Source organism: Pseudomonas sp. Marseille-QA0892 (assembly GCF_054950135.1).
Window position 1 is genome coordinate 2,219,463 of record NZ_CM143104.1, and the last position, 115,343, is coordinate 2,334,805.

The 115,343-nt window shown below is 60.0% G+C and carries 103 protein-coding genes, 3 pseudogenes and 1 riboswitch (2 of these 107 cut by a window edge); of the genes and pseudogenes, 47 read left to right on the plus strand and 59 right to left on the minus strand.

The features are described 5' to 3' along the window. On the plus strand, positions 1-1,089 hold the 3' portion of the coding sequence (guaD, locus tag ACY8D3_RS10260) for a guanine deaminase (protein WP_462383984.1). 222 nt of this gene lie to the left of the window's left edge; only the last 1,089 of its 1,311 coding nucleotides appear in the window; the start codon falls outside the window, past its left edge; it ends in the stop codon at positions 1,087-1,089. Between the two features lie 496 nt (positions 1,090-1,585). On the opposite strand, the gene ACY8D3_RS10265 is transcribed toward guaD, so the two are convergent. Both ACY8D3_RS10265 and ACY8D3_RS10270 read right to left on the minus strand, forming a co-directional pair. Further along, positions 1,586-3,133 carry a DNA recombination protein RmuC gene (locus ACY8D3_RS10265; RefSeq protein WP_462383986.1) on the minus strand — a complete coding sequence of 516 codons (1,548 nt, stop codon included), beginning with the start codon at positions 3,131-3,133 and terminating at the stop codon, positions 1,586-1,588. Between the two features lie 116 nt (positions 3,134-3,249). Continuing rightward, complete coding sequence (locus ACY8D3_RS10270; protein WP_462383988.1) at positions 3,250-3,807, minus strand: hypothetical protein; 558 nt, start codon at positions 3,805-3,807, stop codon at positions 3,250-3,252. A 298-nt stretch (positions 3,808-4,105) separates the two neighbouring features. On the opposite strand from ACY8D3_RS10270, the gene ACY8D3_RS10275 reads away from it, so the two are divergent. Continuing rightward, positions 4,106-5,200, plus strand: a complete 1,095-nt coding sequence (locus ACY8D3_RS10275; RefSeq protein WP_462383990.1) for an AbrB family transcriptional regulator — start codon at positions 4,106-4,108, stop codon at positions 5,198-5,200. A gap of 144 nt (positions 5,201-5,344) precedes the next feature. Then, the gene (locus tag ACY8D3_RS10280) at positions 5,345-6,577 is read left to right on the plus strand and encodes a dienelactone hydrolase family protein (RefSeq protein WP_462383992.1); all 1,233 of its coding nucleotides are present in this window, start codon (positions 5,345-5,347) and stop codon (positions 6,575-6,577) included. Positions 6,578-6,815: 238 nt separating this feature from the next. Here ACY8D3_RS10280 and ACY8D3_RS10285 read toward each other — a convergent pair whose 3' ends face one another. The 3 genes from ACY8D3_RS10285 to ACY8D3_RS10295 are packed head-to-tail and all read right to left on the minus strand — an operon-like array spanning position 6,816 to position 12,414. Continuing rightward, positions 6,816-8,234 carry an efflux transporter outer membrane subunit gene (locus ACY8D3_RS10285; RefSeq protein ID WP_462384343.1) on the minus strand — a complete coding sequence of 473 codons (1,419 nt, stop codon included), beginning with the start codon at positions 8,232-8,234 and terminating at the stop codon, positions 6,816-6,818. Between the two features lie 32 nt (positions 8,235-8,266). Further along, a complete protein-coding gene (locus tag ACY8D3_RS10290; RefSeq protein WP_462383994.1) occupies positions 8,267-11,350 on the minus strand; it encodes an efflux RND transporter permease subunit in 3,084 nt (1,027 codons plus the stop codon). Beyond that, positions 11,350-12,414 carry an efflux RND transporter periplasmic adaptor subunit gene (locus tag ACY8D3_RS10295; protein ID WP_462383996.1) on the minus strand — a complete coding sequence of 355 codons (1,065 nt, stop codon included), beginning with the start codon at positions 12,412-12,414 and terminating at the stop codon, positions 11,350-11,352. Before ACY8D3_RS10295 ends, ACY8D3_RS10290 begins: the two co-directional genes overlap by 1 nt. 413 nt (positions 12,415-12,827) lie before the next feature. Between ACY8D3_RS10295 and ACY8D3_RS10300 the strand changes: the two genes are divergently transcribed. Beyond that, positions 12,828-13,628: an ion transporter gene (locus ACY8D3_RS10300; RefSeq protein ID WP_462383997.1), complete on the plus strand. Its 801-nt coding sequence runs from the start codon at positions 12,828-12,830 to the stop codon at positions 13,626-13,628. Positions 13,629-13,652: 24 nt separating this feature from the next. On the opposite strand, the gene ACY8D3_RS10305 is transcribed toward ACY8D3_RS10300, so the two are convergent. Then, complete coding sequence (locus tag ACY8D3_RS10305) at positions 13,653-14,633, minus strand: LysR family transcriptional regulator (protein WP_462383999.1); 981 nt, start codon at positions 14,631-14,633, stop codon at positions 13,653-13,655. Positions 14,634-14,818: 185 nt separating this feature from the next. Here ACY8D3_RS10305 and ACY8D3_RS10310 point away from each other — a divergent pair, with 185 nt between their 5' ends. The 5 genes from ACY8D3_RS10310 to ACY8D3_RS10330 all read left to right on the plus strand — a co-directional run bounded on the left by ACY8D3_RS10310 (position 14,819) and on the right by ACY8D3_RS10330 (position 20,525). Beyond that, positions 14,819-16,132 carry an MFS transporter gene (locus ACY8D3_RS10310; RefSeq protein ID WP_462384001.1) on the plus strand — a complete coding sequence of 438 codons (1,314 nt, stop codon included), beginning with the start codon at positions 14,819-14,821 and terminating at the stop codon, positions 16,130-16,132. Continuing rightward, on the plus strand, positions 16,129-16,881 hold the full coding sequence (locus tag ACY8D3_RS10315; protein WP_462384002.1) for a class II aldolase/adducin family protein: 753 nt from the start codon (positions 16,129-16,131) through the stop codon (positions 16,879-16,881). Before ACY8D3_RS10310 ends, ACY8D3_RS10315 begins: the two co-directional genes overlap by 4 nt. An 89-nt stretch (positions 16,882-16,970) precedes the next feature. Beyond that, positions 16,971-18,263, plus strand: a complete 1,293-nt coding sequence (locus tag ACY8D3_RS10320; RefSeq protein WP_462384004.1) for an MFS transporter — start codon at positions 16,971-16,973, stop codon at positions 18,261-18,263. Between the two features lie 10 nt (positions 18,264-18,273). Continuing rightward, entirely contained in the window at positions 18,274-19,503 is a 1,230-nt protein-coding gene (locus tag ACY8D3_RS10325) for a Zn-dependent hydrolase (RefSeq protein WP_462384006.1), read from the plus strand. 2 nt (positions 19,504-19,505) lie between these two features. Beyond that, the gene (locus ACY8D3_RS10330; RefSeq protein ID WP_462384008.1) at positions 19,506-20,525 is read left to right on the plus strand and encodes a histone deacetylase family protein; all 1,020 of its coding nucleotides are present in this window, start codon (positions 19,506-19,508) and stop codon (positions 20,523-20,525) included. Positions 20,526-20,587: 62 nt separating this feature from the next. Here ACY8D3_RS10330 and ACY8D3_RS10335 read toward each other — a convergent pair whose 3' ends face one another. The 4 genes from ACY8D3_RS10335 to ACY8D3_RS10350 form a co-directional block, all read right to left on the minus strand. Next, on the minus strand, positions 20,588-21,367 hold the full coding sequence (locus ACY8D3_RS10335) for an SDR family oxidoreductase (RefSeq protein ID WP_462384010.1): 780 nt from the start codon (positions 21,365-21,367) through the stop codon (positions 20,588-20,590). After that, positions 21,364-22,575 carry an O-succinylhomoserine sulfhydrylase gene (locus tag ACY8D3_RS10340; RefSeq protein ID WP_462384012.1) on the minus strand — a complete coding sequence of 404 codons (1,212 nt, stop codon included), beginning with the start codon at positions 22,573-22,575 and terminating at the stop codon, positions 21,364-21,366. The genes ACY8D3_RS10335 and ACY8D3_RS10340 overlap by 4 nt, the downstream gene beginning before the upstream one ends. Before the next feature lie 44 nt (positions 22,576-22,619). Continuing rightward, positions 22,620-24,128, minus strand: coding sequence for an amidophosphoribosyltransferase (gene purF, locus ACY8D3_RS10345; protein ID WP_462384013.1), 1,509 nt, complete (start codon positions 24,126-24,128; stop codon positions 22,620-22,622). A 70-nt stretch (positions 24,129-24,198) separates the two neighbouring features. Then, entirely contained in the window at positions 24,199-24,714 is a 516-nt protein-coding gene (locus ACY8D3_RS10350) for a CvpA family protein (protein WP_462384015.1), read from the minus strand. A gap of 197 nt (positions 24,715-24,911) precedes the next feature. Between ACY8D3_RS10350 and ACY8D3_RS10355 the strand changes: the two genes are divergently transcribed. Beyond that, positions 24,912-25,757 carry an AAA family ATPase gene (locus tag ACY8D3_RS10355; protein ID WP_462384017.1) on the plus strand — a complete coding sequence of 282 codons (846 nt, stop codon included), beginning with the start codon at positions 24,912-24,914 and terminating at the stop codon, positions 25,755-25,757. A gap of 41 nt (positions 25,758-25,798) precedes the next feature. Continuing rightward, a complete protein-coding gene (locus tag ACY8D3_RS10360) occupies positions 25,799-26,977 on the plus strand; it encodes a vWA domain-containing protein (protein WP_462384019.1) in 1,179 nt (392 codons plus the stop codon). 71 nt (positions 26,978-27,048) lie between these two features. Here the strand turns inward: ACY8D3_RS10360 and ACY8D3_RS10365 are convergent, their stop codons facing one another. The 3 genes from ACY8D3_RS10365 to ACY8D3_RS10375 are packed head-to-tail and all read right to left on the minus strand — an operon-like array spanning position 27,049 to position 28,843. Continuing rightward, complete coding sequence (locus ACY8D3_RS10365) at positions 27,049-27,567, minus strand: DUF2937 family protein (RefSeq protein WP_462384021.1); 519 nt, start codon at positions 27,565-27,567, stop codon at positions 27,049-27,051. Between the two features lie 19 nt (positions 27,568-27,586). Next, positions 27,587-28,369 carry a class II glutamine amidotransferase gene (locus ACY8D3_RS10370; protein ID WP_462384023.1) on the minus strand — a complete coding sequence of 261 codons (783 nt, stop codon included), beginning with the start codon at positions 28,367-28,369 and terminating at the stop codon, positions 27,587-27,589. Positions 28,370-28,381: 12 nt separating this feature from the next. Beyond that, the gene (locus ACY8D3_RS10375) at positions 28,382-28,843 is read right to left on the minus strand and encodes an MFS transporter (protein ID WP_462384025.1); all 462 of its coding nucleotides are present in this window, start codon (positions 28,841-28,843) and stop codon (positions 28,382-28,384) included. A 190-nt stretch (positions 28,844-29,033) separates the two neighbouring features. Here ACY8D3_RS10375 and ACY8D3_RS10380 point away from each other — a divergent pair, with 190 nt between their 5' ends. Next, complete coding sequence (locus ACY8D3_RS10380; protein ID WP_462384027.1) at positions 29,034-31,091, plus strand: S9 family peptidase; 2,058 nt, start codon at positions 29,034-29,036, stop codon at positions 31,089-31,091. Between the two features lie 444 nt (positions 31,092-31,535). On the opposite strand, the gene ACY8D3_RS10385 is transcribed toward ACY8D3_RS10380, so the two are convergent. Next, positions 31,536-32,180: an alpha/beta family hydrolase gene (locus ACY8D3_RS10385; protein WP_462384029.1), complete on the minus strand. Its 645-nt coding sequence runs from the start codon at positions 32,178-32,180 to the stop codon at positions 31,536-31,538. 64 nt (positions 32,181-32,244) lie between these two features. Continuing rightward, the gene (locus tag ACY8D3_RS10390; protein WP_462384031.1) at positions 32,245-32,670 is read right to left on the minus strand and encodes a 3-isopropylmalate dehydratase; all 426 of its coding nucleotides are present in this window, start codon (positions 32,668-32,670) and stop codon (positions 32,245-32,247) included. A 234-nt stretch (positions 32,671-32,904) separates the two neighbouring features. On the opposite strand from ACY8D3_RS10390, the gene ACY8D3_RS10395 reads away from it, so the two are divergent. After that, positions 32,905-33,588, plus strand: coding sequence for a DUF4197 domain-containing protein (locus ACY8D3_RS10395; RefSeq protein ID WP_462384033.1), 684 nt, complete (start codon positions 32,905-32,907; stop codon positions 33,586-33,588). 1 nt (position 33,589) lies between these two features. Here the strand turns inward: ACY8D3_RS10395 and ACY8D3_RS10400 are convergent, their stop codons facing one another. The 3 genes from ACY8D3_RS10400 to ACY8D3_RS10410 form a co-directional block, all read right to left on the minus strand. Continuing rightward, positions 33,590-34,033 (minus strand): HIT family protein, encoded by a 444-nt coding sequence (locus ACY8D3_RS10400; protein WP_462384035.1) that lies wholly within the window; start codon positions 34,031-34,033, stop codon positions 33,590-33,592. A gap of 88 nt (positions 34,034-34,121) precedes the next feature. Further along, positions 34,122-34,514 carry a globin gene (locus ACY8D3_RS10405; protein ID WP_462384037.1) on the minus strand — a complete coding sequence of 131 codons (393 nt, stop codon included), beginning with the start codon at positions 34,512-34,514 and terminating at the stop codon, positions 34,122-34,124. A gap of 216 nt (positions 34,515-34,730) precedes the next feature. Continuing rightward, positions 34,731-34,964: a hypothetical protein gene (locus ACY8D3_RS10410; protein WP_462384039.1), complete on the minus strand. Its 234-nt coding sequence runs from the start codon at positions 34,962-34,964 to the stop codon at positions 34,731-34,733. A gap of 260 nt (positions 34,965-35,224) precedes the next feature. Here ACY8D3_RS10410 and ACY8D3_RS10415 point away from each other — a divergent pair, with 260 nt between their 5' ends. After that, entirely contained in the window at positions 35,225-35,560 is a 336-nt protein-coding gene (locus ACY8D3_RS10415) for a hypothetical protein (RefSeq protein ID WP_462384041.1), read from the plus strand. A 98-nt stretch (positions 35,561-35,658) separates the two neighbouring features. After that, the gene (locus tag ACY8D3_RS10420) at positions 35,659-35,787 is read left to right on the plus strand and encodes a hypothetical protein (protein WP_462384043.1); all 129 of its coding nucleotides are present in this window, start codon (positions 35,659-35,661) and stop codon (positions 35,785-35,787) included. 60 nt (positions 35,788-35,847) lie between these two features. On the opposite strand, the gene ACY8D3_RS10425 is transcribed toward ACY8D3_RS10420, so the two are convergent. Then, complete coding sequence (locus ACY8D3_RS10425; RefSeq protein ID WP_462384045.1) at positions 35,848-36,321, minus strand: GreA/GreB family elongation factor; 474 nt, start codon at positions 36,319-36,321, stop codon at positions 35,848-35,850. Between the two features lie 55 nt (positions 36,322-36,376). Next, positions 36,377-37,687, minus strand: coding sequence for an MFS transporter (locus tag ACY8D3_RS10430; RefSeq protein WP_462384047.1), 1,311 nt, complete (start codon positions 37,685-37,687; stop codon positions 36,377-36,379). A gap of 416 nt (positions 37,688-38,103) precedes the next feature. Between ACY8D3_RS10430 and ACY8D3_RS10435 the strand changes: the two genes are divergently transcribed. Continuing rightward, a complete protein-coding gene (locus ACY8D3_RS10435) occupies positions 38,104-38,472 on the plus strand; it encodes a C40 family peptidase (protein WP_462384049.1) in 369 nt (122 codons plus the stop codon). Positions 38,473-38,507: 35 nt separating this feature from the next. On the opposite strand, the gene ACY8D3_RS10440 is transcribed toward ACY8D3_RS10435, so the two are convergent. From ACY8D3_RS10440 to paaF, 18 genes are all read right to left on the minus strand, one after another. Beyond that, on the minus strand, positions 38,508-40,340 hold the full coding sequence (locus tag ACY8D3_RS10440) for an ABC transporter ATP-binding protein (protein WP_462384051.1): 1,833 nt from the start codon (positions 40,338-40,340) through the stop codon (positions 38,508-38,510). Positions 40,341-40,456: 116 nt separating this feature from the next. Continuing rightward, positions 40,457-41,011: a peptidylprolyl isomerase gene (locus ACY8D3_RS10445; RefSeq protein ID WP_462384053.1), complete on the minus strand. Its 555-nt coding sequence runs from the start codon at positions 41,009-41,011 to the stop codon at positions 40,457-40,459. 83 nt (positions 41,012-41,094) lie between these two features. Continuing rightward, positions 41,095-42,033 (minus strand): LysR family transcriptional regulator, encoded by a 939-nt coding sequence (locus ACY8D3_RS10450; protein WP_462384055.1) that lies wholly within the window; start codon positions 42,031-42,033, stop codon positions 41,095-41,097. 155 nt (positions 42,034-42,188) lie between these two features. After that, a complete protein-coding gene (gene paaZ / locus ACY8D3_RS10455; RefSeq protein ID WP_462384057.1) occupies positions 42,189-44,258 on the minus strand; it encodes a phenylacetic acid degradation bifunctional protein PaaZ in 2,070 nt (689 codons plus the stop codon). 52 nt (positions 44,259-44,310) lie between these two features. Further along, positions 44,311-45,546 carry an OprD family porin gene (locus ACY8D3_RS10460; protein ID WP_462384059.1) on the minus strand — a complete coding sequence of 412 codons (1,236 nt, stop codon included), beginning with the start codon at positions 45,544-45,546 and terminating at the stop codon, positions 44,311-44,313. A 24-nt stretch (positions 45,547-45,570) separates the two neighbouring features. Continuing rightward, positions 45,571-47,217, minus strand: a complete 1,647-nt coding sequence (locus tag ACY8D3_RS10465; RefSeq protein ID WP_462384061.1) for a cation acetate symporter — start codon at positions 47,215-47,217, stop codon at positions 45,571-45,573. Continuing rightward, complete coding sequence (locus ACY8D3_RS10470; RefSeq protein WP_462384063.1) at positions 47,214-47,522, minus strand: DUF485 domain-containing protein; 309 nt, start codon at positions 47,520-47,522, stop codon at positions 47,214-47,216. The genes ACY8D3_RS10465 and ACY8D3_RS10470 overlap by 4 nt, the downstream gene beginning before the upstream one ends. Positions 47,523-47,657: 135 nt before the next feature. After that, positions 47,658-48,734 carry a 1,2-phenylacetyl-CoA epoxidase subunit PaaE gene (gene paaE, locus ACY8D3_RS10475; protein WP_462384065.1) on the minus strand — a complete coding sequence of 359 codons (1,077 nt, stop codon included), beginning with the start codon at positions 48,732-48,734 and terminating at the stop codon, positions 47,658-47,660. Positions 48,735-48,756: 22 nt separating this feature from the next. Next, the gene (gene paaD, locus ACY8D3_RS10480) at positions 48,757-49,290 is read right to left on the minus strand and encodes a 1,2-phenylacetyl-CoA epoxidase subunit PaaD (protein ID WP_462384066.1); all 534 of its coding nucleotides are present in this window, start codon (positions 49,288-49,290) and stop codon (positions 48,757-48,759) included. Further along, on the minus strand, positions 49,277-50,041 hold the full coding sequence (gene paaC / locus ACY8D3_RS10485) for a 1,2-phenylacetyl-CoA epoxidase subunit PaaC (RefSeq protein ID WP_462384068.1): 765 nt from the start codon (positions 50,039-50,041) through the stop codon (positions 49,277-49,279). Before paaC ends, paaD begins: the two co-directional genes overlap by 14 nt. Positions 50,042-50,049: 8 nt before the next feature. Beyond that, complete coding sequence (gene paaB, locus ACY8D3_RS10490) at positions 50,050-50,331, minus strand: 1,2-phenylacetyl-CoA epoxidase subunit PaaB (protein ID WP_462384070.1); 282 nt, start codon at positions 50,329-50,331, stop codon at positions 50,050-50,052. Positions 50,332-50,355: 24 nt separating this feature from the next. Further along, a complete protein-coding gene (paaA, locus tag ACY8D3_RS10495) occupies positions 50,356-51,348 on the minus strand; it encodes a 1,2-phenylacetyl-CoA epoxidase subunit PaaA (RefSeq protein ID WP_462384072.1) in 993 nt (330 codons plus the stop codon). Between the two features lie 383 nt (positions 51,349-51,731). After that, the gene (gene paaK / locus ACY8D3_RS10500; protein WP_462384074.1) at positions 51,732-53,048 is read right to left on the minus strand and encodes a phenylacetate--CoA ligase PaaK; all 1,317 of its coding nucleotides are present in this window, start codon (positions 53,046-53,048) and stop codon (positions 51,732-51,734) included. Between the two features lie 74 nt (positions 53,049-53,122). Next, positions 53,123-54,343, minus strand: coding sequence for a 3-oxoadipyl-CoA thiolase (gene pcaF / locus ACY8D3_RS10505; RefSeq protein WP_462384076.1), 1,221 nt, complete (start codon positions 54,341-54,343; stop codon positions 53,123-53,125). Next, positions 54,336-54,776 (minus strand): hydroxyphenylacetyl-CoA thioesterase PaaI, encoded by a 441-nt coding sequence (gene paaI, locus ACY8D3_RS10510; RefSeq protein WP_462384078.1) that lies wholly within the window; start codon positions 54,774-54,776, stop codon positions 54,336-54,338. Before paaI ends, pcaF begins: the two co-directional genes overlap by 8 nt. Further along, positions 54,769-56,286 (minus strand): 3-hydroxyacyl-CoA dehydrogenase PaaH, encoded by a 1,518-nt coding sequence (paaH, locus tag ACY8D3_RS10515; RefSeq protein ID WP_462384080.1) that lies wholly within the window; start codon positions 56,284-56,286, stop codon positions 54,769-54,771. Before paaH ends, paaI begins: the two co-directional genes overlap by 8 nt. 1 nt (position 56,287) lies before the next feature. After that, positions 56,288-57,079, minus strand: a complete 792-nt coding sequence (paaG, locus tag ACY8D3_RS10520) for a 2-(1,2-epoxy-1,2-dihydrophenyl)acetyl-CoA isomerase PaaG (protein ID WP_462384082.1) — start codon at positions 57,077-57,079, stop codon at positions 56,288-56,290. Positions 57,080-57,105: 26 nt separating this feature from the next. Further along, positions 57,106-57,879 (minus strand): 2,3-dehydroadipyl-CoA hydratase PaaF, encoded by a 774-nt coding sequence (gene paaF, locus ACY8D3_RS10525; protein WP_462384084.1) that lies wholly within the window; start codon positions 57,877-57,879, stop codon positions 57,106-57,108. Positions 57,880-58,071: 192 nt separating this feature from the next. On the opposite strand from paaF, the gene paaY reads away from it, so the two are divergent. Both paaY and paaX read left to right on the plus strand, forming a co-directional pair. Then, positions 58,072-58,674 carry a phenylacetic acid degradation protein PaaY gene (gene paaY / locus ACY8D3_RS10530; RefSeq protein WP_462384086.1) on the plus strand — a complete coding sequence of 201 codons (603 nt, stop codon included), beginning with the start codon at positions 58,072-58,074 and terminating at the stop codon, positions 58,672-58,674. A gap of 281 nt (positions 58,675-58,955) precedes the next feature. Then, positions 58,956-59,879: a phenylacetic acid degradation operon negative regulatory protein PaaX gene (paaX, locus tag ACY8D3_RS10535; protein ID WP_462384088.1), complete on the plus strand. Its 924-nt coding sequence runs from the start codon at positions 58,956-58,958 to the stop codon at positions 59,877-59,879. Between the two features lie 652 nt (positions 59,880-60,531). On the opposite strand, the gene ACY8D3_RS10540 is transcribed toward paaX, so the two are convergent. Both ACY8D3_RS10540 and ACY8D3_RS10545 read right to left on the minus strand, forming a co-directional pair. Beyond that, complete coding sequence (locus ACY8D3_RS10540; protein ID WP_462384090.1) at positions 60,532-61,926, minus strand: dihydrolipoamide acetyltransferase family protein; 1,395 nt, start codon at positions 61,924-61,926, stop codon at positions 60,532-60,534. A 1-nt stretch (position 61,927) separates the two neighbouring features. After that, complete coding sequence (locus tag ACY8D3_RS10545; RefSeq protein WP_462384092.1) at positions 61,928-64,015, minus strand: alpha-ketoacid dehydrogenase subunit alpha/beta; 2,088 nt, start codon at positions 64,013-64,015, stop codon at positions 61,928-61,930. Positions 64,016-64,160: 145 nt separating this feature from the next. Between ACY8D3_RS10545 and ACY8D3_RS10550 the strand changes: the two genes are divergently transcribed. Next, positions 64,161-64,640, plus strand: coding sequence for an Lrp/AsnC family transcriptional regulator (locus ACY8D3_RS10550; protein WP_462384094.1), 480 nt, complete (start codon positions 64,161-64,163; stop codon positions 64,638-64,640). Between the two features lie 112 nt (positions 64,641-64,752). Then, a complete protein-coding gene (ampC, locus tag ACY8D3_RS10555) occupies positions 64,753-65,892 on the plus strand; it encodes a class C beta-lactamase (protein ID WP_462384096.1) in 1,140 nt (379 codons plus the stop codon). Between the two features lie 58 nt (positions 65,893-65,950). On the opposite strand, the gene ACY8D3_RS10560 is transcribed toward ampC, so the two are convergent. The 4 genes and pseudogenes from ACY8D3_RS10560 to ACY8D3_RS10575 all read right to left on the minus strand — a co-directional run. Beyond that, positions 65,951-67,444, minus strand: a complete 1,494-nt coding sequence (locus tag ACY8D3_RS10560) for an MFS transporter (RefSeq protein WP_462384098.1) — start codon at positions 67,442-67,444, stop codon at positions 65,951-65,953. Positions 67,445-67,514: 70 nt separating this feature from the next. After that, a complete protein-coding gene (locus ACY8D3_RS10565; RefSeq protein ID WP_462384100.1) occupies positions 67,515-68,633 on the minus strand; it encodes a GNAT family N-acetyltransferase in 1,119 nt (372 codons plus the stop codon). Positions 68,634-68,776: 143 nt separating this feature from the next. After that, entirely contained in the window at positions 68,777-70,075 is a 1,299-nt protein-coding gene (locus ACY8D3_RS10570; protein ID WP_462384102.1) for an OprO/OprP family phosphate-selective porin, read from the minus strand. Positions 70,076-70,294: 219 nt separating this feature from the next. Then, positions 70,295-71,617, minus strand: a pseudogene (locus tag ACY8D3_RS10575) (MFS transporter); the annotation flags it as partial. A gap of 580 nt (positions 71,618-72,197) precedes the next feature. Between ACY8D3_RS10575 and ACY8D3_RS10580 the strand changes: the two are divergent. Both ACY8D3_RS10580 and ACY8D3_RS10585 read left to right on the plus strand, forming a co-directional pair. Next, a complete protein-coding gene (locus tag ACY8D3_RS10580) occupies positions 72,198-72,332 on the plus strand; it encodes a hypothetical protein (RefSeq protein ID WP_462384104.1) in 135 nt (44 codons plus the stop codon). Beyond that, the gene (locus tag ACY8D3_RS10585; protein ID WP_462384106.1) at positions 72,329-73,132 is read left to right on the plus strand and encodes a DUF389 domain-containing protein; all 804 of its coding nucleotides are present in this window, start codon (positions 72,329-72,331) and stop codon (positions 73,130-73,132) included. The genes ACY8D3_RS10580 and ACY8D3_RS10585 overlap by 4 nt, the downstream gene beginning before the upstream one ends. Before the next feature lie 105 nt (positions 73,133-73,237). Here the strand turns inward: ACY8D3_RS10585 and ACY8D3_RS10590 are convergent, their stop codons facing one another. Together ACY8D3_RS10590 and ACY8D3_RS10595 are read right to left on the minus strand one after the other, a co-directional pair. Next, the gene (locus ACY8D3_RS10590) at positions 73,238-73,462 is read right to left on the minus strand and encodes a DUF2188 domain-containing protein (protein ID WP_462384108.1); all 225 of its coding nucleotides are present in this window, start codon (positions 73,460-73,462) and stop codon (positions 73,238-73,240) included. Between the two features lie 299 nt (positions 73,463-73,761). After that, complete coding sequence (locus ACY8D3_RS10595) at positions 73,762-74,988, minus strand: OprO/OprP family phosphate-selective porin (protein WP_462384110.1); 1,227 nt, start codon at positions 74,986-74,988, stop codon at positions 73,762-73,764. A 690-nt stretch (positions 74,989-75,678) separates the two neighbouring features. Here ACY8D3_RS10595 and ACY8D3_RS10600 point away from each other — a divergent pair. The 9 genes from ACY8D3_RS10600 (at position 75,679) to ACY8D3_RS10640 (ending at position 82,243) form a co-directional block, all read left to right on the plus strand. Then, positions 75,679-76,386 carry an AzlC family ABC transporter permease gene (locus ACY8D3_RS10600; protein ID WP_462384112.1) on the plus strand — a complete coding sequence of 236 codons (708 nt, stop codon included), beginning with the start codon at positions 75,679-75,681 and terminating at the stop codon, positions 76,384-76,386. Continuing rightward, entirely contained in the window at positions 76,386-76,718 is a 333-nt protein-coding gene (locus ACY8D3_RS10605; RefSeq protein WP_462384114.1) for an AzlD domain-containing protein, read from the plus strand. Before ACY8D3_RS10600 ends, ACY8D3_RS10605 begins: the two co-directional genes overlap by 1 nt. A gap of 837 nt (positions 76,719-77,555) precedes the next feature. Next, positions 77,556-78,320 carry a DUF6602 domain-containing protein gene (locus ACY8D3_RS10610; RefSeq protein ID WP_462384116.1) on the plus strand — a complete coding sequence of 255 codons (765 nt, stop codon included), beginning with the start codon at positions 77,556-77,558 and terminating at the stop codon, positions 78,318-78,320. Between the two features lie 107 nt (positions 78,321-78,427). Next, the gene (locus ACY8D3_RS10615) at positions 78,428-78,763 is read left to right on the plus strand and encodes a hypothetical protein (RefSeq protein WP_462384117.1); all 336 of its coding nucleotides are present in this window, start codon (positions 78,428-78,430) and stop codon (positions 78,761-78,763) included. A 40-nt stretch (positions 78,764-78,803) separates the two neighbouring features. After that, the gene (locus tag ACY8D3_RS10620) at positions 78,804-79,094 is read left to right on the plus strand and encodes a hypothetical protein (RefSeq protein WP_462384119.1); all 291 of its coding nucleotides are present in this window, start codon (positions 78,804-78,806) and stop codon (positions 79,092-79,094) included. 141 nt (positions 79,095-79,235) lie between these two features. Beyond that, positions 79,236-80,219, plus strand: coding sequence for a hypothetical protein (locus tag ACY8D3_RS10625; protein ID WP_462384121.1), 984 nt, complete (start codon positions 79,236-79,238; stop codon positions 80,217-80,219). A gap of 26 nt (positions 80,220-80,245) precedes the next feature. After that, a complete protein-coding gene (locus ACY8D3_RS10630) occupies positions 80,246-80,815 on the plus strand; it encodes a hypothetical protein (protein ID WP_462384123.1) in 570 nt (189 codons plus the stop codon). Positions 80,816-80,908: 93 nt separating this feature from the next. Continuing rightward, positions 80,909-81,802, plus strand: a complete 894-nt coding sequence (locus ACY8D3_RS10635; protein WP_462384125.1) for a hypothetical protein — start codon at positions 80,909-80,911, stop codon at positions 81,800-81,802. A 111-nt stretch (positions 81,803-81,913) separates the two neighbouring features. Next, the gene (locus ACY8D3_RS10640) at positions 81,914-82,243 is read left to right on the plus strand and encodes a hypothetical protein (RefSeq protein WP_462384127.1); all 330 of its coding nucleotides are present in this window, start codon (positions 81,914-81,916) and stop codon (positions 82,241-82,243) included. A 260-nt stretch (positions 82,244-82,503) separates the two neighbouring features. Here the strand turns inward: ACY8D3_RS10640 and ACY8D3_RS10645 are convergent. Next, a pseudogene (locus ACY8D3_RS10645) lies at positions 82,504-83,546 on the minus strand (IS110 family RNA-guided transposase). A 151-nt stretch (positions 83,547-83,697) separates the two neighbouring features. On the opposite strand from ACY8D3_RS10645, the gene ACY8D3_RS10650 reads away from it, so the two are divergent. Then, entirely contained in the window at positions 83,698-84,633 is a 936-nt protein-coding gene (locus ACY8D3_RS10650) for a hypothetical protein (protein WP_462384129.1), read from the plus strand. A gap of 261 nt (positions 84,634-84,894) precedes the next feature. On the opposite strand, the pseudogene ACY8D3_RS10655 reads toward ACY8D3_RS10650, so the two are convergent. Then, positions 84,895-85,137, minus strand: a pseudogene (locus ACY8D3_RS10655) (IS110 family transposase); the annotation flags it as partial. A gap of 223 nt (positions 85,138-85,360) precedes the next feature. Here ACY8D3_RS10655 and ACY8D3_RS10660 point away from each other — a divergent pair. The 3 genes from ACY8D3_RS10660 to ACY8D3_RS10670 all read left to right on the plus strand — a co-directional run bounded on the left by ACY8D3_RS10660 (position 85,361) and on the right by ACY8D3_RS10670 (position 90,528). Further along, on the plus strand, positions 85,361-85,873 hold the full coding sequence (locus ACY8D3_RS10660) for an N-acetyltransferase family protein (RefSeq protein WP_462384131.1): 513 nt from the start codon (positions 85,361-85,363) through the stop codon (positions 85,871-85,873). Positions 85,874-86,782: 909 nt separating this feature from the next. Continuing rightward, on the plus strand, positions 86,783-88,039 hold the full coding sequence (locus ACY8D3_RS10665; protein ID WP_462384133.1) for an OprD family porin: 1,257 nt from the start codon (positions 86,783-86,785) through the stop codon (positions 88,037-88,039). A 458-nt stretch (positions 88,040-88,497) separates the two neighbouring features. After that, positions 88,498-90,528: a hybrid sensor histidine kinase/response regulator gene (locus tag ACY8D3_RS10670; RefSeq protein WP_462384135.1), complete on the plus strand. Its 2,031-nt coding sequence runs from the start codon at positions 88,498-88,500 to the stop codon at positions 90,526-90,528. A 123-nt stretch (positions 90,529-90,651) separates the two neighbouring features. Here ACY8D3_RS10670 and ACY8D3_RS10675 read toward each other — a convergent pair whose 3' ends face one another. Then, positions 90,652-91,731 (minus strand): zinc-binding metallopeptidase family protein, encoded by a 1,080-nt coding sequence (locus ACY8D3_RS10675; protein ID WP_462384137.1) that lies wholly within the window; start codon positions 91,729-91,731, stop codon positions 90,652-90,654. A gap of 379 nt (positions 91,732-92,110) precedes the next feature. Here ACY8D3_RS10675 and ACY8D3_RS10680 point away from each other — a divergent pair, with 379 nt between their 5' ends. The 9 genes from ACY8D3_RS10680 to ACY8D3_RS10720 all read left to right on the plus strand — a co-directional run bounded on the left by ACY8D3_RS10680 (position 92,111) and on the right by ACY8D3_RS10720 (position 101,928). Then, positions 92,111-93,652, plus strand: coding sequence for an ABC transporter substrate-binding protein (locus tag ACY8D3_RS10680; protein ID WP_462384139.1), 1,542 nt, complete (start codon positions 92,111-92,113; stop codon positions 93,650-93,652). Next, the gene (locus tag ACY8D3_RS10685) at positions 93,649-94,584 is read left to right on the plus strand and encodes an ABC transporter permease (RefSeq protein ID WP_462384141.1); all 936 of its coding nucleotides are present in this window, start codon (positions 93,649-93,651) and stop codon (positions 94,582-94,584) included. The genes ACY8D3_RS10680 and ACY8D3_RS10685 overlap by 4 nt, the downstream gene beginning before the upstream one ends. Continuing rightward, positions 94,581-95,402: an ABC transporter permease gene (locus ACY8D3_RS10690; protein ID WP_462384143.1), complete on the plus strand. Its 822-nt coding sequence runs from the start codon at positions 94,581-94,583 to the stop codon at positions 95,400-95,402. Before ACY8D3_RS10685 ends, ACY8D3_RS10690 begins: the two co-directional genes overlap by 4 nt. Next, positions 95,399-96,835 (plus strand): ABC transporter ATP-binding protein, encoded by a 1,437-nt coding sequence (locus ACY8D3_RS10695; RefSeq protein WP_462384145.1) that lies wholly within the window; start codon positions 95,399-95,401, stop codon positions 96,833-96,835. Before ACY8D3_RS10690 ends, ACY8D3_RS10695 begins: the two co-directional genes overlap by 4 nt. 30 nt (positions 96,836-96,865) lie before the next feature. Continuing rightward, positions 96,866-98,209 (plus strand): OprD family porin, encoded by a 1,344-nt coding sequence (locus tag ACY8D3_RS10700; RefSeq protein ID WP_462384147.1) that lies wholly within the window; start codon positions 96,866-96,868, stop codon positions 98,207-98,209. A 73-nt stretch (positions 98,210-98,282) separates the two neighbouring features. Then, a riboswitch (cobalamin riboswitch) is annotated at positions 98,283-98,475 on the plus strand. A 181-nt stretch (positions 98,476-98,656) separates the two neighbouring features. Beyond that, positions 98,657-99,664: an ABC transporter substrate-binding protein gene (locus ACY8D3_RS10705; RefSeq protein ID WP_462384149.1), complete on the plus strand. Its 1,008-nt coding sequence runs from the start codon at positions 98,657-98,659 to the stop codon at positions 99,662-99,664. Then, positions 99,661-100,692 (plus strand): FecCD family ABC transporter permease, encoded by a 1,032-nt coding sequence (locus ACY8D3_RS10710; RefSeq protein ID WP_462384151.1) that lies wholly within the window; start codon positions 99,661-99,663, stop codon positions 100,690-100,692. The genes ACY8D3_RS10705 and ACY8D3_RS10710 overlap by 4 nt, the downstream gene beginning before the upstream one ends. Next, positions 100,689-101,504 (plus strand): ABC transporter ATP-binding protein, encoded by an 816-nt coding sequence (locus tag ACY8D3_RS10715; protein ID WP_462384152.1) that lies wholly within the window; start codon positions 100,689-100,691, stop codon positions 101,502-101,504. The genes ACY8D3_RS10710 and ACY8D3_RS10715 overlap by 4 nt, the downstream gene beginning before the upstream one ends. Beyond that, the gene (locus ACY8D3_RS10720; protein ID WP_462384154.1) at positions 101,497-101,928 is read left to right on the plus strand and encodes a pseudoazurin; all 432 of its coding nucleotides are present in this window, start codon (positions 101,497-101,499) and stop codon (positions 101,926-101,928) included. The genes ACY8D3_RS10715 and ACY8D3_RS10720 overlap by 8 nt, the downstream gene beginning before the upstream one ends. A 190-nt stretch (positions 101,929-102,118) precedes the next feature. On the opposite strand, the gene ACY8D3_RS10725 is transcribed toward ACY8D3_RS10720, so the two are convergent. Beyond that, positions 102,119-102,610: a GNAT family N-acetyltransferase gene (locus ACY8D3_RS10725; protein WP_462384156.1), complete on the minus strand. Its 492-nt coding sequence runs from the start codon at positions 102,608-102,610 to the stop codon at positions 102,119-102,121. A gap of 263 nt (positions 102,611-102,873) precedes the next feature. Here ACY8D3_RS10725 and ACY8D3_RS10730 point away from each other — a divergent pair, with 263 nt between their 5' ends. Next, positions 102,874-103,494: a DedA family protein gene (locus ACY8D3_RS10730; protein ID WP_462384158.1), complete on the plus strand. Its 621-nt coding sequence runs from the start codon at positions 102,874-102,876 to the stop codon at positions 103,492-103,494. Positions 103,495-103,715: 221 nt separating this feature from the next. On the opposite strand, the gene ACY8D3_RS10735 is transcribed toward ACY8D3_RS10730, so the two are convergent. The 5 genes from ACY8D3_RS10735 to ACY8D3_RS10755 all read right to left on the minus strand — a co-directional run bounded on the left by ACY8D3_RS10735 (position 103,716) and on the right by ACY8D3_RS10755 (position 109,571). Further along, positions 103,716-104,621: a DMT family transporter gene (locus tag ACY8D3_RS10735; RefSeq protein WP_462384160.1), complete on the minus strand. Its 906-nt coding sequence runs from the start codon at positions 104,619-104,621 to the stop codon at positions 103,716-103,718. Positions 104,622-104,631: 10 nt separating this feature from the next. Then, the gene (locus ACY8D3_RS10740) at positions 104,632-105,006 is read right to left on the minus strand and encodes a DUF1090 domain-containing protein (RefSeq protein ID WP_462384162.1); all 375 of its coding nucleotides are present in this window, start codon (positions 105,004-105,006) and stop codon (positions 104,632-104,634) included. 111 nt (positions 105,007-105,117) lie between these two features. Further along, the gene (locus ACY8D3_RS10745; RefSeq protein WP_462384164.1) at positions 105,118-106,014 is read right to left on the minus strand and encodes a transporter; all 897 of its coding nucleotides are present in this window, start codon (positions 106,012-106,014) and stop codon (positions 105,118-105,120) included. Positions 106,015-106,031: 17 nt separating this feature from the next. Further along, a complete protein-coding gene (locus ACY8D3_RS10750; protein ID WP_462384166.1) occupies positions 106,032-108,008 on the minus strand; it encodes an alkyl/aryl-sulfatase in 1,977 nt (658 codons plus the stop codon). Between the two features lie 324 nt (positions 108,009-108,332). Further along, the gene (locus tag ACY8D3_RS10755) at positions 108,333-109,571 is read right to left on the minus strand and encodes a serine hydrolase domain-containing protein (RefSeq protein ID WP_462384168.1); all 1,239 of its coding nucleotides are present in this window, start codon (positions 109,569-109,571) and stop codon (positions 108,333-108,335) included. A 285-nt stretch (positions 109,572-109,856) separates the two neighbouring features. On the opposite strand from ACY8D3_RS10755, the gene ACY8D3_RS10760 reads away from it, so the two are divergent. Continuing rightward, positions 109,857-110,396, plus strand: a complete 540-nt coding sequence (locus tag ACY8D3_RS10760; RefSeq protein ID WP_462378773.1) for a DsbA family protein — start codon at positions 109,857-109,859, stop codon at positions 110,394-110,396. A 309-nt stretch (positions 110,397-110,705) separates the two neighbouring features. Here the strand turns inward: ACY8D3_RS10760 and ACY8D3_RS10765 are convergent, their stop codons facing one another. From ACY8D3_RS10765 to ACY8D3_RS10780, 4 genes are all read right to left on the minus strand, one after another. Then, positions 110,706-111,179 (minus strand): phosphatidylglycerophosphatase A, encoded by a 474-nt coding sequence (locus ACY8D3_RS10765; protein WP_462378774.1) that lies wholly within the window; start codon positions 111,177-111,179, stop codon positions 110,706-110,708. A 59-nt stretch (positions 111,180-111,238) separates the two neighbouring features. After that, positions 111,239-112,276: a CNNM domain-containing protein gene (locus ACY8D3_RS10770; RefSeq protein WP_462378775.1), complete on the minus strand. Its 1,038-nt coding sequence runs from the start codon at positions 112,274-112,276 to the stop codon at positions 111,239-111,241. Beyond that, positions 112,273-113,643 (minus strand): hemolysin family protein, encoded by a 1,371-nt coding sequence (locus tag ACY8D3_RS10775; protein ID WP_462378776.1) that lies wholly within the window; start codon positions 113,641-113,643, stop codon positions 112,273-112,275. The genes ACY8D3_RS10770 and ACY8D3_RS10775 overlap by 4 nt, the downstream gene beginning before the upstream one ends. A 292-nt stretch (positions 113,644-113,935) precedes the next feature. Further along, positions 113,936-114,310, minus strand: a complete 375-nt coding sequence (locus tag ACY8D3_RS10780) for a response regulator (protein WP_462378777.1) — start codon at positions 114,308-114,310, stop codon at positions 113,936-113,938. 999 nt (positions 114,311-115,309) lie between these two features. On the opposite strand from ACY8D3_RS10780, the gene ACY8D3_RS10785 reads away from it, so the two are divergent. Continuing rightward, positions 115,310-115,343, plus strand: partial view of a YybH family protein gene (locus tag ACY8D3_RS10785; protein WP_462378778.1) — the 5' portion only. Its footprint extends 356 nt past the window's final position; only the first 34 of its 390 coding nucleotides appear in the window; it begins with the start codon at positions 115,310-115,312; the stop codon falls past the right edge of the window.

Sequence of the window (115,343 nt, forward strand, 5' to 3'; positions counted from 1 at the left end):
CATATCCACTACCCGCAGGTCGGTGTGATTGGCTCGTACGGTGCGCAGCTCCTTGACTGGCTCAACACTTACACCTTTCCAGCTGAGCGCGCATTTCAGGACCGCGGCCATGCCACCCGGACAGCGGAGTTCTTCCTCGACGAACTGCTGCGCAACGGCACGACCACTGCACTGGTGTTCGGGACCGTGCATCCGCAGTCGGTCGATGCGTTTTTCGACGCAGCACATGCCCGCGACTTGAGAATGATCGCCGGCAAGGTACTGATGGATCGCAACGCACCCGATTTTCTGACCGACACGCCGGAATCCGGCTATGCCGATAGCCGCGCCCTGATCGAGCGCTGGCATGGCAAGGGGCGTTTGGCGTATGCCGTGACGCCACGCTTTGCGCCGACCAGTTCGCCAGAGCAACTTGCGCGCGCGGGCCAGCTGTTCAGAGAATTCCCGGGGCTGTACATGCACACTCACCTTTCGGAAAACACTCAGGAAATCGAATGGGTGAAGGCGCTCTTTCCGGACCAGCAGGATTATCTCGACGTTTACGATCACCACGGGCTCATCGGGCCCCGCGCCGTCTTCGCGCACGGCGTTCACCTGTGTGATCGCGAGTGCAGCCGGCTGGGCGAGACGGGTTCGGCTGTCGCGTTCTGCCCGACCTCAAACCTGTTCCTTGGTAGCGGCCTTTTCGACCTCGAAGCGGTCGAGCGCCACGGCGTGCGGGTGGGACTGGGCACCGATGTTGGCGGCGGAACAAGCTTCTCCCAGCTCAGAACGCTAAGTGAGGCCTACAAGGTCATGCAATTGCAGGGCAAGTCGCTTGATCCGTTCAAGTCCTTCCACCTTGCCACACTCGGCAGTGCACGCGCGCTGTATCTGGATGACCGCGTCGGCAACTTCCTCCCGGGCAAGGAAGCGGACTTCGCTGTGCTGGACTACAAGGCCACGCCACTGCTCGACTATCGCCTAAGCCAGGCCCGCACGCTCGCGGAGCGTCTGTTCGCATTGATCACGCTTGGCGACGACCGCGTCATAAAGGCGACCTACGCGTTCGGCAAGAAGGTGCATGATCGGGACTCGGCACGGGCATGAGCTAAGGCTGCGACCTGCCGACCCACTCAGCCCGTTTACGCCGCTGCGGTGGGCTAGATAGATTGCCCGGCGGGTTACGCTTCGCTAACCCACCCTACGGGACTGGCGAGCTGTGCCTATACCCACGGCAGCGGCATCGGTACTGGCCATTCGGTCGGTTACGCTTCGCTAACTCACCCTACAGGCCAGCATCGGCAATCCTCACGATGGCGCCCGTCACATCGTAGGGTGGAATCCCGAAGGGCTTCCACCGTTTACCTCGTATCAGGACGTCCCGATCATGGGCCATTGCCCGTACGGACATTCCGCCGAGCCTGTTCGTTGCTCTGTCGATCGTTTCGGTGGGTTACGCGTTGCTAACCCACCCTATGGCCCTCAGCCCGTTTACGCCGCTGCGGTGGGCTGGACAGATTGCCCGGCGGGTTACGCTTCGCTAACCCACCCTACGACGCTAAGCCACCCTGCGGGGCGGAGACTTGTCCTCGTCGGGCGCCTACTAAGCGTCCTGCTTCTCGATCAGATTCAATTCAAGGTCGGCCCGATCGACCCAGGCTTCGGACAGTTCGCCCTTCACCGCTATCCCGAGATCGCGGAAGTCCGCCACCTGCTTGACCAGATTGCCACGGCCGCCTACGAGCTGGTCACGTGCCTTGCCGTACGCGTCCTTGGCCCGGTCCAGGCTCGCCTCGATATTGTCCATGCTGCCCAGGAAGGTACGCAGCTTGTCGTAAACCTTCCCCGCACGATCGGCCAACTCGGCCGTGTGGCGGTTCTGATCTTCAAAGCGCCAGAGCTGGCGAACGATATTCAAGCTGGTCAATAACGTCGTTGGCGTCGCCACCAGCACGTTGCGTTCGATCGCTTTCTGGAAAAGGGTCTCGTCTGATTTGAGCGCCTCGACGAATGCAGACTCGATCGGGATGAACATGAAGACCATCTCCGGTGCATTGAGCCCTGGCAGGTCAAAGTAGTGACGGTCGGCCAGTTCGCGAATGCGCATCGAGATGGCAGACACGTGCTCGTTCAACGCGACGCGGCGCTCGGCCTCGTCCTCGGCATTTACATAGCGCGTGTACGCGTTCAACGAGACCTTGGCATCGATGATCAGGTGCTTGCCCTGTGGCAGATAGACGAGCGCATCCGGGCGCTTTCGCCCCTCGGTGGTGTTGAAGCTGGCTTCGCGAACGAAATCTCGCCCTTCCACCAGCCCGGACCGTTCGAGCACATTTTCAAGAATCAGCTCGCCCCAGTTCCCTTGCATCTTCTTCTGGCCCTTGAGCGCCGTGGCCAGGTCATGCGCTTCCTGGGTGATCTGACGATTGAGCTCGTTTAGCTGCACCAATTGTTGCGCAAGGGTCGCTTGCTGCTGGACGTCCTTGTGATGGATGTCTTCGACCTTTGCGCGGAAGCCCTCGATCTGTTCACGGAAGGGCTTGAGCAATGCATCCAGTGATTGTTGGCTTTGCTGGGAAAAGGCCTGCCCCTTGGCTTCGAAGATGCGCCCAGCGACCTGCTCGAACTCGATCTTCAGCTGTTCGCGGCTCTCTCTGAGCAGTTCGTGCTGCTCGGCAAAGTGCGCCTGCTTCTGTTCCAACGTGCTGTTCAGCGTTGCGTGCTGACGGTCCAGCGATGCGTAACGCTCCTGGAGCGCCTGGTATTGGGCTTCCAAATGGGATTCACGATCGCCCGCCGCAACGAGACGTTCCGCCAACTGGCGGACCTCTGCCCGAGCTGCCTCTGCGTGGCCATGGAGGGCCGCCAGCTTTTGCGCATCCGCCTGCTGGCGCTCGCGCAGCCCTGCGCACATCTGCTGCAACTCGGCTTGCTGGCTACGCAAGTGCTCGACGCGCTCTCGATCCGCCAGGTGCTCGAGCACCTGGTCCTGCGCTCTGGCGCGCTCATGCTCAAGTTGCTCCTGCAATGCCGTCACCCGTCGATCGCGTTCACGGAGCTGGCCGTTGAGCCGAAATACGCTAACGCCCAGGCCGGCCAACAGCAACGTGGCAGCACCGGCGAGGCTCCAGTAGAGTTCGAAGGCTTGCATGACTGACCCTGGATAAATGAACAGTAGTCAGCATAGCGCAACATGGCTCCGCCATCAGCAACAAATTGCCCAGCCGTTTCGCCTGTCCCCCGTTCGAATGCCCGCGCTCACCGCACTCAGGGGCGGCGCTGGTCCGGCCCTCGCCAGGGCCCCTGCGTCCGGTTGTCCGGGCCGCGCTGCCCGCCGCCCTGGATCAGGGCGCGCGTTGCATCGTTCTCACCGCGCCAGACGGGGCGCGGTTTTTGGGGAGGCCGAGGGCGCGGGGGACGATAGTCAGGGCGGTCATGTTGCCAACCGTAGTCAGGACGACGGTTCCAGTCCGAATAGCGGCGTGCATTGGCATCGCCCACTGGGACATAGATGACATTCGGCTCGGTATGTACAACCGGCGGCGGCTGGATCACTTGTACCGGCGCCTGGGCGGGTGGTGCGGGTGGCGGTGCAGGTTGCGCCGGGGCGACAGGCGCCGGGGGCGCCATGCGAACCGTGTCGTTCCCGCCAGGTTTGGGGTTGATCGGCTCGAAGCGCCGCTCAAGTGATTGACTCGAGCTGCAGCTGGCATCGGTATAGGTAATGTTGCCCTTGGCGTCGACACACTTGTTGATTTCACCCGCCTGCACGCCACTAATAACGAGCCCAGTCGCAAGCAGCGAAGATACGATCAGATACTTCATGAACGCTCCTTGGCGTAATGCGCGGTTGCCCAATGGCTGGGGGCGGGTTGGAACAGCATACTGCGTTGACAGCGCTCAGCTGCATTCATTTGACCTGCTCCTGCCGAAGCCGTCGGGATGGTGGACCAGCCTGCTGAGCTGCATAAGCCCGCCGACGCCGCCGGAATGACGAAACCCAAACGTTGCGAAAACCGCGCCGCAGACCGTTCCGCTTGGCCTGGCACGCACATCAGCCATGGACTTGCCCAGTGACCGCTCGGATAATGCGTGCCCCTCCTCGCAACATCCGGAGTTTCATTTGCCCTCGCCTACAGGCGGCTGGCTGGCACATTGGCCCCGCCCCCTTCAGTGGTTTGCCTTGGTGCTCGCAGCCGCCTGCGCCAGCCAATTGCTCGGTTATCTCAAGGTTCCTGCAGGCGCCTTCCTCGGTCCCATGTGGGTTGCGATCCTTTTCGGTGTCAGCGGGGCCAGCGTACGCCTGCCTCGCTTCGCATTTGCCACTGCGCAGGGGTGCGTCGGGCTCTTGGTAGCGCATTCCATGACGATGGCGGTGCTGCTATCGCTGGCCGAGCAATGGTGGTTGATGCTGGGCGTGACCTTCTTCACCGTACTGCTGAGCACCGTCGTCGGGGTCGGCATGATCCGCCTGGGCGGGCTCGATGCGAGCACGGCTGCGTGGGGCACGACACCCGGCGCCGCAGCGGCGATGGTCGCCATGGCCGAGGATGATGGCGCCGACTCCCGTGTCGTTGCGACGATGCAGTATGTGCGGGTAGTTTGCGTCGTCGTGACCGGTGCGCTCGTCAGTCACTGGCTCGGCGCCCACTCCACCGGCGGACCTGATTCGGCGCCGCCACTGGCACTGGATGCCGGGGTACTGGCGAACCTTTTCCTCAACGTTGCAATCCTGGTCGTCGGCGTCCTTGCAGGGCGCCGCCTGTCCGGGGGCGCCCTGCTCGTCCCACTGTTCATCGGTAGCGCAATCCAGGTAAGCGGGCTCATGGAGGTAGGCCTTCCATTACCCCTCATGGAAATTGCCTACGGCGTGCTCGGCGCCTACGTTGGGCTGCGATTCGACCGCCCAACGGTGCGTTATGTCGCGCGGCGTCTTCCATTGATGGTTGCCGCATCGCTGGTTCTGATCCTGCTGTGTGCCTGTTTCGCGTGGCTGGTCGCGCACTGGCTCGATCTTGATTTCCTCTCGCTCTATCTGGCCACCAGCCCCGGCGGGCTGGATGCGATGGCGATCATCGCCCTGGATACCCAGTCCGATGTAGGCCTTGTCCTTGCAATGCAGACGCTGCGACTGTTCGCGATCATTCTGACAGGCGCCTATCTTGCGCGCCTGGTCATACGCCTGACTCGCCCGAAAGGCGTCGATTCGCAGGGCTGAGTACATCTCGGCTGCCCGGCGGCTCGGCTTCTTGCTATGTTCGTCGCCCGGGTGCGCCCGTCTGGCGCCGCAGGCGCAATGTCGCTGGCGGCGCTCAGGCGCAGGACCACCCACACAACGTATGGCTGACGAGGGCAAATCCGAATGGGACAGATGATCCGCATCACCGCCAAAGATGGCGGCACCTTCAACGCGTACCTGGCTGTACCTGCCAGCGGCAAAGGGCCAGGCGTCGTGGTTGGCCAGGAGATCTTTGGCGTCAATGCGAACATGCGCGCGGTGGCGGACAACTACGCCGAAGAAGGCTATGTCGCCCTCGTGCCGGATCTGTTCTGGCGGTTGGAGCCCGGTATCGAGCTAGGCTATGACGAGCAGGCGTTCGCCAAGGCGATCGAGCTATTCAAGCGGCTGGACATCGATCAGGCCATCGATGATATCGCAGCCACTGTTGAGGCCCTTCGCCAACGACCGGAAGTGGAACATGCCGGCATCGGCTTCGTCGGTTTCTGTCTCGGCGGCAAACTTGCCTACCTCACCGCCACTCGCACGGACGTGTCCTGTTCGGTCGGCTATTACGGCATGGGTATCGAGAACATGCTGGATGAAGCGAGCAACATCAAGGGCCGGCTGGTCCTGCACTTCGCTGAAGAGGATGGCTACTGCCCGGCGCCGGCACGCGAGCAGATCAAGGCAGGCCTTGCACACCTGCCGAAGGCCGAGGTGTACACCTACCCCGGCGTGGACCATGCGTTTGCCCGTGTCGGCGGGATGCACTACGACAGGCCTGCATCCCTGATGGCCCACGAGCGCACCATTGCTGCCTTCAAGAAGGAAATCGGGCCGAATTTCGACCTGTCCGCCCTGTGGGAGGCGCATGTCCGCGAAGAGTTCGGGAACCGTGACGTCGCCGCAACGATGGCCACCATGGTTGCCGAGCCGTACGTCAACCACATTCCAACCATGACGGGCGGCGTTGGCTATGAACAGCTGAGTCGCTTCTATCAGCATCACTTCGTGCACGGTAATCCGCCCGACATGAAGCTCGTCCCCATTTCGCGCACCATAGGCGCGCTGCAGATCGTCGACGAGTTCATCCTTTCCTTCACCCACACCACCGAGATCGACTGGATGCTGCCCGGCGTAGCGCCAACCGGCAAACCCGTCGAGATACCCATGATCGGTGTCATCAAGTTCCGCGGCGACAAGCTCTGCCATGAACACATCTACTGGGATCAGGCCAGCGTGCTTGTGCAGGTTGGCTTGTTGGAACCGTCAGGATTGCCGGTTGCAGGCGCGGAGACTGCGAGAAAGCTGCTCGATGAAACCCAACCTTCCAACACGCTGATGGCACGCTGGAAAGACAGCGAGGCCCGCTGATTACCGTAGCCGCCAGACCGGCCAGCCAGGTAGGTAGATTCTGGCTGGCCAGCTGATTGTTTACTCTATCTCTGAGTGAGCGTTGCACAAGCTGCAGCCGGCCGCCCGCTGCTTGATGGCAACGAAGTCCCGCGGCTGTGCGACATGGCCGATATCCGTTTAACACCTTAGGGTGAGACGTTGTTATAGGCAGCCGAATCTCACCCGGACCATCGCAAATCATTGCATGTCGGGGCGATCAATCCGACCTTTCGTTCGATCGCACCTGGTCCCCATGCTCTCGGGGCGACGGCTGCCAGCCCCCGCCGAGTGCGACGAACAACGCCACTTGTGCAACAGCCAGATCACTACGGCTCTGCACGGCTTGCTGGCGAGCCTCAATCACCTGACGCTGCGCATCGAGAACGTCAGCCAGGTTCGCTTCGCCCAGTTGATAGCTGCGGTCAGCAAGCCTGTGAGCACGCTCACGGTGTTCCAGGCTCCGACTCAGTGCGGCCGCTCGGCGCTGGCTGCCCTCCTGCCGCACTACCGCACGCTCGACCTCCTCCAGGGCGTTCGCCAACGACTGCCGCAGGCCGACATAAGCAGATTGCTGCTCGACATCCGCAATGTCGATGGCTGCGCCACGCCGCATGAAATCCAGGAACGGCAAATTGAAGGTTGCCCCGAGACGACCGAAATTGGACGCGCCCGAATTCCCGTCCAGCGCAAATCCGCTTCTGCCCAGGGCTGCCTGGACGGTCAGTGACGGAAACAGATCTCGCCGCGCAGCAACGGCGAGCTGCCCGGCGCTGTCGAGCTGCGCCACGCTTGCGATGATGTCAGGCCGCCGCCTCAGTAGGTCGACCGGCTGCCCTATCGCCACGTCGCCGTCATACCGGGGGATAGGCTTATTGCCGAGGGATCGCTCGACGGAACCGGGCGGCATGTCCACGAGCGTATCGAGGGCGAATCCGGCCGCGCGCACACCCGCATCGATGTCTGCGAGCTGGGCTCGCAGTTCCTCGCCCTCGGCGATCGTGGACTCGACATCCAGACGCGTGACTTCACCAATTTCAAAGCGTCGTTGGGCGATGTGTGCCAGGGTGCCTGCAATCTTTGTCGCCGCACGCAATTCGTCACGCTGCGTTTGCAGGCTACGCAACTGGATATAGCTCTGCGCAATGGTTGATGCCACACCAAGACGCGTCGCCATGATCTGCGCCTGAGCTGCTCGGGCCTGTTCCTCCGCACCTCGGATACGCGCGCGTGTCGCGCCGAAGAGGTCAAGTTCCCAGCTGGCCTGAAGCGCGAGCTCCCAGGTCTGCACGCGGATACGATCACCTAGACCAAGTGCTTCCCCGACCGGCGTGTCTCCCGCATCCGTGTCGATCCACTGCCGGCTGGCCTGACCGGGCGCGTCGAGCGTGGGGAAGGCATTCGCCGCCGTCGTCCGAAGCTGGGCGCGAGCCGTATCCAGCCGCAGGACAGCCAGTCGGATGTCATGGTTTCGGTCGAGCCCGGTCTGGATCAGGCGCGTAAGGTCGGTATCGCCGAAGCCGGCCCACCAGTTCGCGAGGGCCGCGTCATCCTGCGCCTCGTATGGGCCCGCGCTGAAGTATGATGGCGGCAACTCTGGCGGTGGCAGCGTCTGCGTGGGCGTACATCCGGCGGTCATCACGGCCGCGGTGATCAGAAGGAGTACCGGTTTCACTTCTCGTCCTCCTTGATCCGCAGCATCATGGTGTACAGGCAAGGCACCGCGACCAGTGTCAACACGGTCGCAAATGACAGGCCGCCGATGATGGTGACTGCCATGTTGGCGAAGAAGGGATCGAACAACAGCGGCACCATACCCAAGACAGTGGTACCGGCTGCGAGCACGACAGGCCGTAGACGTGACACGGACCCTTCGATCACAGCCGTCATCCTCGGCACCCCATTATCAATCTGGCGATCGGTCTCCTCGACCAGCACCACGGCGTTCTTGATCAACATCCCGGTCAGGCTGAGCAGGCCCAGCAGGGCCATGAAGCCAAATGGCAGACCAGACACGAGCAGCCCCACGACGACCCCACAGATGGCCATCGGCACGACGAGCCAGATCACCAGCGGTTGGCGAATCTTCGAAAACAGCAACACGGTGATCAGCATCATCGCGAGGTACGGCACGCCAAGCGTCCCGGCCAGGGCTTCCTGCGCATCCGAAGATGACTCGTGGTCGCCACCCCACTCCATCGTGTATCCCCGCGGCAGCTCCATGCTTTCAAGCAGCGGTGCGATTCGCGCCTGTGCGTCCGTTGATATCTCACCGCTGCGCGGCTCCGCGCGGACGGACACGGTCCGCTCCCGATTGAAGCGGTGCAGCTGGCCCTCCTCGGGGACCGTTTCCATTCCGGTCGCCACCTGGCTCAGCGGAATATATCGAGCGGCATTGGGGCTCCAGATCTGCCGATCGAGCACGTCCTGCGGCGTAACGCGCTCGGTGTCCACGGCACGCAGCAGAATCGGGATCTGTTCGTCGCGCTCCCGGAAGGTGCTTGCGGGGTAACCTTCGCTGTAGAGCGCAAGCGCCTGAGCGACGGCTTGGCGCGTCAGCCCGCTGTCGGCGAGTCGCTCAAGGTCCAGTTGCGGTCGAAGTGACCATTCCAGGTTTCGCCAGTTGTCCCGTATGTTGATCACATCCCCGTCACGCCTCAGGCGTGCCTGGGCCTCGGCGGAAATGGCCCGCAACGTCTCGAGCGAAGGGCCGCTGAAGCGCGCCTCGAGCTTGGCCTCCTCGTTGGGTCCGAACATCAACCGCTGCGCTGCGATATCGCCATCGGGATATCGGTCGGGAAGCGTTTCGTTGAGGCGCGCAACCAGCGGATCAATCGCGTCCGGATCGTCCACTAGCACCACGAAATGCATGAGTGACGGCTCGGGCCGCTCTGGCAGGTAGGTCAGCATGAAGCGCGAGGCGCCTGTCCCAACGAATGTCACGACGTTCGAAACGCCCTCCTGCTCCGCTATCCACTCCTCGACCTCGCGAGCGACCCGGTCCGTCTCGCTTACATCCGTGCCTTGCGGCAGGAAGAAATTGACCGTGAAGAGCGGCGTATCGGACGGTGGAAAAAAGTTCTGCGGAACGAAACGAAAGCCGTACGCGCAGGCTCCGGTCAATACGACCAGTACGACCACGGCAAGGCGACGTCGGTGCAGCACCGCCCCTATCCCGCGACGATAGCGGTCGTAGCCCTTGCCCTGATAGGCCTCGCCGCTTTCCGCTCCACCTTGTTGCTGATCACCGTTGTCATGATCTGCTTCACGCGCCTCCTTGCGCCCGCCAAGCAGGTAATACCCCATGAACGGCACCCCGACGATCGCCAGGAGCCAGCTGAGCAGAAGCGAGCTGGCAATCACCGCGAAGAGTGAGAAAAGAAATTCACCCGTGGTGTCCTGGGAAAGGCCGATTCCGGCAAAGGCGAGGATTCCGATAAAGGTCGACCCCAAGAGCGACCATTGCGTCGACTTCACGGACGCGCTCGCGGCCTCCCCAAAGCGCGATCCGCCCTTCTGTCGCACCAGTACGCCATCGCAAATGACCACCGCATTGTCCACAAGCATGCCCATCGCGATGATCAGCGCGCCCAACGAAATCCGCTCCAGCTCGATACCGCCAATAAGCATCACTAACAGCGTCCCAAGGACGGTCAGCAGCAGCACAACGCCAATGATGAGCCCTGCCCGCAGCCCCATCGCAAGGCAAAGTACGCCGACCACGATGGCGACCGAGGTTGCCACGTTGAGCGCAAAGCCATTGACCGCGTCATCGACGACCCGATGCTGCTCATAGATGGGATGAAGCTCGGCACCGACCGGCAAATCATGCATGAGGTCATCGAGCCGAGCGTGTACTGTCTCGCCGACCTTAACGATATTGGTGCCCGTAAGACCGCTGACACCGAGCGTAAGCGCACGCTCACCGTTGTATCGGATGAGCTGTTCGGGGCGCTCCTCGTAATCACGCGATATCCGCGCAATATCGCCCAGACGCAACCGCTGGGCGCCTTGACCGACTGGTAGGTTTCTGAGTGCCTCCAGCGTATCGAACGCACCGGTGGGTCGCAGCCGCATGAACTGGCCGGCGACCTGAATGCCGCCTCCGTCCACCACCGCATCCGCATCGGTAAGCGCTGCGACAATCTCATCCGGCGCCAGATTGAGCGAAACCAGTCGCGCGGGATCAACCTCAACAAGGATGGTTTCCTCGTGGATACCGGCAATCTCGACCTTGCTGACGCCCTCCGCCAGGACGAGGTCGCGTCGCAGGTCCTTGGCCAGGTCCCGCAGCTCGGCTGGCGTCAGGCCGTCCCCGGTCAGGGCGTAATAGATGCCGTACACATCGCCAAAGTCGTCGTTGACGACGGGAGCCGACGCGCCGGTCGGCATGTCGCCGGCCGCGTCGCCAACCTTGTTGCGCAGCTCATCCCATATCTGGGGAAGCTCGTCACCCGAATAGCTTTCAAGGATTTCGACTCGTATCTCGGCCTGTCCCGGTACGGCCTTGGAGCGTATTTCCTTGATCTGCTCGAGCTCCTGGATCGCCGTTTCAAGTGGCTCGATGACTTCCAGCTCGACTTCCTGAGCCGTGGCGCCTGGATAGCTGACCGCGACCACGGCTTCCTTGATGGTGAACTCAGGGTCTTCCAGGCGGGCCAGCTCGAAATAAGCGTAGAGACCCCCGAAAAAGCAGATGAGCATGAACAGGCCGATATTGACCCGCCGGGTCATGGCGTACCGCGCGATATCCATCATTCGCTCCGTTCGCGCGAGCGGACGGTCTGGTCCTCGTGCAGTTTCCTGGCACCCGCCACGACGACGCGCGAGCTCTCGTCCAGTCCGTCCGCCTCGACCAGTGCGAATGCGTCCTGGATGCCATTGACGCTGACCGGCACTTGCTGGACGCGATCGTCCACGATCAGCCAGACGAATCGCTCACGCGCCTCGTCGGTTGCCAGCGCACTGACCGGAATCTGATACGCAGCGGACACGCTTGCAGGCTGCGACCGGGGTATCTCGACGCGCATCGCCATGCCTGGCAGGAGGTTCACGTCCTGCGGCCGGTCCGCGCGGAGGGTCAGGCGATACGTGCGCGCCCTTTCACTGGGCCGCGTGGCGTGCTCCTTGTATCGAAGGGGAAGGACGATTTCTCGGGCAAGGACTGTCCCACGCGCTTCGAGCGTGGCATCGAACGGCACCTGCAAGGCAACGTCTTCAGGCAGGTCTACGCTGACTTCGATGAAGCGGTTGTCCTGTAATGTGAACACTGGTGTTCCCGCATTCACGACGGCGCCCGGCTCGACCAGGCGTTGCGCCACCACGCCGTCGAATGGTGCGGTCACCCGGGTGTAGCCCACTTCACGCCGCGCCGTGTCCAGCGCGACCTGTGCTGCGACACGATTGGCCTCGATTGGCTCGATGGCCGCAGGCGCGAGAATACCCTCAGCAAGCAGTTGGCGCTTACGAGCAAGGTCAGCTGAAATCTGGCCTAGCCGGGCACCTGCATCGCGCACGCGAAGCTGGTAATCGGTGTCGTCCAGTTCGGCCAATACCTGACCCCGCTTCACCAGCGCACCGTCGTTAACCCTGACGCGCTGCAGCCGACCGGCCACCTGGAACGACACGTCGGTTTCCGCCACGCTGCTCACGACCCCAGCGAACCGCCAGGGCGCGCCCTGTTCCTGAACAGGTTGAACCTTCTGGACCATGACCAATGGTGGCGGTAACGACTCTTCGGGTTCCTCGGAGCAGCCGGCCAAAATCACGGCGGACGATAGCAATATACGGAGGGGCCAGGCGGAGGGGGTGAACGACATGCGGCTTCCTTATCCCAAAACAGTCCTCGATCGGAATCACAGCGATCAGCGAACGAAGGGGTAGAGAAAAGCCGGGAAGCAAAGGTTCAATCTGAATCCGGGCGCTGTAGAGCCCAGGCAGGTGCGATAGACCAAGCCAAACGCCCACCAGACGCGCCTCGCAGTGTTCGCGTCAATATTAGGCGGCACAACCGAAGACACATGCGGTAAAGGTCATCGCGTATGCGCTCTGTGGTTGGAGGGCTCGGGCTGTGGTGCCAAACTTCCTGCGTCCTGTCCATACGGATATGAGCAGCATCGACACGCCGTTTACATTTGGCTAAATAAACAGGGCGCTTGCGAGGCGACGGTGCTTTCCTGTCGCGGACGGTTTACATACGCTCTGCTCCCCTCTACAGCTGCACGCGTGGTCCATGATCGCTCACGACACTTCCTGGCGTATTCGCCTCGCCCATTTGATGGACGGCAGATCCGTCCAGCGCTTCGTCACCGTCCTCATCCTGGTCAATGCGGCCATACTGGGGCTGCTGACCTCACAATCGATTGTCGACCAATGGGGTTGGCTGCTACTGCCGGTAGACGCGCTGATCCTTGCGATCTTCGTACTTGAGCTGGCGCTGCGCTTCGCGGCGCGGGGTATCGGGCTGCTGCGCGACCCCTGGGCCTGTTTTGATTGTGTCGTGGTCGGCATCGCCCTTGTGCCGGCAAGCGGTCCATTCAGCGTCCTGCGGGCACTGCGCGTGTTGCGCGTATTGCGGCTCGTCTCGATCAATCCAAACATGCGCAAGGTGGTACAGGCATTGCTCTCATCGCTGCCCGCCATGGGCAGCATCGTGATGCTGATGGGGCTGCTCTTTTACGTCGCGGCCGTCATGGCAACCGGGCTCTTCGGCGCCACGTTCCCCGAGTGGTTCGGCAACATTGGCGCAAGCCTCTACACCCTGTTCCAGGTGATGACACTCGAAAGCTGGTCGATGGGCATCGTCCGTCCCGTGATGGAACAGCACCCGCTTGCATGGATGTTCTTCGTCCCGTACATCCTCATCGCCACATTCATGATGCTCAACCTCTTCATCGCCGTGATCGTCAATGCAATGCAGGACGCGCAGGAACCTGATCCGGAAGTGGCGGCGCGGTTGCAGCGCGAGGAAGCAATTCTCGAAGAGCTCAAGGCGCTACGCAGCGAACTTGCAGAGGTTCGGCGAAAGCTCTAGGTCTAAGCAACGGTGCTCCCCTCTTCAGAAGCGCTCGCTCAGTTCCGTTGTCGCCAGCATGTGCTGAAACCGGTCCAGCATGACGGTTTCAGCCTGGGTCATTCGTTGTTCGCGATTCCACAGCAAGTGAACGTCGACATCCGTCACGCCCTCGCCCGGCGGAAGGCGCCAGAGTTCGCCGGCCTCAAGGTCTTTAGCTACGACATGCTCGGGCAGGCAGCCGATACCGTAGCCGGCGCACACAAGCCGGCGAATTTCCTCTAGGCTTGGAGAGGACGCAACAATGCGCCCGGTGAAGCCCTGCTGGTCACGGAACACAGTCAGTGGCGAAAGACTCCCGCCAATCTGGTCGCTCGTGAAGCTCACGAAGTTTTCGCCCTGCAGATCCGCCAGGCTCAGATCGGTGCGCCCGAACAAATGATGCCGACGCCCGCAGAAGAATGCATAGCGCTGATGAAGCAGTATCCGCTGCTCCAGCTTTGGCTGGGGAATCCGGCAGAGACCAAGGCCAAGCGTGGCCGTCTTCTGCAGGAGCGAACTGATGATGTCCGAGCTCCGCATGACTTCGATCTCAAGCTCCACTCGTGGAAAACGCTGATGAAAGTCGGCAAGGAAATCGTCATAGCAGCGTGACTGGACCCGGCTGATCGTCAACAACCTCACCTTGCCTGCCACCGTTTCGGCAGGCGTTTCCAGCGCAGCGCCCAAGCGTGAGACGTTGCCATAGATGTCGCCCGCAATCCGTAGCACCTCCTCCCCTGTCTCGGTAAGCGCGAACCGAGGGCCACGCCTCAGGATCAGCGCACATCCAAGCTGTTCCTCCAGCCTTTTCAAGGCCTGGCTGACTGCGGGTTGAGTCAAGTGAAGCCGTGCGGCTGCGCGACTGATGCTGCCCTCATGGCCGATAACGAGATACGTCCGCAACAGGTTCCAGTCCAGGCGATCGTTGAGAAAGCGTCGCGCTTCGATGCGGGGCGGGTGCTGCGTATCGTCCAACAGATCCATAACGAAGCTTCATTATCACCAGGATTTATACAAGGATATAAGAATTAGAAAATTGACTAATCCTAACTCGAACCGCCATAACGTCACAAACGCGTCACCAGAACGCTGCCTGATTTACGGCCGCTCCCTCATGGGGCACCGCTTACCTCCTGCCAACAAAAATGACACTACAGGAGTGCCTTCGCATGTCGAACCCGCCCGTTCACCATCGCCGCGCCGCGGCGGCCGCATTCGTCGGCACTACCATCGAGTTCTACGACTTCTACATCTACGCCACGGCGGCTGCGCTCGTACTGGGGCCAGTGTTCTTTCCGAGCGAAAACCCCGTATTGAGTACGTTGGCCGCCTTCGGGAGCTTCGCCGCGGGTTTCGTAGCACGGCCATTGGCTGGTGTTGTGTTCGGGCATCTGGGTGACCGGCTCGGGCGCAAGAAGATGCTGCTGCTTACGATCTTCCTGATGGGCTTCGCCACCACGGGGATTGGGCTGCTTCCCAGCTACGCCGACATCGGCATTTGGGCGCCGGTCGCACTGATTGCACTACGGGTCGTTCAAGGTATTTCGGCTGGCGGTGAGTGGGGCGGCGCGGTCCTGATGGCCAGCGAGCATGCACCCAAGGGCCGAAAGGTCTTCTTCGCGTCCTTCGCACAGCTCGGCAGTCCGGCCGGACTGTTGCTTGCACTCATTGCGTTTCGCGCCGTCAGCAGCCTGGATGAAGAGGCCTTCCTTTCTTGGGGATGGCGCGTTCCGTTTCTGATCAGCATCGTGCTGATGCTGGTAGGTATCGTAATCCGCTCGGCCGTCCCCGAGTCGCCGGAGTTCCAGAAGGTCGCCGAGAACAACGAAACCTCGAAGAATCCTGTCCTCGAAGTCATCCGCGACAGCTGGCGCCAGATCCTGTTCGCGGCGGCTGCAGTCACCATCGGGGCGGCCGGCTTCTTCTTCACCAACACCTTCATGATTACCTACACCACGACCTACATGGGAATCGCGAAGTCGACGATCCTCGATTGCCTGTTCCTGGTGACGATCTTCCAGCTCATTTCTCAGCCTTGCTCGGCGTTGCTGGCAGAGCGAATCGGCGAAGGTCGGTTTCTGCGCATCATGTCCGTGGTCTGCATGTTGGTGCCCTACCCCATGTTCATGCTGGTGCAGACAGGCAATCTGGTTCTGATGACGCTGGGTATCACGCTGGCCGTAATCTCGCTTGCCGCAATCTACTCGGTCATCGCTGGCTATATGACCGAGGCATTTCCCGCCCGTGTTCGCTACTCGGGCATCTCCATCGCCTACCAGCTCTGCTGTGCATTGGCCCCTAGCACGACGCCACTGATCGGCACCCTGCTTGCCGGTCATTTCCAGGGGCAATGGTGGCCCCTGGCGCTGTTCTTCAGTGCGCTTTCGTTCATTTCCCTGATTGGTGTCATCGGCCTTGGCCGTCTTCGCGGCGAAGCGATAACCCAGATGCCTGTCCGCAAACGCGAGGTAACCGTCCAATGAGTAAGCCCGAGTCCATTTCTACGGTTGAATGGCAAGCACGCTGTGAGCTGGCCGCGCTCTATCGGCTCGTGGCGTACTACCGCATGACGGACTTGATTGATACGCACATTACCCTGCGCGTGCCCGGAACTGATCACTTTCTAATCAACCGCTATGGGATCGCCTTCGAGCGGATGAAAGCCAGTGATCTGGTACTGATCGATCTGAATGGGCAACCGGTGCCCGGTCCCTATGGTGAACAACGGGTAAATGCGGCTGGTTTCGTCATTCATTCGGCGATCCACGCCGCGAGACCTGACATGCACTGTGTCATCCACACCCATACCGCCGCAGGTATGGCGGTGTCCTGCCAGCGCGACGGGCTACTGCCCCTGACCCAGCATGCGCTGAAGTTCTACGGGAAGCTGGCTTATCACCGGTATGAAGGCATCGCGCTGTCTCTGGAAGAGCGTGCGCGACTGGTCGCAGACCTCGGCCCACACAAGGCGATGATTCTGAGGAATCACGGGCTGCTGGCTGGCGGCGCAACCGTTGCCGAAGCGTTTCACGAAATCTATTTCCTCGAGCGGGCCTGCCAGGCGCAAGTCCAGGCATTGGCCGGTGGCCAAGCATTGGAATATCCGCCTGAGGAAATACGGCGCCACACCGCCGACCAATTTGGCCGCGATGGCATTGATGGAATCATCGATCTGGCCTGGAAAGCGGCCCTTAGCCTGATTGAGGAGCAACGCAGCGACTGGTGCCGTTAGCGCCTCTCTTTCGCCAAGCGTCAGCCTCTTACACCCACCCGCCGCGCTCTGCGGAGCGCGACGCTCGCCCATTACAAGAGAAACACTGCATGCAGCCTACTTCCCGCCGTCAGCCCAAGCGCGCGGCAACCGCCGCGTTCGTCGGCACCATGATCGAATGGTATGACTACTACATTTTCGCGACAGCAGCGGCCCTTGTCTTTGGCCAGTTGTTCTTTCCGTCCGAGGACCGACTACTAAGTACGCTGGCTGCATTCGGCACCTTCGCCGTGGGGTTCTTTGCACGCCCGCTCGGTGGTGTGGTCTTCGGCCATATCGGCGACCGCATCGGCCGCAAGAAATCCTTGATCGTGACTTTGCTGATGATGGGGATCGTGACCGTTCTCATCGGCCTTCTGCCCACTTACGAACAGGCCGGGTTCTGGGCACCGCTGCTATTGATCCTGCTGCGTGTGGTACAGGGCATCGCGGTTGGGGGTGAATGGGGTGGCGCGGTGCTCATGGCCGGCGAACATGCGCCGGAAGGCCGCCGCACCTTCTTCGCATCCTTTGCACAATGGGGAAGTCCGGCAGGATTGATCCTGTCGATCATCGCCTTTCGCCTCGTCACAGACCTGCCTGAGGAAGACCTCATGAGTTGGGGCTGGCGCTTGCCTTTCCTGGCAAGCGCGGTCCTGCTGATCGTCGGTCTGGCCATCCGGTTGGGCGTGGACGAGTCGCCAGAATTCGAGGAAATGAAAGGCCGCCAGGAAACAGCCAAGGCACCTGCGCTCGAGGTTATGCGTACAGCCTGGAAGCCGCTACTCCTGTGCATTGGCGCCAACACACTGGGCATCGCGGGCGTCTACTTCACCAATACGTTCATGCTCAGCTATACGACGCAGGTTCTGGAACTGCCACGTTCGCTGATCCTGGACTGCCTGTTCTTCGTTGCGATCGTTCAGTTCATTGTGCAACCGCTCGCGGCAGCGCTTGCCGAGCGGATAGGCCCCTCACGTTTCCTCGTGCTGATCTCATGTCTTGCCATGGCCTCGCCGTATCCGATGTTCGTGCTGGTGAAATCCGGCTCCGCGCCTTTGATCGTGCTTGGAATCGCTCTGGCAGCCGCGTGCATGGCGTCCTTCTATGCAGTGATTGCCGGATTCGTCAGTGGCGTTTTCCCAACGCGCGTTCGCTACACGGCGATCTCCATGGCGTACCAGATCTGCGGCGCAATCGCGGGCGGCCTCACGCCCATGATCGGAACGCTGCTGGCTCATCGCTTTACCGGTGAGTGGTGGCCGCTTGCCCTGTTCTATACCTGCCTGGCCGGCCTCTCGATGGTCTGCGTCCTAGCGCTTGCCAGACGCCAAGCCAGCGACACCCGGCCCGCCCACGCCTAGGAGTATCGGCATGTTTAACGTAAATGGTGAGCGCCTCTGGAACAGCTTGATGGCAATGGCCGATATCGGCCCGACCGAACGGGGGGGTAACTGTCGTCTGGCCTTGTCCGAAGAAGACAGGCTCGGCCGCGAGCTCTTCAGCGACTGGTGTCGCGCTGCAGGCATGACGTTCTCCGTTGACCCGATTGGAAACCTTTACGCACGCCGCGCCGGTCGTGAGAACGTGCCACCGGTAGTGATGGGTAGTCACCTTGACACGCAGCCCAAAGGCGGGCGATTCGACGGTATCTTCGGCGTACTGGCTGGCCTCGAAGTGATCCGTACCCTGGAGGAGCGCGGCATCGTCACGCAAAAGCCATTGGAAATAGCGGTCTGGACCAACGAGGAAGGTGCTCGCTTCACACCCGCCATGCTGGGCTCGGCAGTTTTTGCAGGCAAGCTCGCGCTGGACGAGGCACTGGCTATCCGCGACCGCGAGGGTGTCTCCATTCAGGACGCTTTGAAACAGAGCGGCTACGTCGCTACGCAGCCATTGGGCCGCGCTTTTGACGCGTATTTCGAAGCGCATATCGAACAGGGGCCCGTGCTTGAAGCCGACGGTTTGCCCATAGGCGTGGTGACAGGCGGACAAGCCATCGCATGGCTCGACATTCATGTACAGGGGGTGGCCGCTCATGCCGGCACGACGCCCATGGCGATGCGCAAGGATGCGATGTTCGGCATCGCGGAAATGCTGGCAGCCCTCGAGACGCTTGCAGGCGACTTCGCCCCCAAGGGCCTGGTCACCGTGGGCCAACTCGATATCGCACGGTCCTCGCGCAATACGATCGCCGCGGATGTCCGATTCACCCTCGATCTTCGCCATCACGAGGACAACGTGCTCGCGAAAATGGACGATGCTGCTCGAGCCGTGATGAGCCGTATCGCTGAAGACCGGCGCCTCGAGATCGATATTCAGCAACATTGGCTCAGCCCCGCCACGCCGTTCGATACGGACTGTATCGATGCAGTCCGACATGCTGTGAAAGCGCTTGGGTATCCCCATCGGGACATTGTCAGCGGTGCCGGACACGACGCCATACACCTGGCCAAACATTGCCCGACCACGATGATTTTCATTCCGTGCAAAGACGGCCTCAGCCACAACGAGGCCGAGTACGCCGCACCTGAAGACGTCCGAATGGGCGCCGATGTATTGCTCAACGCGGTGCTCGAGCGCGCCGGTTACCAGGAGATCTGAACGTGAAGACTTTCTTCCACCCCGACCAACGCCTCCACCATCCGAAGACCTACCTCTCACGCGGGCAAATGCGGACGCCGCAGGAAGTCCCGGCACGAGTGGACGCCCTGCTTTCGGCTGTCAAAACATTGGGCTACCCCATCGAGCAACCCATGGACCACGGCCGTGCGCCACTCCATGCCGTACATGGCGAGGCGTACGTCAGCTACCTCGAATCCGCCTACCGCGAATGGCACGAGGTGCCGGAGGATTGGGGTGACGAGGTCATGTCCAACATCTATATCCGCGAGAACAACCCGCTGCGTGGCATCCTTGGCAAAACAGCCCGTTATCTTGCAGACGGCAGCTGTCCGATCGGAGAAGGCACCTGGCGCTCGGTCTACGGCTCTGCTCAAAGTGCAGTCGCTGCAGCCAAGGCCGTGGTTGACGGGGAACCCGCCGCGTATGCGCTGTGCCGTCCACCCGGCCATCACGCGCGCGCTGAAGGTGCGGGCGGCTTCTGCTACCTGAACGGCGCCGCGATCGCCGCTCAGGTTCTACGCGAGCGCTTCGGCAAGGTCGTCGTACTTGATACGGACATGCACCATGGCCAAGGCATTCAGGAGATCTTCTACGACCGAGACGACGTCTTCTACATCTCGATCCACGGTGATCCAACGAACTTCTATCCGGTTGTAGCAGGCTTTGACGATGAGCGAGGTCAGGGAAAGGGAGAAGGCTACAATTTGAACCTGCCGATGCCACACGGCGCGTCCGAGTCGGATTTTTTCGAGAAACTGGACGCGGCACAAGCGGCCATTGTGGCGTATGGGCCGGACGTCCTCGTGTTATCGCTTGGATTCGATATCTACGAGAATGACCCGCAGGCAAAGGTCGCAGTTACCCAGGCCGGGTTCGGAGAGTTGGGCCGTCGTATCCGGGCCCTGGCACTACCGACCGTCATCATCCAGGAGGGCGGCTACGACATCGCGACCCTGGATGAGAATGCCCAAGCGTTCTTCAATGGGTTCGACGGGCGCTGACGGCTACGGAAGAAAAGCGGCCAACGCCGCTTTTTTCCTACCAAGGCTTGGCGCGCCGGCCGTCACTCGGCGTAGATCATCTTGCGAGTCATACCGCCATCGACGACGAATTCCTGGCCTGTGACGAATTCTGCTTCCGGCGAAAGGAGCCAGGCCACCATGGATGCGATGTCCTCGACTTCACCGACCCGGCCAACCGGATGCTGAGCGTGGTCTGAATCACTCAACGGCTCATTTCGGCGGTCCGATGGGTCGCGCGAGTCGATCCAGCCTGGGCTCACCACGTTGACACGAATGTCCGGACCAAGGCTTACCGCCATCGCATGCGTCAGTGCCAGCAAGCCGCCCTTGGTCGCTGAGTACGCCTCGGTATGCGGCTCGGACTGGTGCGCACGGCTCGACGACACATTGATGATCGAGCCCTGATGGCTACGCAAATACGGCGCACAATGCTTGGCCAACAGCATCGCGCCGGTGAGATTTACCGACAGAACGCGGTTCCATTGGGCCAGCGAGAGCTCTTCGAGCGGTCCGTTGAAGGGATCGGCGATGCCCGCGTTATTGACCAACGCATCCAGCCGGCCGAACTGACCGAGAACCTCGGCCACTGCGGTAATCACCTGAGTTTCGCTGGACACATCGAGTGCGACAAACCAGGCATTGTCGCCCAACGCGTCTGCGACCACCGAACCACGCTGGCGATTGACGTCGGCAATCACGACCTGCCAGCCCTCAACAATAAGCCAGGCCGCAATGCCCAAGCCTATGCCACGGGAGCCACCGGTAACGAGCGCGACATGCCCGTTATTGGCTGGCGGGGTTTCGAGCGTCCACTCGATCACAACGCTGCCAGCCCGCGGGCGAGGTCCGCTTTAAGGTCATCCAGATCCTCAAGACCTACGGCCAGACGGATAAGGTTATCGCCGATACCGGCATTGGCTCGCTCCTGCGGGGAAAGCCGACCGTGGGACGTGGTTGCAGGATGAGCGATCGTGGTCTTGGTATCACCCAGGTTAGTTGTGATGGACACGACGCGGGTGGCATCGATGAAACGCCAGGCGGCTTCCTTACCACCGTTCACCTCGAAGCTCACCACCGCGCCAAACGCGCTTTGCTGCCGCTTGGCAAGCTCATGCTGCGGATGACTCGGCAGACCGGCATAGTGGACGCGTTCGATGCCCGGCTGGGTTTCCAGCCACTCGGCCAATGCCTGAGCACTCGCGCAATGCGCCTGCATACGAATACGCAGGGTTTCCAGGCCCTTGAGGAAGATCCATGCATTGAAAGGGCTCAGGGTCGGGCCCGCTGTACGCAAGAAGCCGACGGCCTCTTTCATCAATTCGGCACGGCCCGCCAGGACCCCGCCCATGGCGCGACCCTGCCCGTCGATGAACTTGGTCGCAGAGTGCATGACGATGTCGGCACCGAGCGATAGCGGCCGCTGAAGCGCCGGCGTGCAGAAACAGTTATCGACGGCCAGCAACGCGCCGTGGGCATGTGCGATTTCAGCCAGCGCCGCGATGTCGACCAGTTCGGCGAGCGGATTCGAGGGAGACTCGACGAAGAACAGTTTGGTGTTCGGCTTGCATGCCTCCGCCCAGGCGGACAGATCCGACAGCGGCGGGTAGTCGACCTCGACACCAAAGCGCTTGAAGTATTTCTCCATCAGGCTGATGGTGGAGCCGAACACGCTGCGTGATACGAGGATATGGTCACCGGCGCTGCAAAGGCTCATGACCATTGTCAAGATCGCGCCCATGCCGGAGGCAGTGGCGACCGCCTGTTCGGCGCCTTCCATTGCGGCGATACGCTCTTCGAATGCCCGGACCGTGGGGTTCGTGTAGCGCGAGTAGACATTGCCAGGCACTTCACCGGCGAAACGAGCCGCCGCGTCCGCAGCGGTACGGAATACGTAGCTCGACGTCAGGAACATCGCCTCGCCGTGCTCGGCTTCCGGTGTACGGTGCTGCCCGGCGCGAACCGCCAGGGTATCGAGCGAAACGCCATCAAGATCGCTGTCCAGACGGCCCGCATCCCAGTCGAGTGCCATTGATAGTCTCTCCTTTGCGGACCCGGCGCAGCGCGCCGGCCCTATCAGTTGTTGTGCAGGTCGATGATCTCGCTAACCAGGTTGCTCTTCGCCTTGTTGGCGTCATTGCGAGCCTGCTCGATCTTGTTTAGGTAGACGTCGTTGACGTCTCCGGTGATGTACTCGCCGTTGAAGACCGCACAATCGAAGTTCTGCACCTTCGGTGACTTGTGCGTGCGAACCGCTTCGACCAGGTCCGGAAGGTCCTGATAGACCAACCAGTCGGCGCCAATCAGATCGCGAACCTCTTCGGTCGTACGGCCATGCGCGATCAGTTCATGAGCGCTAGGCATATCGATGCCATATACGTTCGGGTAGCGGACTGCTGGTGCTGCCGAGCAGAAATACACGTTCTTGGCACCGGCTTCACGGGCCATTTGGATGATCTGCTTACAGGTCGTACCGCGGACGATCGAATCGTCTACCAGCATGACGTTCTTCCCGCGGAACTCCAACTCGATCGCGTTGAGCTTCTGGCGGACCGACTTCTTACGCGCTGCCTGGCCCGGCATGATGAAGGTCCGGCCAATGTAGCGGTTCTTGACGAAGCCCTCGCGGAACTTGACGCCCAGATGATTCGCCAGCTCCAGCGCCGCCGTACGGCTGGTGTCCGGAATGGGGATGATCACGTCGATATCGTGGTCCGGACGCTCGCGCTGGATCTTCTCGGCGAGCTTCTCACCCATGCGCAAACGCGCCTTGTAGACCGAGATCCCGTCCATGATGGAGTCGGGGCGTGCAAGGTAGACGTGTTCGAAGATGCACGGTGCGTACTGCGAATGCGCGGCGCACTGCTTGGTGTGCAGCTCACCGTCTTCGGTGATGTAGACGGCTTCGCCTGGCTCAAGGTCGCGAATCAGCGTGAAACCAAGTACATCGAGGGAGACACTCTCGGAGGCGATCATGTACTCGACGCCTTGCTCGGTTTCGCGCTTGCCGAAGACGATCGGCCGGATCGCATAGGGGTCGCGGAAGCCGACGATGCCGTAGCCGGTGACCATCGCTACAACGGCATATCCGCCCCGGCAGCGTTCATGGACTTCAGAAACGGCGGCAAAGATGTCTTCCGGCGTTGGCTGTAGCTTGTTGCGCACCGCGAGCTCGTGCGCGAAGACGTTCAGCAGGACTTCGGAATCGGAGGTGGTGTTGACGTGACGCAGGTCGGATTCGTAGATCTCCTGAGAGAGCTGCTCGACATTGGTCAGGTTGCCGTTATGCGCCAGCGTGATGCCATAGGGCGAATTCACGTAGAAAGGCTGGGCTTCTGCAGAGCTCGAACTGCCTGCGGTTGGATAGCGCACGTGGCCGATGCCCATCGCGCCGACCAGACGCTGCATGTGGCGCTGCTGGAACACATCGCGAACCAGTCCGTTGTCCTTGCGCAAAAACAACCGGCCTTCATGGCTGGTCACGATGCCTGCAGCATCCTGGCCGCGGTGCTGAAGGACGGTGAGCGCGTCATACAGCGCCTGATTGACGTTCGTTTTGCCGACGATACCGACGATGCCACACATGTGACCAAACCCCTGCTAGTAGTACAGCTTCACGTTAGAGCACAGTAAATCCTGCGCCCGCAACCCGCGTTCAGCTCGGTGGCGGCACCATTGCGCTACCCAGCCATTGGCTCGACAAGCCCAGGATGAAGTTCTTGGACCAGTCCGCAACCATCAGGAAATGCGGCAACAGAACGGACTGTTGCCACCACGGATCCTGTTGTACCGGCGACAGGCTCAGCAACCCCACCAGTACCACGACCAGCAAACCACCACGGGCGGCACCGAATGCCATCCCCAGGAACCGATCGGTTCCGGACAGCCCGGTCACGCGTACCAGTTCGCCAATGAGAAAGTTGATCAGTGCCCCTACCAACAGGGTCGCAATGAAAAGAATGATACAGGCGGCGATAATTCGCCCAGACGGTACCTCGATGTACTCCACGAGGTACTGGGAAAGCGCGCCACCGAAAAGCCACGCCACGCCACCGGCCACGATCCAGGTGAGCAGCGACAACGCTTCCTTGACGAACCCTCGCTTCAAGCTGATGAGAGCGGAAACGACAACAATCGCGATGATGGCCCAGTCGACCCAGGTGAAGCCCACGGTTCAGCCCAACGGTGAAAAGGCGCGCATTTTAACAGAGCGTCGCGGTGCGGCGTAGGGGCTCTTTTACTTTCGGCCGGTGCCGTGCGATCAGCGGGTGCTCGATAGCTACCGGCACCCGGATCCCCGATGCTTGTCCATGGTCACAAGCCAACAGGTTATAGTCGACCCACACTTGCCAGAATCGAGGGCCCTTCATGAAGTTTGCAGGCACATCTACCTACGTCGCGACGGATGATCTGAAGCTGGCGGTCAACGCAGCGATTACGCTTGAGCGCCCTCTCCTCGTCAAGGGCGAACCCGGCACCGGCAAGACCCTGCTGGCCGAACAGTTGGCCGACTCCTTCGGCACCCGCCTGATCACCTGGCACATCAAGTCAACGACCAAGGCACATCAGGGCCTTTATGAATACGACGCCGTCAGCCGACTCCGCGATTCGCAGCTTGGCGATGACAAGGTGCACGACATCCGCAACTACATCCGCAAGGGCAAGCTGTGGGAAGCCTTCGAAGCCGACGAGCGCGTGGTACTGCTCATCGATGAGATCGACAAGGCGGATATCGAATTCCCAAACGACCTGCTCCAGGAACTCGATCGCATGGAGTTCTTCGTCTATGAAACCGGCGAAACGGTCAGAGCACGCCAGCGGCCGATCATCATCATTACGTCCAACAACGAGAAGGAACTGCCTGACGCCTTCCTGCGCCGCTGTTTCTTCCACTACATCGCCTTTCCAGACCGCGACACGCTACGCCGAATCGTTGACGTTCACTATCCGAACATCAAGGCAGACCTGGTATCCGAGGCGCTGGATATCTTTTTCGACGTCCGAAAGGTGCCTGGCCTGAAGAAGAAGCCTTCCACCTCGGAACTGGTCGACTGGCTCAAACTGCTGATGGCTGATGACATTGGCGAGACGGTGCTCCGAGAGCGTGATCCAACGCGAGCGATCCCGCCACTGGCCGGTGCGCTGGTCAAGAACGAGCAGGATGTGCAGTTGCTCGAGCGCCTGGCGTTCATGACCCGCCGCGCCAACCGCTGAAGCTCTGGCGCGCCGACCGAGACACCGAAAAGAGGCCCAGCATGCTGCTCGACCTGTTCCACACCCTGCGTGCCGCCAAGGTGCCCGTGACCGTAAGGGAGCTGCTCGACCTGCACGAGGCGCTCGACAAGCGCCTGACGTTTGCAGACATGGATGACTTTTATTATCTGTCGCGGGCAATCCTCGTGAAGGACGAGCGCCACTTCGACAAGTTCGACCGTGCCTTCTCCGCCTATTTCCAGGGGCTCGACACGCTGGACCCGGACTTGGACGCCGCCATTCCCGAAGACTGGCTGCGAAAGACGTTCGAGCGCATGCTCACGGACGATGAAAAAGCGCAGATCGAAGCCCTCGGCGGGCTCGACAAGCTCATGGAAACCTTCCGGCAACGCCTCGAGGAACAGAAGAAGCGTCATGCCGGTGGCAATAAATGGATCGGCACGGGCGGTACCAGTCCATTCGGCTCCGGCGGCTACAACCCTGAAGGCATTCGAATCGGTAATGAGGGCGAGCGTCAGGGCAAGGCGGTCAAGGTTTGGGAACAGCGCGAATACCGCAACCTGGACGAGCACGTCGACCTTGGGACACGCAACATCAAGCTCGCGCTGCGCCGATTGAGAAAGTTTGCCCGTGACGGCGCGCCCGATGAATTTGACCTCGACGGCACCATCGAACATACCGCCCGTGACGCTGGCCTGCTCAACATCCAGATGCGGCCCGAGCGACGCAATGCGGTCAAGCTTCTGCTGCTGTTCGATATTGGCGGCTCGATGGACGCACACGTCAAAGTTTGCGAGGAACTGTTTTCGGCCTGTCGGACCGAGTTCAAGCACCTGGAATACTTCTACTTCCACAACTTCATCTACGAGTCGGTCTGGAAGGACAGCCTGCGCCGTACCCACGAGCGCACGTCCACCTACGATCTGCTGCACCGCTACGGAGACGACTACAAGGTCGTATTCGTCGGTGACGCGGCCATGGCGCCCTATGAAATTACCCAGCCAGGCGGAAGCGTGGAGCATTGGAATGAAGAAGCCGGGCACGTCTGGATGCGCCGTTTCACTGAGAAGTTCGACAAGGTCGCCTGGTTGAATCCCTACCCGCGCGAGACCTGGGAGTACAACGCCTCCAACCTGCTCATCCGGGACCTGGTGCACCAGCGCATGTACCCGTTAACGTTGGCAGGCCTTGAGGAAGGGATGCGCTACCTAGCAACCTGATTACCTACTGCGCGGGATGGGACTGGAACGAAAACGGCCCGCATCAGGCGGGCCGTTTGACAGACACAGGCTCAGCGGAAGTGACGCGATGGGCGCCGACGCCCTAGCGCGAAGACGTTTGCCAGAATGAGGATCAGCGCCTCGACGATCCAGGCAAATAAGAAGCCGCAGGCCACGCCCCAGAGAATCGCATTCGGGGTCAACACGATCTGGTAGTTGTAGGCGCGATAGGTCTCGTCGAGCATGGCCTGGTCGGCTCTGGTCAGCATGTGCCATGCACGTTGATACCAGGGGCCCTGCATCACTTCCCATTCCGCGTCTAGCGTCTTGCTGCGCCGTACCAACACCTCGACGCTGTCCGCGTCGTTACGGATCACCGGATCGGAATTCTCCCGATAGCGCGCAACAAGGGCGTCCAGGTCACCGTCGAAGTACACCTTTGCGGTCTGCTGGAAGCCCTTCAATCCTTCCCGGGCTTCGATGCGGTGTGCATCGACCCGCTTGGCATAGTCGTTCATGAAGCCCGGCACCTGTACGCCCAGCAGCAGCCCGAGCGCAAACAGGGTGAGTCTGAGATAACTCAACAGCATCTAGCGGATCTCCATATCGTCAGGTGTCAGCAGGCGCGCCTCGGAGCAGGCACTCACCGCCAGCCCAAAGCGTCCAGGTGCCGGGAGCGTGAAGCTCCCAAGTTTCATTGGAAGTCAGTGGTTCGGTGGCAAGGACCGTGACGACGTCATTCGGCGTGGTCTCGGACTGAAAATCCACCTGTACCTCGACATCCTTCAGATGGGCTGGCCCGAACGGAGCGCGACGCGTGATCTGGGCAAGCTTCGTGGAGCAGAAGGTAAACAGCCATTCGCCGTTGCTGAGCAGGCAATTGAATACGCCGTGTGAGCGGTAACGTTCGCAGCAACCGACCAGCTCGGCCACCAGCTCCGTCACCGGAACAGGCTCAGGGAACCGGTCGCGAATATGGTTTAGCAAATCGCAGAACGCGGCTTCGCTGTCGGTTGTGCCAACCGGGCGATAGTGCCCCGTCCGAGGGCTGAAATCCGCCAGTTGGCCGTTATGCGCGAAGCACCAGTGCCGCCCCCATAGCTCCCGCGTAAAAGGATGCGTGTTCGCCAGGCATACGCCACCTACATTGGCATGCCGGATATGCCCAATAACGGTTTCGCTCTTGATGGGATAACGACGGACCAGCTCGGCGACTTCGGACTGATAGCTAGGCCTCGGGTCCTGGAAAATGCGGAGCCCTTTGCCCTCATAGAAGGCGATACCCCAACCATCCCGGTGTGGGCCCGTACGACCGCCGCGCTGCATCAGCCCGGTGAAACTGAACACGATGTCGGTCGGAACGTTGGCACTCATACCGAGCAGCTCGCACATGGGTCGACCTCGTCAGAGTCTGGGTTCGACACGCATGCTGGAACGGGGTCGGCTTTGCGGAACGAAGCGCTCTTCGGGCTCCTCGACCTCATCCCGCCGGTGCCGCGCCTGGCGCGCCTCATCCTCCGCGCGACGCTGGCGAGCCTTACGTTCGAGCGGCCAGCGCACCAGCGCGAAAACGATATAGGCGCCGAAGGCAATCAACCCGTAGGACACCAAGTCCAGTACGGCACGCCAGGCGTTATTGCCCACCTTGAGCACCATGTCCATCGCCGTGATCGCAACAGCAGGTGCGAAGAAGTCCTTGGTGGGATCAACGATGGTGGGCGTCAGTACGAGGATGGCAACAATGAGGCGCAGCGGCTCGCGCAACCATCTCCACATCCAGCCGGTCAACTTGAACGAGACTGCAATGCAACCCAAGGCTGCTACGCCGTAAATGGCCCAGGCGATCAGATAGTCTTGTTCAGTCATGCGGCTTCGTGGTCGGAGTGGCGAACGGGCGCTTATCATAGCGGCTTTCCCAAGGTCGGCGTACCCGTCCGTGCTGTGTGGTCTCTGCAAACCGCCGAAGTGCGGCGGACACCCGGCGAATCCGCCACCCGACCGCCCATTCGCGAGCCGCACCGCTGCTGAAACCGCGCTCGTATCTACAGGAGATTCCATGACCCACGCCCCGATAGCCCGCCGAGACGATGCCAACGATCCCTATGCCTGGCTCGAGCAACGCGATGACGAGGCGGTGATCGAATACCTCGAAGCGGAAAACGCCTGGACCGAGCAGTGCCTGGCCAGCGAAGCACCGCTGCGGGAACGGCTGTACGAGGAGATCAAGGGCCGCATCCGCGAAACGGATCTGTCATTGCCCTCCCCGTGGGGGCCGCATCTGTATTACCAGCGCACCAGCGCCGGCGATGAATATGCACGCCATTATCGCTGCCGCCGGCCGGCGGACGGATCCTTTGACGTCGATGCCGCGACCGAAAGGCTGCTGCTGGATCCGAATGCGTTGGCAAACGGCGGATTCCTGTCCATCGGCACGATCTGCGTCAGTCCGGACTACCGACGTATGGCCTACAGCCTCGATACGGCCGGCGACGAAATCTACAGACTGTTCGTGAAGGAACTGGATACCGGCGCTGTCACAGAGCTGCCCTTCGCGAACTGCGACGGCAGCATGACTTGGGCGGCAGACAGCAACACGCTGTTCTATGGTGAGCTGGATGAGACCCATCGCCCGCACAAGGTCTACCGTTACCGTCTCTCCAGCGAACAGCCGGAGGAAGTGTTTCATGACCCGGACGGCCGTTTCTTCGTGCATTGCTACCTCAGCAGCTCGGAGCGGCAGCTGATCATCCTGGCCAACAGCAAGACCACCAGCGAAGTATGGGTACTTGACGCTCACACGCCAGATGCCCCGTTTCACTGTGTATTGCCGCGCGAGGAAGGCCACGAGTATTTTCTCGATCATGGGCGGCTCGAGGGCGAGTGGACCTGGCTGATACGCAGCAACCAGGACGGCATCAATTTCGGCGTGTACGCAGCCCCCGAAGCCAGCCCGGAACGATCATCCTGGCGCACGCTGGTCGACCACGACCCAGCGCGCATGATCGAAGGCGTCGGCGCTCACGACGGTGCCTTCATTCTCAGCCTGCGCGAAGGTGGTCTACCCGTGGTGCAGATCCATCAGGATGGACGCGAGCCGTACCGGGTAAATCTTCCTGACGCGGTCTACAACCTGTACGTGCAGGACACGGTTGAATTCGACAGCCCTGTCGTCCGTCTACGCTACGAAGCCCTCAACCGCCCGGCCCAGATTCGTGAGCTAAGGCTGATATCCGGCGAACAACGGGTCCTCAAGGAAACACCTGTCGAAGGGCCATTCGATGCTGATGCCTACGTGAGCGAGCGCCTATGGGCTACCGCGGCTGACGGTACCCAGGTCCCCATCAGCCTCGTCGGTCGGCGAGACGTACTGCAACGTAATGAGGCCGCCCCGCTCTACCTGTACGGCTACGGTGCATACGGCGCCAGCATGGATGCCTGGTTCTCGCACGCGCGCCTCTCGCTACTGGACAGAGGCATCGTATTCGCCATCGCACATGTGCGCGGCGGCGGTGAATTGGGCGAGGCCTGGTATCGCGCCGGCAAACTCGAGCACAAGACGAATACGTTCTCGGATTTCATCGCCTGCGCCGAGCATCTCATTGCCTCCCGCCACACGGCGCCAGACCGCCTGATCATCAGCGGTGGCAGCGCCGGCGGCCTGCTGATAGGGGCTGTGCTGAATGCGCGGCCGGAGCTGTTTGCGGGCGCCATCGCGGAGGTCCCCTTCGTGGACGTGCTCAACACGATGCTCAATCCGGACCTGCCGCTCACGGTCACCGAATACGATGAATGGGGCGATCCCAATGAGGCAGACGTCCACGACCGCATCAGGGGCTACGCTCCCTACGAGAACGTCCAGGCGCAGGACTATCCGGCAACGCTTGTGATCGCGGGCTACAACGATAGTCGGGTCCAGTATTGGGAGGCGGCCAAGTGGGTCGCCAAGCTACGGGCCACCCGCACCGACCAGAACCTTCTCCTGCTCAAAACCGAAATGGGTGCCGGCCATGGCGGGATGAGCGGCCGCTATCAGGCTTTCAGGGACGTCGCGCTCGAATACGCGTTCGTACTGAAGGTGTTGGGCATGAGCCAAGTCCAGGACTCGCCGGTATGACGCCATAGGCCAACTATCCTTCCAGAGTAGGAAACCTGGGCGGCCCAGTCGCCCAGTGCAACGCCTGGATGACTTCGGCCATCCACCCTACAGGTCGGCGTCGACAATCGTTCACGGTGACCAGCCGTAAAGCGTAGGGTGGAATCCCGAAGGGCTTCCACCGTTTACCTCGTATCAGACCGTCCGATTATGAGCACGTTGCCTGCTTTTGCCGTGTTGATTCTTTCGGTGGGTTACGCTTCGCTAACCCACCCTACAGAGTCGGCGTCGGCAATCGTTCACGATGGCCAGCCGTGACCTCGTAGGGTGGAATCCCGAAGGGCTTCCACCGGTTACCTCGCACCAGAGGCCCAATCCTGGGCGCGTTATCCGTACAGACATTCACGCCGAGCCTGCTCGGTCGTTTCGGTGGGTTACGCTTCGCTAACCCACCCTACAGGGCTATTAGTCGCGGTCGTACCACGCAAGCGCCGATAAAAACGATGCCACTTGGTCGGCCGCTACCGCCAGATGGGCTTCGTGCGTATGCCCAGAGCGCTTGAGCGGTTCGAGATCGTGGTTACCCGATGGCAACCAATGGATGTGGATTGCCGGGGCCAAGGTGTAACCCTGAACCGTTTCATGCGTGCCCATGGCGTCTCGGTCGCCTTGAATGATCAGGGTTGGCGTCTTCAAGTCGGCGAGATGCGCTACCCGCGGCTTGTCCTGTTTGCCCGGCGCATGAAACGGGTAGCCCAGACAGACCAGCGCATCCGCACCCACCTCCTCCGCAATCAGGCTCGCCATACGGCCACCCATGGACTTCCCGCCGATCGCCAGGGGGCCGGCGCGCGTGGACCGAATGCCCTCGACTCGCGCCCGCCACTGCTCGAGAAGCTTCGCCTGGGGGTTCGGAGGGCGCTTGCGGCCATCCTCGCGGCGCGTTGCCATGTAATCGAACTCGAATCGCACGCAAGTAATGCCGTGCGCAGCGATCTTTGCGGCCATCGAATTCATGAACGGGCTGTCCATTGGCGCCCCGGCACCATGGGCCAGGATCAGCGTCCACGGCCCATGGCCCTCGTTCCAGATTAAGGATGTATCGGCCATGGACTCTATCCGCAAAACGAGCAGTATAAAGCCATGCCTGCCAGGTGAGCCGGAGTGCGCCGAATCACTTGCTCTCTTCGTCCGGTCGAATGTCGAAGCCGCTGCTCGCCTCGCTCACGATACGAAACGTGTATTTTTGCCCTGGCTCGACGGTAACCAGCTTTTCGCGACGCAGGCGCGCCAAGGCGCAGAGCCCTTCGCCTTCGTTGTCACGACCAATGCCGATGATGTGCTGGCCGGGCTTGACGTGAAAGCTCGCCGATTCGCCTCGACCGACGCGTGCAGCAACTTCGCGATCGATCAAAAGCTCAACGAAGCAACCGCCACCGAGATAACCCACATCCCTGTTCACTCTCAATTCGCCGGTGCCTGGGGCCTGCTCCTGGTGCGCCATCAAGCGCTCTGGCGGGACTGGCGTAATCTCATCGATCTGGTAGGACGAACAGCCAGCCAGAAATACGAACGGAAGAACGGCAAGACTCAGGCGCATGTATTCCCTCCTTGGGAACGTCGAGCGAAGCGGTGCCTTTAAGACCCGGTATCCGCCGGTAAGTGCGAATCGGCATATATCAGCGTGCGGACGCCGCTGACCGATTGGGTTCGCTTCTTGTTTCAGAGATGATGAGCACCGCCGGGAGCATGAGCGGTGGACGGTAGGCTCGTCTACCCGTGACGCTTCGGTTAATGCTCTCCAACACGTCCGTTCCAACGGGAAGGCCATTCTATGTTCCGCTCTATCATGACCCTGTGCGCTGCCGCCACGCTTGCGCTGACGACCCTAACCGCTGCCGCCGCGAATGTATCCCAGCAGGATGCCTCCTCTGCACTGAAGGACGCCCTCTCCCAGGGCGCTCAGATTGCGGTCAAACAGCTCGGCCGGCCCGGCGGATTCAGCAACGACCCGAACGTGCGTATCGAACTTCCCGGCAAACTGGCGAAGGCCTCCAAGACATTGCGCATGCTCGGCATGGGCACACAGGTCGATGACCTGGAGAATGGCCTCAATGCTGCGGCCGAGGCTGCCGTGCCACAGGCACAGGCCATCCTTCTGGACTCGGTAAAGAAGATGACGATCAGCGATGCGAGGGCGATCCTGAGCGGGCAACCGAACGCCGCGACGCAGTACTTGGACAAGAGCAGTCGTGCGCAAATCAGGGAGCGGTTCCTGCCTATCGTCAAACAAGCCACTGACAGGATCGATCTTGCGCAGCAGTACAACGCACTGGTCGGCCGCGCCGCCGGGCTAGGCGCTGTAAACGCTGACAGCGCAAACCTGGAGCGCTATGTAACCGAGCGCGCGCTTGACGGCCTGTTCAAGGTCATCGCCGGGCAGGAAGCCGCAGTACGCCAGGACCCGGCCGGGGCGGCAACGGGTATCGCCCGCCGGGTCTTCGAAGCCGTACGCTAGATCAACCCGCCGCGCGGATGCGCTCGACCAGTCGCGCCTGCAGCGCTTCGAGCTCGGCCGGATCCGCCTTGCCGCGCGCGTGTGCACCCAGTCCCTCGGTGTCCCAGCGCGGAATGATGTGCATGTGAATGTGGTAGACCGTCTGGCCACCCGCAGCGCCGTTGAACTGCATGATTTGCACGCCGTCCGGCTGCAACTCGTCGACAACGATGCGGGCGAGCTTCTGGACTGCTGCCATTACCTTACCGAGCACCGCCGGATCGATTTCAAGGATATTGCGCGCCTGCGCCCCTTTTGGAATGACCAGCACATGGCCCCGTGACTGTGGAAACAGGTCAAGGAATGCGAGTACGTCATCGTCCTCATAGATCCGGTAGCACGGCGCTTCGCCGCGAAGGATCATTGCGAAGATGTTGTTCGAATCGTATTCGCCGTAAAGGCTCATGATTTCTTCCTTTTGTCATCGTGGCGGCCGGAGCCGATTGCCCCGATCATGCCAGCCGCCACTTTCCCGCAAAAGAGTCATTAAAGAATCAGTAGTGCCGTTGAATCACCTCGATCCCCTTCGCCAGCACCTCACGCCATGCTTGCCCAACGGCGGGGCCGAACTCAACGTCATGGCATGCCACGGTCGCCATGAGCGCGTCGACCCAAATGTCGTAGAGATGTGGCTTGATATCCATGCGGTGGCGGGAATGGCTTTCACCCAGTGCGCGGAGCTTGGTGTCCGGCATGCCGCGCGCATACAGCACAAGGTTCAGGATGCCATGACGCAAAAGATGCTTTTGCTGCGTCATGTCTGTCGTGACGAATTTGGCGCGTATCTCGGGAGAGGACGCCAGAAAACGGGCGTAGAAATCGTCGAAGAAGTTCGCGCTTGCACAGCAACGGCCATAGCTTTGCATGACCAGATTATCGGCACTCATTGTGGACGTACTTGTCTCGTTTGATCTTTGGGAAATGGCCGCGCTTACGCGGCGCAACACCCGATCATGCACGGTCCGTGGCGCAGAGTAATTGACATGGATCAATAGAGGACGAAATAGCGAGACGCCCCAGAGCAGGCGTCACGGGCTAGAACACACCTCACAATAAACTGAGCGAAAAGCCAGCGTACTGCCGGCTTTTCTGAAAGATTGTCGCTATTGCTTGAGTTTGCGCTCCGCTTCGGCAGCAGCCTTCTCAATCTTCTCCGTCGTTTGTTCCTTTTCCCGATTGGCCGTTGGCGTGATCACCTTGTCGACGCCGGACGATTCCTTCTCGCCGTCTTCCTCGATATGGCGGCGTACCGCTTCGACCGGCTCGCCGGCCTGGTCGACACTTCGGGTCGCCTGGGTACCATCAGGCGTGCGGGGCGTGCGTTCTTTATCGGTCATAGGGCCTCCTGACTTACATTACGGCAGCAGCTCGCGTCCCAGATCAGCCACAAATGCTTTTGTGGTCACTTCGGCACGCGCAGATTGCCTTGTGATCAGTCATTCGAACCGAGGCGCTCGCCCGGAGTTCGCTGCCCCGGACCAATCGCACGAGAGCCGCGTCACGACCCGCCGACTGGTGCTACCACTTGTCGCACCTCCCATGAACTTAATGTGAATATTCTGCTCCGAAGATTCAGCTCCACCACGTAGCCGACGTCATGCGTACCATCCTTCAAAATCTTGCCAAGGCCCTCGAGGGCCGGTTCGAAGTTACCGCCATAGAGCAGCCGGACGGAACGGCGGTCGTGATACGCACCCTGAATGGTGAATGGGTCACGGAACGGAAGTTCACGCACCGGCAAACGGCGAACAAAGAATTGCTCGAGATCATTCTGTCCGACGTCCGTCACCAACTGATGCAGGCAGAAGCTGGCCTCGGCAGTCGACTGGGGGCCCCTGCCACGCCCCTTCAACCTGTCGACGGGCGTGCCCTGTTCCCCGAGAGCACGACTCAGCTTGCCATGACACCAGGGCCGGCGCTCGATTCACGTTGAAGGTTCACGGTGCGCGTAGGCACGACCAGTCGCGAGTTCCAATCGAACGATTCGCGCTTGGCGCGATTCCAAACGACTCAACGACGGAGGACTGCGCCATGCCACTGAACCGCCCTGAGACTGACGGCACCGAAGAGCCCGATATCACCATGACCGACGCCGAAGAAGTCGAGGCTGAAGTTGATCCGGACGAAGACGAGCTGGGTATCGAACAAGACAAGGCCTGACCGCGACTTGCCAGCTACCAACGGCGGCCAGCGACTCGGAACGGCCGCCGTCACAGCCGCTCACTCGATCTCAATCACCTCGTAGCGCTGCCGCCGCCCGCCGACGACGATATCAACCTCGTCCCCTTCACCTGCACCCAATAGTGCCTTGCCCAACGGTGACAATGGGGTGATGACAAGTATTTCGCGTGCCGCCTGCCTGACCTTCAGGCCCGCCGCGTTCGGCCCGAGGAACAGATCCTTGCGACCGCTATCGGCCCCAAGGCTGACGAGCGCCCCCAGGCGGATCCTTTCTTCCATGGGTTCGAGCACCAGGTTTCGATAGGCCATGACAGCAGCCTCCAGTTCATGGAGTCGCTTGCGCTGACCATCCGCCAGGTAGGCCGCCTCCAGCCCGCGCGTGTCGTATTTGTTCTCGGCCTTGCTCTCTTCATGCGTGGCCGCCTCGTGGGCAGCCTTGAGCGCATCGGCAGTCACGCGACGGTCGTTCTCCAACTGCTCGATGATGCACCGAACCAGCGCTGCCTTATCCATACTGCCCCTCTACGCCCAATGACAGACCGATGCCCGGCAACCGGGCCGCACCCCGCTAAATCATTTCGACCTGGCTCTCTCGTGCACCGTCCGCTCGACGCAGCGCCGCCTGACGCCATAGGTACAGCGCAACACCAATGTTGACAGCCGCCACTAGCGCTACGTAATGCGCAGGCGCCATAGCACCCAGCCGCTCGGACAGGTATGCGATCAAGGGCGCGGTGATCGCACCCGCAATGGCATAGGCCAGGTTGTAGGAAAGCGCGATGCCGGAATAGCGCACGGGTGCCGGGAACGACGCCACCATCACGGCTGGCACTACCCCAGCGATGCCCGCGGTGAACCCAGCCAGCGCGTAGAGCGGCATGAAATGTTCGCCACCGGCGGCCAGATCGATATAGAGCGCATACGTTGCGGCAATCAGCGCAACAGCGCTCAAAAGCAACGACCGCGCATTGCCGATCCAGTCAGCCAGTGCACCGGTGAACATGCAGCCGATAACCAGGCAAACCGCGGCCAGAACATTGCCCGAGAACGCACGATCCGCCGCTATACCGAAGTGTGCCTGGATAAGGTTGGGGGTCATCAGGATCAGAACCACGATTCCTGCCGTCAGCACCCAAGTCACCAGCATCGAGACGACGACGCCGCCCCGGTGGTCGGTGAGCACCTGCTTGACCGGCAGTTCCGCAGCGAGTTTGCGCTCGGCACGCATTGCCTCGAACACCGGCGTTTCGTCCAGCCAGCGCCGCAGCCAGACCGCGATAAAACCAAATACGCCGCCCAGCAGGAAGGGGTAGCGCCAGACATGATCCAGCAACTGGGGCTGCGTGAAATAGTGCATGAGGCCAGCGGCCATCAACGCGCCCATCAACGTACCTACGTTGATCCCGGCACTGAGGCTACCCGCGGCGAACCCGACCTTGGACGCAGGTGCATGCTCTGCCACGAATACCCAAGCTCCTGGCATCTCGCCGCCGATCGCTATGCCCTGGAGCAGGCGAAAAAACAGCAAAAGGATCGGCGCGGCGACACCAATCTGCGCATAAGTGGGCAACAGACCGATACACAGCGTCGGCAAGGCCATAAGAAACACACTTAACGCGAACATCCGCTTGCGCCCGATACGGTCGCCGAAGTGCGCCATGACGATGCCGCCAAGGGGACGCACCAGGTATCCGGCGGCGAAGATTCCATAGACCTGCAACTGAGCGACCCAGCCCGGCATCTCGGGCGGAAAGAAAAGCTGGCCGAGCAGCTTCGCCAGAAACACGAAGATAACGAAATCGTAGAATTCCAACGCGCCACCGAGGGCGGAAAGCCCGAGTACTTTTGCGCTGTTTCGAGGTGCCGGTGTGGTACGCATGACCTGCCCAAAGTGTGAAAAAGGGCCGTACTTTAGCCCAGCAGGCGTATCGGCCGCGAGTAATGACCTACGGGCGGCCCATCAATTGCATAAAGACCTTAGGTCTGGTCGGGTATTGATCCCCCCAGGAACATTAGGGAAAATTCGCGGTCCGTCCACGGGACGATTGGATTGTCCGTGTGTTCTTTGTCATCTCATCATGTCGCCATGGCATCGCTCAGGAAGAAAGCGCAGCCGGGATAAAGGTTTTCATAACAGTGAAAAAGTTACTCGCTTCCATTTTTTTGGGCGGGTCGCTGTTTTTGGGCATCAGCACTGAAGCCACAGCGTCCTATCGAATCTATCTCAAGCCATACCCCACACATGCTATGTCGCATCAGGAGGCCAAAGCGACCAAAGCTGTGATCCAACGGGCCATGAGCGCCCTTGGGACGCCCTACCGCTGGGGAGGGACCACCCCAAAAAAGGGGTTCGATTGTAGTGGCCTGGTCAACTACGCGTTCCAGGGCGTACACGACCTGGACCTACCCCGTACATCCCGCGAGCTGTCCCGTTTCGACGGCCCGAAGATCGCCAAGAACCAGCTCCGTCCCGGCGACTTACTCTTCTTCAAGATCCGTAGCCGCGCTGTCGACCATGTGGCCATTTACGTTGGCGAGGGCAAGTTCATTCATGCTCCACGCAGGGGCACGAAGGTCCGTATCGACCACCTCGACAACACTTACTGGCAAAAACACTTCCAGTTGGCGCGGCGGGTAATGCCTCAGCAGTTGGCCTCCAACTGATAATCCGACGGGCGGCCCAGGCCGCCCGTTCCGTTTCAATCGGCCCCAACGAAGCCGCCCGTCTGATGCGCCCACAGACGCGCATACAGCCCGCCTCCCTCAACCAATTCAGCGTGAGTGCCTGATTCGACGATGCGCCCCTGGTCCAGTACGACCAGCCGGTCCATCCGCGCAATCGTGGACAACCGGTGCGCGATCGCGATGACCGTCTTTCCTTCCATCAGCACTTCCAGACTCTCCTGAATGGCGGCTTCCACTTCGGAATCCAACGCTGAGGTCGCCTCGTCCAGTACCAGTATCGGTGCGTTCTTGAGTAGGACGCGTGCAATGGCGATCCGCTGGCGTTGCCCGCCGGACAGCTTGACGCCCCGCTCGCCTACCTGCGCATCCAATCCGGCCCTTCCCTCGCTGTCTCGCAGGAACGGCACGAAGCTGTCAGCCTTCGCTTTACGCAACGCCTCCATCAGCTCTTCATCCGTGGCGTTCGGCCTGCCATAACGCAGATTGTCACGGATCGACCGATGCAGCAGCGCCGTGTCTTGAGTGACCACACCGATCTGGGCTCGCAGGCTGTCCTGCGTGACCGAAGCAATGTCCTGCCCATCGATACGCACGCAGCCGCCCTGGATGTCATAGAGGCGAAGTAGAACATTCATCAATGTGGACTTGCCGGCACCCGAGGGCCCTACCAGGCCAATACGTTCGCCTGGTTTGACGTCGAGCGTCAGTCCATCGAATACCTGCTTCCCCTCGGCGTAGGCGAAGCGCACGGCATCAAAGCTCACGCCGCCCTTCTCAACGAGCAATGTGGTCGCATCCGGACGATCCTGCAGTGCAATCGGATGGACCGTGGTACGCATACCGTCCTGGACAGTCCCGACATTTTCGAAAATGCCATTGACGACCCACATGATCCATTCGGACATGTTATTGATCCGAATCACCAGTCCTGTAGCCAGCGCGATCGCACCGGCACTGATGTCGCCGCGGCTCCATAGCCAGAGCGCCAGACCGCAGGTACCCGCGATCAGCACGCCGTTCATGCAGGTGATCGTGATATCCATCAGGCTAACCAGGCGGGATTGCTGCCGGAAACGCTGCACAAGCTCGCCCATCGCACTGCGTGCGTAGCCCTCTTCCGAACGGGAATGGGCAAAGAGCTTCAGTGTGAGGATGTTCGTGTATCCGTCCACCACCCGTCCCATGACTTTCGAGCGCGCCTCGGATGCGGCAGCGGAACGTGCGCGTACGCGCGGGACGAAATAGCTCAGAACCAGCACATAACCCAGGATCCAGAGTGCAAGCGGCATGGCGAGACGCGGGTCCGCATCAATAAAGAGATACAGTGCGCTGCCGGCATAGATGACGACATGCCACATCGAGTCCACGACCTGCACAGCGGATTCGCGAAGGGACGGGCCTGTCTGCATCACCCGCTGAGCGATACGCCCTGAGAAATCATTCTGGAAAAACCCCACGCTCTGCCGGAGCAGGTGCCGGTGGTTCTGCCAACGGATCATGTTGGTCAGGCTCGGTGACAGCGCCTGATGCACGAACAGATCGTGCAGGCCGTAGAGGATTGGTCGCAGTAGCAAGGCAACGACCGCCATCCAGATCAGCTCACCGGAGTGCGCCGAGAAGAATTCAGCTGCCTCGGTGGTTTGCACCAGATCGATCAATCGGCCCAGAAAGCTGAACAGCATGACCTCGACCAGGGTGGCGAAAAAGCCTACGACGAGCAGGCACGCCATGATTGGCCAGACCTGGCGTAAGTAATAGCCATAGAAGCCTAGGATGCGCCGTGGCGGCGGGTACGGCGGCGCCTCCTTGAAGGGATCGATCAGCTTCTCGAAGGCACGGAACAGCATGAGCAGATATCCATCTGGTCACCGCACACGGCGGTGAAAATGAGCGTAAGGCTTACCGAAACGGGCCTGCGAAACCGCAAGCCGCGGCCGCCTGGACGACGGCCACACCAGGGACGTTACAGACGCTTGGCCAGTTTGATGACAACAGGTTCGCGTGGGACGTTCTGCATCATGCCCTTGTTCGCCGTCGGTACCGAGGCGATGCGATCGACCACATCCATGCCCTGCGTGACCTTCCCGAACACGGCATAGCCGAAGTCACGTGCACCGTGGTCGAGGAAGGCGTTGTCCTTCTGGTTGATGAAAAACTGCGACGTCGCCGAATCCTTCGCCTGCGTACGCGCCATCGACAACGTGCCGCGTGTATTTCGCAGGCCGTTGTCTGCCTCATTTCGTATGGGAGCGCGGGTATCCTTCTGATTCATGTCTGGCTCGAATCCGCCGCCCTGGACCATGAAACCGGGGATGACCCGATGGAACACCGTACCGTTGTAGAACCCGCTGTCGACATAGGCCAGGAAGTTCTCCGCGCTTACAGGTGCCTTGTCCGCAAAGAGCTCGATCTCGACATTGCCTTGAGTGGTTTCCAACAGGACCTTCGGGTTGTCGGCTGCCGAAGCGGTGACAGATAACAGCATGGCGCATACGGAAAACATCAGCGTTTTGAACATGAAAGCTCCTGGAAAATGGTCGGCCGTGCCGAAAGAGGAAAGTCCGAAGTCACTAGCAGAGACGGCCGGATGGGCGCATCGGGTCACGTTTGGGCGCTACCCGGCTGCACATTGCCTCCAAGAATCGATGGTAGCGATTGCGCATCGAACTGCTTGATCAATTCGACAAGGATCTGGGTCGCCGGGCCCAGCGGCTTGTCCTTGTTGGAGTAAAGATAGAAACGGAACTGCCGTCTACCCCCGTCTCTTAATGGAAGCGGCTTGAGTGACCCCTCGGCCAGCTGCCGCTCGATCATGTGTCGCGGCAGCCAGGCAAATCCGAGGCCGTTGCTTACGAAGGTGGCCGACGTGGCCAGGCTGCCTACTGTCCAGCGCTGCTCGGCGCCGAGCCACCCGATATCAATCGGCTGCTTGTGGCCGCTATCGCGTACCACCACTTGCATCTGCGTTTCGAGGTCATGGTGGGTCAGCTCGCGACCGAGCTTGTGCAGGGCATGATCCGGATGGGCGACCGCGACGAATTCAATGAAGTCCATCTCCGCGCCGAGGTAACCCCCGATGTTGATCGCGGTGATTGCCAGGTCCGCCGTGCCTTCACGCAGCACGTCTTCGACGCCCGACAGCACCTCTTCACGAAGGCGGACCCGGCATCCGCGGCTTTGAGGCATGAAGGCCGACAGCGCCTGGACGATACGCGTACTGGGATAGGCGCTGTCGACGACCAGCCGCACCTCCGCCTCCCAACCCTGCTCCATGTGGTGAGCCAGGTCTTCGAGCTGGCTGGCCTGCTTGACCAGTTGCCGCGACCGGCGCAGCAGCACATTGCCCGCGTCAGTCAGAACGGCCTTGCGTCCGTCGATACGAAGCAACGGAACGCCGAGCTGCTCCTGCATTCTAGCCACGGTGTAGCTTATCGACGACTGGGATCGATGGAGCGCCTCGGCCGCCTGGGCAAAACCACCGTGGTCGACGACTGCCTGAAGGGTGCGCCACTGGTCCAGCGTCACGCGCGGGGCTTTCATCTGCTCACTCCTGGAACGGTAGGCACGGATACCGCTGCGCCCAGCGCAGCGACGTGACCCTACAGGCGGCGCCCCGACTGATCAATAGTTCCGATAGGTCATCGTCGCCATCACTCTTCTGATCGAAGTGCTTCCAGGTAAAGACACTACGGATATCACGCGTCCTGCACTGCCTCCTCCCGTTTCGCGACCAGCGTAAGGATGTCGTAGCTCGCCACGACCTCGTCCAACTGGTTCGTCACTTCGACGTCCCAGGCGACGACCCCTTGGGGCTTACCGTCCGGGCTGGTCTTGCCCTGATCGATCTTGCGTTTACAGGTCAATCGCGCTCGGATGGTGTCGCCCACCCCGACCGGCGTGATGAACCGCAGCGTATCGAGCCCGTAGTTCGCGAGGACCGGCCCCTCGCCCGGCGATACGAACAGGCCGGCCGCGGCCGACAGTACAAAGTACCCATGGGCGATACGCTTGCCGAACTGCGAATTCTTTGCGGCGATCTCGTCGAAGTGCATATAGAAGTGATCACCGGACAGGCAGCCGAAGTTGACGATGTCAGCCTCAGTGACTGTGCGGCGATGAGTCAGCAGCGACTCCCCTACCCGCAGCGTTTCGAAATGGCGACGGAACGGATGTACGTCGGTCTCGTAGACTTCCCCGCCCCGTACGAACTCGCCCGTCACCGCGCCCAGCATGGTGGGCGAGCCCTGGACGGCGGTGCGTTGCAGGTAGTGTTTCACGGCCCGAACACCTCCCAGCTCCTCGCCGCCCCCCGCGCGCCCGGGGCCGCCGTGTTTCAGCTGCGGCAATGGCGAACCATGGCCGGTGGACTCGGCTGCGGATATCCGGTCAAGAACATGTACCCGCCCATGAAGGGCCGCCAATGCCGGTACGACCCTGCCCGCGACAGCCGCATCACGCGTCACGAGGCTTGCAACCAGGCTGCCCTTGCCACGAGCCGCAAGCGCAACAGCTTCGTCCAGATCGTTATACGCCATGAGGGTGCTGACCGGACCGAATGCCTCGATATCGTGAGCGCCACCGTCCGCGTGAGGGTTACGGCTGCGGAGCAGCGTCGGCGCAAAAAACGCACCTTCGGCCACGCCTTCACCGCGCGGAGCGAATCCATTTCCTTCTCCGAACAACACATCGCTGGATTCGCGCAACCGGGCGACCTGGGCCGATACGTCCGCCAGTTGCCCATGGGACGCCAGCGGCCCCATGCGTACGCCGTCCAGCGAGGGATCGCCGACAGGGACCTTGGCGAGGCGCTCCTGCAGGCGGCTGGCAACCGCATCCATCAGATTCGCCGGGACGATCGCGCGGCGGATGGCCGTGCATTTCTGTCCGGCCTTCACCGTCATTTCCCGGACCACTTCCTTCACGAACAGGTCGAACTCCGGATCATCAGGCGTGATCTCAGGCGACAGGATCGCGCAGTTCAGCGAATCCGCCTCGGCGTTGAACGGCACGGCGTGACGAACCAGGTTCGGGTTTACGCGCAGTTTCGCTGCCGTGTCGGCCGAGCCGGTAAAGGTGACGATATCCTGGCCATGCAGCCGATCGAGCAGATCACCGGTACTGCCGATCACGAGCTGCAGGCTGCCTTCCGGAAGCAGGCCCGAGTCATACATGAGCCGCACCGTTGCTTCGGTCAGGTAGCTTGTCGCCGTGGCCGGCTTGACGATGCAGGGCATCCCCGCCAGGAAGGTCGGTGCGAACTTCTCCAGCATGCCCCAGATGGGGAAGTTGAACGCGTTGATGTGGACTGCCACACCGCCACGCGGCACCAGAATATGCGTGCCGGCGAAGGTGCCCTGTTTCCCGAGCGACACGGCCGGCCCCTCGTGCACGACGTTGCTCGACGGCAGCTCTCGGGTACCGACCCCGGCGTAGGCGAACAGCGTGCCCGCCCCGCCTTCGATATCTACCCAGCTGTCGGCGCGCGTCGCGCCGCTGTGGTGGGACAGCGCGTAGAGCGCTTCCTTGTGTTCCAGTAGATACTTCCCCAATGCCTTGAGAATCGCCGCGCGCTTCTGGAAATCAAGGGCCATAAGGGACGCGGCCCCACGCTGTCGTGAATGCTCGAGCGCCTCGCCAAAGTCGATACGGTCTTCATGGGTTCGCGCCAGGGTATGACCGTTTATGGCGCTGCGCAGTGGCTGGCTGCCCTGCTGGCCGACCCAGCGGCCAGCGATGAAGCTTTGCAGGATCGAGGCTTCGCTCATCGGGGTACTCCTGTTCAACGCAAGGATTAAAGGTGTGCAGCGGGTACGCCGCCTACCAGAGGGCAAGCGTGTAGCCGAGAATCAGGCGGTTTTCGTCGATATCGGTCGTCAGCCCGTTACTTGAACGGAAGGTCAGGTTGCGCCACCGCACGCTGAAGCCTTTCAGCGGACCGCCCTGTACCATGTACGCAAGGTCGGTATCTCGCTCCCACTCCTTGCCGGTGTTGCCGAACGGGGTCTGCGCATTGCGCCCGCTTACGTAGCGCGTCATGAAGCTCAGCCCAGGCACGCCCAGGGCCGTGAAGTCATAGTCATATCGAGCCTGCCACGCATCCTCGCCTGCCCGGGTGAAGGTGTTATAGGTAACGAGGTTGACCGAATACGGATCGCCGCCGTTGATCACGGGGAAGGCACCGTCACCCGTCATCCGCTGCCAGGCACCACTGAAACGATGACCGCCATGGCTCAGGGTGAGCATCCCGTTGAAATTGTGGTTGTCGATGTCGCCGGCGCGCTTCGCGCCCTCGTCGCGGCTGTCGAAATAACGCAGGTCGGTCTTCAGGCTCGTGTTGTCACTCAGGGGCCACACATGCACCAGCCCGGCGAAATGCTGACGATAAATGTCTTCAAGCTCGCCGTAGTAGTAGCTCAGTGTCAGCTCACGACTGACAGCGTAGCTGCCACCCGCGAACGTGAATGCGTCGCTGGTGGCCGCGCCGTAACCCAGATCGTCGCGACCGGACGAATCCCGCAGATTGACTCGGGTGAGCCTGCCGCCATTGAGGGTCAAACCCTCTATCTCCTGCGACGTGACCATGCCGCCTTGAAAGGTCGAGGACAGAAGGCGCGTATCGTTATAGGTCACTACCGGCAGCACCGGCAGCAAGGTGCCCAGCCGCAGAACGCTTTTGGATGCGCGAAGCTTGGCGGTGAGCCCCAGCTCGCTGTAATCGTCGGCGGGATCGCCCGTCGCCGGGTCGAATGGGAGCAAACCCGTACCGCGCCGATTGGCGCTCGAGTCGAGCTTCAAGCCGACCTGCCCTATCGCATCGACCCCGACACCGACGGTTCCTTCGGTGAAGCCGGAACTGAACCGGGCCGTAAAGCCCTGCGCCCATTCCTCCGCCTTGGACTGTGGCGCCCCGGCCTGCCGAAAGTCGCGATTCATGTAGAAGTTGCGCAGCTCGATCGTCGCGTGGCTGTCTTCGACGAAGTCCGCCAGTGCTACCGGAAGGCCGGTGAGCCCGAGCGCCGCAGCGAGCGGCGCAGTGGTAAGGATCCTGTTCATTATTGTTGTTTTCCTTGGGTCGGATCAGTGACGGCTGGCAGTAGAGGCGCCAATACCGGTCATGGAACGAATGAATTGTGCGAGGTAGCGACCACGCTCCACGTCTGCCCGTGCAGACCGGTCAGTCACCGAAAACGCATAGGCGCTGAGGAAGGCCAGCGACATGGAGAACAGAGCCGGGTTGGAATACGGGAACAGCGCACGCTCATGGCCAAGCACCGTCACCCAGACCACCGGGCTAAGCACCAGCAGAACGACAGCTGAAAGCAGGCCAGTGACGCTGCCCATGACGGCACCGCGTGTAGTCAGGCCCTTCCAGAACATCGCCAGGAACAGCACCGGGAAGTTGACCGAGGCAGCAATCGCCAGGACGAGGCCAGACAGGAAGGCAATGTTCTGCGATTCGAACAGCAGCCCCAGCGTTACGGCCAGTACGCCGATCACCAGCGTTGCAATACGCGACATCCGCATCTCTTCCTGCTGGGTGGCCTGCCCCTTGCGAATGACGCATGCGTAAAGGTCATGCGCGACCGCCGATGCACCGGACAGTGCAAGCCCGGCCACTACCGCCAGAATCGTCGCAAACGCCACGGCTGAGATGAAGCCCAGGAACAGGCTACCGCCGACCGCCTGAGACAGGTGCACCGCTACCATGTTGCCGCCGCCGATGATCGCGCCTGCCGCCGTGCGGAATTCAGGATTGGTGCCGACCATCACGATCGATCCGAAGCCGATAGCAATCAACAGCAGATAGAAATAGCCGATGAAGCCGGTCGCGTAGAGCACGCTCTTGCGCGCCTCGCGGGCGTCTCTGACCGTGAAGAATCGCATCAGGATGTGCGGCAGGCCTGCCGTGCCGAACATCATGCCCACCGCCAGTGAAAGCGTATCGATTGGGCTCGTCAGCATGCCACCCGGCGCCATCACGGCGACGCCCTTGGCGTGTACTTCGGCGGCGCCTGCAAACATCGCTTCAGCGCTGAAATCGAAGTGCCGCAGGACCATGAACGCCATGAAGCTTGCGCCCGAAAGCAACATCACGGCCTTGATGATCTGGACCCACGTCGTGGCCAGCATTCCGCCAAAGGTCACGTAGCAGATCATCAGTACGCCGACGATCAACACCGCCTGGAAGTAGGTGATGCCGAACAGCAGTTCGATCAGCTTGCCTGCCCCTACCATCTGCGCCATGAGGTACATCAGCGCGACGATGAGGGTGCCGAATGCGGCAGTGATGCGGATCGGCATCTGCTCGAGGCGATACGAAACCACGTCGGCGAAGGTGTACTTGCCGAGGTTGCGCAGGCGCTCCGCGATGAGGAAGAGGATGATGGGCCAGGCCGCGACGATACCGAGCGAGTACAGCAAACCGTCGAACCCGGCCATGAAGATCATGGCCGAAATGCCCAGGAAGGACGCCGCACTGATCATGTCGCCTGCGATCGCCAATCCATTCTGGAAACCGGTGATGCCACCGCCGGCCGTGTAGAAATCACTGGCCGAACGGGTACGCAAGGCTGCCCAGCGGGTAATGCCAAGGGTGAACACCACGAATACGAAGAACATGCCGATGGCGTGCCAGTTGAGCGGACGCCCACCAGGCTCCGCCGCCAGTACCGATGTGCTGAGCAACAACCCGCCTGCAGCAAGGCATACCGGGAGCAGGCTCATGTCCGCGTCTCCCGAATGAGCTTTTCGGCCATGGGATCGAGAATCCTGTTCGCCTGATGGACGTAGAACGCAGTACAGGCAAACGAAAGCAGGATAACTGCGACCGTCAGCACGATGCCGACATTGGTTACCCCGCCGCTGATGGGCATCGCCATGATGTGCGGGGCGAATGCCATGACGACGACGAATCCGTAATAGATGGCCAGCATGCCGCACGTGAGTGACCAGGTCAGGCGTTTCTTGCGTTGCACGAGGCGGATGAAGTCAGGATGTCGTTCGAGGTGTGCGATGTCTTGCGGGCTCATGGCTGCTCTCTTTTTGTGATTGTCGAGACAGTGTTACAACGCCGTAGGGCATACAGCACCGAACGGATACAGCAATACAAACGAATGCAGGTGCTGGCGGACGGCGCTCGGCGCTCGGCGCTCGGCCCGGTGGGATCAGCGCTGATCGAAGTCCAGCACGACCTTGTCGGTGAGCGGGAAACACTGGCAGGACAGCACGTAGCCAGCGGCGACCTCGTAGTCCTCGAGGGCGAAGTTGGCGTCCATCTCCACCTCCCCTTCGACGACCTTGCACATGCAGGTCGAACACACGCCTGCCTTGCAGGAGTACGGCAGCTCCGCGCCTTGGGCGTTGCCCGCATCGAGGATGCTCTGCGTATTGCGAGGAAGGTCGAACTCCAGGGCTCGTCCGTCATGGATGACCGTGATTCGGCTGTTGGCCTTCGACACCGCAGAGGCCGCCTGGCGCGCCTCTCGCCGTGTCGTGTCGACGGCGGCGCCGAACAGTTCGAAGTGAATGCGCTCGGCTGGCATTCCGTGCCTTTTGAGGCTGTCGCGGACGGCCTCTGTCATCGCGTGGGGGCCGCAGATGAATGCGGCATCGAGGCCCTTCACATCAACCCAGCGTGAAAACAGGATCCCGCATTTGTCCGCGTCGATGCGCCCGTTATACAGGTCCACATCCTGTTGCTCGCGGCTGAACACGAAGATGAGATTAAGGCGCGTGAGATAACGGTTCTTGAGGTCTTCCAGCGCTTCCCTGAACATTGTGGAGCCGGTGGAGCGGTTGCCGTAGAGCAGCGTGACCCGGCTTTTGGGCTCCACTTCGAGCGTTGTCTTGACGATGGACAGAATGGGTGTGATCCCGCTGCCGGCGGCCACTGCTAGGTAGTGCCCGTGGCGTGCCGGGTCTAGATCGACGTGAAAGTGCCCTGCCGGGGGCATCACCTCCAATTGGCCGCCTATCTTGAGCTGGTCGTTCGCGTAGGCCGAGAACAAGCCGCCTTCCACGCGCTTTACCGCGATACGCAACTCGCCATCGAGCGCGCCCGAACAGATGGAATAGGAGCGGCGGATCTCCTCATCGCCGATGTGCGCGCGTACCACCAGATGCTGCCCCTGGACAAACTGAAAACCGGGTTCGAGTTCGGTGGGAATGTCGAACGCGATGGACACCGCGTCGCGCGTCTCAGGGCGGACGTCCTTGATGGTGAGGCTGTGGAACTGGCTCATTATTATTCTCCGCGCCACATGTTCAGATGCACTTGAAGTAATCGAACGGCTCCAGACACTCGCGGCAGCGATACAGTGCCTTGCAGGCCGTCGAGCCAAATTCGCTCAGCCGCTCGGTATGCGTACTGCCGCAGTGCGGGCAAGTGATGTCAGGCTGTTCGGCCAGCAGGCTGCGTTTGCTCGCACTGCCAACCGGCGGCGCGATACCGTATTCACGCAGGCGCTCACGCCCTTGCTCACTGATCCAGTCCGTGGTCCAGGCAGGCGTCAGACGACGCTCCAGCAAGGGACTGCCGAAGCCGGCGCGTTCGAGCGCGTGTGTAATGTCCTGTTCGATGACCTCGGTCGCCGGGCATCCGGAATACGTAGGTGTCACCACAAGATGAAGGTGGCCAGCCGCCCACTCCACCTCCCGCACGATGCCAAGGTCCACGACGCTGACGACGGGAACCTCAGGATCCATGACATCGTGCAACACCCGCCAGGCGCGTTCGACGTCACCGACACCGGCCCGCCGCGCGCCGCGATCGCTGGCGATCAACTCACCAGGTCGCATCGGGGTAGGCCCGTTGCAGGTACTGCATTTCCGCCAGCAGGCGACCAAGATGCTCGCTATGCAGCCCCTTGCGCGCATTCAGGTAAAACGGTTTTGCAGGCTCCGGCACGTTCAGCGTGGCCCGCTCGAAAATCGATTCGACCGTCGCGCGCCAGCCGTTCGCAATGGCGTGAGGGTCCGGCGCCACGCCGCTTGTGAACAGGCGCGCATCGACGTCATCCGCATGTGTCATTTCGACCGTGAAGCGCCAGACCTGCGGGATGGCCGCCTCCATGCGCGCATGGCTCTCGTCCGTTCCGTCACCGAGTCGCTCGACCCACTCGCCCGACCGGCGAAGATGATAGGTCACCTCCTTCAGGCTCTTGGCGGCGATGCCTGCGATACGCTCATCGCTCGATGTGGCTAGCCCCTGTAGCACTTCATAGTGCCAGGCGTCATACAGGAACTGCTTGGTCATCGTGACCGCGAAATCCCCATTGGGCTGTTCGACGAGCACCAGGTTGCGAAACTCGCGCTCGTCCCGGCGAAACGCAAGGGCATCCGCATCGCGGCCGTCACCGATCAGCTCAGCCGCGTAATCGAGCCAATGGCGGGCCTGCCCGACGAGGTCGAGGCCCACGTTCATAAGCCCGAGCTCTTCTTCGAGCACGGGTGCACGCCCACACCATTCGCACAGCCGCTGGCCCTGAATGATGGCAGTATCGCCCATGCGCAGGAGGTATTCGATCAGATCATTGCGTTCGACAGTCATGGCGTGCCTCACATATGCCCGACTTCAGGCGGCAACTCGTAGAAGCTTGCATGCCGATAGATCTTGTCGTCGGCCGGATCGAACAGCGGCTCCTTTTCGTCAGGAGAGGACGCGGTGATCATCGCCGAAGGCACCACCCAAAGGCTTACACCCTCGCTGCGCCGGGTATAGAGCTCACGCGCATTCTCGATGGCCATGGCGGCGTCGGCGGCATGGACGCTACCGACGTGCTTGTGGTTGAGGCCGTGCTTGCTGCGCACGAACACTTCGAACAGGGTCCAGTCGGACATGGCTGTATCTCCCCTCGATCGCGATCAGGCAGCGTCGCGCTTTTGTTGTTTTTTACGGGCGTGGGCGACGGCGGCTTCACGCACCCAGGCGCCGTCGGCGTAGGCATTTCGGCGCGTTGCGACGCGCTCCGTGTTGCAGGGGCCGTTGCCCTTCAGCACCTCGTAGAATTCGTCCCACTGGATTTCGCCAAAATCGTAATGGCCGCGCGCCTCGTTCCATTTCAGGTCCGGGTCCGGCGCCGTGCAGCCAAGGATTTCCAGCTGCGGTACCGTCTGGTCGATGAATCGCTGACGCAGCTCGTCATTGCTTTGCCGCTTGATCTTCCACGCCATGGACTGAGCGCTGTTTGGCGAATGAGCGTCACTCGGCCCAAACATCATCAGCGATGGCCACCACAAGCGGTTGATCGCGTCCTGAACCATGTCCTTCTGCGCCTGCGTGCCGTGACGCATCATGGTGAGCAGCAGCTCGTAGCCTTGGCGCTGGTGGAAGCTCTCCTCCTTGCAGATGCGGATCATTGCGCGCGAATAAGGACCGTACGAGGTCCGCTGCAAGACGACCTGGTTGACGATCGCGGCGCCGTCCACGAGCCAGCCTACGGCGCCCATGTCAGCCCAGCTCAGTGTCGGGTAGTTGAAGATGCTCGAATACTTGGCTCGACCGGAATGCAACTTTGCGATTTCTTCGTCGCGATCCGCACCGAGTGTTTCCATCGCACTGTAGAGATACAGGCCATGGCCCGCCTCGTCCTGGATCTTGGCCATGAGCTGCAGCTTGCGCTTGAGCGTCGGCGCCCGGGTCACCCAGTTGCCCTCGGGGAGCATGCCAACGATCTCGGAGTGCGCATGTTGGGAAATCTGTCGGATCAGCGTCTGCCTATACGCATCAGGCATCCAGTTCTTCGGCTCGATCTTGATTTCCGCGTCGATCTTTTCCTGGAACGCCCGCTCTTCAGGGCTCATCTCGTCCAGCGCCTTCACACTCTTCAAGCCGGTCTCGACCATTTGAGCATACATAACAATGTCCACCGTTCGGTTCGTGGCAGCGATGCCTATGGCGCTATTTTTAAATGATACATACAGATAAGGCAAATCTATTTTTTGGTATCGCTTTAGGATGTTTTCAAAACATGCCGTTGATAACGATGCCTGGACTTAAACCTGCTCATGCGTTCACACATAAACGCGGAACACGTGATCCCCGTAAACAGGAGGACGCCTCATCACCTACTACGCGATGTATAGACAATTTCTGTTTTATGTAACGAATCGATCTTCTTGCCTGCTGAGCGACTCGAGCCTGTCACTCGCCATGCCCTCTCCGGACCCACGGCAGGCCAGGGACAAGAAACTGGCCTGCCAAGACGGAACGGGCGCAGGGCTAACGCGTGAAAGCCTGATCAACCTGCCTTGCGCAGGTCGTACACGTGGCAAGCCTTACCCTCCGAGCGCTTCATCGAGAAGCATGGGCGCAACACGACATGGCAGCTGATGCCGATATGCGTCTTGATATGGTGGCAGAGCTCCTCGCACAACCGCTGTTGCTCGGCTTCGCTCGATTGCTGATGTTCGCCACGCAACTCCACATGCACCTCGACACTGTCCAGATTGCCGTGGCGAGACAGATGAATCTCGTAGTGCTCGCATAGCTGGCGGACCTTGAGCACCTGCTCTTCCACCTGGGTGGGGAAGACGTTTACGCCGCGTATGATGAGCATGTCATCGCTGCGGCCCGTAATCTTGTCGATACGGCGCATGGGCCGCGCGGTGCCTGGCATCAGCCGCGTCAGGTCTCGCGTACGGTAACGGATCATGGGTAACGCTTCCTTGGATAACGTTGTGAAGACCAGCTCTCCGAGCTGCCCGTCCGGCAATACTTCGCCGGTTACCGGGTCGATGATTTCAGGGTAGAAATGGTCTTCCCAGAGCGTTGGGCCATCCTTGGTTTCCGCGCATTCCATGGCAACACCGGGCCCCATGATTTCGGAGAGGCCGTAGATGTCGAGCGCCGTGATGCCCAGACGCGATTCGATGGAACGCCGCAGCTCGTCCGTCCAAGGCTCAGCACCAAAGATGCCCAACCGAAGCGACAGCTCGTCCGGCGTGACGCCTTGGCGCTCCAGTTCATCCGCGATGTTGAGCATGTAGGACGGCGTCACCATGATGATGTCGGGCTTGAAGTCCCGGATCAGCTGGACCTGCTTCTGCGTCTGCCCGCCAGACATCGGGATAACGGTACAACCCAGCCGCTCCGCCCCGTAGTGCGCACCCAGGCCACCCGTAAACAGGCCATAGCCATAGGACACCTGGACCTTGTCGCCCTTTCGCCCACCCGCTGCGCGGATGCTGCGCGCCACGAGGCAGGCCCATGTATCGATATCGTTCTGCGTGTAGCCCACGACCGTAGGCTTGCCTGTCGTCCCGCTCGATGCATGCAGCCGAACGATATCGTGCATCGGCACCGCAAAGAGGCCATAGGGATAGTTGTCGCGAAGATCCGACTTGAGGGTGAACGGAAATTTCGCAAGGTCCGCGAGCGACCTGAGATCGGACGGGTGCACACCCAGCTCGTCGAACCGCTGGCGGTACATCGGCACGTTCTGGTAGGCATGTTCCAGCGTCCACCGCAGGTGGGTCAGCTGATGGTCGCGAAGTTCATCGACGCTGGCGGTTTCCATGTGATCCAGCAGGGCGGCGTCTGTCATCTGCATATTCATGGCTTCACTCGATTATTGTTGTTTGGCGTGAGGTCGGTGGCTGTGCAACAAGGCCCAGGCCGGCTACCAAGCGATCAAACGCGCTCGATGATCATGGCGATCCCCTGGCCGACCCCGATACACATCGTGCACAGCGCATAACGCGCCTCGCGCTCCTCAAGCTCGTAAAGCGCCGTGGTCACCAACCGTGCGCCACTCATGCCCAGCGGATGGCCGAGCGCGATCGCACCACCATTTGGATTCACTCGAGGATCATCGTCAGCGAGGCCCAGCTCCCGGAGAACAGCGAGCCCCTGGGCCGCGAAGGCTTCGTTGAGCTCGATGACATCCATATCGGCAAGCGACAACCCGGCAAGCGCCAGGGCCTTGCGTGTAGCCGGGACCGGGCCAATGCCCATGATTCGCGGCTCCACTCCGGCGGTGGCCATAGCGACGACACGGCCACGTGCCTTGAGCCCCTGTTCTTGAGCCGCGCGCCCGCTGGCCATCAACACCGCGCAAGCCCCGTCGTTCACGCCCGAGGCATTGCCTGCCGTGACGCTGCCACCATCACGAAACGGTGTACCTAGACGAGCCAGCTGTTCCCGTGTCGTTTCCGGCCTCGGATGTTCGTCCTGCTCAACGCGCAGGGGCTCCGATTTGCGCCGGAGAATTTCTACCGCGACGATCTCCCTCGCGAAGCGGCCACGCGCCGTGGCATCGCCAGCCTTCTGCTGGCTACGCAGGGCGAAGGCGTCCTGATCCTCGCGGGAGATCTCGTACTGCTCGGCAACGTTCTCCGCTGTCTCCGGCATCGAATCGATACCGAACAGGGCCTTCATTTGGGCATTGACGAAGCGCCAGCCGATGGTCGTGTCGAAGACATCCGCCTGCCGGGAGAACGCCTGATCCGCCTTGCCCATGACAAATGGGGCGCGCGACATTGATTCCACGCCACCCGCGATCATTAGCCCTGCTTCACCACAGCGCAGGGCGCGGGCCGCCTGCCCTATCGCATCCATCCCGGAGCCACACAGCCGGTTCAGTGTCGTCCCCGGCACCGTGACCGGCAAACCGGCCAGCAACGCGGACATCCGGGCTACGTTGCGGTTGTCTTCACCCGCCTGGTTCGCGCAACCGTAGACGACGTCGTCGATCGCGCTCCAGTCCAGCTCAGGGTGGCGCGACTGGAGCGCTTTCATGGGTATGGCACCCAAATCATCCGCCCGTACAGCACTGAGCGCGCCGCCGTAACGCCCGATCGGTGTACGGACCGCATCGATGATCAGCGCATCGTTATCCTTGTAATCACTCACGGTCACTCTCCTGGGCGATCACCGACCCCCTCACTTGGTAAGACTTGCCCCGGAACAGCGCGACCAACTGGCCGTCCTGGTTCTCTATCCGGGTGTCGTAGGTCCCGGTACGGTTGCTTCGGCTTTGCTCAACGCAGGTAGCCGTAAGCAGATCACCCAGCCGGCCCGGCGCGATGAACTCGATGCTGCAGCCCTGTGCGACGGTAGCCTGGTCGTAGGTATTGCATGCAAAGGCGAACGCCGAGTCGGCCAGCGCAAAGATGAAACCGCCGTGGCAGGAGCCGTGCCCCTGAATCATGTCTTCGCGAACACACATGGTCAGCACCGCTTCACCGGACGCGACCCGAACCACTTCGATCCCAAGGCTCTGGGACGCGCGATCGCGGGCATACATGGCCTCGGCGCAACGCGCAGGCAATGAAGTGTCAGTCATGAACGTGCCCTCCTTCTTCGGCAAGGCGCGTTAGCCAGACGCTCGGGCGATAGCGGGTTTCGCCATAGGTCGCCTGGAGGTTTCGTAGCGTCTTGAGCACGTAATCGAGGCCAATGGACTCGGCCCAGGCCAGAGGCCCTTTGGGGTAGTTCACACCCGCGCACATGGCCAGATCGATGTCTGCTGGTGAGCCGACACCATGCAACACCGCATCGGCCGCTTCGTTGGCCAGCATCGCAACCGTACGCATTACGAGCAGACCCGGCAGGTCGGCAAGCGGCGTTACCGCCATCCCGGCCCGGCAGAACAATGAAACAGCTGCATCCTGGGCTGCTTGCGTAGCAGCCGCTGACCACGCCAGCGCGACACGGGCTGCCGAAGCGTAGTCGTGGGCAAGGTCGATCAGCACCAGATTGCGCAGTCCGTCCTCTCGCTCACGCTGGCAGGCCATGCGGCCATCGCTCAGAGCGAGCACGGCATCCCCTATGCGCAACAGACCGGAACCTCCCCGCTCCACGACCGCGACGCCCGCGTCCCGGAACCGGGCCACAAGCGCTCGGGCAGGCCCAAGGTCGCCTTCAACGACACATACGAAATCGGCCGTTTCGGCGCTGACCACAGCGGGTGACGGCCTCTCGGCACCTGTCGAATACTCATAGAAACCGCGGCCGCTTTTGCGGCCTAGAAAGCCCGCGTCAACCAGCTCCTTTTGAATCAGTGATGGCTGAAAACGTGGATCGCCGTAGTAGGCGTCGAATACCGAACAGGTCACCGCATAGTTGACGTCATGCCCGATGAGGTCGGTCAACTCGAAGGCGCCCATACGGAATCCACCGGCTTCGCGCATCAGCGCATCGAGGCTCGCGCAATCCGCGGCCCCTTCCTGGAGCAGGCGGAGACTTTCGGCGTAGAACGGCCGCGCAACGCGGTTGACGATGAAGCCCGGCGTGGACCGCGCATGCACCGGTTTCTTGCCCCAGGCCGCCGCGGTCGCGTACAGACAGTCAGCGACATCCCGGTCAGTCGCGAGCCCGGAAACAATTTCGACCAAGGCCATCAGCGGTGCCGGGTTGAAGAAATGCAGGCCCGCCAGGCGCTCCGGGTGGCGCAAGCCGGCGCCCAGGGCCGTAATGGATAGAGATGACGTATTGCTTGCCAGCAGGCAGGTCGGGGCGCAGTACGCTTCGAGTTCCGCGAACAGGGTCCGCTTGGCCTCCAGGCTTTCCACAATGGCCTCGATGATCAGACCGGCATCCGCCAGGTCAGCCAACGAATCCACGACACTCAACCGGGCACGACAATCCGCCTGCGCGTCGTCGCTCAGGCGCCCTTTCTCGACAAGACGCGTCAGCTGCCGGTTGATACCCTCGATCGCAGTAGCGGCAGCCCCTTCCCGAGCATCATACAGTCGGACCGAATGCCCAGCCTGCAGCGCCACCTGGGCAATACCGGCACCCATGGCACCGGCGCCCACCACCGCGACGATGACGTCAGTCTTCAATGCAGCCATTTCACCGCCCCTTGAACTGAGGCTGGCGTTTTTCAATGAACGCCGAGACGCCTTCACGGTAGTCCTCGCTGCGGCCGCCCAGCCGCTGAAGGTCGCGCTCGAGATCAAGTTGCTCGTCGAATGTATTGGACAGGCTTGCGTTGAGCGCGCGCTTGATGAGGCCGAGCCCATAGGTGGGCTGAGTGGCGAAGTGCCGCGCAAGCTTCAAGGCCTCGTCCTGCAATTCGGCGTCATCCACCACGCGATGAATCATGCCCCACGCCTCTGCGTGCTCGGCAGGTATGCGATCGCCAAGCATCATCAGCGCCTTGGCTCTCGCCATTCCGATCAACCGCGGCAACGTAAAGGTACCGCCCGAATCAGGTACAAGGCCCAGCTTGCAGAACGCCTGGATGAAACTCGCCGAGCGCGCCGCCAGAACCAGGTCACATGCAAATGCGATGTTCGCACCGGCTCCCGCTGCCACGCCGTTCACCGCGCAGATCACCGGCATGGGCAGATCGCGCAACGTGCGGATCATTGGGTTGTAGTACTGCTCCAGCGACTCCCCCAGGTCCGGCGCGGCATCACCGGGCGCCACCTTCCTGTCCCCCAGATCCTGACCCGCGCAGAAGCCTCGCCCTGCCCCGGTTATCAGCAAGGCCCTCACCTCGCCGGCTTGGCGGACCCGCTTCAACGCCTCGCGGACTTCTGTATGCATCTGCCGGTTGAAGCTGTTGAGCGCTTCAGGCCGGCTGAGCGTCAGTGTCGCCACGCCCGCGTCGATGGAGAACTGAATGGTCTCGAACGTCATGTCGGTGTCCTTCGAATGGATAGGGCTCAACGGCCGCTGAAGTGGGCTTTGCGTTTTTCCTGGAATGCGCGAATGCCTTCGCCGCGATCAGCCGTACCCGCCAGGACCGTGAATGCGTGGCGCTCGAAGCGAAGCCCACTGGCGAGGTCGGTATCGAAGGCCTTGAGCAGCGCTTCCTTGGCGAGCCGAACCGCCAGGGGCGCTTTCTCGGCGATGCGCAGCGCGACGTGCATGGCACGCTCGACCGTGAATTCGGGTTGGGTGATTTCGCTGACCAGGCCGAGATCCAATGCGCGGCGCGCCGTGATTGGCTCGCCCGTGAGCACCATTTGCATGGCGGCCGATTTACCCACTGCACGCAGCAATCGCTGGGTGCCGCCTGCGCCAGGCATGATCCCGAGATTGATCTCCGGCTGACCGAAGCGGGCGTCTTCACCTGCGATGAGGATGTCCGCGCTCATTGCCAGTTCACATCCACCGCCAAGTGCGAACCCATTGATGGCCGCCACGATGGGTTTGCGAAATGCGGCAATGCGTTGCCAATGGGCCTGACGCGGGTCTTCCAGCATGCCAACCAGATCACGCCGCGCCATCTCGTTGATGTCGGCACCCGCCGCGAAGGCCTTTCGACTGCCCGTCAACATGACGACCCGGACGTCAGCATCGGCGTCAGCGGTCGCGAGCGCGTCGGCGAGCTCACCAAGCAATTCGGTATTGAGGGCATTCAGCGCTTCGGGACGGTTGAGCGTGATGAGCTGTACGCCGGATGCGGGAGGCTGGACGAGGAGCGTCCTGGGCATGACACGATTCCTCTGCACGCACGGCATCGAGTGCCGCTTTTGTTATTGGAGGCCTGCGCCGGCACGTTTTACGGGCAGGCTTGCTTGGGATGAAGTATAGTCCCAATGCGATACAACTATTCAATACCGATTTTTATTTCTGTATCTTTTTCGAAAGACTCGATCCGCGTGTCTCGTCATGGGAGCCCCGCAATGCCGTGCTATCGCTTCGACGACTACATTCCCGTGGTCCATCCCACTGCCTACGTCCACCCCACCGCTGTATTGATCGGCGATGTCATCGTCGGCCCACGCTGTTACGTTGGGCCGCTGGCGAGCCTGCGGGGCGACTTTGGACGGCTGGTCCTGGAGGAAGGCGCCAACTTCCAGGACACCTGCGTGATGCATGGCTTTCCCGGCAGCGACACGGTGGTTGGCCGCAATGGGCATATCGGCCATGGGGCGGTGCTGCACGGCTGTGTCATCGAGGAGGACGTGCTAGTGGGCATGAATGCCGTTGTAATGGATCGGGCGCGTATCGGTGCTCGCTCTTTTGTCGCCGCCACTGCGTTCGTCAAGGCCGGATTCGAGTGCCCCGAGCAGTCTCTCATCGTGGGCAGCCCTGCCACGGTGAAACGCACCCTGAGCGATGATGAAGTGGCCTGGAAGCGCGCCGGTACCGCCGAATACCAGGCACTGGCTCAGCGCTGTCTGCAACAGATGGCCGAATGCACCCCGTTGGCCGAGCCCGAACCGGACCGCCAGCCACGCCGGGAGGCGCATTACAAAACCAAAGCTGAAACGCTAGGGCGGTAACGCGGCTGCAAAGACTGGATGTCGGACATCCGCGCTCACCGAGCCGCAACGCTTGCACCCGGTTTCAACGCCGGGACGGACGCGGCGCATCGGTGCGATGGCTCAAGTTCCATCCGAGGATGGCTCGGCTGAGTCGTCAGCCTCCTGCAACCTCATGCATAGCCTTTGCTATGCCGATACGTTCTAACCGATACGATGATTCCGTTCCGTATCAAATACCTGCGTTCACACTTCGCCTACATCACGCGGTATAGTCGTTTCTTTTCGACATCCACGCCCGCATGCCGACTCTCGCCCCACTTGACCAGCTGATCGCACGCTTCCAGCAGCAAACGCCCATCCGGGCCAGTTCCCTGATCATTACCGTCTACGGTGACGCCATTGAACCGCATGGCGGGGCCGTATGGCTCGGCAGCCTCATTGGATTGCTCGAACCGATGGGCATCAACGAGCGACTGATCCGGACATCGATCTTTCGCTTGACGCAAGAAGGTTGGCTGACAGCGGAGAAGGTCGGCCGACGTAGCTACTACCGCCTGACAACAGCTGGCCGCCGCCGATTCGAGAAAGCATTCAAGCGCGTCTACAGCAACGTGATGCCAGCCTGGGACGGCACCTGGCGCATGGTACTGGTTTCACAGCTCGCGCCGGAGCTGCGCAAAGCGGTGAAAGAGGAGCTCGAATGGCAAGGTTTCGGTCAATTGGCGCCCAATGTACTGGCGTGCCCGAGCTGCGACCGGCGAGACCTGACCGCCACCCTGCAGGAGCTTGGCGCCCTCGAAGACAGCATCGTCTTCGATACGCGAACGGACGATGTCATGCCCTCCAAGGCACTGCGTTCACAAGTACGGGAGAGCTGGGCGATCGAGTCGCTATCGGCTCATTACGCAGAGTTTACCCAGCTGTTCCGGCCGCTGTGGCAAGCCGTGCGTGAGCAGGAATCGCTCGACCCGACAGAGGCGTTTCTCGCACGCACCCTCCTCATCCACGAATATCGAAAGCTGCTGCTCCGCGACCCTCAGCTGCCCGATGAGCTGCTACCCAGCGACTGGGAAGGCCGCTCCGCCCGCTTGCTATGCCGCAACCTGTATCGCGCCCTCTGCCCACCCGCCGAAACACTGCTGCTCAAAACGCTCGAAACCGCCGACGGTCCAGTACCGGAGGCGAACGAAGCGTTCTATAGACGCTTCGGCGGATTGAAATAGGGCAACCGGTTCAAGGTGCCAGCCACGTAGCACTGCTTGCTGCCCTAATACAACGTTCGCACGGGCAACGCCGGCAGGCTTGGCCGTAGCGTTGTGGTGGGTATTGCACGAGGTAAACGGTGGAAGCCCTCCGGGATTCCACCCTACGGTTCTGGCCGGGTCTGAAGATAGCCAACGCTGTAGTCGTAGGGTGGGTTAGCGAAGCGTAACCCACCGAATCGGCCGATGCCGCAACTACTGGGCTCCGCGCTAGGCCACTGCTCATACGAGCAACGCGCGACAATCTACCTGTCGCCGCGTGGCTCATATTGGCACGACGTAAACGGTGAAGCCTTACGGGATTCCACCCTACGGTTCTGCAGCACTGTAGGGTGGGTTAGCGAAGCGTAACCCACCGAGTTGACCGGTGCCGCAACTGCTGGCCTCCGCTCGAGCGCACTGCTCATGCGGGCAACTCGAAAACACACTCCGGCCGTCGCCACGTCGCTCGTACTGGCTCGAGGTAAACGGTGGAAGCCCTTCGGGATTCCACCCTACGGTTCTGCAGTAGCGCAGCGGTCCCGTAGGGTGGGTTAGCGAAGCGTAACCCACCGGATCGGACTAAAGATGGCTTTCGGGGTGGACGTGCGATGCCATCGACCTCAACGCTCGATCACTCCCTCGGCCACTGCTCCAGCACCTCAACGAACCGGCCTAACCAGGCATTCGCCTGACTACCATCGATCACACGGTGGTCGATCGTGAGCGATACGTACGCGCGCGACCGAGCCTGGAAGGTGTCTACACCGTCGATTTCGGTCACCACCACCCGCTTCTCCAATGCACCGATTCCCAGGATCGCGGACTGCGGCTGATTGATGATGATGGGGGACGCGAACAGCGCGCCGGAGACACCGTAGTTCGACACCGTGAAGGTTCCGCCCTGTACGTCCGCCGGCTTCAACGAGCCGTTACGAGCCGCATCGGTGAGCGCCTGCAACCGAGACGCGATGCCCCGCAACGACAGGTCCTGCGCGCCGTGAATGACCGGGACGATCAGGCCCTTGTCGCCTAGCGCGGTACCAACGCCCAGGTTGATGTCTCTGAACACCTCGAGGTAGTCGTCGTGCCAACGGCTGTTGACCTCTGGCACCCGGCGCATTGCTTCGACCGCGGCAGCAACGAAGTACGCGGTGAATGTCAGGTTGATTCCTTCGTTCGCGAACGTGTCCCTGTGACGCTTGCGGTGCGCCATGATCGCGCCGAAGTCGGCTTCGAAGACAGCCGTGACGTGAGGCGCCGTCGTGACCGAATGGTGCATGTGTTCCGCAATCCTGCGGCGCATGCTGCTGTGTGGGATGCGTGTCACACCATCGACGACGGCCTCCGCTTTGGCAGGTTGCCGTAACGCATCGACTTCCGCCCTGGAAGAAGGCGCCTCAGCGATTACCTCGTCTGTACGCCCCGCCCGAACGTCACTACTGCGATCGACCTGCGCCTGTTCGCGCTCCACAATCGCAGCCACCACGTCGTCCCGGGTCAACCGCCCTCCACGACCGGTCCCACAGCCCTCAAGGCTCTTCGGATCCATGCCATGCTCGGCGAGCAGCCGGCGTACCGATGGCGACAGCCGCAACTCCGGGTCGAACACCGGATCGGTCGGGCCGCGTTCGGTTGGGCCGCATTCGGTCGGGCCGCGGTCGGTTGGGCCGCGTTCGGCTGGGCCGCATTTGGCCCCGGCGCTTTCCGGCGCGCCGGCCGCACGCGGTTGGGCCGGCTCTCCTACCGAGCGGGCGATCGCCTGCTCGCCTTCATTCGCACGAACGCGGCCGATAACGGCGCCCGGCGCCGCATCGATACCTTCATGGATGACAATCTGCAGCGCACCCTCTGCCGGCGCGCACACTTCAACGACAACCTTGTCCGTTTCGAGCTCGACCACCGGCTCATCCTTACGGACCGTATCGCCTTCCTTTTTCAGCCAGGTACGTACGGTGGCACGGGTGCCGTCCTGCTCGACCGGCGCGGTGATGTCCAGCTGTCCGGCTGAGATGCTCATGTCAGTCATGTCAGAACCCCAGCAGATCGTCGATCTTGGCGCGGATGCCTTCTACGGAGGGCAGCGCGTGTTCCATGAGAACCGGGTGATGCGGGCTGGGAATATCCGGCATCGTCAGCCGGCTCACGGGCGCATCCAGATCCAGGAACGCGTGCTCTGTGACAACAGCGGCTATTTCGGCACCGAAGCCCGCCGTGCCGAGGTCCTCGTGTACGACCAGGCAGCGGTGGGTTCGCCGAACGGACGCAAGCACAGCCTCGCGGTCCCACGGCATCAGCGTGCGCAAGTCGATCACGTCTACCGACCGCCCCTCGGCTGCGCGTTCGCAACGCTCGACCATGGCGCCCCACGTGACGATGGTTAGTTTGTCACCCGAAACCACGGTCCGCGCTTTCCCGAATGGAAGTACGTAATCGTCTCCGGGATAAGGCCGCCTCGCAGAGGCGGCATCGAGCATGGCCCGGTGTTCGAAGAAAATCACCGGGTCATTGCCTCTTAGCGCGGCGCGCAACAGGCCGACCGCATCTTCGGCATTGGACGGCACGGCCACTTTCCAACCCGGGGAGTGCACGAACTGCACCTCGTTGGTCTGGCTATGCCACGGGTCGCCGCATTTGAAGAACCCACCTGGGATCCGGACCACCATGGGTGCGGCGAAGCGGTTGTTCGTCCGCCAACGCATGGTGCCGCAATCGTTGATCTGCTCCATGGCCGGGTCTGCGTATTTACGAAACTGAATTTCCGGCACGGGCATCAGGCCACAAAGGGCCATGCCCACCGCGCGACCAATGATGCCTTCCTCGGAAAGACTGGTATCGAAGACCCTCGCCTCGCCATGTTTTTCCTGCAGTCCGAGCGTGACGGCATGCACACCGCCCTTCGGGCCGATGTCCTCACCGAATAGCACAACGCGTGGGTTGACCGAGAGCTCATGGTCGAGCGTCCGCCGGATCGCAGCGACCATGTTGATGCGCTGACCATCGCCTTCGGCTTTTTCCCTGCCGGCCGGTGACGCATACCCTTCTGGCAACTGCCCGCCACGCTGCTGCATCTCTCCCTCGAAGAACACGTGGCGGGTGACCCGAGCCGGGTCACTGACGGGCCGCGCCTCCGCCTCGATACGCGCCGCATCGACGGCCTCGCGTGCCTGCGCCTCCAGCGCATCCCAGTCATTCACGGAGAGCTGGGACGGCACCAGAAACTCACGCAATCTGGGCAAAGGATCGCGCGCCCACTCGCGCTTTACGGTCGCGGCAGACTTGTACGTCTGGGTGTCCTGGAAGCTGTGTCCTTGCAGGCGGGGAACCGTGAGACGCAGCAGGCAGGGGCCCCTGCGGGCGCGCACATGCTCGATGGCCTCGTCGATGAGCGTAGCGCTTTCCTCTGGTTTGCAACCGTCGCCGGAAAGCACGTGTAGATTTTGAAAACTCGCAAGATTCCTGGCGATATCGGCGCCCGGCGTTTGAAATGTGGATGGGACGGAAATACCGAAACCGTTGTCCTCGATGAAGAAAAGCATCGGTAGCTTTTGCGTGGTCGCAATCGTCAGCGCCGCCCAGAACCCATTCGTGGCAACCGAACCATCGCCACCCAGCACAACGCTGATGGCGTTGCCGTAGGTTTCATCCTTCATCACCCTGGCGCGGTACTCGATGCCTTGCGCCCAGCCCGCGGTCGGCGTGTACTGCGCGCCCACACCGCCGCACATCGGCAGTGCGGCCGGCCCACCAGGGTTGGGGTAGTTGAAGACCACACCGATATCACGACCGTCCGAATATCCCCCAGCGCGTGCCATCGAGGAACCCAGTGCTTCCTCCAACGCAACGCCAAGCGCGAGCAGCATCGGCCGGGACCGGTAATAGCCGCAGGCGGCGTCGTGTCGGTCGGTCAGGCGTGAGCCAAGTAGAATCTGCGACAGGTCGTGGCCGCGCGCCGAGAACTGATACAGCACCTTTTTCTCCGGCACGAGCGTCTTTTCTTCGAGCTCGTCGAGGGTGCGCGATACCAGCATGAGATAGGCCACACGCCGCCAGTCATAGGCTGCAAGGGCGTCATTGGCAGGCACGGTGTGCCTGGGCTTTCTCTGGATAACCGTCATTTTGTTCTTATCCTTTTCGGTAAAGCGGCTGCGGCACGCGTGTGACCGCCACTGCAAACGATGGTAAGAAACGGCTCCGAGAAAGTGCTTTCTCATTTCCTCTGGAAACGTAGAATCCGAGTGGATTCTTTTCGGAAAAACAATAATGAAAAACGAATCGTTCCCTGACCCTTACGCGATCAAGATCCTGTCCGCGCTGCAGCAGGACGGCCGACTTTCCGTGCAGGACCTGTCGACCCAGATCGGCCTGTCGACCTCCCCGACCTGGAAGCGCCTCAAGGCGCTCGAACAGGACGGCACTATCCAGCGCTACACGGCCGTACTGGACCACACGCGTGTTGGGCTTGGTAACTGCGTGCTCGCAGAGGTGAATCTGTCACGCCACGTGGAGAATGTGGTCGACGAGTTCGAAGCGGCCGTCCGGCAGTGCCCGGCCATCATTGAATGCTTCAGTACCACGGGGCAGGCCGACTACCTGCTGAAGGTCGTCACGCCCGACATCGCCAGCTACGACGACTTCCTTCACAAAGTCATCTTCAAGCTGCCGGGCGTAAGCGAGATCCGTTCTTCGGTCGTGCTCCGGGAGGTCAAGAGCCGCGGCCCGCTGCCCCTCGACCATCTTTGAACACGGCCAGCCGTGAGTGCCCCCGTAGGGCAATTGAATATCTGTGAACACAACCACCAGCAGCCAGCCGTGAGCGCCTGGCTGGCCCAATAGGAAAACAGGACAGACCCGGATGATAGGCAAATCGGTATACACGGCGGCCGCCTCGGCCCTGCTGCTCTTCACCTCGATGGCGAACGCTGGGGGACTGCAGACCCGCGCCGAGCCGATCTTCGCACCGCTGATGAAGGCGCATGAGATCCCGGGGCTCGTCGTCGGCATCACCCGTAATGGGCAGCATGAGTTCTACGTCGCCGGTCAGGCGTCACGCGACGGAGACGTCCCGGTGACGCCTGATACGCTATTCGAAATCGGATCGATCAGTAAGCTTTTCACGGCCACGCTGGCTGCACTGGCCGAACAGCGTGGCGCCATTCGCCTCGATGACACCGTCGCGAAGCACGTATGCGATGGCACCTGCACGATCGGCAACGATCTCACCCTGCTCGACCTCGCCACCCACCGCACGGGCGGGATGCCACTTCAGGTACCCGATGACATAACCGATGTGCCCGGCGTTCTTCGCTGGCTGCAGGACTGGACCCCGCCCCAACCCGGCGCTCGCAGCTACTCCAATATCAGTGTGGGCCTTCTGGGCTATCTGCCGGCAAAAGCGATGGGGATGGGATACCGTCAGGCTGCCGAGGAGGTACTGTTCCCGGCATTTGGGCTTCAAGACACCTGGATCGATGTGCCGGAAAAGGCAATGGCCCAGTACGCGTGGGGGTATGAGCGCAAGACGGACAAACCTATCCGGGTGTCTCCCGGCGTGCTGGATGCAGAGGCCTACGGGGTCAAGTCCACCGCGCGCGATATGCTCAAGGTCCTCGATATCGAACTGGGACGCGGCGACGCGCCGGATGAGCTGAAAAAAGCCGTTGCCCGCACACAGGAAGGCCAGTTCAAGACAGGCCCCTTTACCCAGGCGATGATCTGGGAACGATACCCCTGGCCTACCGACGTGGAGGTGATGGTGGCCGGCAATTCGCCCCAGTTCATCCTCAACGCCCAGCCGGTCGAACAGCTCCCATCACCGAGCAATGACGGGAGCGACGTGATCCTGAACAAAACGGGCTCAACCAACGGTTTTGGTGGCTACGTCGCAATCGTCCCGAGCCAGGGGCTGGGGATTGTCGTCCTGGCGAACAGGAATTACCCCAATGAAGCGCGTGTCAGGGCAACACATGCCCTGATCGAGGCGCTTGGTCGATAATCATGCGACCCGGGGTGCGGCAGGCTGGTGTATCGCGTCGCCGCAAGCCCTGCCTGCCTCAGCGCGCCGCATCCCCGTGCACCGTGGAGAGCGGCGCGGCTACCGATTCAAGCGATTTGCGCTCGGATGCTACGCCCCAACGGGCCTGGACCGCGCCGGCGATGAGCATGAGCGTCGCGCCAATGATGTAGCCGAGGTAAACGTTCCCGCGGTCGGCGGTTTCGATCAGGTGGCCGAACAACAGCGGCCCGATGATGCCGCCAAGCCCTGTGCCGAAGGCGTAGAAAACGGCAATGGCCAGAGCGCGAATCTCCAATGGGAACGTCTCGGCCACGGTCAGGTAGGCCGAGCTTGCCGCCGCCGATGCGAAGAAGAAGATCACCATCCAGCAGATCGTTTGCCCTGTTGCGCTCAGCACGTCGATGTAGAACAGGTAGCCACTGCCCAGAAGCAATAGGCCGGACAACGCGTAGGTGCCGCTGATCATGATCCGGCGCCCGACTACATCGAACAGGCGTCCGAGAATCAGCGGCCCACAGAAGTTTCCGAGCGCGAACGGCAGGATGTACCAGCCCACCTCATGCGAGGGGACGCCGTAGAAGTCTGCCAGTACCAGCGCATACGTGAAGAAGATGGCGTTGTAGAAGAAGGCCTGCGCGGTCAACAGGGTCAGCCCCACCAGCGAGCGCTGCCGGTGCCGATTCACCAACGTATTGAACACCTCGGCGAGCGGCGTATGGTGTCGCGCACGCAGCCGTATACGCTGCTCGGGCCCGACCTCGGCCAGCGTATGCCCCTTGGCCCGGAACCGTTGCTCGATATCTTCGACGATGCGCTGCGCTTCTTCCGGGCGATTATGGATCAGCAGCCAACGTGGGCTCTCCGGGATCCACAGGCGCATCAGCACGACCACGATCCCAAGCGCACCACCGATACCGAAACACAGCCGCCACCCCAGTTCGCTGGACATCACGTTCGGGTCCAGCATTACGACCGCACCGATCGCACCCAGGGCAGCGCCCAGCCAGAAAGTGCCGTTCACGCCCAGGTCGACCCAGCCGCGGAAGCGTGCGGGCGTGAACTCCTGGATCGTCGAGTTGATGGCGGAATACTCGCCGCCAATGCCTGCGCCGGTCAGGAAGCGGAACAGGAGAAAGCTCCACAGGTTCCAGGAAAACGCCGTCGCGAGCGTTGCGGTGACATACACCGCGAGCGTAATGAAGAAGAGTCGGCGCCGGCCCAGTCGATCCGCCAGCCACCCGAAGAACAGCGCGCCCGAAACGGCGCCTGCGATATAGGCGCCCCCTGCCAGGCCGATATCGGCATTCGTCAGCTGAAGCACAGGGCTTTCGCGCAAGGCCCCCGCGACGGACCCGGCCAACGTGACTTCGAGCCCGTCCAGCAGCCAGGTGATGCCGAGCGCCATGACCAGCAGCGTGTGAAAACGCCCCCAGGGAAGCCGGTCGAGCCGCGCTGGCAAATCGGTCTCGTAGATACGCCCTTCCGAAGCGTGCTGTTTGTGTTCGTGAATTCTGCCCGCGCTTCGCCCCATGGTTGCCTCCCGCCCTTCTCAGCATAGAGAGCAAGGCGCAAGACGCGGAGTTCAGCAGGTGGTAGTTCGATCAGGACTGACGGTACGGCAGCGCCGTGGCCGCCTCTTCCGCATAGCGCCGCACCCCTGCCCGCTCCTGTTCGAGATAATCCGCAACAGCGGCACGCAGCCCCGGATGCGCCAGGTAGTGCCAGGAACGCGTCAACAGGGGTTCGAAGCCGCGAATCAGCTTGTGCTCGCCCTGGGCGCCCGCGTCGAAATGGGCGAAGCCATTGGCGATGGCGTATTCCATGCCCTGGTAGAAACAGGTCTCGAAATGCAGCCGATCGTATTCCGCAAGGCAGCCCCAGTAGCGGCCATAGAGCGTGTTTTCCCCGGCGAGGAAGAACGCCATGGCCACCGGCCGTGAGCCCTGCTGCGCGAGGATGACCTTGATCCGCTCGGGCATTCGCTCGGCCAGAAGGCTGAAGAATGCGCGCGTCAGGTACGGCCGCTGTGCGCGGACGTGATAGGTGGTGGCGTAACACGCATAGATGAAGTCCCAGTCCGCTTCCGTCAGCGATGGTCCTTCTCGCCAATCGAACGTAATGCCCTGCCCGGCGACCTGCTCGCGCTCCTTGCGCATCTGCTTGCGCTTTCGAGAAGCGAGCACGTCGAGAAAGTCCTGGAAGTCACGGTAGCCGCGGTTGTGCCAGTGGAATTGGCAGCCCAGCCGCTCGAGCCAGTCAGGCCGCTCGGCCATCAAGGCATCGGCCCCGGGTTCTGTGAAGTTGACATGCACACCGGAGAGGCCAAGTTCCGGCAAGGCGTGGACGATGTCGTCCAGTAACGCGCCTACCGCATCAGGCGGGCCCAGCAGTCGGGGCCCGGTAACGGGCGAAAACGGCACAGCACACAGCAGCTTGGGGTAATAGTCGATGCCTGCCCGGTCGCAGGCATCGGCCCAGGCGTGATCAAACACGTATTCGCCGTACGAATGATGCTTGAGGTAGGCCGGGAATGCGGCCTGCAGCTGGCCCTCCGGGCCGTAGGCCACCTGATGGAATGGCACCCAACCCGTCCGCCCGCCCACGCTTCCGCTCTCTTCAAGGGAAGACAGGAATGCGTGAAGCAGAAAGGGGTTTTGATCTGGCAGCAGGCTGTCCCACTGCTGGGCATCGATGGACGCGAGGGAGTCGATTACAGGCATTCCGGGGCTCCGATAGCGGCGTGCCGGGCATCATTGCACGGGTAGCGCGCTGCTGCAGCCATTCCCGCGCAAACGGCGCCCATGAAAAAGCCCCTCCGAGGAGGGGCTAAAGAGGAGCAGCACACACTTGGAGCAGTAACGCCTTAGAACTGGTACTGGCCGCGCAGTACGAAACCGTCGCCATCATCGTCGCCGTTGGCGTTGGTCAGGTTGTCTACCTTGGCCTTGATGTAGGCTGCGGTGACTTTCACGTTTTCGTTGGCGTACCAGTTGACGCCGAGGTTGTGGACCTTGCCCTTGGTGTCGCCGACGTTGGCGAAGGCGCCGTTGTCGTCTTCAACCTTCAGGTAGTCGTAGCGATAGAACACTTCCCACGCGCCAAACTGTTTGTTGCTTGGCTTGATGGAGTCGAAGCGACCGGTCCGGTACGCACGGGGCTCGCCCGTGATGGTGTAGGCGACCTGGCCGTAATAACCGCTCGACTTGATGTCCTGGAACGGACTGTCATCCGCTTTCAGCTTGCGGCGCAGGTATTCACCCTGTACCGACAGCGGGCCCATGGCCCATGCCGCTTCGAGGCCCCAGGCGGTGTCGTCGTCAAAGCTGCCAGCCGGCTGGTTGTTGGCGCCGCCAAAAACGACACGGTTGCCGTTGGTACCCGCGTCGTTGCCACCGCCCGTTGCCACACCACGCATGCCCAGACGGCTGCGGAAGCGCGTATCGATCGCGGAGTCGCTTACGTCACGGCGTGCAAAGTTGGCACCCAGGTGCAGCACGTTGCCAGCTTCGTGCATCGGCGCGAATACCGCGCGCAGGTTGACCTGCTTCTGGCTGTCGCCATCGGTGTCGTTGGCATCCTTGGAGTGCAGGCCCAGCGAGGCGTATACGGAGTCAGTGGGGTTCGCCTGGACGGCGAAGCCAAGGCCGTTCTGGTGGCTGTTGGCCCAGTCGACGAGCTCGTAGGCAGCGTTACGCTCTGGGGCCGTGACCCACTTGGAGCTGGTGGCCTTTTCGAGACCGAACTCAGGGTCGAAGCGGCCGAACTTGAAGGTCAGCGGCTTGATTCCGGTGTAGGAGATGGACGCTTCGTCGAAGTAACCATCGTCAGAGCTGCCCGCGTTGTGCGAGAAGTCATAGTTGATGTTGTAGCGCCAGTCGGTGAAGGCGTAGCCCGACAGTTCCAGGAACGCGCGACGGAAGTAGGCAGCGTCAGCGGTGTTGCCGTTGTTGGTGTAGATCCCGTCGAAGCGGCTGTAGTCAGCCTGCAGACGACCGCCAACCTTGAAGCCGAATGCCTTGTCGGCAGTACCGACTTCCAGGCCGCCTTTGGTCTTGACGATGATGTCAGCGCCGTCGGTCGTAACGGTACCCGCCGAAACCTGGGCAGACACTGCCAGCGCCAGAGCGGTGGCCGCGAAACCTGCGAAATGCCTGAAGCTCATTGAATATTCCCCATCGGTGCGTAAATGCCTGAAAGCAGGGCCTTTTCCACTGCTCTGCTGCCGGGGAATACTCGCCAGCCATCATGACAGGCCAATTGCCATTAGATGAAAATTTCATGGCAATGGAACTTTTTATTCGAATTATGAACAAGCGATGACAGCGCCGCTCTAGACCGGGCTTTTACAGCGTTTTTATGACGAGTGAGAGGCATCCGGTTCGATCGATTGGCCACGCAGCCACGCTGTGAACCGTTGCGTGAACTCAGGTACAGAACGGAAGAGCAACGTATTCAACGCGATGTTCATGAATGCCGCCAACACAAACAACTCCGGTATCGGCCGCTGCAGTACTGTCAGCACGAGAATGGCCACGATCGCCGAGGCAACCATGAAGAGCGCATTGAGGATGTTGTTGGCGGCGATCACCCGGGAGCGTTGCTCCGGTGGCGTGCGGGACTGGATCAATGCGTACAGCGGCACAATGTAGATGCCGCCGAAGATGCCCAAGCCAAGGATGCAGCCAAGACTCGTCCAGGCCTGCCATATGCCCAATAGCGCCAACCAACTGTAGGGCATCGCCTGCGCAGGCACCGTATGCGTCGCCCAGTAGATCAGCACGCCAAAAACCGTCAGCCCGAGCGCACCCAATGGAACCAGTCCCATCTCGACTCGCCGTCCCGAGAGCTTTTCACACAGCACCGAACCCAGCGCGATGCCGATGGAGAACACGGTCAGAATGAGCGTGACGACCGTTTCATCCCCGTGGAGATAATCCTTGGCATACGCCGGGATCTGCGTCAGATACACCGCGCCCATGAACCAGAACCACGCATTGCCAATGAGCGCACGCGACACGGATTTATGCTGCTGTCGAAGGCCGAGCTTCAGAATTGCACCGGTTTGGCGAAACGGGTTGCGATCGATCACCAAGTCCGGATACGCCGCCGGTGCGGCGGGAATGGAACGGCTCGACACATACGCCAGCACAGCAACCAGCAATACGGCGAACGCAACGACCGCAGCATAGTGCTCACTCCCAAGCATCACACCTGCCGCAATCGTTCCGGTAAGGATGGCGAGGAAGGTACCCATCTCCACCATGGCATTGCCGCCCACGAGCTCCTCAGCCGCCAGGTGCTGCGGCAAGATTGAATACTTCACCGGCCCGAAAAGCGCCGCCTGTAAGCCCATCAGGAAAAGCACCGTCAGCATGATCGGCAGGTTGCCCAGCAGTAGACCCGCCGCGCCAACGACGAGTACAACGACTTCGCCGGCTTTGAGGATGCGGATCAGCCGATCCTTCGGATACTTCTCCCCCAGCTGCCCGCCCAGGGCCGAAAAGAGAAAGAACGGCAGGATGAACAGCAGCGCACACAGGTTCACCAGCAGGCTCTTGTCCCCCGCGACGCCTAGCTTGAAGAGGATCGCAAGAATCAGCGCCTGCTTGTAGACGTTGTCATTGAAAGCCGCCAACGCCTGCGTCACGAAAAACGGCAGGAAACGGCGCGTGCCGAACAGGGCGAATTGCGAACGCTGGCTCATGGGGCTCACTTATGGCTATGGAACAGAGGGCATGTTCTGCCGGTTGCTTATGTAGCTCTAGCTGGAGGGCACGATCAAGCGGTAGCCCGAACACGGAAGGTCGATAGACAGTAGCGGCGCCGGGGCAGCCTGATGTCCGCCAACGGTGGCCATGTTTCGCCTCGCCGGTATTGACGAGATCGAAGGCAGGCCGGAGGCATGTGTGCATGACGCCGACGCCCTGCCACCACGGCGCATCGCCGGAATGCCTTGAAACGCAGAACGAAACATTCCCTCCATTTCGGCCGCGCGACGCAAGGCGCGAAACGCCCTATGGCAAGGCTATACGGCCAACATCTTCAAGCAGCCCACCTACCGAACAATGAATGCAGCGTATATCCCGCGTCGTACAGGGATGTGACACGGGCTTGTCCGCATCGACTGCTGGACACGTGCAATCTGGCAGCGAACTCATGATGAATGTGTCAAGCGTCTGGACGTTCGTTTGGCCGCTGCGATTGCGCACCATCTGGCCGTTGCGCTGCGAATTGCCGCGAGACAGGCCGGTCTAGATGCTTACACAACAAGATCGAGGCGCAGAATGTCCAGAACCGTTCGTATCACGTTGCCACCCAGGCTCACCGACACGATTGTGAGCGAGCTCCACGAACTGGACGGCGTGACAGGCATTCGCGTCGAGCGCGGCGTGTCCCTCAAACCAAGGGAGATGTTGTGAGCGTCGACCTGACCAACCCTGCACAGCTTCGATTGATGGAAAGGCTCGAAGCGCACGCGCTCGGTGAAAGCGACGAATCGTCCATCTCCAGCACGGAGACCCTGAGCAGCATTTCCTGGCCTTCTGCCGGGCTCTTGGCCCGAGAAGCGTCGGAGGCCACCTGGGAGGAAATGGAGTCCTCGCTACTCAAGGAAAGCAACACCACGCCAAACACACTCATCCTGATGTTCTGCGCAGGGGTCATCGCAACGATCGGTATATCCACCAATGCACTGCATGTCGTCGCCGGCGCCATGTTGATTGCGCCCGGTTTCGAGCCCATCAGCCGCATCGGGCTGGGCATCGTGGCCAAGAGCAAGGCATGGCAACGTGGCCTACAGGACCTGCTTTGGCTTTACCTTGCCCTGATCGCGGGTGCGGTAAGCGCAACGCTGATGTTCTGGTCCATGGGCGGTCATCCACTCAACTCCGAACCGAATTACCTCGGCTACGGCCAACTGCTGCAGTATTGGACGAGCCTGTCCCTGACGTCGTCCATTGTCAGCATCCTCTCCGGGATAGCGGGCGCGGTACTGATCGCCACCAACCGTTCGGTTCTCACCGCAGGCGTGATGATGGGGCTGGCGCTGGTCCCGGCCATGACGATCACGGCGGTTGCACTGATCAATGGCGACCTGGCGGCAAGCGGGCAGGCGTTCCTGCGCTGGTTGATCGATCTGGGCGCGGTATTGGTGTGTTCGGTGATGGTTTTCGCCTGGAAACGCCGCTTCGTACAACGGCGCTCGCGGATGCTCCTGTAATGCAGCCTCCGCCCTTGTGCGTGGCATGGCCAAACGAGGAATCGTTCTGGCCGCGCCGGATGGCGGATTCAGCAGGAGGCCTATCCTTGGCCACCAAGGAAAGCACTAGCCGGGTGTACGCCGGGGGTCTGCCGACCTTGGATAGGTACGCTCCTCGGCGAATGTTCCATTGCGCTTTCTGATTTTCACGGAGCCGGTCTTGCCTTTCATGAACTCGGCAGTCTGGCGAATGATATCGGCCTTCTTCTGGGCGCTTTTAAGCGCTTCGTCAGAGCCCTCTGCGACGAGAACCCAGCCATCCCCGTTGGGATTGATGAAATAGTTTTGCATGTGCGCTCCTGATGATTACACCCTCTTTCGGCGCTGTTGACGTAGCCTGAGTTCCCTTGATTTCCGTCGCTCTGGCCCGTGCGCTGAAATCAAGGGGAAACTCATCACTCACGTTGCACAACCGAATGCTTAAGACGGCACGAAGCCTTCTGAACCGTAGCAGTGCGCGATATGGTCCATAAGGCTCAGTGGTAACGCAGCGCGCTGCGCTCTTCGGTATGCACAGAGCCGCTGTCTCAAACGAACCAGGCATCGCTCATGGGCGTAGTAAAGCCCACACCCATCAGGGCTCGCACGCGTTAGAACTGATATTGGCCGCGCAGTACAAAGCCATCGCCCTTATCGTCCCCTTCATCGTTCGTGATGTTCTTGACGCGGGCCCTGACATAGGCGGCGGTTACCTTCACGTTCTCGTTGGCGTACCAATTGACGCCCAGATTGTGGACCTTCCCCTTGGTATCCCCTATGTCCGCAAACGCGCCATTGTCGTCATCGACCTTGAGCGAGTCATAACGGTAAAAGACCTCCCAGGCACCGTACTGCTTGTTACTGGGCTCAATAGCGTCGAATTGACCGGTCTTGTATTGGCGGGACTCGCCTGTGATCGTGTAGGCCGCCTGCGCGTAATAGCCGCTTGACGTGATGTCCTGATAGGCATTGGTGTCAGCCTTCAATCGGGCGCGCATATATTCGCCCTGGAGAGAAAGCGGCCCCCTCGCCCACGCGGCTTCGAAACCCCAAGCGGTGTCATGATCAAAGCTGCCGGCTGGGTGGTCTTCGTCACCGCCGAAGACCACGCGGTTGCCATTGCTACCTGCATCGCGACCGCCATTGGTGTCTACACCTCGCATACCCAGGCGGCTACGCAGGCGCGTATCGATCGCAGAATCGCTGACGTCGCGGCGGGCAAAGTTTGCCCCCACATGCAATACGTCTCCGCTCTCGTGCAGCGGCGCGAAAACCGCACGTAAGTTGACCTGTTTCTGATGATTGCTATCGACTTCGTTGGCGTCCTTAGAAAACAGTCCCACCGAGGCGTAGACCGCATCGTTGGGCTTGGCCTGTACTGCAACGCCGTAGCCACTTTGGTGCCGGTTCGCCCACTCGATCGACTCGAAGGCTGCGTTACGTTCGGGAGCCGTTACCCACTTCGAAGCCGTCGCCTTTTCGAGACCGAATTCCGGGTCGAAGCGGCCAATCTGCAGTTCAACGGCATCGAAGCCGGTATACGTGACGGACGCTTCCTCAAAATAGCCACCATCATTGGCGCGTCCAGAGTTATGCGAGAAGTCGTAATCCACCGTGTACTTCCAGTCCGAAAACGCACGGCCGGACAGTTCGAGGTATGCGCGGCGCAAATATGCCGCCTCGGACGAATGGCCGTTATTCGTGTAGATCCCGTCAAAGCGGCTGTAGTCCGCCTGCACGCGCCCGCCGACTTCAAAGGTGAATGCATCCTCGGCCCATGCGGGTGAACTGACCAATAGCGCCGTGGCGGCGGTTCCTGCGAAATACCTAAAGCTCATCATCGATCCCCATCGGTGCGTATAAAGCTGAAAGCAAGGCTTTCCCATCGCTCCGATGTACAGAAACATGTCATGAGGTAGAGCCCTCATGCACATCAACTTACTGATACAACTGATGGAAGACAGCAGCGCGAAACATTCAGGTTAGTTGTGACAAACAGGACGGCTCGATTGCTCCTGAGCGATTCAATCCCGCAGGAATCTCATCTTGCGACACGCAGGCAAGTGAGAAGGAATGATGCGACTTGGCCGTGCCCTGCAGTGCGCGCGATGGCCCTGTTGGACGCGGCTACCTGATAGAATCGAGTGGACGTGGCCAGTGATCGCGTCACGGATGCAGCAGCGCCACGCAGCTGCAATAGCGAGATCGCCAAACTAGTCTATTCACCGTTCGCCTGGACTGCGGTCGCCGAGAGCGAGCTAGCCACACTGGTAAGGCCGGAGAGAAGCTTTGTCTTCCGGCCCCGACCCACGGCCAACAGGCGCCGAGCGCCAAGCGCGTCCCAGCCTGCCCTCGAGTTAGCGCATTCGATCCGCGCGAACCGTCTTTCACAGGCGTAGCCGTCTTACCCAATGCTGCGAAGGGGGTGACAGGCTAACGCTGGCTCCAATCAACCGCAGTGATATGAGCAAGATCATTCAAGACTCAAAAGCGCCAAAGACCTATGCTTCGCGCCCGGAGGATATTCGATGTCGCGTTATATAGAGTTATTACACGGTGCGAGAGACACGCTGCCACTGCTACTGGGTGCGGCTCCGTTCGGAATCATCTTTGGCACATTGGCCGTCACCGCCGGTTTCGATCTGTGGCAGGTCATGGGGCTGTCGCTGTTGGTCTATGCAGGTTCGGCGCAATTCATTGCCGTGAGTCTGGTCGGTGGCGGCGCAGGCGCCGCCGTCGTTCTCGTGACCACCTTCATCGTCAATCTGCGCCACGCGCTATACAGCGCAACACTGCAACCGTTCGTACGTAACCTCCCCATACGCTGGCGAGCCCTCCTCGCCTTCTGGCTTACGGACGAGACGTTCGCCGTCGTCCAGCATCGCTATACCCGCGCTGATACCTCGCCCCATAAGCATTGGTATTTCCTGGGCTCGTGCCTTGCCATGTACGGCAACTGGCAGCTCTGCACGCTGATCGGCGCTGTCTTTGGTCAAACCGTCCCCAACCTTGCCGCGTGGGGGCTCGACTTCGCCCTTATCGCCACCTTCGTCGGCATCGTCGTGCCCATGCTCAAGGGCTACCCGCACGTAGCCGCCGCCTTAATGGCTGGCGCCACTGCCCTCCTTGCGCACAGCCTGCCCTACCAGCTTGGCCTGATCCTCGCCGCCGCCACTGGCATCGTCACCGGCACCTGGCTGGAGCGCCGCACTACCCGAACCGCAGAGGCCGCCTGATGGACACTACCTGGCTCATGATCATCGGCATGCTCGTGATCACCTTCAGCATCCGCTACTCGTTCTTCGCCTGGCCGAGCCTCCGGTTCTCGCCTGCCATTCGCCAAGCGCTGCACTACGTCCCCATCGCGGTCCTCACCGCTATCGTCGTGCCCGCCATGCTCATGCCCGGCGGCAATGACCTGGACGTGTCATTCGATAACGCCTACCTGCTCGGCGGGATCGCAACGATCATCCTAGCCGCAGCAACCCGCCACCTGCTGGTGACGATTGCGGGCGGGTTGGTGATCTTCTTTCTATTGAGGTGGGCGCTCGGGCAGTTGGGTGTATAGAGCGCTTGCGTAGCGGTCACTGCGGTACATCCTATTCGCGGCCCAAGCGCTCGATGAAGTGCGCAGCGTTAAGCGGATGCACGCCAAGTTGTAATGCCATGACCGCTCGGCGCAACCGGCCGGTACGCACCATCCTTTCTAAAGTTCTGCCAATAGCGGCCGTCTATTCCCCTAAAGGCCGCTTCGGTCTAGAGACACCCATCCACTAATGGCACATAGCCCACCGGCTGTCGTATAACATGGACTTAGTGTCAGCGTGCGGCTGCAGGCCGCGTGGTCAGGGAACCGCCGGAACCACAACGGAATGTTATACACCACGCCCGTCGGGCAAGTTATACACCATTTGGTGTCGAATTATAGTTAGGCCTCTCATGAAGTCAGCTGTGACTCATCTACATAAACAGGCACTACGCTGGTTGGTAGCAAATCGGCCTGAAGACTTGCGAGAGTTGATGGAAGGCGAGTCTAGTTACACGCTACCGCACTGCATTGGCATCTCAGAGGCAAGCAGAAAAGAAAGCCGGGCTTGGGTCATGGCTATATATCATGTTAGATATGCAGCGCAGTTCGGTCTTTCGCAGCAGAGCGTCATCAAAGATACATACGTTTATTCATCATACTCGGCGGAGTTTGAACACTGGTTAGAACTGGGAGCCCCCGGCATCAGCGCCGAAGAGCTAGCCTACTATCTGAACGAAGTACCAATTCATAATTATGATCTGCAAAGTGATCAAACGAAGGCCTAACAAGTGGTTCAAATCGTTCGCTTCGCTCACTGGGACGGGCTAAAGCCCGCCCCTTAACCAAACGTTAGGTGCTTTTGAAGAATAGAGAATCATGAGTAACTATTTTGAATTCGTAAGCCAAGAGCTACTGATAAAGCTAGCACAGGTAAAGTCATATATAACGAAGCATAACCCGACGATTGGTGTGTTGACTGAAGAAATTGTGAGAGGGTTTCTTAAAGACCATCTGCCAACACTAGCAAGCGTTGAGCAGGGATTCATCATAAACTCTAAAGGCGAACTATCGAAGCAATGCGACATCTTGATATATGACTCCCTATCATACTCACCCCTGTATAGGGTTAACGACATTGTAGTTATTCCTGCTGAATCAGTACTGGCCGTTATCGAAGTTAAAACCACAATTAACAAAGCAATTTTTCATAAAGTAATAGACTACTTCAGAAGCTTTGATTACCTTCCAAATGCAAAAACATACTTATTTATATTTAACTCAAATAGCATTGAAAAAATTGGAGATTATTTTCACTCATATCAACATGACGGAAATTATCAATTATTCGACCATGATACATTTCAGTACTTGCCGGATGAAATTACAGGCATAAATGAGTCGTACCATTTGCGCAAAGATAGCGTGATAACAGACAGGGATATGATCGGTTATAGCTCTTGGTTTTATGAGGATTCCAAAGGTACAGAAATCAATGCACTTCAACATTTTTACACATCTGTCAGAATAAAAATCGACGAGTACATAGAAAGTAACTACAAAAACACAAGCCCTCAGAAGCAGAGCATTCGTAGCAATTTAAAGCTAAAGTCAATTTTCGCAATTGAACTTTTTGATATGTAGCCTCGCACATAACAACTGGTTCAAGCCGCTCGCTGCGCTCACTGGGACGGGCTGAAGCCCGCCCCCAAACCAAACGTTAGGCACTTCAACTAATAACAGGAAATATCATGGCAGTGCAAATTCTTCCAATCATTAAAGCTGTAGCACCTTATGTGGCCCAGATTGCCACCGCAGCAATTCCAGCATTCACATCTAAATCCACGGAAACCATAAAAAGCGACCCCATAACAGCCAAACAAATCGAAGAGTTACAGGCAGCAGCTACCCAAAATGCGCAGTCAATTCACGTATTAGCCGAGAAGCTCCAGCAAGCCATACAAGGAATTGAAGCGGCCGCTCAAGACGCAAACAATAAGGTTGCCACATACAAAGCAATGCTTTTTATCGCCGTTGGCCTTTCTGGGTTCTCTATGCTTTCTAGCATCTATCTACTTGCTAGATAATTTCTAAAATCAACCCCAGCCATTAGCTTCAGGCCAGAAAATGCCAATAATAGTAATGCTTTTTATCCCGATCATATTTCTTATTTTTCTTCACTTGGCACCACGCGCCTTCAAGTGGCTTATGGCAATAAATATATCCCTGGGCGCCTTGGGCTTTCTTGCACTTACAATTCTTTCCTTTATATTTGACGCTAGAAAAACCGGAGCCAATGCAGGAATGTTTGAAAAGGAGTCCATCATCTTGATGGCCATTGCCTTTCTGACTCCTGTAATATTATTTATTGGCATCATCGCAGGAATAGCATCACGCTTATTCTTTAAAAACAAATAGAAAAATTATAGCAAAATTCAGCGCTCTCTACACTGCACCGGACGCCTAACAAATGGTTCAAATCGTTCGCTTCGCTCACTGGGACGGGCTAAAGCCCGCCCCTTAACCAAACGTTAGCGCTCAACATACAGGGAGTCTTGTTTGATCGATCTCATTCTGGAAAATAAAGAATGGTTATTCTCCGGTGCAGGAGTGACTGCCATATTGGTAGCTGGAGGCTGGCTATTTAAGCGCTCAAGATCGATTCCAACTGCAGTCCAGCCAAACCTAACATCAGCTGTGCGGGCCGCTCTCGTTCAAGCACAGCTTCCACCTGCAAAAAATATCCAACAGAACTCCGAGGTCGCGAGCATCGTTAATAGGTTTAACCGGGTTCTCAATCTAATGAACGAGAAGAGAACTTATGGTAAATACACCATTGCTGGATTGGCACAACTGATGAAACTCCACTCCGTTGGCGAGCTGGAAAGGGTGTTTCTTGGTAGTCAAGAACCGTCATTTGAATTTATCGACCATTTCTGCGATACATTTGGGGTAAATAGGAACTGGCTTATCGAGGGAAAGAGTGCGCCTTTTACAGCGCTTGAAGAAACACATTACGATCCGCTGGAATATTTAGAAGAAATCGAGACTCTGGCGCCAAACAGAATCTACTTCATTAGGTCGGCATCGGAGGTGGGGGAAGTCTTTCTGCTGCTTAAGTTGTCCGATCATAAGTACAGGATTGTTGACCGAGTCTGGCACATTAGTGACCACGTTGGCGCTGGTGGCCAAAGTCAGATATTCGGAATGTATCAGCTAATATTGGCGCTTCAAAAGAGGGGGCTCAACACCACCTGCGGCGGGCGAATTCTGCCGAAGGATAAGTTTAACGATCTTCTCAGTGGCAAGGTGTTTCCAGGATCGATAATCGATTTTCCAGCACAAGAAAATCCATGGTGGGATGATTTCGTTGATGTCCACCATAAGTATCCGATTTCATCGAGCTATGAGTCGTGGTACGGAAAGGGGTTCATGACCGCCCAATCAATCGTTCGCTGGAAACTAAAAGAGAATTCGGAGCGTCAAGGCGCTAACAAGTCGCTCAACTCGGACGCGCCGACAAGCGACGTGCCGGTTAGCTAGTGCGTTAGGCCCTCGCAGGAGGCACCTTGATAGTCAAAGAACCATTTGTACTTCCTCACTGGCACTACTTCCTCTGCCTGGAAGACGACGTGGTTAGGCTTTCACGGTGGGTGGAGTTCTCTGAAAAAAACCTTGAGTGCTATTCAATTGAGATAGCAAGGCTTCTGATGAGCGTATCAGCGGAAGCTGATGTAGTAGCAAAACTACTATGCAAGAGCCTTAACCCAGAATCCACAGCCGACAGTATCGGGAAATATCAACAAGAAATATCGGCTGTATTCCCAACAATACCCAGGGCACTCGCAAGCATTCCTAGACATGGAATCGAGCTGTATCCCTGGTCTGACTGGGCAACACCTAAAACACCACCAAAATGGTGGTCAGCCACGAACAAAGTAAAGCACCATCGATCAAGCCAATTTCACCAAGCCACTTTGGAAAATTTGCTCGATGCCATGGGCGGGCTATTAGTCTTGCTCACTCTTTACTACAGAAAAGAAGTAAATCGACTCATGCCCCTGAGCCAGCTTTTTATTCCTAAAGCCTTTTTGCTGAACATGGGTGATAACCACGTTAGATTTATTGACAGAGCCTAACAAGTGGTTCAAGCCGTTCGCTTCGCTCACTGGGACGGGCTAAAGCCCGCCCCTTAACCAAACGTTGGGCTTTAAGTTGACGGAGTATCTTCGATGAGCGTTCCAACTGTAGACATTAAGATTCTCTGGGCAAGAGCGGCAGGGCGCTGCTCAATGCCTGATTGTCGGAGAGAACTCACGCCTGAAAGCGATACCGTTGCGGCCGGAGGGATCGTCGTCGGCGAAAACTGCCACATCGTAGCTGAGAAAATAGATGGTCCAAGAGGGCATTACCCTGTACCCGAAGCGGATAGAAATAGATACCCAAATCTAATTTTACTGTGCAATATTCATCACAAGATCGTGGATACCGATGTTGCTTCATGGCCCGTTGAAAGGCTTCATCAGGTAAAGAGTGACCACGAGAACTGGATAAAAACAACTTTCGATCAATCCCGCAATTCAGGCTTGGTTGTTTATAAGCGATTGATTGAAATTGCGTCAGAAAAATTAATGCTTCAGGCATGGGATGGCATTTCAGATCACGCCGTAAGGCACCTTGCCTATGTTAAGTGGATTGATGGAATTTACGAATTCAACGCCGCCGTGCAGCACGCACTTTTGCCAGGCACACAAATGGCATTCGAGGATTCGATTCGTGAGTTATCGAGCCGAGCCTGCAAATATGCAGATCACTATATGACTCTTGCCTGGTCGCCGCGTGCAGATGCGGGTTTCTATCAAGAGGATAAGACTTGGAAGAGAGTCTGTTGTGACGACTACGCACAATACGCGGGTCGATCTGAAGCATGGCAGAGCAACAGTTTCGCGCTTCTGATGAATCTGACTCACGCGATTAACGAGTTCTCTGACTGTGTTCGAGCCTTCGTTGATCCGTTTTTCTTCTTAGAGAGAGGGCGATTCAGTATCTGTGACTCTATGGGGGTGACAAATATGCTGAATCCCTGCTGGATACTGCCAAGTGGATATTTGGATGTGAGAGCGTGAAGCCCAACAATTCCGTCGAGCGGGACGGCCCAAAGCTGCGCTTTGGTTTCCCTGCGCCTTCGGCTCCGGCCGCCCCTCACGTCAAACGTTAGGCAAAATCAGGAGTACTACATGACACGCGCTGAGAGAGCTATGCAGGTATGGCAAATTCTCATTGGAGCCTCGCATAACAGGCAGACCCTTACCTATAGAATCCTTGCGAATCACCTAGAGTTCGAAGGTGCTGGTGTTTTTGCACAAATTCTTGGCTGCATCATGAGTTATTGCGAATCTAACGATCTTCTGCCTCTTACCTGTCTAGTCGTCAATCAAACTACTGGCTTACCTGGAGCAGGTTTAACAACGGTTGAAGATCTCCCGAAAGATCGCGAAGCTGTTTACAACCATAACTGGTACGCAATGCAGCCTGTACAAGTCAATGATTTCGCACCTTTCGCCTAACAAACCTATATGGACTCACCCCACAAGCGATGAGTAATAGCTTTTTCGATCCTGTCGTCAGCGCGGTTGCATTCGTATATCCGGCCTGTTCTGGGCACTGCCCTGGCCATTCTGTAGTTCGCGCAGCAGGGGCCAAGCGTTCAAGTGATCACGAAGATCATCATTGTTATCGGCCTTGCTCTGCTGCAGGACTCGCCTGTTCCGACAGTCTCGCTTCTCACCACAACCACTAGAAACTTACGTCATTGTTAACCCCGCCGTCAGGCGGGCTTTGTGCCTTGCCATTTAACGCTGAACCGTCGTTCATGACACCAAACGGCCCAACAGATTCTTACGAGCTTGTTCGCCAGCGCCACGGCGGCTTTGTTGTGGCCGATGCGGTCGGCTGTGTCCAAGGCCCAACGCTGCAATTGAGTCAGCCTTTCAGGTGTTCGCGCCCTGGACCGTTTAGCTGCCAAAAGTGCAGCTCGCGCGCCATGGATGAACAAGGTGCGTACGTAGACGTTGCCCTTGCAGCTTATGCGCCCAAGCCTGCGGCGCTCTCCACTGCTGTATTCGTTGGGCGTCATGCCTAACCAGGCACTGAGGTGTCGGCCACTGGCGAAGCGCTCGGGTTTGCCAACCGCCGTCTTCAAAGCACTGGCCGTCAGTAGACCAATGCCGCTGACCTCGTCGAGCTTGTGCACGATTTCATCGTCGGCGTGCCAGCGGGCCAGTTGCTCTTCGCACTCGCGCATCGACTGTTCATATAAGTTGATCTCAGCCAGCACCACTTGCAGCGCACCGCGCAGTGGCTGCACTTCGGGACGCTCGATCAGCTCGCATGCCTGGCGCAGAAAGGGCTTGATGCCGTTCGGTGTTCTACTCCGGCTTCACGCAGGATGCCGCGCAACAGGTTGATGCGTTGCACGCGGGATTTCTTCCAGCCCTCACGCAGCTTGTGCAGCTGCTGGACTTGCTGCTGTTGCAGACTCTTGACCGGAACCGGGCGGATCTCTTGGCAGCGCGCGGCTTCCAGGATCGCGTCGCAGTCGTTCCGATCGGTCTTGTTGCGTCGCCGATACGGGCGCACATAACGGGGGTGCAAGAGCACGACGCGATGCCCTCTCTCCTGCATCAACCGGCCCCAATGGTGAGCCGTGCCACAGGCTTCCATCACCCACTCGACAGGCTCGAGCTGCTCCTGTACATATCGCGCAAATGCCCCGGAATCGAGCCGCCTGCTCCGATCCACCCGGCCGACCTGGACACTCTCGGCAACCTGGTAAACGGACTTGGCCAAATCAATTGCTATGCGTTTCATCGCACCTCTCCCAGTGAACAGTCACCACGGTGTTATAGAAGAAACGTGGTGCGGGGAGAGTCCATTACAGCGTTCAAACCGTTCGCTTCGCTCACTGGGACGGGCTAAAGCCCGCCCCTTACCCAAACGCTAGAACTCAAAGGAAGATTTAGTGAGTACGCCGAAGTACCTAATAAAAGGGAATCTCTCTGAGCCTCAGATTGAAGCAGATGTCGCTTCGTACTTCTCCTGGTGCACTCCTCTCGGAAGCCCTGGTCCACTGAGACTGGTCGACGTTAACGAACAAATCACTGGGGCAGACAAGCGATTTGACGCAGGCTGCACTATTTATATGCAATTCAAAAAGTCCACCGGATTGCATTCATCGGCTACGGTTCCAATTTCAAGCTCCAAGGGTCGAAGTCGAATGGAGGATATCAGAGAGTTCAGGCATTTAAATAATCTCGAAGAAGATCCCACACTTTTCTTTCCACTACGAAAAAAAGCAGAGAAGGCACATCATCTCCAGCACAATGTGTTACTCAGCCATGAAGTAAAAGGATTTTCAAAGGCATTCTACGTTGCACCTCTGGAGCTGGATAAATCAAAATATTATCAGACCCTTTTTAATGAAGAGTTTCGTTTCCATGGCGACCCTATATGGTTCAGGCGCCATACTGCTATTCGAGAGAGATTCTTAGTTCGTTATCTAAGCTGCAGCCCATACTTAAGAGAGCACGTCGCTATTACGCCGCACGAGCGCGTCCAAGACCATCAACACTTCTATTCCTACTCACAGACAGGGACAGATATATGCTGGCATTCGCCACTGCTCGTGGGTAGAGGTCCAAGTCGACTTTCAGACGTCATTTCAGATGTCGTAAGAAAAGCCATAGAGACTGGTGGCGAATCACTTGCGAGCCTTGAGAGTCTTTCCGAGACTACATGGAAAATCTCTCGCGAGATTGGGCTAGACATTAAAGTATCGAATAACTCGTTAGAAACGATCAAAGAGCATGGGAGGCTCGTCGCAGAAAACTACCGCATTCGTCAGTTCGTATTTCTTGCAAATAAAGATCAGCTTAGGCAACTGAGTGAAAAGTTCTAACAAATGGTATATGGACTCACCCCACAAGCGATGAGTAATAGCTTTTTCGATCCTGTCGTCAGCGCGGTTGCATTCGTATATCCGGCCTGTTCTGGGCACTGCCCTGGCCATTCTGTAGTTCGCGCACCAGGAGCCAAGCGTTCAAGCGATCGCAAAGATCATCGTTGTTATCGGCCTTGCTCTGCTGCAGGACTCGCCTGTTCAGACAGTCTCGCTTCTCACCACAACCACTAGAACCTCACTTCATTGTTTACTCCGCTGTCAGGCGAGCTTTGTGCCTTGCCAGTTACCGCTGAACCGACGCTCATGGCACCACACCGCCCAACAGATTCGTACCAGCTTGTTCGCCAGCGCCACGGCGGCTTTGTTGTGGCCGGTGCGGTCGGCTGTGTCCAAGGCCCAACGCTGTAGTTGAGTTAGCCTTTCAGGTGTTCGCGCCCTGCAGCGTTTGGCTGCCAACAGCGCGGCTCGCGCGCAATGGATGAACAAGGTGCGAGCAAAAAGGGGACAGATTTATTTATTGCGCCCAGGTAGCCCTACAAACCCGGCCTATTAGCTATCTCGCCCTAGTGGATTGCCGCAGCCGTTCGCTTGATCAGGTTGGGCAAGGGTCCGCCGTTTAAGGCAAAAGCCGTACATGTGAGCCTTTTTGTCGCCCTGCCTGCTGTTGATTGTTGATATTTTATTTTCCTTGTCAGCGCGCATTTAGTCGCAGATAGGTGAAGTGATGATTCGGGACGCACAGGTGGACGATGCAAGGCGCATTGCTGAGGTTCATATCGCTAGCTGGCAACGGGCCTACGCGGGTCTGATGCCCGCTGACTTTTTAGCGGCGCTTACCGCCACGCTGCCAAAGAGAGAGGCGTTCTGGGCGGGCTCCATTGAGCGGAAGGAGACGGACGTTCTGGTTGCCGAAGACAATGGACACGTTGTGGGCTGGATTGAGGTTGGTCCGTGCCGTGACGAGGACCGCGTCGAGCCGTATGCAGGCGAGGTCATGGCCATCTATGTTTTGGCTGACTATTGGGGCAAAGGTATTGGGTCTGAGCTATGGGAGGCCGGCCTGCAGCGTTTATACGATCGGGGTTTTATGAACGTGAGCTTATGGGTCTTATCTGGAAATCTGAGAGCCGTTCATTTCTACCAGGCACGAGGGGGACGAGAAGACCTTGGAAGCCGCCGCACTCTGGTGCGGGGTGGCGTGACGCTGGATGAGGTCAGGTATATATGGGAAGGCTAGGCGGAGCGGATAGCTAACTACTTGGTGGTGTATGCCTATCTCCCACACTATGCGTATGCATGCCTGCGCTTTCACTCGTTCTATCTGTGCCTGGCACCGCCGCCTTCATTCAAGCCGCGCGCCTTCTGTGATCATGCTCTGCTGGTGACGCTTGCCGTGTGGGGTGGCATGTTTTCACGGTAGCTGGAAGCCGCGCCTGATTTGCACGGTATTCAGACTGGGGACGGATTACCGCTCACCCGTCGCTCCTTCAATCGACTGTCGGGCTGCTCAAATCAGCTTGGCAAACGACGCGGACATAATTCGCGATACGGCGATTCTTCGGGAGCGATAAGATTTTAATCAGTCGTTAGTTTCGAAGCGGATTGCCCTACTCTGCTTGACGACCTGCCTGCATATCTACGCAGCCCTACCCGACTCAATCCCGCCCAACCATCGCGGCACTTCGCACTACCCCTTCCCGAGCATTACCGGCTGTTCCGATTCATGGCGCCAATCGCCAACTTGCACGCATAAAAAAGCCGCCCAGAGGGCGGCTAAAACCAAAGTGTGATGAAGCGGAGCAGGTATACGAACTGCAATATGCGCATACCCGAAGTCATCAACGGGCGGATGGTAGGGGCCACTATCACCAAGTCGAAAATCAATCTTGTCGATAGATGCTATCAATCTGAACAAAGGGTCAGGATCCGCCGGCTGGCTGTACGGCTGGTAGGCTTCGTTCCCGGCGGCGGACGGGTCTTGGGAAGTCGAACACGGTCCGCTAGTTATTGGCAGGCTGTTCGATCCGGGCCAGGTGCTGGGTGTCGGTTTACTTGACCCCCACTGGATTGGGCTCATTCCATGCCTCCCCCGTCGCCGTTGTTCTGTCACACATAAAAAAGACACACACATCAGGAGCATTTCAGGATGAAATTCCATTCACTTAGTGCGCTCGCACTAGCAATTTCTGCGTCCGTTTGCGGTACGGTCAGTGCCAGTGAGCAATCCGAATCCAAGGGGTTCGTTGAGGATGCAAGCGCTACGTTGCTGCTGCGCAATACCTACTTCAACCGTGATTACAAAAACGGCGCGCCGGACGCGAAGACATGGGGCCAGGGCTTCATTGCGAACTTCCAGTCGGGCTTCACACAAGGTACGGTTGGTGTCGGCGTAGATGCCTTCGGTTTGCTGGGCGTTAAGCTCGACAGCGGCCGTGGCCGCAACTATTCGGCCATGTTCCAGACGGACAGCGATGGCCACCCGGTGGATGACCTTTCCCAGGCCGGCGGCGCTGTGAAGCTGCGTGTTTCCAACACGGTTTTCACCTACGGCAACCAGTTCCCCAGCCTGCCGGTACTGTCCTATGACGACAGCCGCTTGCTGCCGCAGTCCTTCACAGGCGCATTGGTTACCAGTCGAGAGATCGACAACCTTGAACTCAGCGCCGGACGCTTCACTGCCGACAGCCCAATGAGCTCCCCGGCTCGTGACCCGAACCGTCTGAAGAGCATCGACGTTTTCGGCGGACGCTACGTCGTCAACGACGCCCTGAACCTGTCCCTGTATCACTCGGATGTCGAGGACGTGTTCAAAAAGTACTACGCCAACGTGAACTACACGCAAGTGCTTAGCGAGCAACAGGCGCTGAACCTCGACTTCAACATGTACCGCACCAAGTACGACAACGGCTCTGCGGCTGCACTCGATATGGGCGGTGACGGGCGGAACGATCGCAATACGATCTGGAGCCTGGCTGCTCGCTACAGCGTTGGCGCGCATAGCTTCATCCTGGCGCACCAGCGCAGCACCGGTGACGCAGGTTACGCCTATGACTACGGCGATGGCGGCAGCACCGTGTACCTGGCCAACTCCTATTACTCGGATTTCAACCTGAAGGACGAGCGTTCCTGGCAGGCCAGCTACGAGCTGAACTTCGCGGGCTACGGCATACCGGGCCTCACGTACAAGGTGGCGTACGTACGCGGCTCGAACATCGATACGGGGGAGGCGAAGAACGGCACCGAGCGCGAGCTGTTCAACCAGGTCTCGTATGTGTTCCAGGAAGGCCCTGCCAAGGATCTCTCCCTGCGCTTGCGTAATTCGATCTACCGCGCCGACAACAATGTTGGCCCGGATCTGAACGAAATCCGCGCGTTTGTCGAATACCCGCTTAGCTTCCTGTAAGCGGTCCGCTGCTCCTGCAACGGGAGCAGCCCTTGTTTGCAAAAGGCTGCCTGTGGCCGCGCACGCCGCGGTCTCAGGCGGATCAATCAGGTCTCGATCAGGCTATTCCGCGTTCCCTTGGGTGGCCAGGTCGCCCGATTGTATGCCTTGCTCCCACCGTACAGCGGTCCGTTGGGCCGATATCCCGAACATCGCTCCCTGCCCGTCCCGCGACGCCTGCCATGGCGCCTACCGTGCGCCTTGATGACCCGGATGCTCGTATATGTGGGCAGACGATTTCGGACGAATGCAATCCGGTAACGCCACTTGCGATTGAACTGAACCCTTCCTCCCCGCCTCGATAAATACAGAACCCGCTAGCAAGGTCTCTTCGATTCGGCGAGTGCAGCGATTCGAGACCGCCTCTCTCGAATGGACCTTCCGCTCAACCCACTCCTCGTTACGAGCCGTACGACCTGATGAAGCAAGCGCTAGATTTCCAACGATTGTTCGAGTCGCTCCCTAATCTCGTACTGGTTCTATCGCCTGGCCCCGATTACATCATGCTGGCGGCCAACGAGAACCGTCTCAAAGGGACGAATACCCGACGCGAAGACTGCATAGGCCGCTCGGTATTCGAAGTATTCGGACGCAATCCGGCGGACAAGTCGGAGTTTGGTACAGGCGTACTTCGCGCTTCGCTGGAGCGTGTGCAGAGGACGCGTGCTCCCGACCGCATGGCCATTACGAAATACGATATTCCTCGCCCGGCAAGCCAGGGCGGAGGCTTCGAGGTGCGGTACTGGAGCCCACTAAACACTCCGGTGCTGGATGAGCACGGTGAGGTCCTGTACATCATTCACCAGACCGAAGATGTCACTGAGCAGGTGATGGGGCAACAGCATTCCAAGTCCGACCTGACGCTTGCCGATGAACGCTTGCGCGCTGCGCTTCTGGCGTCGGAAGCCGGAATCTTCGACTGGTATATCGACGAGGACCAGTTTCACTTTGACAATGCCCTGCAGCAGCTTTTCGGGCTGCCGGACATGTTGACCCATAACGCGATCGAGTCCTTCCTCGAATTCGTTCACCCCAGCGACCGCCAACAGGTGGGTGGGGCGTTTGCTCGGTGCGTCGATGGGCAGGACTTCGCCGTCGAGTTTCGCCTGCACCGCAACACGAGCGAAAAGTGGCTGGTATGCAAGGGTCAGGTCTTCAGAGATGCTTCGGGCAAACCGTCCTATGTGACGGGCACCTTCGTCGAAATCAGCGCCCGCAGACAGGCCGAGACCGCGGCGCTACGCGAACTCAACGAAACCCTTGAAGCACGTGTTGCTGCGGAAGTGGCCGCGCGCATCCGTGTGGAGGATACGTTACACCAGGCTCAGAAGATGGAGGCCGTGGGACAGCTCACGGGCGGTATTGCCCACGACTTCAACAACCTGCTGACAGGCATCATCGGCAGCCTGGATCTCATGCAGCGCCACCACTGTTCCGGCGACTTCGCCAATGATGAACGCTATATAAGCGCGGCACTCACGTCCGCACAGCGTGCAGCAGCACTTACCCAACGCCTGCTTACGTTTTCCCGCCGACAGACGCTGGACCTCAAGCCTATCGACGTCAACCAGCTTGTGGCCTCCCTCGAGGATCTGCTCAACCGCACGACAGGCGAGAACATACGGGTGGTGACGGTGCTGACTGCCGGTGTGCCGTTGGCATGCATGGATGCCAACCAGCTCGAAAGCGCGCTGATTAACCTGGTCATCAACGCCCGGGATGCCATGCCCGCGGGCGGCAGGATCACCCTATCGACAGCCTCGGTCCGCGTGGAGAGCAGCCTGGAGGCCGAGTCGCTCGGTCTCAAACAGGGGGAATACGTGATCCTGACAGTGTCGGATACCGGTACCGGCATGACGCCGGATGTCCTGGAAAAAGTATTCGAGCCGTTCTACACGACCAAGCCTATCGGCCAGGGCACAGGCCTTGGGCTCTCCATGGTGTATGGCTACATGAAACAGGCCAAGGGCGCTGTCCGCATCGTTTCGGAGCCCGGCAAAGGAACCAGCGTTCAGTTGTATATGCCCCGAGACAAGGGCGATAAGCCCGCCCTGGCGGAGGAGCGCGATGGCGAAGCGCCGCTTGGCACGGGCGAGATCGTCCTGGTTGTCGAAGACGAGCCGGTGGTTCGCTCGCTCATTGTCGAGGTGCTGGCAGAACTTGGTTATCGAACCTTGGAGGCCGCGGATGCTCACGAAGCGATCCCAGTGCTGGAGAGTGGCCAGGTCATCGATCTGATGATCTCCGACGTGGGCCTACCGGGTATGAACGGACGCCAGCTCGCCGACCTTGCTCAGTCGAAGCGCGCGGGTCTGAAAGTACTTCTGGCCACGGGATACGCCGAAGGCTCGAACGTAAGTGATTACCTTGCGCCGAACATGGAAATCATTACCAAGCCGTTCGCCATCGAGGCGCTCGCCAACAAGATAAAGGAGATGCTGCAGCCGTGAGTAACGGCGCACCAGCCATTCCCCGAACAACCACGACAGGCCTGGCCACCTGCACGTCAGGTGCGCTTGCCTGATCGAAGCGCAAACCAGCGATTCGTGGCTACCTTGGATAGACGCATGGCTCTATCGTGTTGTGTAGTGGGCCCCCGCGCCTTGATGCAACACATATTCGGCTAGCGTCTGCCCACAGGCTTCGATGCCTGCGAGGAGCATGATTTCGTAGCCGTGCGTGTTTTCCGTTGGGATTGCGATGCAGCCTGCCCGTGCAGCAATGCCAGTTGCCATGACAGCGCTGGCGTCGGACGCGAACTCCACCAGCAGCGCGGCTTGCGGTGAGTAGCCACACCGCTTGGCCGCCGAGAGCAGGCCTTGGGTTACCGCTCTTGAGTAATAGCCTTTTTCATCGCCGGTATTGATGATCGGGTCCGCGCACAAACAGGTGCCGTATTCAGCGGCCACGGGGCCAACCTCGACCGCGATCGTCATATCGCCCGGAAGGCGCTGCGCAGCGAACATCGCACCTGCGTTGCTCTCTTCTTCCATGGTGGTAAATACGAAGTACACGTCTGCAAGCAAACGCTCACGGGTGGCCGATACCTGTCTCGCAGCCATCAATGTTGCAAGCATCGGCCCGCGGTCATCCAGAAAGTGCGCCGCGATTGCCTCGCCCAGCTTGAAGGGCTTACGCCAATGCTGCGCGAGAACCACGCGCGTCCCCGCCCTCACGCCGCTTGCCGCCAATGCTTCCTGGGTAAGGCAAGTGGAGATATGAACATCTTTCCATTGCAGGTCCCCGGTCAGTACATCACTGCCCTGCGGTGATTCGGCCGTTGTATGCATGGTGCCGAAGGACAGAACGCCCGGCAGCGTCTCGTCATCGCCCAGGATATCGACAGGGCATGCGCCGAAATTGAACGGAAACGCACCACCCAACGCTTCCACGCGAAGCGTGCCATTGGCCTCGACACGTTTGACGATCATGGCGATTTCGTCCAGATGAGCGAGGATGCGAATCGCATCGCCATCATCAGTGACACATGCTGCGCTCAGCTTGCCGATGAGATTCCCCGCCGCGTCGACCCAAACCTCATCGCAATGCTGCTCAAGCTCAGCCCGTGCAACGGCCCGTACTTCGTCTTCCTGGCCGCCGGGCCCCCGGGCCATCAACAGCGCTTCGAGCAAGCGGGTGTCATGGGGATTCATTGCCGCCTCCTGTACCTATGTCACGTTAGGTCCCGCTTCGACTTTCGGAGTTCTATCGCTAAGCCGTCGCCCCCCGGAAAAACCGGTATCGCTTTGATCACCGTTCAGAGCGAAACAAGCAAGGACCGATAGCGTTGGCCCATAGGCAAGTCATACCTGGCCATTTATTACCAACTATTTCAGAAGCTGCACTGGAGCGCTCGAACCGTCGTGGATCCGGGTAGCTGAGACCAAAACGGCAATCGTTCAAACCAATTGATGTTACAAGATAACATTACTATTATTCCGGCCCTCCTCCCCAACCGTCCGCTTCATTCCCGGGTTGATCCCAAGTGCGAGCGATGCGCGTCAGGAATCCATAATTCGATTGAGGGACCTCATGCTGCCCAAGAACAAGCTCCACCTCTCGCTCATTGCCACAGTATTAGGCTCCTGGCTGACCTTCTCGTCCTGCCATATCGCTGCGGAGGAACGTGTCTTCGATGTAGTAGCACCCTTTGAAATCGGGGGCCTGGATCCCGCCATTTCGGGCTTCATTTTTCAGCGCATGCAAATCACCGAGACCCTGCTGGAAGCCGATGAAAAGGGGCAGCCGCTGCCGGCGCTGGCCGAGGAATGGCGGGTGTCGGACGACGGCAAGCAATGGACCTTCACGATTCGCGAAGGGGTGAAGTTTCACGACGGCAGCGATTTGACCGCCGCCGTCGCTGCCCAGGCGCTGGAATTCGCCCGCTCGCGGGCTGGCATGCTGCGCAATGCGAAGGTCGAGTCAATCAGCGCCCAGGGTAATGATGTTGTCATAACGCTCGAAGAGCCCTTCAAGCCGCTGCCTGCACTGCTTGCTCATTCCTCGACGAACATCCTGGCGGCGGCCGCGTATGACAAGGACGGCAACGTCCAACAGGTCATCGGAACGGGGCCCTACCAACTCACGTTGCTGGAGCCGCCCCAACGACTGGCGGCCACGCGTTTCGAAGAATACTGGGGCGAGAAGCCCAGCATCGAGAAGACCACCTACCTCGGCGCTGGCCGCGGTGAAACGCGCGCGCTCATGGCTGAAAGTGGCGGCGCCGAGCTCGTCTTCCAGCTCGATCCGCCCAGCATTGCGCGTCTGCAACGTAACAAAAGCGTGAACGTACTCATCGGCCCGGTACCGCGCGTCGTGATGCTGGCCGCCAATGCAGGTGCAGGCGCGACCGCGCCTGTCGCCGTGCGCAAGGCGCTCAGCCTGGCCATCAATCGCGAAGGTGTCGCCGCCGCTGTCTTGCGCTCCCCCGGAAGTGGCGCGACGCAGATGTTCGCGGAGAACGTGCCTGCATGGCATGACCCCAGCCTACCGAAGCTTCAATACGATCCACAGGCCGCCCGTGATCTGCTTCAGGCAGAAGGATGGACGCCGGGTTCGGACGGCATCCTGCAGAAGAATGGGCAGCGGCTGCACCTGAAACTGATCACCTATTCGGACCGGCCCGAGCTGCCGCTGATCGCCACCGCGCTGCAAGCGCAACTGCGCGACGTGGGCGTGGATGTCGAGGTCTCGGTGGAGAACGCCAGTGCGATCCCCGCGGCTCACAACGACGGGAGCCTGCAGCTCGCGCTCTACGGTCGCAATTACGCGTTGGTGCCGGACCCGCTCGTAACGCTGCTGGCCGACTTCGGCAACGGCGGCGCGGAGTGGGGTCCGCTGGGCTGGAACAACCCAGCCTTCGATCAGACCATGGCCGCGCTCCTGGCGAGTGAAGACGCAGCCGAGCAGCAGACGCTGCGCAACAGGCTCGTGGCGCTCGTACAGGAAGACCTGCCGTTGATCCCGGTTGCCTGGTATCGCCAGTCCATTGCCGTTTCGACGAACATCGAAGGCGCCGCCATCGATCCGTTCGAGCGTACGTTCGGCATCGGCAAGATGCGGTGGACCGAATGATCCAGATCCTGGGTATCCGCCTGTTGCAGGCAGTCATGGTTGCCGTACTTATCGGTGCGCTGACCTTCCTGCTGATGACCGTGCTGCCGGGCGATGCCGCCTACCGTATCGCCGCGGGTCGGTATGGATACGACATGGTGAACAGCGCGGCGGCTGAAGCCGTCAGGGCAGAACTTGCGCTGGACCAGCCGGTGATCTGGCGCTTCGTGGCCTGGCTCGGTGACCTGCTGACGCTGGATTTGGGCAATTCGCTTGTGACCGGGCGCCCAGTGACCGACATGGTTGCGCACGAGCTGGGCAGTTCTGTACGCCTCGCGGTCGGCGCCGTGCTGCTGTCCTTTCTGATCGGGCCGCCTATCGGCATCCTCGCGGGCCTGAAGCCCAAAGGCTGGCTGGACCGCGGGCTATTGCTCATCAGCACCGCAACGCGCGCGATCCCGCACTTCGTACTGGGCGTCATCCTGGTCCTGATCTTTGCGGTGTGGTGGGTCGTCCTACCCTCGGCCGGGCATGGAAGCTTTGCGCACACCATCTTGCCAACCGTCACGCTTGCTCTGGGACTTGCAGCGGTCTCTTCGCGGGTGGCGCGCGACGCCACGGTGGCCGTCACCTCCTCTGCGTACTTCGCGTTTGGCCGCCTGAAGGGGCTCGGCGACGCCAGGCTGTTCATGCGCCATGGCCTGCGCAATGTCGGCGTGCCGGTCGTGACGTATCTCGGCGTGCAGCTGGTTTACCTGATCGAAGGCGTCGTCGTGGTCGAGACCCTGTTCGCGTGGCCAGGCATCGGCCATGGGCTGGTGCATGCCATCGTCCAGCGGGATGTTCCCATGGTTCAGGGCGCCGCCCTTGCCATGGGACTCATGTTCGTACTGCTCAATACCTTCGTTGACCTCGCCAACCACCTGATCGACCCACGGCGGAAGGACGCATGAACCTGGAACTCGCTATTGCTGACGCGGCCCCTCGGGCGCGCGCCACGTCCCGTTTCATCGGCCTTGCGATTTTGGCGCTCCTGATCGCGTTCGGCGTCTGCGTTCCCCTGCTGTGGAACGTCGATATCGCGAGGCAAGACTACGCGGCCATCCTGTCGGGCCCCTCTGGTACGCACCCCTTGGGCACGGATCACCTGGGCCGCGACATGCTTGCGCGTCTGGCAGCCGCTGTCCGGCTTTCACTGGGCCTTGCGCTAGTGAGCGTGGCGACGGCGGCATTGCCTGGCGTCCTGCTCGGCATCCTTGCGGCCTGGAAAGGCGGCTGGACGGACAAGTGCCTGGGCCTGCTGTCCGAAATGTTCCTTGCGCTGCCAGGCCTGCTCCTGGTGCTGCTGATCGTCGCCATCTTCCCGGGCTCCTTCGTGGCGCTCTACGGTGCCGTGGCCCTGGTGCTCTGGATCGAATATTTCCGCATGACCCGAGCGCTGTCGCGCAACGTTCTTGCGTCGCCTGCCGTCTCGGCTTCGCGACTTCTGGGATTTGGGCCGCTGTACATCATCCGCCGGCATTTGTGGCCGGAGCTGGCGCCCGTGCTGATGACCATCGCGGCATTCGGCGCCGCCTCGGCGATCATGGCCATCGCGGCCCTGGGGTTCGTCAGCGTGGGTGTACGCCCGCCAACGGCCGAGCTGGGCCTGATGATCACCGAACTGCTCCCCTATTTTGCCGAGGCGCCCTCGATCATCGCGCTACCCATCACGGTGATCTTTCTTATCGTCCTCTCACTGATGCTCATCGCGGGAGGTCGCAAACCGTGAAGCCACTTCTCAAGACGCACGCCGTCGAAGTCCGTACGGCAGATACGCAACTCGTCGAGCCGCTCTCGATCGAGCTATGGCCCGGCAGGGTTCTGACCGTGATTGGCGAGACCGGCTCAGGTAAAAGCCTGTTCGCGCAGGCCATCGTCGGCAACCTGCCACCCGGGCTGCACGCCCAGGGTTGCATCGAGTTTGGCGATGGGTTCACCGAAGACGGCAGGGAGAACGGCCGCCAGGCACTGTGGGGCCGGGAGATCGCCGTGCTGCCACAGGAACCCTGGCTCAGCCTTGACCCCACGATGCGCGCACTGAATCAGGTAACCGAAACCTATCAGTACGTGGTCGGCAAGCCTGCGGACGAGTCCGCCCGTCTGGCCACGCGTGATATGACGCGGCTCGGGCTTGAAGGGGCCCAAAAGAAGTTTCCCTTCCAGCTCTCCGGAGGCATGGCCCAGCGTCTTGCCTTTGCCGCTACCCACGCTGGCGGCGCAAAGGTGATGATTGCCGACGAGCCCACGAAGGGCCTCGATAGCGCGCGTATCGGTGAAGTCGTCGGCCTGCTGCAGGCGGGCGTCGCCGAGGGCGGCGCCCTGCTGATCATCACCCACGATATAGAGGTCGCCCGCCGGCTCGGGGGTGATGTGATGATCATGTACAAGGGCAGGATCATCGAGACCGGCACTGCGGAGCAGGTGTTGAACGCGCCGAAGGACGCTTATAGCCGGCGGCTGCTGGATGCCGACCCTGCACGCTGGGCAGCCCGAAAGCTGCCCGCACAGAAAGGCGAACGCATCATTCAGGTCCAGGACCTTGCCGTACAGCGAGGGGATCGAACGCTTTTCGAGCGGCTTTCATTCGATGTTCACCGAGGCGAGATCGTCGGCGTGACCGGCCCCTCCGGCTGTGGCAAGTCGACGCTGGGTGATGCCATTCTTGGCCTCGTTCCGCTGTATCAGGGCACCGTGACCAAACCCGCTGATGCACCCCGTGTCGCCTTTCAGAAGCTGTATCAGGACCCGGTCGCGGCGTTCCCGCCCACCATCACGCTGGCGCGCAATCTGGCCGACCTCGTTCGCTTGCACCGCCTCGATTCGAGTCGTATCGAGCCACTGCTGAAGCGGCTGCGCCTCGAGCCTGCGTTGCTGGGTCGCCTGCCCGGCAACGTTTCCGGAGGCGAACTGCAGCGCTTTTCCCTGCTGCGTGTGCTGATGCTCAATCCCCTGTTCATCTTCGCCGACGAGCCCAGCTCACGGCTGGACCCCATCACGCAGCAGGAAATGATCGAGCTGCTGGTCGAGGTTGCCCGGGAAAACGACACCGCCATCCTGCTCGTCAGCCACGACGAAGCGTTGATCGATGCCGTTGCCGATCGACGTATCCGCCTCGGCACCGAGCTTCAACACGACATCCCTGGCGAACCGATCGCGATTTGACGCCCCGTACGACTATAAATAGAGAACGACATGTCCACCCTTCCCTTTCGCTCCCTTAGCCTCGCCTTACTGGTGAGCCCAGTAGCCCTGGCCGATTCGGCCCAGTCCAACGCCAATGGCTTTGTCGAGGACAGTACCTGGAACGTACTTAACCGCACCGTCTACGACCATCGGGACTACCGCAACGGTGGCCGCAACGGCGGCGCACGAAATGCCTACAAGCCACGCGCGGAACGTAACGGGTACGCCGAGGAATGGGCGTATGGCCTGATGGGCACCCTGCAATCGGGCTTCACTCAGGGCACGATTGGCGTCGGCGTGGATGCCCACGCCTACCTTGGCGTGAAGCTCGACAGTGGCGGCGGCCGCGCTGGCAGGGCGCGTCTACTCGGCGTCGATAACGACGGGCACCCCAAGGATGAATTCAGCCGCGCGGGCGCCGCGATCAAGCTGCGCGCTTCGTCGACTGTCGTGTCATGGGGTGAACAACGGGTAAAGACGCCGGTATTCAGCTCTTCGGATAGCCGGCTGCTTCCGGAAACCGCGACGGGCATCTTCGTCACCAGCAATGAGTTCGACCGGGTGAAACTCGTCGGCGGCCATTTCACAGAAAGTACGGATCGCAATGCCAGCAGCCATGACCAGGGTTTCGTGGTCAATTACTCCAACGGCAGGCAGGGCAATGCCTTCGATCTCGCGGGCGTGGTTTTCACCCCGAGCGAGCGCCTGACGGGCAGCCTCTACACCTCGCGTTATGAAGACACCTGGAAACAACACTACCTGGGCGGGACGTTCGTACAGCCCATCGACGATTACCGGTCAGTTTCGGTCAACTTCAACCTTTACCGCACGACGGATACCGGCAAATCACTCTCGGGTCGCATCGACAACACCACGTGGAGCGTGATGCCGACCTATACCCAAGGCGCACACAGTTTCGGGCTCGGCTACCAGCATGTGGACGGCAACACGCCATTCGACTATGTGACGCGTGGTGCCATCTTCATCAATAACGCGGTGCAACTGTCCGACTTCAATGCCCCAAACGAAAAATCCTGGCAGGCCCGCTACGACCTCAACATGGCGCAATGGGATGTCCCAGGGCTGATATTGAGCGCTGCCTATACCCGCGGCAGTCAAATCGATGGCACCCGCGCCGACCCGAACGGCGGCTACGCTTACCTGGGTTACGGCAAAGGCGGCAAGCATTGGGAACGCGACTTGGAAGCGCGCTATGTCGTGCAGAACGGTGCAGCAAAAGGCACGACCTTCTCGGTCCGATACAACGTCCACCGGGGCAATACGGCTCAGGCCGAGCTCGATGCAGACCAGATCCGTCTGGCCGTGGAGTATCCGCTGTCTGGCGGTTTCTGAGCGAATGACCAGCCGCGGCATATAAATGGCTGACCCGAGCAGGGGATCTCGGGTCGCCATTGGCCGCTCATTGAATTAGCATCCCCATGCCGGTTTCCGCGAGGAAATAATAGGGAATCCGTCAGGCGATAGCCTGGTAAACGGAACTGCCCCCGCAACTGTAGGCACCGAGGCGTTTCCATCTAAGCCACTGGGCAAGTCCCGGGAAGGCAGGATAACGCCGACGACGTGTCAGTCAGGAGACCTGCCGGCTTGCTTGAATAACCACCGGCGGGGTGTCCGGGAGGCCCATTCCAGGATTCAGATGTACCGTGCGGACGCTCGTCCGCGCGCTCCGATCTGTATCGACGACGCATCCGCCGGCAACCATGCCGCTCGGTCATGCGCGTCATGGACCGTGCACTCGTGCCCTGCCCTGCAATGCCTACAGTTCGGAGAGTACGCTTCATGATTTCGGGACGTTCACTGGCGCTCATGGCAGCGTGTTCCCTGTCCAGCGCCGCCATGGCTGCGCAGACCCACTACCCGCTGTCGATCGATAACTGTGGCCACACGCTGACCTTCGAACGTGCGCCTTCCCAAGTCGTCACGATCGGGCAAGCCGGAACCGAAATGCTCTATGAGCTGGGTGTCGGCGAGCAGCTAGCGGGCACCTCCCTGTGGTTCAACCCGGTACTGCCACGATTCGCGGAGCAGAATGCCAAGGTCGAACGCCTGGCCAACAACGACCCGAGCTTTGAGTCGGTCATCGGCAAACGGCCGGGTCTGGTAGCCGTTCAGTTCGAATGGATGGTCGGCCCGCAGGGTGTCGTCGGGACGCGCGAGCAGTTCCACGAATTGCACATACCCACCTACATCCTGCCGTCGGATTGCGAAGGCAAGGACAATCTGGTCGGCGCCGACGGCACCCGTCTGCAGACATTCAGCATCGAAAGCCTTTACAAGAGTGTCGACCAACTGGCCCGGATCTTCGACGTCCAGGACAGGGGCAACGAGCTGATCGACAGCTACCGCAAGCGCGTGGACGATGCGAAGAAGCGCGTTGCCTCGCATGAAGGCGCACCGCTCAGGGCGATGTTCTGGTTCTCCAGCGCCGATATCGACATGGACCCGTATGTCGCAGGACGCCAGGGTGTCGCCGACTCCATGCTCACCACGCTTGGCCTCGAGAACATCATCCACTCGAACGAAGAGTGGCCCACCGTCGGCTGGGAGACCATCGCGAAGGCCAACCCGGACATTCTCGTCATTGCGCGTATGGACCGCCGCCGCTTCCCTGCTGATGACGTCGAGAAGAAGCTCGCCTTCCTGAAATCCGACCCGGTTACACGCAACATGGATGCCGTGAAAAACGATCGCATCGTGATCATGGATGCCGACGCCATGCAGGCCAGCATTCGCTATTTCGACGGATTGGACCAATTGGCTGAGGCCGCCGAATCATTCGCCAAATGAGCCAACCGTTGCCTTCATCCACCTCCGTACGCGTAGTCGCCAGTGTGGTTCTGCTCCTGCTCGCCCTGCTTGCCGGAATCTCCATTGGCGAAACGTCCATCGGGCCGGTGACCGTCCTGCAGACCCTGGCCAACAAGCTATGGCAAGCCGGGTACCCGCTGGACCCGATCGACGAGGGCATCGTCTGGAGCTATCGGCTCCCGCGCGCCATCGTCGCCGGCGCCTGCGGAGCCGGCCTGGCGCTGTGTGGGCTTATCCTGCAGGCGCTGCTTCGTAACGCGCTGGCTGACCCTTACCTGCTTGGCATTTCCGCAGGCGCATCCACGGGCGCCGTCCTGGTAGCCGTCATCGGCGTGGGCGGTGGCATGGTCTCGTTGTCAGCCGGCGCGTTCGGCGGCGCGGTGTTGGCGTTTGGGCTGGTAGCGATCCTGGCACGTGCGTCACGCGGCATCGGCGCCTCAAGCCAGATCATCCTGGCGGGCATCGCAGGTTCTCAGCTCTTCAATGCGCTGACGGCGTTTCTCATCACCAAATCCGCCAGTGCTGAACAGGCTCGCGGGATCATGTTCTGGCTGCTGGGCAACCTGAGCGGCGTGCGCTGGCCTTCGGTCTGGATCGCGATACCCGCCGTGATCATCGGCGCGCTGGTCTGCTTCTGGTACCGCCGGGCGCTGGATGCCTTTACCTTCGGCGCGGATTCTGCCGCCTCGCTCGGCATCTCGGTTCGCCAGACGCGAATCGTCCTGATCGCCTGTGCGGCGCTCGTCACGGCTGTGATGGTTTCGACCGTCGGGTCGATCGGCTTTGTCGGGCTCGTGATTCCCCACGCCGTTCGTTTGCTGGTTGGCCCACGTCACACCCGACTGGTGCCGTGGAGCATCGTCGCGGGCGCGGTATTCCTGATCGCCGCTGACATACTCTCGCGCATCCTGGTCAAGGGACAGGTCCTGCCAATCGGCGTGATCACGGCGCTGATCGGTGCGCCCGTCTTTGCGCTACTGCTCATACGTGGAGGGCACACGCGATGAGTGCGCAACCTGAGACTCACAACATCGTGCTCGAATGCCAGAACGCCGGGTATCGCGTGAAGGACACCTGGCTGGTCCGCGATATCAACCTCACAGTCTTGCGGGGGGAACGCCTCGGCGTGGTCGGGCCGAACGGCTCCGGTAAATCGACGTTGCTCAAGCTGCTCGCGGGTATCGCAACGCCCCATGAAGGCCGCGTAAGCCTTCTGGGTACTGACATGGAAAGCCACAACCGCCGGCAGATCGCCCAGGCCGTCGCGGTCGTGGAGCAGCAAGCCGACACGCTCGATTCGATCAGCGTCCAGGATGCCGTCGAACTGGGCCGGACACCCTGGCTCAGTGCGCTGCAACCCTGGGGCGCAGAGGACGCCGCCATCGTCAGGCAGGCCTTGCAGCGTGTCTCGCTGGCCCATTTGGCAAAGCGGCCATGGCGGACCCTTTCCGGCGGTGAGCGTCAGCGTGTCCATATCGCGCGGGCGCTTACCCAGACACCGCAAATCCTGCTGTTGGACGAGCCCACAAACCATTTAGACATACGACAGCAATTGGCACTGTTGGAGTTGGTGCACACCCTGCCGGTTACCACGGTGATGGCGCTGCATGACCTGAACCAGGCGCTGACGTGCGATCGCGTCGCGGTCATGAGCGAAGGCCGCATGGTCGCGCTTGGTCCTGCGCATGAGGCGCTCAGCCCCGAGCGGCTGCGTGAAACCTTCGGCGTGAAAGCGCGCTGGTTGGTCGACCCGCTGGACGGCACGCGGATGCTACGCCTGGAACATCTATCGGAAGAGGACAATGCGAGACATGCTTAAACCGCTCACCATCTTGATTGCCGTACTGGCAACGCCGCTGGCCCTTGCTCAGACCCATGAGGTGAAAATGCTGAACCGGGGCGACGGCGGCAGCATGGTCTATGAACCGGACTTCCTCGACATCGCAGCCGGTGACTCCGTCAAGTTCATCGCGACCCATAGCAGCCATAACGCGGCCTCGATTCCCGGTATGGTTCCTGAGGGCGCTGCAACATTCAAAGGCAAGATCAACGAGGAAATCGAGGCCACGTTCGACGTACCGGGCGTCTACGGCATCGAGTGTACGCCTCACCGCGCAATGGGCATGGTGATGATGATCCGCGTCGGCGGAAAGGGTATGGCGGCACCCGCCATTCCAGAGGGCCTACCGACGCGCGCGAAGCAGCGGCTTGATGCCATCGTTCAACGCGAGTTCGATCACTGACGCGCACCGAACCTGCTAGGGCGCTTCGCTGTCCAGCATGCTAGTGACGAATCAGGACGTGCTCTCGCATCTTCGCCAGTCGATCAGCACACCACGGGCCTCAGAGGCCCTTTGAAGCGGCGCCCCTCCAGCTACATGACACAATTAGCGGGCCGCACCTGTGTCGCGGGGGCTCAACAACCTGCTTTATTCAAAGCTCCGCATCCATGTGAATCGTCCGCCAGACAGGGTCTTCATCAACCGTCCTCGTCCGAAAGCCCTGTCGCTCCCAGAACTGAACGGCTCCTGCCAGAAAGGGATGGGTATGCAGATAAAGGACGTCTATGCAGGCCTCCTGCGCCTCTGCTCGAAGTGCGCGAAACAACGCACTGCCAAGCCCTCTACGTCTCATCGCTGGCGCCACGAACAGCCGCACGACTTCGACGACTGCCTGACCACTGTAATCGAGCGAAGGAAACCGATGATCATAGGCTCGCCAGGCGATACAGCCGTTCAGTGTGCCAGCGCTGTCCTCCGCGATCAGGAAACAGCCCGAGCCCTCGCAGTAGGTCTGGTCGAAGTGGCGCATATCACCAGGAATGGCGCTCGGATCGATTCGATCGCCGAACATCTGCAGCCGGGCATCCTGTACAAAACGCGTGATCGTTTCGCAGTCGGATGCCTGGCCCTTGCGAATCCTCATCTGTCGCTTCCATTGGACGGGGCTGCGTAACCTAACAGGCCTGTCCACCACGCAACAGCTCCGTTCGCGTCGCGACGTGAGGCGACATGTTGGCGCTCAGCCCCCCCTACCAGGCGCTCCCGCATGACCGTTATCGCAACCGCTATCAATTGTTGCAGGCATGGAATCAAGTCGGTGGTAAACACTCTTAAGGCAGTCGTCCCGCGGCCGCCGCGTTTCTACCCGAAGGGACGACGGTCTTCGATCACCTGAGGGCTATCGCCTTGTTTGAATCCATCATTGGCTGGCTGGAAAGCGGTGGCTATTGGGGCATCCTTGGCCTGATGCTGCTGGAAAATGTATTCCCGCCCATTCCATCCGAAGCCATCATGCCTTTAGCGGGCTTCCTCGCCGCACGGGGCGACCTGAATTTTTTCTTGGTTGTGGTCGCCGGGACCATGGGTTCATACCTGGGAGCTGTGCCGTGGTACTACGCGGGCAGGGTTTTCGGCGAAGAGCGCGTACGCGCCGCCACCAGGCGGTTTGGCCGCTGGCTCACGCTTTCCGAAGACGACGTGGACAAGGCCGCACACTGGTTCCACGCACACGGCAGGGCTGCCGTGTTCTTCGGGCGACTCATTCCTGCCATAAGAACGCTCATTTCGGTCCCGGCCGGCATCGCGCGGATGCCCTTCTGGACATTCACCCTCTTCACACTGCTTGGCTCCGCCCTGTGGACGGGCGTGCTGACACTCGCCGGTTACCTACTGCACGCCGAGTATGATCGCGTTGCAACCTATATGGACCCGGCTTCGAAAATCGTCATTGGGTTGGTGGTCGCGATCTATCTTTACCGCCTCATTCGGCAGACCGTCGAGGAGCGACGCGGGCGCGACGGCAAGTAGCCGACAAGTATCGAACCCAATCCCTCTGGAACTTCGATACCTTTCAGCCAGTAAGCGCTACGCTAGGCAGCGATAACAATCCGCTTCGCGGCTGGCGAAGGCCATCCCGAAAGTCGGCAGAGTGCGTCGACTCAAGAACCCAGGCATCAGCGACTATCCGGCCTCCGAAGCGCGTGGCGATTCATGTACGTGCAAAGCGGTACGATTGGCCACTGCCGCCGCTATGTTCGGCGTCCCAATAGCGGGTGTTCGCGGTTCTCGAGCAGAACGAGCATACCGCTGCCAATGATGATCGCTGTTCCAACCCATGCCCAGAAACTCGGCGCTTCCAAAAAGAACCAATATCCCAACACCCCAGCCCCAACGATCTGGAGGTAGTTGAACGGCGCAAGGAACGGCGCAGGGGCGAGTTCGAACGCCCGCATCACAAGGTAATGCCCTGCCCCACCCACGAGTCCTAGGCTCAGCAACAGGGCCAGGTGCAGAATGCTCTCGGGCATTTGCCAGTAAAACGGCAAGCTGAGGCTGGTGACGATGAAGCCTGCTACGACAAGATAGGTATTCGACGTCTCGGGCGTATCGAGGCCCGCCAGCTTTCGCGACAGTATTTGAGTAAGCGCGGAGGTTACGGCGCTGAACATCACGATCATTGCTGCGGGATGAAACGTCTCCCCACCAGGCTGTATCACCAGCAGCGCACCCGCGAATCCGGCTGTGACCGCCGCGACCTTGAAGGTGCTAACCTGTTCCCCAAGCAGAAACGGCGCGAGGGCGAGGACGATCATCGGCGCGGTGAAGCTGATCGCCGCAATGGTTGCCATTGGCACATATTGCAGCGCGTAGAAAACCGCAAACGACGTCAGGCAGAACAAGAGCGAACGGATGGTCTGCAGCCATGGGCTTTTCGATCTCAATACCGACACCCCGCGACGCGGTGCGAAGATGATCAGCATCACCAGGAGATGGCCAAAATAACGAAACCAGAGGATCTGCAGCACGGGGTAAAAGGCGCCGAGGTACTTCACCTCGGTGTTGAGCAGCGGAATGAACAGCGCCGCGAGCGCCATGTAGCCGACCGCCCTCAGAGAGAGATCAGACGATAACCCATCGGTCGGCGAGCTGCGCACCGTTGCAGTCCTAGCGCGCCAAATCGGCTTCGGCCTCCCGCAGCTCGGCCTTCGCCTCATCCAATTTTGCTTGGCGCTTGGCGACCTTACGTGCATCTCCAGTCGCTTTTTCCTCTTGCAACTCAGCTTCCCGTTCGCTCACCTTGGCTTTGGCTTCGGCGACTGCCTGCCTTTGCTCCTTCGCCAGGCTGGCGTCCGTGCAATTGGCCCTGAGCCTGGACAGCGCCTTGGTCATTCCCTCCGCCTTATGGCTATGCCCTGCCTCCTTTGCCGTCTCGATCTTCTCCGAAAGGACCGACACCTTTTCAGCGCAGCGAGGATTGTCAGCGCCGAGGGCTATCCCTGGGAAGGCCATTGCCATCGCTACATAAACCAGATGCTTCATGAATGACCTCCTGAACGGTATGAGTCTGAAAAACATAGGACAGCAGAATGCGTGGCAGAGATGCCTACGAAGGCTCAAATTGCCTATGGCTGCAAATAAAACAGGAATGACCTAGAAGGCATGATTGATATTGATCGAAAAGGTCGTCCCTACTGGCGTATAGCTTTCTCTTACGACCGTACGGGTAGCCGCGGCGCTCACAGCGGTTGTGGTTGTAAAGCTGTAGCTTCCGCTGATACCCAATCGTAGGGTGTTCTGGCGGTTGTGCTTGTCCGCGCCAGCCACACGCGTCTCACCCCCATACGCATAGAACGCGTCCAGCGACGCCCAGGCCCGATCATTCAGGTCATGACTGAGATGCCCTTCAAGCCCGAGCAACGGCTTTTGTTCCAACCGCCCATTGCGGCCGTCCGAATTGTCCGTGAAGAGTTGCACGTTCGCATTGATCGAAAGCAGACCGCCGTCGCCGAACGGCGCGCCGTAGGACAGTTGGGGTTTGTATGCCCAACGATTCTTGCCGACGTTGAGCAGCGCATCCTGATCGTAAGAACCGGTTGGGGCCGTGATGGATACCGAGGCTGTCAGAAACTGGCCGGGTGTCCAGTTTCGGAATTCGCGTTTCGTCAGTGCGGGTGCGCCGAACACGTTTACGAGAAATACAGCGCTGATGTCGCCGATGCCGTCCGTAGAGGTCCTGAATCGAGTGCCATCCAGCCGCGCATCGACGAAACCATAGGGGATGATGAGCTGAAATCCCGCCACCCTGTCGCCCGCCGCGAACGTGCGCGCGTACCGGAGAATGGGCACATGAGCATTGACCGATACGCCCTCTACCGGCAGCGAGGGCTCAACCGATGCCTCGGTGTTCGAGTAAGTGTAATAGAGAAAAAGGATGTTGGTATCGACCGGGACGTTTTCCCAATCCCTCGCCCCATCGGCGAAAGCCTCAGCCGCCCCTAGCGCGGCGAACCAATACAACAGGATGGCAGATGGTCTGTGAGACCTCATGGTCGGCCTCATCAGGGTCAGGGCGTCACTATATTGAACATGTTCTGGAAGTCGTCCAGATTGCCGAACAGCTTCTCCACCGCGCCTGAATCGCCTTCGATGACGATAGCCTTGTCGGCTATGGCCTTCTGAAACGTTGTACGACCGAGGCTGATCTCGTCCATCGTGGCGCGGGACAGCCTGAGTGTCGCATCCGCGTCACCGGCTGCCGCTCGCTTCTGATGCGTCAGCGCGCCGGCTCGGAGGGTCATCACGTAGGTTTCGTTCAGGTCCTCGAATACCCAGTTCAATCGTGTATCACCCGCTTCGGCCGCTTTCGGACCATTCAGCCGAATGCCCAGGTAATCGAAGAACATGTCCAGGGTCATGGCTTTGATGGTGTCCGGCGAGGCCGTGGTAGAAGTTGGCGAAGGCACACCTTTACGAAGTTCGGACGCCCCCATCAGCATCGCGTTGCGCCATGTTCCGGCCTCGCTTTGGTAGCCCATCTGCTCTAACGCGTTGGCGAGCAATTCCCGCCCCAGTCGGGATTCCGGATTCGCGAATACGACATGCTTCAAGACTTCCGCCACCCAGCGGTAATCGCCTCCGTCGTAGGACTTCTGGGCCATGCTGATGACGCGCTCCTCGCCCCCCATGAACTCTACATAGCGCGTTGCAACCTCAGCAGGCGGCAGCGGATTCAGGTTGGCCGGATTACCGTCGTAGAAACCGAGATAACGCTGATACACGGCTCGAACATTGTGACTCATCGTTCCGTAGTAACCGCGGTTGTACCAGCGTTTGGCCAGTGCCGGCGGTAGGCTCTCGAGCGCTTCAGCAATCTCCATCGGGGTGTAACCGTGGTTGATCAGACGCAATGTCTGGTCGTGAATATAGCGATACATGTCTCGCTGGTCCGACAGCAGCGCATTGATCCTCTCGCGCCCCCATGTGGGCCAGTGGTGTTGCGCGAAAAGGACGTCCGCTTTCTCGCCATACCGGGTCAGCGTCTGATCCAGATACTCGGACCATTTCTTCGCGTCCCGTACCTCCGCGCCTCTGATGGTAAGAATGTTGTGGAGTGTGTGGGTCGCGTTTTCCGCGGCGCCGAGCGCTCCGTATGCCGGGATGTACAAGTTCATCTCGGCAGCCGCCTCCGTACCAGGCGTCATCTGAAATTCGATTTCCAGACCGTCTATGGTCACCGTTTCGACTTCCTGCCCTTCGGCACCGATGAGGTCCGTAGGTGCGATAAGCCCAACGGTGCCACGCGAGGTGGTTTTACCCAGGCCCGCGCCCACCTGGCCTGTCGGGCCTTTCGGCAACAGGGCGCCATACATGTATTGGGCCCGCCGGCTCATCGCCGTTCCGGCGTAGACGTTCTCTGATACCGCATGCTCGAGAAAACCGTCCGGGGCATAGATTTTCACCGCGCCGGACCGGATCTCTTCTTCGGTGACGACACCCTTTACACCGCCATAGTGGTCCACGTGCGGATGGGAATAGACAATGGCTTTCAAAGGGCGGTCGCCGACATGCTCGCGGTACAGCGCAAGCGCGGCACTGGCCGTTTCAGCGGAGATAAGCGGGTCCATGACGATAAGGCCCGTCTTGGTCTCGATGAGGGTCATGTTCGACAAATCCAGGCCGCGCACCTGGTAGATGCCATCGGTGACTTTGAACAAGCCCTGGATATTGTTGAGCCGCTCCTGTCGCCACAGGCTGGGGTTTACCGTTTCAGGCACAGGCTCCTGATCGAGAAAGCGGTATCCGTCTAGATCCCACACAACCTTTCCGGCCGCGTCCCGAATCACGCCTTCTGGAAAGCGAGCGATCAGCCCCCTTTGTGCATCTTCGAAATCCGCTTCATCCGAGAAATCGAGCGAGTCGTGAAAAAGCCGGTTGGAGGCCACCGTATCCTGGCTGGCGCCATGCGACGCGGTTGGTTCGCCGTAAACGCCTATCGAAAATCCAGAAAGAAGGATTGCTGTTGCCCAAGCAGATAAGCGCATACATATATCCTCGAACAGATATAAGCGGGACCACCCAAGGCAGGCTAGAAGGCGATTTGCGCCCCGTCAATTAATCGCCCTTTCGGCTGCCCCCTCGACACGCGGCTGGCGTTCGCGGACTGGCTTTTGTAGATCCGGACCGCGACGGCGAAGTGAACGTGCGTTCCGTCCTTCAGTACCTTCATTCAGAAAACGAGCTGCGTAAGGCCGTCAAAAGCCAACCGAAAGCGTTGTCGCGTTGCCAGACCGCACCACGCCTGGGCAGGTGCTGGGACGGTCTGGCGGATTGGTGATAGGCGCCCTCGATCCAGTCGAACACAACGGTTATTGCCTGAGCGCCTTCACAGCCGCGGCGAAAAAGTCATTGTCCCGAATCGGTGCCATGTTGGTCGGTTTTGGCAGCGCACCCCATACCACGATGACGACCTTTTCACGCGGGTTCATATAGACGTGCTGACCGAAGATGCCGCGAGCTTCGAAAGCACCCTCGTTAGGCGTGCCTTTGGACTCGGGAATGGGCCAAAGCATGTAGCCGTAGTCGACTTGTTTGCCCCCTACTATCTTCGGCGAGCCCGCCTCCTTCACCCAGCCCTCAGGCAGAATGCGCTCGCCGCCTGCAACGCCATCATTCAGCAGAAACAGGCCAAAGCGGCCATAGTCGCGCAATGTCGCGGAGAGCCCGCTCCCGCCGACCTCCAGGCCATCGGGGGACTCAAGCCACCAGGTCGCATCGCTTTCCATACCGACCTTGCTCCAGACCCGCTCCGACAGGTATTGGCTGACCGGCTTGCCCACGGCCGCACGGACCAGTGCGCCCGCCACATGGGTTTCACCCGTGCTGTAGTTCCAGCGAGTACCGGGCTCGGCGGCGCGAGGCAGTTCCGACATCAGCTTCAGCACCCCGCCTGGCGTCTGCGCGTTCTGGACCTCGAGCATGCGACGGCGATCCGATTTCGGGTCCGTATACGTCTCGTTCCAGCCCACGCCCGATGCCATCTGCAACAGGTTGCGGACGGTCACGCCGTCATAGGCACTCCCCTTGAGGTCGGGAAGATAGTGAACGATGGGATCGTCGATGCTTTTGATATGGCCGTCCTGGATGGCGGCGCCGATCAGCGTCGCGGTGATCGACTTCACTACCGACATGGACATCCAACGAGTGTTCTCGGTGTTGCCGAGCTGGTACTCCTCACGCGCAACCTTCCCATCCTTGATCACGAGCAGACCGCTCACTCGGTTCAACGAGACGTAGTCGTACAGGTCGTACGTCTTGCCGTTGGACTCGAACCTGAGATTTTCCAGCGTCTGCTGTGCGGCAGGCAGCGGCAGCGTTTCGCCGCCACGCTCCACCCGAGCGGTAGCGAAGAGGCGATCGATATTGCGGAACGTATTGACCTGGATGCCAGGCATGAGCGCGCCGTCATATACCTGCTGGACCGTGCCGATAGGCTCATCGCCGTGTGGGTTCACTACATCGGCGGCTTGGGTCATCGTGGTAAACAGCATCATTGCAGTGGCGAGGGCCAAACGTTGGAAAGGAAGAGGCATGGGCATGAAACGCATCGAGTAGCTCCAGTCATTGTTGTTTTTATAGGGAAGCCAAACGCCTTTCATTCGAAGGTAACGCGATCGGCTCGTGTAAATGTTGAACGCACCGCGATGGTCACAGTTCGTGTAGCGATAACCCCGATCGAGGCCCATTCGTCCATCGGGCACCATCCTTCCAACATCGGACCGCGTTTGTGATCTCACCGATATCGGAACGAAATTGCGCTTCAGCCATGATGAACCGCGAGGCTGCGGTTTCGGACCCGTACATTGGACGGACACTTGAGGAGAATGAATGACATGCAAGCAGATGCGCTTACCTGGGGCCACGGGCCTCGCCTGTTGGAAGTATTCCTTGAACCCAACTGCCCTTTTTCTGTGAAAGCATTCAACAAGCTGGACGAACTGCTCGCGCAGGCGGGTGAAGAAAGGGTCACCATCAAGATTCGCCTTCACTCACAGCCATGGCACATGTTCTCGCCCGTCATCGTCAGGGCCATTCTCGCCGCAGCAACGCTGCCCAACGGCAGGGAGCAGGCCAAGGCCGTGATGGCGGCAGTCGGTGAGCATCGCGAGGAATTTGAGTTCGAGCAGCATGCGAGCGGGCCCAACCTCGACGCCACGCCGAATGACATCATCCGGCGCGTCGAGCAGTACAGCGGCGTGCAGCTTGCCGAGGCCTTCGCAAACGCCGACCTCGAGCATGCCGTCAAATGGCATACGAAGTATGCGAGGCAAAACGGTATTCATGTTTCTCCCACCTTCATGATCGATGGGCTGATCCAGAACGGTATGTCGAGTGGCGATGCCGTGTCGGAGTGGGTGAAACAGTTGGCATAGCCAATCCCGTGCGACCTGTGGCTCCCTGCCGGGACCTGTGCGCTTGGTAGCCGGCCCGTAGACCGTTCCGCCCGCAAACCAGGAACATGTACGGGCGTTTCGCAATGCCTTCGACTGTCAGCGCACTTCAAACCCAGACGCGCATGCCACTTAGTCGACGACTCATTGCGCGTCGCGGGGGTCCGTGGGTTATCCATCGAACTCATGTGCGCTTCTTGCTTCGCTCGCGCGTACCCGTCCAATGGAACCCCGTGTGTGCCTCGCTGCGTGCGGGCGCGTTACGCGACCATATGCCAGGACGACGCGACCTCACATCATGCGGAGCCGCCGCCACAGGCCGATGCCTATTACCAACACCACCCAGGTATAGAGCGCGGCCATAAGGTCATCAAGGACGATGCCAAGACCTCCACCGATACCTTCGAGGGCATCGAGGGGCGGCAGCTTTAGTGCATCGAACAGCCGGAATATCGGAAAGGCCAACAGGAGCAACCAGGGCCGGGACAGCCAGGTCAGCGCGAATACCGATACGGGAAATGCCAGAAATTCGTCCGCCACGATCCGTGGGGCGTCGCCACCACCTTGCCAAAGCGAGGCCCAATGGCACAGCGGTACCGCGATGAGAAGCAGCAGAACGATCAGGATCATCTGCCCTGCCCGTTGCCGCGTCAGCATCCACCATGCCAGGGGCAATCCCAGCAGGGAGCCGAACGTGCCCGGCATCAAAGGCATCGAGCCCAGACCGAAGCCGCTTGCAGCCTGAAGAACCAGGATCTCTATCATCACACTGCGGCCCTGCGTATATCGGTGGAATATCGCTGCGTGAGCGGAGCTAACAGCGGCTACCCTCGCCCTTTCCTTACGGTAGGCGCCGTCGTGATCGGCAGTATGCGTTCGAGAATATCGGCCAGTGTCACGACGCCCTTCATACGGCCATTTTCCACCACGACAGCGAATTGGACGCTCGCCTTGCGCATGAGCGCAAGCGACTCATAGACAGGGGTTTGTGCATTCAATACGAATGCCTGCCGGGCAAGGGATCGAGCGGCCTGGTCCTCCGGCTGAAGCAATGTGTCACGCAGATGGACTACCAGCGGTAACGTATTGCCCTCACCGAGCAGCAGGATGCGGAGGTGGCCAGAGGCAGCCGATGCCGCCCGGACGTCCGCAACCGATGCGGTCGATTTGACGTGCACGGGCGCGGCATCGGACTTGATCAGAGAGTCGACGGGCAAGGTGCCCAGGTCGATAAGGCCTGAGATCTGCTTCTGAAGGCCAGGCTTTAGCGTCCCGACCTCCGCTGAATGCTCTACCAGTTGCCGAATGGTCGCAATATCCTGACCGCCTACCGCAGCGCTCTCTACGGGTTGTACGCCGGATGCTTTTACGAGCCGATTCGCAATCAGGTTAACCCAGCGCATGAGCGGGCGAAGGGGCCAGATGTAGGCGCGCGACAGGATGCCAATGGCCAATGCAGATCGCTCAGGATGCGCAATTGCCCATGACTTGGGCGCCATTTCGCCCACGACGAGGTGGAGGAATGTCACAGCGAACAATGCCAGTGCAAACGATGCACCGTCAGCAGCCCACACCGGCAGGCCGGTTTCAAGCAGGACTGGGCCGAGCCAACTATCCACTGCCGGTTTAGTGACTGCACCGAGTGCGAAGGTGCAGAACGTTATGCCAAGTTGTGAGCCTGCCAGCATGAAGGTTAGGTCGTTGACGCCTCTCAACGCCGCACGCGCCGAAGCATGAGTCGAAGCCAGCTCTTCCAGTCGGTGCCGACGAGCACCAAGGAGCGCAAACTCGATAATGACAAAGACGGCACTAAGCACAATCAGCGCCATCGTGACGGGTAAAACGATCAGCGGGTCGTTCATTGCGAATCGTCCAGTGATGTTTCCGCAAGGGTGACCCGCACGCGCGTTGGTACGTAGCGCTCGATTTCGAGCACCTCGATCGAAAGCAGGCGGGTGACAGGCGTGTCGGAGATCAGCTCCGCAGCATCCGGTTGCAGCATGACAGTTACCGTGTCTCCTTCCGAAGGCAAGCCACCCTTCTCGGCGATCACGATACCGGCAATCGTCTCGACTTCGTCGCGCGCAAGGTGATATCCGACCACACGTTCTACCTCGTCCAGATGGACGTCGCCGTTCATGATCCACATGCCCTCGCCGCACGGAACGATGGGATCACTAATCGCTTGATCATGCTCATCATTGATCTCGCCGACGATCTCCTCAGCAAGATCCTCTATCGTGAGCACACCTACGAACCCACCGTACTCGTCAATAACGCAGGCGAGTTGATTGTTCGTTTGGATCAGCAGCTCGAGCGCATCAGGCAGCGCCATTAGTGTTGGAATTACGGTGGCGGGCCGCATCACATCGACGACGGTTCCTTCCACATCGCCTTGTGTCAGCCGGGGTAGCACATCGCTAAGGTGCACAACGCCAATAGGCGTGTCCTCTTCGACGACCGGATAGCGCGTGTGCCCTTGTGCCATGAGCGCCCTTAGCGCGCTCAGCGTAGCCTCAGGCGGAAGCCAGTCGACCTGTGACCGCGGAATCATGGCGTGTTCGACGTCCCTGCTTGGAAAGTCGACGATGCGCTCCATGATCAACGAGATCTCGACGGGTAGATCTCCGCTTTCCCGAGAATCGGAGATGATGTGCGGTAGATCGTCTGCAGAAACGCTGACGTCCAGGTCGTGGACCGGCTCTATGCGCAACGCTCGCAAGAACAGGTTGGCGGCTTTGTCGAAGAAGCCGATCAGCCAGCCAAACACCGTCAGATAGATGAGCGTTGACCGCGCTAGCCGCCGGGCAAGCGGGTCCGGGTTGGCAATGGCCAGATTCTTTGGGTAGAGCTCGCCAAAGATCATTTGGATGATCGTGGCAGTCGCCAGTGCCAGCACCGTACCGACCGTGATTCCTATCTCCGGCGGAATACCCATACCGCCCAGTAACGCACCTAGCGATTTTCCAACGAGGGGCTCCGCGACGAACCCCACAAGCAGCCCGGTCACGGTGATACCCAGCTGCGCGCCAGACAGCATGAAGCTGGTTCGCTTGGTGACTGCCAGCGCGCGTTCGGCAGCAGCATCGCCATCGGCCGCCGCCGCTGCCAGCCGCGCGCGATCCACGGCCATATAGGCAAATTCCTGCGCAACGAAGTAGCCGTTCGCTGCGATGATCGCCAGTATGACCAGGGTTCCGACAAGAAGCGTAAGCAAGGTTTCGATCACTGCATCACCTCCACCGAAGCGGCGTTAGAGGTGAGGCATTTGTTCGCAATGGACTCGTCCACGTTGGGTCTGCAGTGACAAAGGGCTTTCATCATATGCCGACTCGATGTCCAGGCTAGCGGGGTCGTCAATACGAAAAATGTAGTGTTCGACGTTTCAATCGATTTGCGGCCTGATACGCGCCGTAATTGCTTTGGGTGGACGATCAGGTACGCAATACAAGAGGGACACACCTTGGATATGGAACGGTTGGCGATTTGAAGCTGGAGGTGAGCGTACCGTAGCGCGCTGCCTACGCGCCCGTTGGGGGCAGCAACAGGTCGAGCGTATCCATGAACAAGTCGGCGCTCCAGGGTTTCGGAAGGAACCGGACATTCGCCGGCAGGTTCTCGATATTTACCGTGGTGTAGCCCGAGGTGATGATCACTGGTAACTCCGGCCATCTGGCAAATACCAGCCTCGCCAGATCATAGCCATCCAGAAGGCCAGGCATCCGGACGTCGGTGACGATGAGGCTGGTGTCGCTCGCATGCTTTTCCAGGTATATCAGTGCCGCGTCCGCGGTCTCAAACGCTGTCGGATGAGCATCCTTCATACGTACGAGCTCGCACATCAGCTCCTTCACGGACGGTTCGTCATCGATTACTAGCACTTGCGTTGGAAGCATGTTCAATTCCCTGAGAGGCCGTGCAACGTTCAGCCATGACCGTTCACTACCGATATCGTTGTTCAACCGCGAACCGCAGGGTGCGACCTGTGGCTTCGAAACAAAAGCCGAGCGATCTACGACCCTTTAACCGCGCACTCAACCTAGACAAGCCAGAGCCTGTTTCGATCCCACCGCGCCTACCTCGCAGGCGCGGAGACCTCTCATGCCGAGTGATTTGGTTGGTCTAGCTGTGCATGTGAATGCAGAGAATGATCCATACATCTCTATAGATATAGGTCTTGTAGTGGAAAGTCAGCCGGTTGCACAAGCGAATCAATCGACCAGACCCATGTATCGCCGAGGCGCTGACCCCACATGGAGCAAGGGCAAGCCGTCTTCCAGGCGACCCCCCTATGGCCCCAATCGATTCGCAAAGAAGCGAGGACGATGGCACTAGGCGCCACTCGCGGGCTGGTGATCATCGACAGACCGCGCTCAAACCATGCCGACGATCCGCGTGGAATCAACGTCGGCACGCAGTCCCGCATACTTCAAAAAATCCAGAAGTGATTATTTGTGCTCTGGGATGTGACGCCCGTGGCTCTTTCAACAGAATCGCCTCGTACAACTAAAACAACGTATGAGGCTTCCCGTGGATAGCACACTCCACTTGCGGTCGTTCGACATGGAATCGACCTGCATTCAGGCACCGATGCGGTCCGGCACGCGCGCCACGTTCAGGCGAGCCGAACGGGTGCTGGGCCGTAACCCTATCGATACGCCAGCCCCACGCGGGCCATCAATAAGTGAGCGCGTGCCAGCCTCGCCTGATAGCGATCTCGTCCGCACCGCTCAGGCGGCTGTTCCAATCGCTCCCTACCCCCCTTCTCATTCTGCTACGGGCCGTGCCTGGCGGCACCAGCCGATGGCTTGGCTTTGCCGCATTCGCCCCTCGTCCTGTAGGGCGATCACGATGCCATCGCTCACCGTCAGCCCAACGCATGAGGAGGCCTGCCGATGAGCCAGGTGACCGACATCGAAGCTGCCGCAG

Bases quoted from the DNA above. Each gene is read 5' to 3' on its own strand.
- ACY8D3_RS10375 (WP_462384025.1), bottom strand. From the start codon at position 28,843: ATGACTGAACAAGACTATCTGATCGCCTGGGCCATTTACGGCGTAGCA.
- ACY8D3_RS10600 (WP_462384112.1), top strand. From the start codon at position 75,679: ATGTCGCGTTATATAGAGTTATTACACGGTGCGAGAGACACGCTGCCA.
- ACY8D3_RS10765 (WP_462378774.1), bottom strand. From the start codon at position 111,179: ATGATAGAGATCCTGGTTCTTCAGGCTGCAAGCGGCTTCGGTCTGGGC.
- ACY8D3_RS10405 (WP_462384037.1), bottom strand. From the start codon at position 34,514: ATGAGTGCCGATAATCTGGTCATGCAAAGCTATGGCCGTTGCTGTGCA.
- ACY8D3_RS10340 (WP_462384012.1), bottom strand. From the start codon at position 22,575: ATGGCACTCGACTGGGATGCGGGCCGTCTGGACAGCGATCTTGATGGC.
- ACY8D3_RS10715 (WP_462384152.1), top strand. From the start codon at position 100,689: ATGAGTGCGCAACCTGAGACTCACAACATCGTGCTCGAATGCCAGAAC.
- ACY8D3_RS10385 (WP_462384029.1), bottom strand. From the start codon at position 32,180: ATGGCCGATACATCCTTAATCTGGAACGAGGGCCATGGGCCGTGGACG.
- ACY8D3_RS10590 (WP_462384108.1), bottom strand. From the start codon at position 73,462: ATGCAAAACTATTTCATCAATCCCAACGGGGATGGCTGGGTTCTCGTC.
- ACY8D3_RS10415 (WP_462384041.1), top strand. From the start codon at position 35,225: ATGCGTACCATCCTTCAAAATCTTGCCAAGGCCCTCGAGGGCCGGTTC.
- purF (WP_462384013.1), bottom strand. From the start codon at position 24,128: ATGTGTGGCATCGTCGGTATCGTCGGCAAAACGAACGTCAATCAGGCG.
- ACY8D3_RS10370 (WP_462384023.1), bottom strand. From the start codon at position 28,369: ATGTGCGAGCTGCTCGGTATGAGTGCCAACGTTCCGACCGACATCGTG.
- ACY8D3_RS10360 (WP_462384019.1), top strand. From the start codon at position 25,799: ATGCTGCTCGACCTGTTCCACACCCTGCGTGCCGCCAAGGTGCCCGTG.
- ACY8D3_RS10310 (WP_462384001.1), top strand. From the start codon at position 14,819: ATGTCGAACCCGCCCGTTCACCATCGCCGCGCCGCGGCGGCCGCATTC.
- ACY8D3_RS10780 (WP_462378777.1), bottom strand. From the start codon at position 114,310: ATGCTTCCAACGCAAGTGCTAGTAATCGATGACGAACCGTCCGTGAAG.
- ACY8D3_RS10665 (WP_462384133.1), top strand. From the start codon at position 86,783: ATGAAATTCCATTCACTTAGTGCGCTCGCACTAGCAATTTCTGCGTCC.
- paaI (WP_462384078.1), bottom strand. From the start codon at position 54,776: ATGACTGACACTTCATTGCCTGCGCGTTGCGCCGAGGCCATGTATGCC.
- ACY8D3_RS10390 (WP_462384031.1), bottom strand. From the start codon at position 32,670: ATGCGCCTGAGTCTTGCCGTTCTTCCGTTCGTATTTCTGGCTGGCTGT.
- ACY8D3_RS10300 (WP_462383997.1), top strand. From the start codon at position 12,828: ATGATCGCTCACGACACTTCCTGGCGTATTCGCCTCGCCCATTTGATG.
- paaH (WP_462384080.1), bottom strand. From the start codon at position 56,286: ATGGCTGCATTGAAGACTGACGTCATCGTCGCGGTGGTGGGCGCCGGT.
- paaD (WP_462384066.1), bottom strand. From the start codon at position 49,290: ATGCGACCTGGTGAGTTGATCGCCAGCGATCGCGGCGCGCGGCGGGCC.
- ACY8D3_RS10540 (WP_462384090.1), bottom strand. From the start codon at position 61,926: ATGACTGACATGAGCATCTCAGCCGGACAGCTGGACATCACCGCGCCG.
- ACY8D3_RS10290 (WP_462383994.1), bottom strand. From the start codon at position 11,350: ATGGATATCGCGCGGTACGCCATGACCCGGCGGGTCAATATCGGCCTG.
- ACY8D3_RS10470 (WP_462384063.1), bottom strand. From the start codon at position 47,522: ATGAGCCCGCAAGACATCGCACACCTCGAACGACATCCTGACTTCATC.
- ACY8D3_RS10410 (WP_462384039.1), bottom strand. From the start codon at position 34,964: ATGACCGATAAAGAACGCACGCCCCGCACGCCTGATGGTACCCAGGCG.
- ACY8D3_RS10355 (WP_462384017.1), top strand. From the start codon at position 24,912: ATGAAGTTTGCAGGCACATCTACCTACGTCGCGACGGATGATCTGAAG.
- ACY8D3_RS10720 (WP_462384154.1), top strand. From the start codon at position 101,497: ATGCTTAAACCGCTCACCATCTTGATTGCCGTACTGGCAACGCCGCTG.
- ACY8D3_RS10740 (WP_462384162.1), bottom strand. From the start codon at position 105,006: ATGAAGCATCTGGTTTATGTAGCGATGGCAATGGCCTTCCCAGGGATA.
- ACY8D3_RS10755 (WP_462384168.1), bottom strand. From the start codon at position 109,571: ATGCGTTTCATGCCCATGCCTCTTCCTTTCCAACGTTTGGCCCTCGCC.
- ACY8D3_RS10580 (WP_462384104.1), top strand. From the start codon at position 72,198: ATGTCCAGAACCGTTCGTATCACGTTGCCACCCAGGCTCACCGACACG.
- ACY8D3_RS10760 (WP_462378773.1), top strand. From the start codon at position 109,857: ATGCAAGCAGATGCGCTTACCTGGGGCCACGGGCCTCGCCTGTTGGAA.
- ACY8D3_RS10320 (WP_462384004.1), top strand. From the start codon at position 16,971: ATGCAGCCTACTTCCCGCCGTCAGCCCAAGCGCGCGGCAACCGCCGCG.
- ACY8D3_RS10430 (WP_462384047.1), bottom strand. From the start codon at position 37,687: ATGCGTACCACACCGGCACCTCGAAACAGCGCAAAAGTACTCGGGCTT.
- ACY8D3_RS10670 (WP_462384135.1), top strand. From the start codon at position 88,498: ATGAAGCAAGCGCTAGATTTCCAACGATTGTTCGAGTCGCTCCCTAAT.
- ACY8D3_RS10770 (WP_462378775.1), bottom strand. From the start codon at position 112,276: ATGAACGACCCGCTGATCGTTTTACCCGTCACGATGGCGCTGATTGTG.
- ACY8D3_RS10265 (WP_462383986.1), bottom strand. From the start codon at position 3,133: ATGCAAGCCTTCGAACTCTACTGGAGCCTCGCCGGTGCTGCCACGTTG.
- ACY8D3_RS10640 (WP_462384127.1), top strand. From the start codon at position 81,914: ATGACACGCGCTGAGAGAGCTATGCAGGTATGGCAAATTCTCATTGGA.
- paaB (WP_462384070.1), bottom strand. From the start codon at position 50,331: ATGTCCGACTGGACCCTGTTCGAAGTGTTCGTGCGCAGCAAGCACGGC.
- ACY8D3_RS10425 (WP_462384045.1), bottom strand. From the start codon at position 36,321: ATGGATAAGGCAGCGCTGGTTCGGTGCATCATCGAGCAGTTGGAGAAC.
- ACY8D3_RS10305 (WP_462383999.1), bottom strand. From the start codon at position 14,633: ATGGATCTGTTGGACGATACGCAGCACCCGCCCCGCATCGAAGCGCGA.
- paaE (WP_462384065.1), bottom strand. From the start codon at position 48,734: ATGAGCCAGTTCCACAGCCTCACCATCAAGGACGTCCGCCCTGAGACG.
- ACY8D3_RS10610 (WP_462384116.1), top strand. From the start codon at position 77,556: ATGAGTAACTATTTTGAATTCGTAAGCCAAGAGCTACTGATAAAGCTA.
- ACY8D3_RS10660 (WP_462384131.1), top strand. From the start codon at position 85,361: ATGATTCGGGACGCACAGGTGGACGATGCAAGGCGCATTGCTGAGGTT.
- ACY8D3_RS10700 (WP_462384147.1), top strand. From the start codon at position 96,866: ATGTCCACCCTTCCCTTTCGCTCCCTTAGCCTCGCCTTACTGGTGAGC.
- ACY8D3_RS10635 (WP_462384125.1), top strand. From the start codon at position 80,909: ATGAGCGTTCCAACTGTAGACATTAAGATTCTCTGGGCAAGAGCGGCA.
- ACY8D3_RS10690 (WP_462384143.1), top strand. From the start codon at position 94,581: ATGAACCTGGAACTCGCTATTGCTGACGCGGCCCCTCGGGCGCGCGCC.
- ACY8D3_RS10595 (WP_462384110.1), bottom strand. From the start codon at position 74,988: ATGAGCTTTAGGTATTTCGCAGGAACCGCCGCCACGGCGCTATTGGTC.
- ACY8D3_RS10380 (WP_462384027.1), top strand. From the start codon at position 29,034: ATGACCCACGCCCCGATAGCCCGCCGAGACGATGCCAACGATCCCTAT.
- ACY8D3_RS10685 (WP_462384141.1), top strand. From the start codon at position 93,649: ATGATCCAGATCCTGGGTATCCGCCTGTTGCAGGCAGTCATGGTTGCC.
- ACY8D3_RS10445 (WP_462384053.1), bottom strand. From the start codon at position 41,011: ATGTTCAAAACGCTGATGTTTTCCGTATGCGCCATGCTGTTATCTGTC.
- ACY8D3_RS10675 (WP_462384137.1), bottom strand. From the start codon at position 91,731: ATGAATCCCCATGACACCCGCTTGCTCGAAGCGCTGTTGATGGCCCGG.
- ACY8D3_RS10725 (WP_462384156.1), bottom strand. From the start codon at position 102,610: ATGAGGATTCGCAAGGGCCAGGCATCCGACTGCGAAACGATCACGCGT.
- ACY8D3_RS10450 (WP_462384055.1), bottom strand. From the start codon at position 42,033: ATGAAAGCCCCGCGCGTGACGCTGGACCAGTGGCGCACCCTTCAGGCA.
- ACY8D3_RS10460 (WP_462384059.1), bottom strand. From the start codon at position 45,546: ATGAACAGGATCCTTACCACTGCGCCGCTCGCTGCGGCGCTCGGGCTC.
- paaK (WP_462384074.1), bottom strand. From the start codon at position 53,048: ATGAATATGCAGATGACAGACGCCGCCCTGCTGGATCACATGGAAACC.
- ACY8D3_RS10570 (WP_462384102.1), bottom strand. From the start codon at position 70,075: ATGAGCTTCAGGCATTTCGCAGGTTTCGCGGCCACCGCTCTGGCGCTG.
- ACY8D3_RS10365 (WP_462384021.1), bottom strand. From the start codon at position 27,567: ATGCTGTTGAGTTATCTCAGACTCACCCTGTTTGCGCTCGGGCTGCTG.
- ACY8D3_RS10710 (WP_462384151.1), top strand. From the start codon at position 99,661: ATGAGCCAACCGTTGCCTTCATCCACCTCCGTACGCGTAGTCGCCAGT.
- ACY8D3_RS10745 (WP_462384164.1), bottom strand. From the start codon at position 106,014: ATGAGGTCTCACAGACCATCTGCCATCCTGTTGTATTGGTTCGCCGCG.
- ACY8D3_RS10465 (WP_462384061.1), bottom strand. From the start codon at position 47,217: ATGAGCCTGCTCCCGGTATGCCTTGCTGCAGGCGGGTTGTTGCTCAGC.
- paaF (WP_462384084.1), bottom strand. From the start codon at position 57,879: ATGCCCAGGACGCTCCTCGTCCAGCCTCCCGCATCCGGCGTACAGCTC.
- paaX (WP_462384088.1), top strand. From the start codon at position 58,956: ATGCCGACTCTCGCCCCACTTGACCAGCTGATCGCACGCTTCCAGCAG.
- ACY8D3_RS10395 (WP_462384033.1), top strand. From the start codon at position 32,905: ATGTTCCGCTCTATCATGACCCTGTGCGCTGCCGCCACGCTTGCGCTG.
- ACY8D3_RS10280 (WP_462383992.1), top strand. From the start codon at position 5,345: ATGGGACAGATGATCCGCATCACCGCCAAAGATGGCGGCACCTTCAAC.
- paaC (WP_462384068.1), bottom strand. From the start codon at position 50,041: ATGACTGTCGAACGCAATGATCTGATCGAATACCTCCTGCGCATGGGC.
- ACY8D3_RS10560 (WP_462384098.1), bottom strand. From the start codon at position 67,444: ATGGGGCGAAGCGCGGGCAGAATTCACGAACACAAACAGCACGCTTCG.
- ACY8D3_RS10285 (WP_462384343.1), bottom strand. From the start codon at position 8,234: ATGACCGCCGGATGTACGCCCACGCAGACGCTGCCACCGCCAGAGTTG.
- ACY8D3_RS10605 (WP_462384114.1), top strand. From the start codon at position 76,386: ATGGACACTACCTGGCTCATGATCATCGGCATGCTCGTGATCACCTTC.
- paaY (WP_462384086.1), top strand. From the start codon at position 58,072: ATGCCGTGCTATCGCTTCGACGACTACATTCCCGTGGTCCATCCCACT.
- ACY8D3_RS10315 (WP_462384002.1), top strand. From the start codon at position 16,129: ATGAGTAAGCCCGAGTCCATTTCTACGGTTGAATGGCAAGCACGCTGT.
- ACY8D3_RS10750 (WP_462384166.1), bottom strand. From the start codon at position 108,008: ATGCGCTTATCTGCTTGGGCAACAGCAATCCTTCTTTCTGGATTTTCG.
- ACY8D3_RS10270 (WP_462383988.1), bottom strand. From the start codon at position 3,807: ATGAAGTATCTGATCGTATCTTCGCTGCTTGCGACTGGGCTCGTTATT.
- paaZ (WP_462384057.1), bottom strand. From the start codon at position 44,258: ATGAGCGAAGCCTCGATCCTGCAAAGCTTCATCGCTGGCCGCTGGGTC.
- ACY8D3_RS10295 (WP_462383996.1), bottom strand. From the start codon at position 12,414: ATGTCGTTCACCCCCTCCGCCTGGCCCCTCCGTATATTGCTATCGTCC.
- ACY8D3_RS10400 (WP_462384035.1), bottom strand. From the start codon at position 34,033: ATGAGCCTTTACGGCGAATACGATTCGAACAACATCTTCGCAATGATC.
- ACY8D3_RS10565 (WP_462384100.1), bottom strand. From the start codon at position 68,633: ATGCCTGTAATCGACTCCCTCGCGTCCATCGATGCCCAGCAGTGGGAC.
- ACY8D3_RS10550 (WP_462384094.1), top strand. From the start codon at position 64,161: ATGAAAAACGAATCGTTCCCTGACCCTTACGCGATCAAGATCCTGTCC.
- ACY8D3_RS10680 (WP_462384139.1), top strand. From the start codon at position 92,111: ATGCTGCCCAAGAACAAGCTCCACCTCTCGCTCATTGCCACAGTATTA.
- paaA (WP_462384072.1), bottom strand. From the start codon at position 51,348: ATGTATGCTCAAATGGTCGAGACCGGCTTGAAGAGTGTGAAGGCGCTG.
- ACY8D3_RS10705 (WP_462384149.1), top strand. From the start codon at position 98,657: ATGATTTCGGGACGTTCACTGGCGCTCATGGCAGCGTGTTCCCTGTCC.
- paaG (WP_462384082.1), bottom strand. From the start codon at position 57,079: ATGACGTTCGAGACCATTCAGTTCTCCATCGACGCGGGCGTGGCGACA.
- ACY8D3_RS10325 (WP_462384006.1), top strand. From the start codon at position 18,274: ATGTTTAACGTAAATGGTGAGCGCCTCTGGAACAGCTTGATGGCAATG.
- ACY8D3_RS10615 (WP_462384117.1), top strand. From the start codon at position 78,428: ATGGCAGTGCAAATTCTTCCAATCATTAAAGCTGTAGCACCTTATGTG.
- ACY8D3_RS10440 (WP_462384051.1), bottom strand. From the start codon at position 40,340: ATGCTGTTCCGTGCCTTCGAGAAGCTGATCGATCCCTTCAAGGAGGCG.
- ACY8D3_RS10545 (WP_462384092.1), bottom strand. From the start codon at position 64,015: ATGACGGTTATCCAGAGAAAGCCCAGGCACACCGTGCCTGCCAATGAC.
- ACY8D3_RS10620 (WP_462384119.1), top strand. From the start codon at position 78,804: ATGCCAATAATAGTAATGCTTTTTATCCCGATCATATTTCTTATTTTT.
- ampC (WP_462384096.1), top strand. From the start codon at position 64,753: ATGATAGGCAAATCGGTATACACGGCGGCCGCCTCGGCCCTGCTGCTC.
- ACY8D3_RS10420 (WP_462384043.1), top strand. From the start codon at position 35,659: ATGCCACTGAACCGCCCTGAGACTGACGGCACCGAAGAGCCCGATATC.
- ACY8D3_RS10435 (WP_462384049.1), top strand. From the start codon at position 38,104: ATGAGCGCCCTTGGGACGCCCTACCGCTGGGGAGGGACCACCCCAAAA.